Annotated in this window: 102 protein-coding genes and 2 pseudogenes (2 of these 104 running past the window's edge); 54 read left to right on the plus strand and 50 right to left on the minus strand. The window is 71.3% G+C overall.

Annotated elements, in window-relative coordinates; translation table 11 throughout:
• Together ACIGXX_RS24175 and ACIGXX_RS24180 are read left to right on the plus strand one after the other, a co-directional pair.
• Positions 1-29 carry the final stretch of a MarR family transcriptional regulator gene (locus tag ACIGXX_RS24175; protein WP_361465693.1) on the plus strand. It extends 394 nt beyond the left edge of the window, so 29 of the gene's 423 nt are visible here — the last part of the coding sequence; its start codon lies off the left edge, out of view; it ends in the stop codon at positions 27-29.
• Positions 30-141: 112 nt separating this feature from the next.
• Positions 142-891, plus strand: coding sequence for a hypothetical protein (locus ACIGXX_RS24180; protein WP_399978652.1), 750 nt, complete (start codon positions 142-144; stop codon positions 889-891).
• Between the two features lie 22 nt (positions 892-913).
• On the opposite strand, the gene ACIGXX_RS24185 is transcribed toward ACIGXX_RS24180, so the two are convergent.
• Entirely contained in the window at positions 914-1,885 is a 972-nt protein-coding gene (locus ACIGXX_RS24185) for an XRE family transcriptional regulator (RefSeq protein WP_399978655.1), read from the minus strand.
• Between the two features lie 427 nt (positions 1,886-2,312).
• Between ACIGXX_RS24185 and ACIGXX_RS24190 the strand changes: the two genes are divergently transcribed.
• From ACIGXX_RS24190 to ACIGXX_RS24240, 11 genes are all read left to right on the plus strand, one after another.
• Positions 2,313-3,509, plus strand: a complete 1,197-nt coding sequence (locus ACIGXX_RS24190) for a S1 family peptidase (RefSeq protein ID WP_351166178.1) — start codon at positions 2,313-2,315, stop codon at positions 3,507-3,509.
• Between the two features lie 206 nt (positions 3,510-3,715).
• Complete coding sequence (locus ACIGXX_RS24195; protein WP_366461729.1) at positions 3,716-4,942, plus strand: hypothetical protein; 1,227 nt, start codon at positions 3,716-3,718, stop codon at positions 4,940-4,942.
• A gap of 59 nt (positions 4,943-5,001) precedes the next feature.
• Entirely contained in the window at positions 5,002-5,208 is a 207-nt protein-coding gene (locus ACIGXX_RS24200) for a hypothetical protein (protein WP_366461730.1), read from the plus strand.
• A gap of 386 nt (positions 5,209-5,594) precedes the next feature.
• Positions 5,595-6,695: a beta-ketoacyl-ACP synthase 3 gene (locus ACIGXX_RS24205; RefSeq protein WP_361465709.1), complete on the plus strand. Its 1,101-nt coding sequence runs from the start codon at positions 5,595-5,597 to the stop codon at positions 6,693-6,695.
• A 103-nt stretch (positions 6,696-6,798) separates the two neighbouring features.
• Positions 6,799-7,047, plus strand: coding sequence for a phosphopantetheine-binding protein (locus ACIGXX_RS24210; RefSeq protein WP_351166170.1), 249 nt, complete (start codon positions 6,799-6,801; stop codon positions 7,045-7,047).
• On the plus strand, positions 7,044-8,273 hold the full coding sequence (locus tag ACIGXX_RS24215) for a beta-ketoacyl-[acyl-carrier-protein] synthase family protein (RefSeq protein ID WP_399978662.1): 1,230 nt from the start codon (positions 7,044-7,046) through the stop codon (positions 8,271-8,273). Before ACIGXX_RS24210 ends, ACIGXX_RS24215 begins: the two co-directional genes overlap by 4 nt.
• Positions 8,274-8,342: 69 nt before the next feature.
• On the plus strand, positions 8,343-9,338 hold the full coding sequence (locus ACIGXX_RS24220) for a 3-oxoacyl-ACP synthase III family protein (protein ID WP_399978665.1): 996 nt from the start codon (positions 8,343-8,345) through the stop codon (positions 9,336-9,338).
• A gap of 62 nt (positions 9,339-9,400) precedes the next feature.
• Positions 9,401-10,282: a carboxymuconolactone decarboxylase family protein gene (locus tag ACIGXX_RS24225; protein WP_361465717.1), complete on the plus strand. Its 882-nt coding sequence runs from the start codon at positions 9,401-9,403 to the stop codon at positions 10,280-10,282.
• A 51-nt stretch (positions 10,283-10,333) separates the two neighbouring features.
• Positions 10,334-11,548 carry a cytochrome P450 gene (locus tag ACIGXX_RS24230; RefSeq protein ID WP_399978670.1) on the plus strand — a complete coding sequence of 405 codons (1,215 nt, stop codon included), beginning with the start codon at positions 10,334-10,336 and terminating at the stop codon, positions 11,546-11,548.
• Between the two features lie 266 nt (positions 11,549-11,814).
• A complete protein-coding gene (locus tag ACIGXX_RS24235; RefSeq protein WP_399978673.1) occupies positions 11,815-12,804 on the plus strand; it encodes an acyl-CoA desaturase in 990 nt (329 codons plus the stop codon).
• A 21-nt stretch (positions 12,805-12,825) separates the two neighbouring features.
• Positions 12,826-13,071 (plus strand): hypothetical protein, encoded by a 246-nt coding sequence (locus ACIGXX_RS24240; RefSeq protein WP_351166160.1) that lies wholly within the window; start codon positions 12,826-12,828, stop codon positions 13,069-13,071.
• A gap of 109 nt (positions 13,072-13,180) precedes the next feature.
• Here ACIGXX_RS24240 and ACIGXX_RS24245 read toward each other — a convergent pair whose 3' ends face one another.
• The 3 genes from ACIGXX_RS24245 to ACIGXX_RS24255 all read right to left on the minus strand — a co-directional run bounded on the left by ACIGXX_RS24245 (position 13,181) and on the right by ACIGXX_RS24255 (position 15,915).
• On the minus strand, positions 13,181-14,200 hold the full coding sequence (locus ACIGXX_RS24245) for an FAD-dependent monooxygenase (RefSeq protein WP_351166158.1): 1,020 nt from the start codon (positions 14,198-14,200) through the stop codon (positions 13,181-13,183).
• On the minus strand, positions 14,197-14,763 hold the full coding sequence (locus tag ACIGXX_RS24250; RefSeq protein ID WP_399978677.1) for an isoprenylcysteine carboxyl methyltransferase family protein: 567 nt from the start codon (positions 14,761-14,763) through the stop codon (positions 14,197-14,199). Before ACIGXX_RS24250 ends, ACIGXX_RS24245 begins: the two co-directional genes overlap by 4 nt.
• Before the next feature lie 93 nt (positions 14,764-14,856).
• Entirely contained in the window at positions 14,857-15,915 is a 1,059-nt protein-coding gene (locus ACIGXX_RS24255; RefSeq protein ID WP_351166154.1) for a 3-oxoacyl-[acyl-carrier-protein] synthase III C-terminal domain-containing protein, read from the minus strand.
• Positions 15,916-16,063: 148 nt separating this feature from the next.
• Here ACIGXX_RS24255 and ACIGXX_RS24260 point away from each other — a divergent pair, with 148 nt between their 5' ends.
• A complete protein-coding gene (locus ACIGXX_RS24260) occupies positions 16,064-16,933 on the plus strand; it encodes a UbiA family prenyltransferase (RefSeq protein WP_399978680.1) in 870 nt (289 codons plus the stop codon).
• A 124-nt stretch (positions 16,934-17,057) separates the two neighbouring features.
• On the opposite strand, the gene ACIGXX_RS24265 is transcribed toward ACIGXX_RS24260, so the two are convergent.
• Positions 17,058-17,567 carry a hypothetical protein gene (locus ACIGXX_RS24265; protein WP_361465732.1) on the minus strand — a complete coding sequence of 170 codons (510 nt, stop codon included), beginning with the start codon at positions 17,565-17,567 and terminating at the stop codon, positions 17,058-17,060.
• Between the two features lie 260 nt (positions 17,568-17,827).
• Here ACIGXX_RS24265 and ACIGXX_RS24270 point away from each other — a divergent pair, with 260 nt between their 5' ends.
• Entirely contained in the window at positions 17,828-18,316 is a 489-nt protein-coding gene (locus tag ACIGXX_RS24270) for a flavin reductase family protein (RefSeq protein WP_399978977.1), read from the plus strand.
• Positions 18,317-18,363: 47 nt separating this feature from the next.
• Here the strand turns inward: ACIGXX_RS24270 and ACIGXX_RS24275 are convergent, their stop codons facing one another.
• Entirely contained in the window at positions 18,364-18,996 is a 633-nt protein-coding gene (locus ACIGXX_RS24275) for a hypothetical protein (protein WP_361465735.1), read from the minus strand.
• 207 nt (positions 18,997-19,203) lie between these two features.
• Here ACIGXX_RS24275 and ACIGXX_RS24280 point away from each other — a divergent pair, with 207 nt between their 5' ends.
• From ACIGXX_RS24280 to ACIGXX_RS24305, 6 genes are all read left to right on the plus strand, one after another.
• Complete coding sequence (locus ACIGXX_RS24280) at positions 19,204-20,283, plus strand: polyprenyl synthetase family protein (RefSeq protein ID WP_361465737.1); 1,080 nt, start codon at positions 19,204-19,206, stop codon at positions 20,281-20,283.
• A 149-nt stretch (positions 20,284-20,432) separates the two neighbouring features.
• On the plus strand, positions 20,433-21,782 hold the full coding sequence (locus tag ACIGXX_RS24285; RefSeq protein ID WP_399978685.1) for a hypothetical protein: 1,350 nt from the start codon (positions 20,433-20,435) through the stop codon (positions 21,780-21,782).
• A 43-nt stretch (positions 21,783-21,825) separates the two neighbouring features.
• Positions 21,826-22,083, plus strand: coding sequence for a hypothetical protein (locus ACIGXX_RS24290; protein ID WP_351166140.1), 258 nt, complete (start codon positions 21,826-21,828; stop codon positions 22,081-22,083).
• A complete protein-coding gene (locus ACIGXX_RS24295; protein WP_399978688.1) occupies positions 22,070-23,293 on the plus strand; it encodes a glycosyltransferase in 1,224 nt (407 codons plus the stop codon). Before ACIGXX_RS24290 ends, ACIGXX_RS24295 begins: the two co-directional genes overlap by 14 nt.
• A 176-nt stretch (positions 23,294-23,469) precedes the next feature.
• Positions 23,470-24,420 carry a S8 family peptidase gene (locus tag ACIGXX_RS24300; protein WP_399978691.1) on the plus strand — a complete coding sequence of 317 codons (951 nt, stop codon included), beginning with the start codon at positions 23,470-23,472 and terminating at the stop codon, positions 24,418-24,420.
• Between the two features lie 53 nt (positions 24,421-24,473).
• Positions 24,474-25,688 carry a cation:proton antiporter gene (locus tag ACIGXX_RS24305; protein ID WP_366461744.1) on the plus strand — a complete coding sequence of 405 codons (1,215 nt, stop codon included), beginning with the start codon at positions 24,474-24,476 and terminating at the stop codon, positions 25,686-25,688.
• Positions 25,689-25,901: 213 nt separating this feature from the next.
• Here ACIGXX_RS24305 and ACIGXX_RS24310 read toward each other — a convergent pair.
• A pseudogene (locus tag ACIGXX_RS24310) lies at positions 25,902-26,291 on the minus strand (FAD-dependent oxidoreductase); the annotation flags it as partial.
• 422 nt (positions 26,292-26,713) lie between these two features.
• On the opposite strand from ACIGXX_RS24310, the gene ACIGXX_RS24315 reads away from it, so the two are divergent.
• Both ACIGXX_RS24315 and ACIGXX_RS24320 read left to right on the plus strand, forming a co-directional pair.
• Complete coding sequence (locus ACIGXX_RS24315; RefSeq protein ID WP_399978980.1) at positions 26,714-28,042, plus strand: phosphatase PAP2 family protein; 1,329 nt, start codon at positions 26,714-26,716, stop codon at positions 28,040-28,042.
• Between the two features lie 188 nt (positions 28,043-28,230).
• The gene (locus ACIGXX_RS24320; RefSeq protein WP_366461745.1) at positions 28,231-28,410 is read left to right on the plus strand and encodes a hypothetical protein; all 180 of its coding nucleotides are present in this window, start codon (positions 28,231-28,233) and stop codon (positions 28,408-28,410) included.
• Here the strand turns inward: ACIGXX_RS24320 and ACIGXX_RS24325 are convergent.
• Positions 28,380-29,318: a beta-ketoacyl-ACP synthase 3 gene (locus ACIGXX_RS24325; RefSeq protein WP_351166280.1), complete on the minus strand. Its 939-nt coding sequence runs from the start codon at positions 29,316-29,318 to the stop codon at positions 28,380-28,382. The two genes, ACIGXX_RS24320 and ACIGXX_RS24325, sit on opposite strands and share 31 nt — an antisense overlap.
• 668 nt (positions 29,319-29,986) lie before the next feature.
• On the opposite strand from ACIGXX_RS24325, the gene ACIGXX_RS24330 reads away from it, so the two are divergent.
• Both ACIGXX_RS24330 and ACIGXX_RS24335 read left to right on the plus strand, forming a co-directional pair.
• Positions 29,987-30,301, plus strand: a complete 315-nt coding sequence (locus ACIGXX_RS24330) for a LuxR C-terminal-related transcriptional regulator (RefSeq protein WP_351166128.1) — start codon at positions 29,987-29,989, stop codon at positions 30,299-30,301.
• Between the two features lie 10 nt (positions 30,302-30,311).
• Positions 30,312-31,088, plus strand: coding sequence for a 4'-phosphopantetheinyl transferase superfamily protein (locus tag ACIGXX_RS24335; protein ID WP_351166126.1), 777 nt, complete (start codon positions 30,312-30,314; stop codon positions 31,086-31,088).
• 62 nt (positions 31,089-31,150) lie between these two features.
• Here ACIGXX_RS24335 and ACIGXX_RS24340 read toward each other — a convergent pair whose 3' ends face one another.
• Genes ACIGXX_RS24340 through ACIGXX_RS24360 form a run of 5 tightly spaced genes read right to left on the minus strand, consistent with a single transcriptional unit; the run spans position 31,151 to position 35,768 of the window.
• Complete coding sequence (locus ACIGXX_RS24340) at positions 31,151-32,065, minus strand: SDR family NAD(P)-dependent oxidoreductase (protein WP_351166124.1); 915 nt, start codon at positions 32,063-32,065, stop codon at positions 31,151-31,153.
• A 41-nt stretch (positions 32,066-32,106) separates the two neighbouring features.
• Complete coding sequence (locus tag ACIGXX_RS24345; protein WP_361465757.1) at positions 32,107-33,141, minus strand: SDR family oxidoreductase; 1,035 nt, start codon at positions 33,139-33,141, stop codon at positions 32,107-32,109.
• Positions 33,138-34,463 (minus strand): NAD(P)/FAD-dependent oxidoreductase, encoded by a 1,326-nt coding sequence (locus tag ACIGXX_RS24350; RefSeq protein ID WP_399978698.1) that lies wholly within the window; start codon positions 34,461-34,463, stop codon positions 33,138-33,140. The genes ACIGXX_RS24345 and ACIGXX_RS24350 overlap by 4 nt, the downstream gene beginning before the upstream one ends.
• A gap of 40 nt (positions 34,464-34,503) precedes the next feature.
• Positions 34,504-35,370: a class I SAM-dependent methyltransferase gene (locus ACIGXX_RS24355; RefSeq protein WP_383821958.1), complete on the minus strand. Its 867-nt coding sequence runs from the start codon at positions 35,368-35,370 to the stop codon at positions 34,504-34,506.
• Positions 35,367-35,768, minus strand: coding sequence for an acyl carrier protein (locus tag ACIGXX_RS24360; protein WP_366461747.1), 402 nt, complete (start codon positions 35,766-35,768; stop codon positions 35,367-35,369). The genes ACIGXX_RS24355 and ACIGXX_RS24360 overlap by 4 nt, the downstream gene beginning before the upstream one ends.
• Positions 35,769-36,031: 263 nt before the next feature.
• Here ACIGXX_RS24360 and ACIGXX_RS24365 point away from each other — a divergent pair, with 263 nt between their 5' ends.
• The 11 genes from ACIGXX_RS24365 (at position 36,032) to ACIGXX_RS24415 (ending at position 57,320) form a co-directional block, all read left to right on the plus strand.
• Entirely contained in the window at positions 36,032-36,883 is an 852-nt protein-coding gene (locus ACIGXX_RS24365) for an alpha/beta hydrolase (RefSeq protein WP_361465769.1), read from the plus strand.
• 126 nt (positions 36,884-37,009) lie between these two features.
• Entirely contained in the window at positions 37,010-42,988 is a 5,979-nt protein-coding gene (locus ACIGXX_RS24370; protein WP_399978703.1) for an SDR family NAD(P)-dependent oxidoreductase, read from the plus strand.
• A 3-nt stretch (positions 42,989-42,991) separates the two neighbouring features.
• Positions 42,992-46,960 carry a type I polyketide synthase gene (locus ACIGXX_RS24375; RefSeq protein ID WP_399978706.1) on the plus strand — a complete coding sequence of 1,323 codons (3,969 nt, stop codon included), beginning with the start codon at positions 42,992-42,994 and terminating at the stop codon, positions 46,958-46,960.
• Complete coding sequence (locus ACIGXX_RS24380) at positions 46,942-47,958, plus strand: 3-oxoacyl-ACP synthase III family protein (RefSeq protein WP_399978709.1); 1,017 nt, start codon at positions 46,942-46,944, stop codon at positions 47,956-47,958. Before ACIGXX_RS24375 ends, ACIGXX_RS24380 begins: the two co-directional genes overlap by 19 nt.
• On the plus strand, positions 47,955-49,346 hold the full coding sequence (locus ACIGXX_RS24385) for an NAD(P)/FAD-dependent oxidoreductase (RefSeq protein ID WP_399978712.1): 1,392 nt from the start codon (positions 47,955-47,957) through the stop codon (positions 49,344-49,346). The genes ACIGXX_RS24380 and ACIGXX_RS24385 overlap by 4 nt, the downstream gene beginning before the upstream one ends.
• Positions 49,343-50,401, plus strand: a complete 1,059-nt coding sequence (locus tag ACIGXX_RS24390) for an AfsA-related hotdog domain-containing protein (RefSeq protein WP_399978715.1) — start codon at positions 49,343-49,345, stop codon at positions 50,399-50,401. The genes ACIGXX_RS24385 and ACIGXX_RS24390 overlap by 4 nt, the downstream gene beginning before the upstream one ends.
• Positions 50,402-50,404: 3 nt before the next feature.
• Positions 50,405-51,757 (plus strand): protoporphyrinogen/coproporphyrinogen oxidase, encoded by a 1,353-nt coding sequence (locus ACIGXX_RS24395; protein WP_399978718.1) that lies wholly within the window; start codon positions 50,405-50,407, stop codon positions 51,755-51,757.
• A complete protein-coding gene (locus tag ACIGXX_RS24400) occupies positions 51,754-52,608 on the plus strand; it encodes an SDR family oxidoreductase (protein WP_351166100.1) in 855 nt (284 codons plus the stop codon). Before ACIGXX_RS24395 ends, ACIGXX_RS24400 begins: the two co-directional genes overlap by 4 nt.
• A 13-nt stretch (positions 52,609-52,621) precedes the next feature.
• The gene (locus tag ACIGXX_RS24405; RefSeq protein ID WP_351166098.1) at positions 52,622-53,638 is read left to right on the plus strand and encodes an acyl-CoA desaturase; all 1,017 of its coding nucleotides are present in this window, start codon (positions 52,622-52,624) and stop codon (positions 53,636-53,638) included.
• A gap of 43 nt (positions 53,639-53,681) precedes the next feature.
• Positions 53,682-55,307 carry an AMP-binding protein gene (locus ACIGXX_RS24410; RefSeq protein WP_399978723.1) on the plus strand — a complete coding sequence of 542 codons (1,626 nt, stop codon included), beginning with the start codon at positions 53,682-53,684 and terminating at the stop codon, positions 55,305-55,307.
• Between the two features lie 171 nt (positions 55,308-55,478).
• On the plus strand, positions 55,479-57,320 hold the full coding sequence (locus tag ACIGXX_RS24415; RefSeq protein WP_399978726.1) for an acyl-CoA dehydrogenase: 1,842 nt from the start codon (positions 55,479-55,481) through the stop codon (positions 57,318-57,320).
• A 46-nt stretch (positions 57,321-57,366) separates the two neighbouring features.
• Here ACIGXX_RS24415 and ACIGXX_RS24420 read toward each other — a convergent pair whose 3' ends face one another.
• From ACIGXX_RS24420 to ACIGXX_RS24430, 3 genes are all read right to left on the minus strand, one after another.
• On the minus strand, positions 57,367-58,152 hold the full coding sequence (locus tag ACIGXX_RS24420) for an alpha/beta fold hydrolase (protein ID WP_351166092.1): 786 nt from the start codon (positions 58,150-58,152) through the stop codon (positions 57,367-57,369).
• Positions 58,153-58,236: 84 nt separating this feature from the next.
• Entirely contained in the window at positions 58,237-59,640 is a 1,404-nt protein-coding gene (locus ACIGXX_RS24425) for an SMI1/KNR4 family protein (protein WP_351166090.1), read from the minus strand.
• An 85-nt stretch (positions 59,641-59,725) separates the two neighbouring features.
• On the minus strand, positions 59,726-60,559 hold the full coding sequence (locus tag ACIGXX_RS24430; protein WP_399978730.1) for an SDR family oxidoreductase: 834 nt from the start codon (positions 60,557-60,559) through the stop codon (positions 59,726-59,728).
• Positions 60,560-60,661: 102 nt separating this feature from the next.
• Here ACIGXX_RS24430 and ACIGXX_RS24435 point away from each other — a divergent pair, with 102 nt between their 5' ends.
• Positions 60,662-61,492 carry a helix-turn-helix transcriptional regulator gene (locus ACIGXX_RS24435; RefSeq protein ID WP_351166086.1) on the plus strand — a complete coding sequence of 277 codons (831 nt, stop codon included), beginning with the start codon at positions 60,662-60,664 and terminating at the stop codon, positions 61,490-61,492.
• A gap of 48 nt (positions 61,493-61,540) precedes the next feature.
• Here the strand turns inward: ACIGXX_RS24435 and ACIGXX_RS24440 are convergent, their stop codons facing one another.
• The gene (locus ACIGXX_RS24440; RefSeq protein WP_351166084.1) at positions 61,541-62,764 is read right to left on the minus strand and encodes an MFS transporter; all 1,224 of its coding nucleotides are present in this window, start codon (positions 62,762-62,764) and stop codon (positions 61,541-61,543) included.
• 54 nt (positions 62,765-62,818) lie between these two features.
• On the opposite strand from ACIGXX_RS24440, the gene ACIGXX_RS24445 reads away from it, so the two are divergent.
• Positions 62,819-63,568 (plus strand): helix-turn-helix transcriptional regulator, encoded by a 750-nt coding sequence (locus tag ACIGXX_RS24445; RefSeq protein WP_351166082.1) that lies wholly within the window; start codon positions 62,819-62,821, stop codon positions 63,566-63,568.
• A gap of 71 nt (positions 63,569-63,639) precedes the next feature.
• Here ACIGXX_RS24445 and ACIGXX_RS24450 read toward each other — a convergent pair whose 3' ends face one another.
• The 3 genes from ACIGXX_RS24450 to ACIGXX_RS24460 all read right to left on the minus strand — a co-directional run bounded on the left by ACIGXX_RS24450 (position 63,640) and on the right by ACIGXX_RS24460 (position 65,811).
• Positions 63,640-64,146 (minus strand): DinB family protein, encoded by a 507-nt coding sequence (locus tag ACIGXX_RS24450; protein ID WP_399978735.1) that lies wholly within the window; start codon positions 64,144-64,146, stop codon positions 63,640-63,642.
• Entirely contained in the window at positions 64,143-64,544 is a 402-nt protein-coding gene (locus ACIGXX_RS24455; RefSeq protein ID WP_399978738.1) for a VOC family protein, read from the minus strand. The genes ACIGXX_RS24450 and ACIGXX_RS24455 overlap by 4 nt, the downstream gene beginning before the upstream one ends.
• A 118-nt stretch (positions 64,545-64,662) precedes the next feature.
• On the minus strand, positions 64,663-65,811 hold the full coding sequence (locus ACIGXX_RS24460; protein ID WP_399978741.1) for a winged helix DNA-binding domain-containing protein: 1,149 nt from the start codon (positions 65,809-65,811) through the stop codon (positions 64,663-64,665).
• A gap of 648 nt (positions 65,812-66,459) precedes the next feature.
• Here ACIGXX_RS24460 and ACIGXX_RS24465 point away from each other — a divergent pair.
• Positions 66,460-67,419, plus strand: coding sequence for an HNH endonuclease (locus ACIGXX_RS24465; RefSeq protein ID WP_351166076.1), 960 nt, complete (start codon positions 66,460-66,462; stop codon positions 67,417-67,419).
• A gap of 14 nt (positions 67,420-67,433) precedes the next feature.
• On the opposite strand, the gene ACIGXX_RS24470 is transcribed toward ACIGXX_RS24465, so the two are convergent.
• Positions 67,434-68,468, minus strand: coding sequence for a WD40 repeat domain-containing protein (locus ACIGXX_RS24470; protein WP_399978745.1), 1,035 nt, complete (start codon positions 68,466-68,468; stop codon positions 67,434-67,436).
• 275 nt (positions 68,469-68,743) lie between these two features.
• Positions 68,744-69,397: a class I SAM-dependent methyltransferase gene (locus ACIGXX_RS24475; RefSeq protein ID WP_399978748.1), complete on the minus strand. Its 654-nt coding sequence runs from the start codon at positions 69,395-69,397 to the stop codon at positions 68,744-68,746.
• A gap of 138 nt (positions 69,398-69,535) precedes the next feature.
• Between ACIGXX_RS24475 and ACIGXX_RS24480 the strand changes: the two genes are divergently transcribed.
• Positions 69,536-70,237, plus strand: coding sequence for a hypothetical protein (locus ACIGXX_RS24480; RefSeq protein WP_366461765.1), 702 nt, complete (start codon positions 69,536-69,538; stop codon positions 70,235-70,237).
• 12 nt (positions 70,238-70,249) lie between these two features.
• On the opposite strand, the gene mnhG is transcribed toward ACIGXX_RS24480, so the two are convergent.
• From mnhG to ACIGXX_RS24530, 10 genes are all read right to left on the minus strand, one after another.
• Positions 70,250-70,624: a monovalent cation/H(+) antiporter subunit G gene (gene mnhG / locus ACIGXX_RS24485; protein WP_366461766.1), complete on the minus strand. Its 375-nt coding sequence runs from the start codon at positions 70,622-70,624 to the stop codon at positions 70,250-70,252.
• The gene (locus tag ACIGXX_RS24490; protein ID WP_399978752.1) at positions 70,621-70,965 is read right to left on the minus strand and encodes a monovalent cation/H+ antiporter complex subunit F; all 345 of its coding nucleotides are present in this window, start codon (positions 70,963-70,965) and stop codon (positions 70,621-70,623) included. Before ACIGXX_RS24490 ends, mnhG begins: the two co-directional genes overlap by 4 nt.
• Entirely contained in the window at positions 70,962-71,573 is a 612-nt protein-coding gene (locus ACIGXX_RS24495) for a Na+/H+ antiporter subunit E (protein WP_361465827.1), read from the minus strand. The genes ACIGXX_RS24490 and ACIGXX_RS24495 overlap by 4 nt, the downstream gene beginning before the upstream one ends.
• On the minus strand, positions 71,570-73,192 hold the full coding sequence (locus ACIGXX_RS24500) for a Na+/H+ antiporter subunit D (protein WP_399978756.1): 1,623 nt from the start codon (positions 73,190-73,192) through the stop codon (positions 71,570-71,572). Before ACIGXX_RS24500 ends, ACIGXX_RS24495 begins: the two co-directional genes overlap by 4 nt.
• Positions 73,189-73,764: a Na(+)/H(+) antiporter subunit C gene (locus ACIGXX_RS24505; protein ID WP_351166060.1), complete on the minus strand. Its 576-nt coding sequence runs from the start codon at positions 73,762-73,764 to the stop codon at positions 73,189-73,191. The genes ACIGXX_RS24500 and ACIGXX_RS24505 overlap by 4 nt, the downstream gene beginning before the upstream one ends.
• Positions 73,761-76,652: a Na+/H+ antiporter subunit A gene (locus ACIGXX_RS24510; protein ID WP_399978760.1), complete on the minus strand. Its 2,892-nt coding sequence runs from the start codon at positions 76,650-76,652 to the stop codon at positions 73,761-73,763. The genes ACIGXX_RS24505 and ACIGXX_RS24510 overlap by 4 nt, the downstream gene beginning before the upstream one ends.
• A 218-nt stretch (positions 76,653-76,870) precedes the next feature.
• Positions 76,871-77,557 carry a GNAT family protein gene (locus ACIGXX_RS24515; RefSeq protein WP_351166056.1) on the minus strand — a complete coding sequence of 229 codons (687 nt, stop codon included), beginning with the start codon at positions 77,555-77,557 and terminating at the stop codon, positions 76,871-76,873.
• The gene (locus ACIGXX_RS24520; protein WP_351166054.1) at positions 77,554-78,417 is read right to left on the minus strand and encodes a class I SAM-dependent methyltransferase; all 864 of its coding nucleotides are present in this window, start codon (positions 78,415-78,417) and stop codon (positions 77,554-77,556) included. The genes ACIGXX_RS24515 and ACIGXX_RS24520 overlap by 4 nt, the downstream gene beginning before the upstream one ends.
• A gap of 456 nt (positions 78,418-78,873) precedes the next feature.
• Positions 78,874-80,460, minus strand: a complete 1,587-nt coding sequence (locus ACIGXX_RS24525; RefSeq protein WP_399978765.1) for an MFS transporter — start codon at positions 80,458-80,460, stop codon at positions 78,874-78,876.
• 161 nt (positions 80,461-80,621) lie between these two features.
• Positions 80,622-81,698, minus strand: a complete 1,077-nt coding sequence (locus ACIGXX_RS24530) for an NAD(P)/FAD-dependent oxidoreductase (protein ID WP_399978768.1) — start codon at positions 81,696-81,698, stop codon at positions 80,622-80,624.
• Between the two features lie 96 nt (positions 81,699-81,794).
• Between ACIGXX_RS24530 and ACIGXX_RS24535 the strand changes: the two genes are divergently transcribed.
• The 3 genes from ACIGXX_RS24535 to ligA all read left to right on the plus strand — a co-directional run bounded on the left by ACIGXX_RS24535 (position 81,795) and on the right by ligA (position 85,632).
• Positions 81,795-82,385, plus strand: coding sequence for an XRE family transcriptional regulator (locus ACIGXX_RS24535; protein ID WP_366461771.1), 591 nt, complete (start codon positions 81,795-81,797; stop codon positions 82,383-82,385).
• 138 nt (positions 82,386-82,523) lie between these two features.
• Positions 82,524-83,393: a class I SAM-dependent methyltransferase gene (locus tag ACIGXX_RS24540; protein WP_399978772.1), complete on the plus strand. Its 870-nt coding sequence runs from the start codon at positions 82,524-82,526 to the stop codon at positions 83,391-83,393.
• 136 nt (positions 83,394-83,529) lie between these two features.
• Positions 83,530-85,632: an NAD-dependent DNA ligase LigA gene (ligA, locus tag ACIGXX_RS24545; RefSeq protein ID WP_399978775.1), complete on the plus strand. Its 2,103-nt coding sequence runs from the start codon at positions 83,530-83,532 to the stop codon at positions 85,630-85,632.
• A gap of 154 nt (positions 85,633-85,786) precedes the next feature.
• Here the strand turns inward: ligA and ACIGXX_RS24550 are convergent, their stop codons facing one another.
• Entirely contained in the window at positions 85,787-86,362 is a 576-nt protein-coding gene (locus ACIGXX_RS24550; RefSeq protein WP_351166042.1) for a CGNR zinc finger domain-containing protein, read from the minus strand.
• 103 nt (positions 86,363-86,465) lie between these two features.
• On the opposite strand from ACIGXX_RS24550, the gene ACIGXX_RS24555 reads away from it, so the two are divergent.
• Positions 86,466-87,638: an epoxide hydrolase family protein gene (locus ACIGXX_RS24555; protein WP_399978778.1), complete on the plus strand. Its 1,173-nt coding sequence runs from the start codon at positions 86,466-86,468 to the stop codon at positions 87,636-87,638.
• A 116-nt stretch (positions 87,639-87,754) separates the two neighbouring features.
• On the opposite strand, the gene ACIGXX_RS24560 is transcribed toward ACIGXX_RS24555, so the two are convergent.
• The 3 genes and pseudogenes from ACIGXX_RS24560 to ACIGXX_RS24570 form a co-directional block, all read right to left on the minus strand.
• Positions 87,755-88,150: a hypothetical protein gene (locus ACIGXX_RS24560; RefSeq protein WP_399978781.1), complete on the minus strand. Its 396-nt coding sequence runs from the start codon at positions 88,148-88,150 to the stop codon at positions 87,755-87,757.
• Positions 88,151-88,295: 145 nt separating this feature from the next.
• Entirely contained in the window at positions 88,296-88,961 is a 666-nt protein-coding gene (locus ACIGXX_RS24565) for an alpha/beta hydrolase (RefSeq protein ID WP_399978784.1), read from the minus strand.
• 118 nt (positions 88,962-89,079) lie between these two features.
• Positions 89,080-89,958: pseudogene (locus ACIGXX_RS24570) on the minus strand (ThuA domain-containing protein); the annotation flags it as partial.
• Positions 89,959-90,264: 306 nt separating this feature from the next.
• Here ACIGXX_RS24570 and ACIGXX_RS24575 point away from each other — a divergent pair.
• Complete coding sequence (locus ACIGXX_RS24575) at positions 90,265-91,449, plus strand: serine hydrolase domain-containing protein (protein WP_399978787.1); 1,185 nt, start codon at positions 90,265-90,267, stop codon at positions 91,447-91,449.
• A gap of 211 nt (positions 91,450-91,660) precedes the next feature.
• Here ACIGXX_RS24575 and ACIGXX_RS24580 read toward each other — a convergent pair whose 3' ends face one another.
• Positions 91,661-92,395: a hypothetical protein gene (locus ACIGXX_RS24580; RefSeq protein ID WP_351166034.1), complete on the minus strand. Its 735-nt coding sequence runs from the start codon at positions 92,393-92,395 to the stop codon at positions 91,661-91,663.
• 533 nt (positions 92,396-92,928) lie between these two features.
• Between ACIGXX_RS24580 and ACIGXX_RS24585 the strand changes: the two genes are divergently transcribed.
• Positions 92,929-93,261 carry a hypothetical protein gene (locus ACIGXX_RS24585; RefSeq protein ID WP_351166032.1) on the plus strand — a complete coding sequence of 111 codons (333 nt, stop codon included), beginning with the start codon at positions 92,929-92,931 and terminating at the stop codon, positions 93,259-93,261.
• A 205-nt stretch (positions 93,262-93,466) separates the two neighbouring features.
• Complete coding sequence (locus ACIGXX_RS24590) at positions 93,467-93,961, plus strand: hypothetical protein (protein ID WP_351166030.1); 495 nt, start codon at positions 93,467-93,469, stop codon at positions 93,959-93,961.
• 42 nt (positions 93,962-94,003) lie between these two features.
• On the opposite strand, the gene ACIGXX_RS24595 is transcribed toward ACIGXX_RS24590, so the two are convergent.
• The 3 genes from ACIGXX_RS24595 to ACIGXX_RS24605 form a co-directional block, all read right to left on the minus strand.
• Positions 94,004-94,624: a DJ-1/PfpI family protein gene (locus ACIGXX_RS24595; RefSeq protein WP_366461780.1), complete on the minus strand. Its 621-nt coding sequence runs from the start codon at positions 94,622-94,624 to the stop codon at positions 94,004-94,006.
• Positions 94,625-94,798: 174 nt separating this feature from the next.
• Positions 94,799-96,055 (minus strand): lipase family protein, encoded by a 1,257-nt coding sequence (locus ACIGXX_RS24600; RefSeq protein ID WP_351166026.1) that lies wholly within the window; start codon positions 96,053-96,055, stop codon positions 94,799-94,801.
• A 269-nt stretch (positions 96,056-96,324) separates the two neighbouring features.
• Complete coding sequence (locus ACIGXX_RS24605) at positions 96,325-97,512, minus strand: NAD(P)/FAD-dependent oxidoreductase (protein ID WP_361465867.1); 1,188 nt, start codon at positions 97,510-97,512, stop codon at positions 96,325-96,327.
• 216 nt (positions 97,513-97,728) lie between these two features.
• Between ACIGXX_RS24605 and ACIGXX_RS24610 the strand changes: the two genes are divergently transcribed.
• Positions 97,729-98,343: a TetR/AcrR family transcriptional regulator gene (locus ACIGXX_RS24610; RefSeq protein ID WP_383821866.1), complete on the plus strand. Its 615-nt coding sequence runs from the start codon at positions 97,729-97,731 to the stop codon at positions 98,341-98,343.
• A 104-nt stretch (positions 98,344-98,447) separates the two neighbouring features.
• Here ACIGXX_RS24610 and ACIGXX_RS24615 read toward each other — a convergent pair whose 3' ends face one another.
• The 3 genes from ACIGXX_RS24615 to ACIGXX_RS24625 all read right to left on the minus strand — a co-directional run bounded on the left by ACIGXX_RS24615 (position 98,448) and on the right by ACIGXX_RS24625 (position 100,832).
• Positions 98,448-99,116 carry a histidine phosphatase family protein gene (locus ACIGXX_RS24615; protein WP_361465873.1) on the minus strand — a complete coding sequence of 223 codons (669 nt, stop codon included), beginning with the start codon at positions 99,114-99,116 and terminating at the stop codon, positions 98,448-98,450.
• 124 nt (positions 99,117-99,240) lie between these two features.
• Positions 99,241-100,254, minus strand: coding sequence for an NADPH:quinone reductase (locus ACIGXX_RS24620; RefSeq protein WP_361465876.1), 1,014 nt, complete (start codon positions 100,252-100,254; stop codon positions 99,241-99,243).
• Positions 100,255-100,400: 146 nt separating this feature from the next.
• A complete protein-coding gene (locus tag ACIGXX_RS24625) occupies positions 100,401-100,832 on the minus strand; it encodes a VOC family protein (RefSeq protein ID WP_361465879.1) in 432 nt (143 codons plus the stop codon).
• Between the two features lie 99 nt (positions 100,833-100,931).
• On the opposite strand from ACIGXX_RS24625, the gene ACIGXX_RS24630 reads away from it, so the two are divergent.
• On the plus strand, positions 100,932-101,609 hold the full coding sequence (locus ACIGXX_RS24630) for a GntR family transcriptional regulator (RefSeq protein WP_399978797.1): 678 nt from the start codon (positions 100,932-100,934) through the stop codon (positions 101,607-101,609).
• 72 nt (positions 101,610-101,681) lie between these two features.
• On the opposite strand, the gene ACIGXX_RS24635 is transcribed toward ACIGXX_RS24630, so the two are convergent.
• Complete coding sequence (locus tag ACIGXX_RS24635; protein ID WP_399978800.1) at positions 101,682-102,203, minus strand: DUF3592 domain-containing protein; 522 nt, start codon at positions 102,201-102,203, stop codon at positions 101,682-101,684.
• Positions 102,204-102,560: 357 nt separating this feature from the next.
• Between ACIGXX_RS24635 and ACIGXX_RS24640 the strand changes: the two genes are divergently transcribed.
• A complete protein-coding gene (locus tag ACIGXX_RS24640; protein WP_351166276.1) occupies positions 102,561-103,877 on the plus strand; it encodes a phosphatase PAP2 family protein in 1,317 nt (438 codons plus the stop codon).
• A gap of 105 nt (positions 103,878-103,982) precedes the next feature.
• On the opposite strand, the gene ACIGXX_RS24645 is transcribed toward ACIGXX_RS24640, so the two are convergent.
• A complete protein-coding gene (locus ACIGXX_RS24645; RefSeq protein WP_351166008.1) occupies positions 103,983-104,933 on the minus strand; it encodes a Ku protein in 951 nt (316 codons plus the stop codon).
• A 261-nt stretch (positions 104,934-105,194) separates the two neighbouring features.
• Between ACIGXX_RS24645 and ACIGXX_RS24650 the strand changes: the two genes are divergently transcribed.
• On the plus strand, positions 105,195-105,689 hold the full coding sequence (locus ACIGXX_RS24650; RefSeq protein ID WP_399978804.1) for a hypothetical protein: 495 nt from the start codon (positions 105,195-105,197) through the stop codon (positions 105,687-105,689).
• Between the two features lie 109 nt (positions 105,690-105,798).
• The gene (locus ACIGXX_RS24655; RefSeq protein ID WP_399978807.1) at positions 105,799-106,629 is read left to right on the plus strand and encodes a restriction endonuclease; all 831 of its coding nucleotides are present in this window, start codon (positions 105,799-105,801) and stop codon (positions 106,627-106,629) included.
• A 48-nt stretch (positions 106,630-106,677) separates the two neighbouring features.
• Here the strand turns inward: ACIGXX_RS24655 and ACIGXX_RS24660 are convergent, their stop codons facing one another.
• Positions 106,678-107,931 (minus strand): cation:proton antiporter, encoded by a 1,254-nt coding sequence (locus ACIGXX_RS24660; protein ID WP_399978810.1) that lies wholly within the window; start codon positions 107,929-107,931, stop codon positions 106,678-106,680.
• A gap of 37 nt (positions 107,932-107,968) precedes the next feature.
• Positions 107,969-108,580, minus strand: coding sequence for an NAD(P)H-dependent oxidoreductase (locus tag ACIGXX_RS24665; protein ID WP_361465893.1), 612 nt, complete (start codon positions 108,578-108,580; stop codon positions 107,969-107,971).
• Positions 108,581-108,806: 226 nt separating this feature from the next.
• Between ACIGXX_RS24665 and ACIGXX_RS24670 the strand changes: the two genes are divergently transcribed.
• Complete coding sequence (locus ACIGXX_RS24670) at positions 108,807-108,935, plus strand: LPFR motif small protein (protein WP_351165998.1); 129 nt, start codon at positions 108,807-108,809, stop codon at positions 108,933-108,935.
• Between the two features lie 44 nt (positions 108,936-108,979).
• Here the strand turns inward: ACIGXX_RS24670 and ACIGXX_RS24675 are convergent, their stop codons facing one another.
• Both ACIGXX_RS24675 and ACIGXX_RS24680 read right to left on the minus strand, forming a co-directional pair.
• Positions 108,980-110,191, minus strand: a complete 1,212-nt coding sequence (locus ACIGXX_RS24675) for an aromatic acid exporter family protein (protein ID WP_383821846.1) — start codon at positions 110,189-110,191, stop codon at positions 108,980-108,982.
• A gap of 176 nt (positions 110,192-110,367) precedes the next feature.
• Positions 110,368-110,523 (minus strand): DUF6131 family protein, encoded by a 156-nt coding sequence (locus ACIGXX_RS24680; protein WP_351165994.1) that lies wholly within the window; start codon positions 110,521-110,523, stop codon positions 110,368-110,370.
• Positions 110,524-110,815: 292 nt separating this feature from the next.
• Here ACIGXX_RS24680 and ACIGXX_RS24685 point away from each other — a divergent pair, with 292 nt between their 5' ends.
• Complete coding sequence (locus ACIGXX_RS24685) at positions 110,816-111,466, plus strand: YceI family protein (protein WP_361465900.1); 651 nt, start codon at positions 110,816-110,818, stop codon at positions 111,464-111,466.
• 106 nt (positions 111,467-111,572) lie between these two features.
• Here the strand turns inward: ACIGXX_RS24685 and cobN are convergent, their stop codons facing one another.
• Positions 111,573-113,915, minus strand: partial view of a cobaltochelatase subunit CobN gene (gene cobN, locus ACIGXX_RS24690; RefSeq protein WP_351166274.1) — the 3' portion only. The gene runs 1,254 nt beyond the window's last position; only the last 2,343 of its 3,597 coding nucleotides appear in the window; the start codon falls outside the window, past its right edge; its stop codon occupies positions 111,573-111,575.

Below are 113,915 nucleotides of genomic sequence, written 5' to 3' on the forward strand. Positions count from 1 at the left end.
GTTTGGTGGAGAGGGTCGCGGCGCACTAGCTGTGCCCGGCGGACCACGGGCCGAGCCGGGGACGGACTCCCTGACCGCAAGAAGCGCACAGCCCGCGCATGGAACCAGGACCGTTGTCGGAGCGCGGTGCGACAATGCGGCATGAGCGATGCCATCGGGCCCGGCGGTGCCGACGGTGCCCACGAGGAGATCGACGCCGACTGGGTCCGGCTACGGCATGAATTGCGCTTCGGGCAGCTCCTCACCGGTACCGTCGCGCGCGTCCCCAAACCCGGAGCCATCGGCGTCTTCGTGGACCTCGGGGAGGCGGGCTCCGGGTACGGCGGGTTCGTCGACGTGCTGCTTCTTCCCCTGGACGCGGAACGCTGGCCCGCGGAAGGAACAGTGGGCGAGTTCGAGGTGTGGTGGGCCGGCGCGGAAAGTCGGCAGATCCGCCTGAAGCCGGTGGATCCCGCCTTCCTGCGCGAGGACTTCGCCGAATACGTCGCTCGCTGGCGGCCCGCGTGGCCCACGCTGATCGGGCACCCCATCGACCATGTGGAAAAGGCCCTCGCCATTCTGGAGCAGGAGTTCGCGGCGGCGGAGGGCAGCTTCCTGATCCGGCTGCGGGGCGATCTGACCTGGGACCGGGTCGCCTACACCCGCCTGGAGCGGGCGATGCGGATCGCCTGCGCGGCCCACCAATCGAGCGACCAGATCGACCGCTGGCTGGCCGACGGGTTCTACGAACTGGCGACGGCCGTCCCCTCCTGGACCTCGCACCCCGACTTCCCGCGGCCGACGCCTGTTTCCTACTACGAGGACTGCCTGGAACGCATCGGCGACCTGGCGGACTGGTTCTTCCGGGGCGAGTCCAACTACTCCGATGGCCATGTATGGACGGACCTTTAGACGGTGAGGCCCCTCTGCCGTACTAGGAGTTCTCGTCCGGCCACTGCCAGCTCATGCCGTAGATGCCTTGCCGGCATTGGGCGGCGTACAAATGGGCCGTGCCGGAGGAGTCCACCGCCAAGGGGCGCACCTTGCGCTGCTGGGCGGAGGCGTTCTCCCGGTAGAACGAGTGGCAGATCGCCGGGCGCCGGTCGTGGGGGAAGTACACCTGGAGCAGATAGGCGTCCTGGCTGCCGCGTATCCCCCGCTCGTGCAGCGTCGTCGGGTGGTCCTGCCGGACGGTGCGGATCTCGTAGTCGACGGTCGTGGTCTCGCCGAACGACAGCGGACGGCCGAAGCCGATCTGGAGCATCACCCCGCCCGATGCCGCGTCCTGCCGCATCGATTCCAGCTGTCCGCAGTGCACGGTCGCTTCGGGCAGCCCGGCGTCGGGATCGTCCAGGAAGTGCAGATTGACCAGCCGGTCGGGACCGTCGGCGACGGCGCGGACCAGGTGATTGATGGTCAGCCGGCTGACGCAGCCGCGCCGGTCCAGGTGCAGGACCTCGCGGGTCAGGAGGATGGCGATGCCCTGGTTGAAGCGGGGGAAGGCTTCGCCCAGTGCCTGTTCCTGCCGGGAGGCGTGACCGTAGAGACGGCGGGTCGCGTGCTCGTCGACGCGCACGGCCGGGCGGCGCCCGCGCGGGCGTTGCGGCTGCAGCAGACCGGACAGCTCGCCGGGCGCCAGCGCGAGGATGCTCTCCAGTTCGACCACCGCGCGCAGCGAGTCCGAGCGTTCGGGACGGGTGCGGTCGCGCTGCCAGTAGCTGAGGGTCGCGGGCGTGAGGCGGATGCCGCGGGCGGTGAGCCGCTCGCAGATCCGGTCCAGGGGAAGCCCGCGGCGGCGCACCGCTTCGCGCAGGGCCACGGCGAACGGAGCGGGGCGATCGGTCGAAAAGGCCGCTCCGGTACCGGATTCCGCGCCGTCCGACGTCAGTCCGGATGAGACCGTCACGAATTTCGCCTCCCGACATGACAAATGACGAGCCACACACCCGGATCATGCGCAACTGCCCGATTGACGCCGTTGCGTGTCATGGCCGGACATAGACGGCGGGCAAAGGAATTCCCGCCCGCACGCCTCGCCTACCAAACCCTGCCGGGACGGCGTACGTCAATATCCGTAACGCCGCTTCCGCATCACGTATCGGGCGCGCACATTCGGAGTCGGCGCCCATTAAGTGTTTACCTCTTTCGCCTTAAGGGCCGGTGCCTCGCCATGCCTTGTGCGACCCCCCGCACCAGCGGGAGTGTTTCGCCCACGGCACGGTCCGGGAAATCCCGCGTACCGCGCCGATGGATGTTCGGTGCACCAATTCGACCCCACCCGGTGCACCGAACATCTATATGCCACCCCCCACTTACCCTCGGAAGGCATTCACATGGCGCATGTTCGGCATTACCTCTTCGCTGCCGCTGCGGCGGGAGCCCTGGTGGCCACGACCGGTGTCACAGGTGCACACGCCGACTCAACCCCGGCGCCGCGCTACGAGCCGCAGATGATCGAGGCGTTGGCTGACACCCTCGGCGTGAGCGACACCGCCGCCGTGCGTCGCCTCGACGAACAGGCCGACCAGCAGCGGCGGCTGGCCCGGCTCCAGCGGGACGGTGTCCGCACGGACGGCGCGTTCTTCGACGCGAAGGGCACGCTGACCGTGAACGTCGGCGCCGCCCCTGCGGCGGCGCGGGTGAAGGCCACCGGCCTGACCGCCCGCATACCCGGCCGGGGCGAGGCGGAGCTGACACGCATCACCTCCGCACTCGACGCGGCGGCGGCCAAGCGTGTCCCGAGCGGCATAACCTCCTGGGAGGCCGACCTGGCCTCCGACACGGTCAAGGTCACCGTGGCCGACGCCGGCACCCCGCAGGCCCGCGCCTTCCTGAAGGAGGCCCGCAGACACGGGAAGGCCGTCCGCATCGTCAAGAGCGGGCAGGAGCTCCAGGCGAAGGCGGCCGTCGCGCCGGGCAGCCGGATGAACATCAACAACCAGCCCGGCTCGTGGTGTTCGGTGGGCTTCGGCGCACGCAGCGCCGCGGGCCGGCAGTATCTCGTCACCGCGGGCCACTGCGTGACGGGCAACCCGGGCCTCTACTTCAACGGTTCGAAGTTCGCCACCGGCTCCACGACCCGCTTCGCGGTCGGCCAGAACAGCGTGGACATGGGCCTGGCGACGATCGAGCCGGGATCCTCGATCACCACGGCGGTCGGCACCTGGGGCAACGGCGCCTCGGTACCGGTGCGCGGCAGCCAGCGCGCGGCGGTCGGCGCGACCCTGTGCAAGTCCGGCTCGACGACGGGCTGGACCTGCGGCCGGGTCGGCGCGTACAACGTCACCGTCACCTACACCGACCGCAACGGCGGCCCGGACACCGTGGTCAGCGGCCTGGGCCGGTCCACGGTGTGCGTGGAGGGCGGCGACAGCGGCGGCGCCTACATCGCGGGCAACCAGGCCCAGGGCATGACCTCGGGCGGCCCGACGAACCAGTCGTGCGGCGGGGTGAACCTCCAGGGCTCGTCGTACTTCCAGCCCCTGGACGACACGCTGCGGCACTACGGCCTGACGCTCAACACGAACTGACGGTCTGAGGTCGAAGGGGCCGCTGCCGGAACCCCGGCAGCGGCCCCGGCGCTGTCACGTGGGCCCTTCGAACGCCGCACGACGGATGTGGAACTGTCGTGTGGAGTTTTCGAATGCCGAAACCGTACGCCGTCGGGCCCGTTGGGTCTGTTGAGCCCAGGGAAGGTCCTCCCGGGCTCAAGCCCTCGTACCGACGGAGTGAGGCCATGGCTACGCCCAACGACGCCCTGCTCAGCCTGATCCGTGAGGCCGGCTGGACGTACGAAGCCCTGGCACGCCGCGTCAACGCCGACGCCCGTCGGCACCAGCTGGGGACCACCTACGACCGGACGACGGTCGCGCACTGGATCCGCGGCTCCCGCCCTCGCCGCCCGGTTCCGGAGCTGCTGTGCGGGCTGTTCACGCAGCGGCTCGGGCGGCTGATCACGCCGGCGGAGCTGGGGCTCGCCGATGGCCGGCCGGCGGGGCTCAAGGACGCGGCCTCGCTCATCGCCGCCATCCCCGGCCTCGAAGCAAGCAGCGTACGAAGCGGCAGTCACGGCGAAGAGGCGCCCACCCGTGTACCCGAACAGCGCGCCCATCCGGACAGCGAGGACCGGGCCGTTCCGGCCGCGCACGAGCAGGTGTGGCGCGGGGCCGAGCGGTTCTTCGTGCAGCAGACGGGCGCCTTGGGCGGGAGGCACACCGAGCCGGTGCTGCTGGCCTACTTGCAGTCCACCTTCGGCCCCGCGGGCGGCGCCCCGGTCGTGGGTACGGAGTCCAGGGCGGGTTTGGTGCATGCCGCGCGCACCGCTGTTCTCCTGGCGGGCAGTTACGCCGACGCCTGCCGCACCCAGGAGGCGGAGGGGGCGCTGAGCGCCGCCGAGGCGCTCGCCGATCACGCACAGGACAGGCCCGTCCAAGCCATCGCCTTGCGGCAGTTGAGCGAGAGCGCCCTGCTGCAGGGCATGGTCCCCCTCGCGTCGGGGTATCTCGACCGCGCTCTGGAGGTCTCCCGTCACGCGCCGAACCCGGTGCGTGCGTACGTCGCCGCGCAGGCGGCCCGGGTGTGCGCGGCGCGCCGGGAGCGCCCGGCGGCCCTGGAGTGGCTGGAGACCGCGTCGCGATTACTGCCGCACTACACCGGCGGCGAGGATCCCTTCGCGGTCTATTCCGCGGCGTCCCTGCACTATCAGCGGGCCGCCGTGCTGCTCCGGCTCGGTGAGACGGGTGAGGCCCATGAGGCGCTCACCGCATCGCTCGAGGAGCGGCCCGCGCAGGAATCGCGCGCGGTCCTGTTCAGCCTGCTCCTCAAGGGCAGGCTGTGCCACGCGGAGGGCCGCCGTGAGGAGCTGTCCGTGGCCGTGGACGCCGCCGAGCGCATGAACGTCGCCATCGCGTCGGTCAGCGCCGCCCGGGAGATCGCACGCATCCGCTCCGCACAGCAGGTCTGAGCGGGGCGCCGTGGCCGCGCGGACATGCGCGCCGCGAACGGGTCGCCGAGCATGGAGACATGAACGATCCCTGGCTTGTCGCGCAGCTTCTTGCCGTCCACGGCCCCTCCCGGTCGGGCACGGCCGATGCTCTGCACCCCCTCGGGCCCCGCACCGCGCACAGCGGCTTGCGGCGCAAGGACTGCGAAGCCCCGTGCGCGGGATTCAACACGTTCAACAACGACCTGGGGCGTGGTGCCGACCCTGCCGAGGGGGCCGGTCGTTGACTGATCGGAGCGAGGCCAGCGTCGGCGTCTTCGGCCCCTGTCCCGCGCGTCAGGCCGCACCGTAATGGCGGCATTTCTTCATCCCTTGGCGTGACTCCCGTTCGGCGCAGCGGCCGTAACGTTCCTGCACGCCCCCTTTTGAGCTGCGCGATCGCCACCGATTGGCGCCTCTAGGTCTTTCGTTCGAAGAACTGCATGTTCTTCCCAAGATCCTTTGCCCCCATAAGGTCATGCCGTTTCCAGCGGAACGCGATCCCGGGTGAGGTGTGGGTGTCGGGCGAACTCTTTTGCCGTGCACTTGAATTGAGGCTCCGTCAGATGACAGGGCCAAGGCTGCGAGCGGCGTACTGCCGTCAGACCGGCCGCGCGGAGAGGGCTCCTTGGTGATGCCCTCCCCCACTCACGGGACGGCCGCGGAGCGAACCGCCGTGCTCGAAGGCCTCGCCGGCGTCGTGCCGCCCCGCGCGGTGAGCAACGACGACCTGCCGGCCGCCTGGGACACCGACGACGCATGGGTGCGCCGGCGCACCGGCATCCGCGTACGCCACTGGGTCGCGCCCGGGGTGTCGACCGGAGACCTGGCCTTGGAGGCCGCACGGCGCGCGCTCGCCGTGGCGGCCGCCGCACCGGTCCGCCCGCTCGGCGCAGCCACCACCGCCCCCGTCGACGCGGTCGTGGTGGCCACATCCACCCCCGACCGGCCGATGCCCGCCATGGCACCGCAGCTCGCCCACCGCCTCGGCCTCGGCCCGGTCGCGGCCTGGGACGTCGCCGCGGCGTGCAGCGGATTCGTGTACGCGCTCGCCGGCGCCGCCGGAGCGATCGGGGCGGGCATCGCGAACCGGGTCCTGGTCGTCGCCGCCGAGGTGTACTCCACGCTGATCGCCCCGGACGACCGCGGCGCGGGCGTCGTCTTCGCGGACGGCGCGGGCGCGGTGGTGCTGCGCCGGGGCGAGCAGGGCGAACCCGGCAGCGTCCTGGGCTTCGACCTGGGCAGCGACGGCGCCGGCCACGAACTGATCGAAGTGCCGGGCGGTGGCGCGCTGGCACGTTCCGCACCCGATCGCTACACCCCGGCGGACCTGCACTTCAAGATGCGGGGACGCGACGTGTTCCAGGAGGCCGTCACCCGTATGACGCTCTCCGCACAACTGCTGCTCAAGAACGTCGGCTGGTCGGTGCACGACATCGACCGGTTCGTGGCGCACCAGGCCAACGCGCGGATCCTGAACGCCGTGGCCGAGCGCATCCCCGTACCCTCCGACCGGCAGGTCGCCAACATCGACCGGGTCGGCAACACCGGGGCCGCCTCCATCCCGCTGGCGCTGGCCGACGCGGCCGAACACGGCCGGCTCCACGCCGGGCAGCGCGTCCTGCTCACCTCCTTCGGGGCCGGGCTCACCTGGGGCTCCGCGGCCCTGCTGTGGCCCGACCTCGCCCCGGTTCCCTCCGTCCACAGCACCGACGGCCCGCCGCGCTCCCGCTGAGCAGCAGCTCTCCCGCCGTTCCCGTTCCTCCACTTCCTCCGCTTCCTGCACTTCCTCCATGTTCACCGCTTTCACCATTTGCACCAGCAGAAAGGGCACAGCCATGTCTTCAGTCGACACCGCGGTCCACTCCGTCCTGACCGCGAAGTTCGAGGTTCCCCAGGACCTCATCCGCCCCGAGGCCACCCTGGAGAGCCTCGACCTGGACTCCCTCGCCCTGGCCGAACTCGCGCTGGCACTGCAGGAGGAGCTGGCCGTCGAGGTGCAGGAGCACGAGGCGACCAAGTCCACCACCATCGCCGGGCTCACGGCGGCCCTGGCCGCCAAGCGCACCGCGGCAGGGGTGCTGTGAGGGCTGACACCCGCGCGGTCGCCGTCACCGGCCTGGGGCTCATCACCCCGGCCGGGGTCGGTCGCGAAGCGACCTGGGCGGGCGTCCTGCGCGGCGAGTCCACGGCGGCCCAGGACCACCAACTCAAGGAACTGCCCGTCGACTTCTCCTGCCGCGTTCCGCCGATGACGCCCGAGCAGGGCAGGATCGGCGGCGGCAAGGCCTGGCGGATGGGACGGTTCACCCAGCTCGCCGTGCTCGCGGCGCGCGAGGCCGTCGCCGACGCGGGCCTCGATCCCACCAGCTGGGACGGCGCCCGGGTGGCCGTCGTCATCGGCTCGGGGCTGGCCGGCGCGGCTCACCTGGAGGAACAGACCCTGCGCCTACAGGCGGGCCCCGACCTGGTGTCCCCCGTCCTGATCCCGATGCTGATCTCCAACATGGCCGCCGGTGAGGTCCTCCTCGACCTGGGCGCACGCGGCCCCTCCCTGGCGACGGAGACGGCCTGCGCCTCGGGGGCCAGCGCCCTGGCCGTCGCCCGTGACCTGCTGCTCTCCGGCGCCTGCGACATCGCGGTGGCCGGCGGCACCGAGGCCGCGATCAGCCCCGTGGTCACCGCGGGCTTCCAGCGGATGGGCGCCCTCTCGACCCTCACCGACGCTCCCGCGCAGGCCTCCAGGCCCTTCGCAGCGGACCGTGACGGCTTCGTCATCGCCGAGGGCGCGGCCATCCTCGTACTCGAACGCACCCAGGACGCCCGAGCGCGCGGCAAGCGGCACTACGCCCAGCTCGCCGGCGTCGGCCTGAGCTCGGACGCCCACCACCCCACGGCACCCGCCCCCGGCGGCACGGTGGCCGAAGTGGCGCTGCGCGACGCGATCGGTCAGGCCGGGCTCGTGCCGACGGACATCGACCACGTCAACGCCCATGGCACATCGACCCCGTTGAACGATCGGACCGAGGCCGAGCTGATCGCCCGGGTCCTGCCCCACGGGCCCACCGTCACCTCCGCCAAAGGCGTCCTGGGCCACAGCCTCGGCGCGGCCGGCGCCATCGAGGCGGCCCTGACGGCCTTGACGATCCACCACTCCACCGTTCCGCCCGTCGCCAACCTCACGACGGACAACCTCGGCTTCCCGCTCGACTGCGTGGTGGACCGGCCCCGGCCGCAGACCGTACGGGCCGCGGCCAGCCATTCGTTCGGCTTCGGCGGACACAACGTGGTCCTCGTCCTGCGCGCGCCCTGACCGGCGCCGCCACCGTCGTACCACCCTCCCTCCCCCGCACCTCACCACCCTCAGAAAGTCACCTGCCCTGTGACCGTCTACAGCGCGCTCGCCCACGCGAGCGTCCACGTCCCCCTCGGCCGGCAGACCGTGGCCGAGGCCGAGGACCGCTTCCGGGCCCACAACCCCGGCATCACCCTGACGCCCGGTGTCCTGCGGCACATGTACGGGCTGCTCGAACGCGCCGTGGCCCCCGCCGACGAACAACCCTCCGATCTCGCCGCCCAGGCCGCCCGCAACCTGTTCGACGAACACGGCACGGCACCGGGGGACATCGATCTGCTGCTGTTCGCCGGCATCCTCGCCGACATGGAAGAGCCGGCCACCGCCCATGTCGTGGCCGCCAAACTGGGCCTGGGCTGTCCCGTCTTCGACCTGAAGAACGCCTGCAACGGCGTGCTCAACGCCCTGGAGGTCGCGGACGCGTTCATCAGGTCGGGCCAGTACCGCCGCATCCTCGTCACCACCGCCGAGGTGAGCACCCGCGAAAGCCGCTGGTCCCTGGACGACGCCGCCGACGTGCTGCACGCGCTGCCCAGCCTGAGCACCGGCGACATGGGCTCCGCCGTCCTGGTCGAGGCCGCCGAGAAACCCGGCATCCTCGGCAGCCGCTTCTTCGCCAACTCCTGGGGCTGGCAGGCCGCGACCCTGCCCAACCCCTACGCCCAGCACCGCACCCTGGGCCATCTGCGCATCGACTCCGCCGAGCTGGTGGCCTCCTTCGACGGCATGCCCGAGAAGGTGCGCGGTGCCCTGCACGACTTCGGGGTGAAGCCCGGTGACCTGGACCTCGTCTGCATCCACCAGCCGTCGGTGGCCTTCACGAAGGTCGCCTGCGACTGGGTCGGGGTGGACCCCGCGCAGATCGTGTCCACCTTCCCCGCCCACGGCAACGTCGCCACCAACACCCTTCCCCTGCAGCTGACCACCGCCCTGAAGACCGGCCGGCTGCGACGCGGGGACCTGGTGGGCCTGTTCGGATTCGCCAGCGGCGCCAGCAGCGGCCTGCTCCTGTGCGCATGGTGACGGCCGCCGACCTGGCACCGCGCTGCTGCCCTGCCTCCCCGCCCTCTGTACGGAGTCGCACGATGATCCTCCCCTCCCCCGTCCAGTCCTCCGCCCCCGCTCGGGCCCGCGCCGCCGAGGCGCCCGATCGCCCCTTCGACACCCGGCCCCGCATCGCCCCCGTCCCCCTGGAGCAGTGGCCGAGCACCCTGCGCGCGGTCCTCGACGCCTCCCGCAACGACGGGCCGGGCCGCGTGAACCTCTTCGGCACCCTCGCCCACCATCTGCCGCTGGCCGAGGCATGGCTGGCGCTCGCCCGGATGCTCACCCACGACGGCACCCTCTCGGCGCGCGACCGAGAGCTGGTCATCCTGCGCACCGCCCACCGGCTGGACTGCGCCTTCGTCCACGACCGCCACGCCGCCCGGGCCCGCCCCGCCGGGCTGCGCCCCGACGAGACGGCCGCCACCGCGGCGCCCCTGGACGCACACGGCTGGGGCTCCGACGACCTGGTGCTGCTGCGGGCCGTCGACGCGCTGGCCGACCGCGCCGATGTGCCGGACGCCCTGTGGCAGGCGCTGGCCCGCCGCCTGCGCTCCGATCAGCTGGTCGAACTCCTGGTCCTTGCCGGCCAGTCGGCCACGATGTGCATGACGCTGCGCACGCTTCGTACGCCCCCGGACAGTGCCGGGGCCGCCGCCGAAAGCCCGCGGGCCGCCGAGCAGCCGCCTGCGCCCGGCACCCATGCCGCGCCGGACCAGGCCGTCGACGTACGCATCGACCGTGAGCGGTGCTGCAGTTCGGGCCAGTGCGTCACCACCGCCCCCGATGTCTTCGAGCAGAGCGACGACGACGGTCTCGTCCTGCTCCGTCCCGGGCACCGGGCGTCCGCGGCACAGCCCGGTGTGCGCCTGGCCGCCGCGCTCTGCCCCGGCGGGGCGATCACCGTCACCCCGCAGCCGTAGCCCCCACCCCCTTCCCCCGCCACCTCCCCGCTATCGGAAAGCTCCTCCCCCATGTCGCTCACCTCCACGGCACCCGCCCTCACGCTCCCGGCCGCGTACGGCAGGTGCCCCTACGACCCGCCGCCCGCCTACCTGGATGCGGCAGCCCAGGGGCCCCTGACCCGCACCGTGCTGCCCGACGGCTCCCCGTGCTGGCTGATCACCGGATACCAGGAGGTCCGGGCCGTCCTGGCCGACCCCCGCTTCAGCGCCGACGCCCGCACCCCGGGATTTCCCTTCCTCTCCCCCGGGCAGCGCGAACTGGCCACCGCCAAACCGAGCTTCATCCGCATGGACGACCCCGAGCACGCCCGGCTGCGGCGCATGGTCACCAAAGACTTCCTGGTGAAACGCATCGACGCGCTGCGACCCGACATCCGGCGCATCGTCGACGCCGCCGTCGACCGCATGGTCGCGAAGGGCGCGCCGGCCGATCTGGTCGGCGACTTCGCCCTTCCGGTCCCCTCCCTGGTCATCTGCCTGATGCTCGGCGTCCCGTACGAGGACCACGACCTCTTCCAGTCACTGAGCCGCACCCTGCTCGACAACGACACCACCCACGAACAGGCCGCACACGCCCACCACGAGCTCATGTCGTACCTGGCCCGCCTGGCCGCCCACAAACAGCGCCGGCCCGGCGACGACATCCTCAGCCGGCTCGTGGCACGCGAGGACCTCACCGCGCAGGAGACCGCGTCCTTGGGCTTCCTGCTCCTGGTCACCGGCCACGAGAGCACGGCCAACATGAGCGCCCTGTGCACCCTGGCGCTGCTGCGCGACCGGCGGCAGGCCACGCTGCTGCGCGAACGCCCGGAGCTGATCCCCGCGGCCGTCGAGGAGTTGCTGCGCCACCTGACCATCATCCATCTGGGACTGGCCCGCGTGGCCAGGGAACCCGTGGAGGTCGCGGGAACGTCCATCGCCGCCGGCGACGGCGTGATCTGCATGCTGTCCACCGCCAACCGGGACGAGGAGCTGTTCGCGCAGGAGGGCTGCCCCCACCCCGGACAGCTCGACCTCACCCGCGACGCGCGGCGCCATCTCGCCTTCGGTTTCGGGGTCCATCAGTGCCTCGGACAGCCGCTGGCACGCGCCGAGTTGCAGATCATCCTGGAGACGCTGTTGCGCCGGCTGCCCCAGCTGCGCCTGGCGGTGCCGGAGGAAGAGCTCGATTTCTGCACCAAGAGCATCGTGTACGGGGTGAAGGCCCTGCCGGTCTCCTGGTGAGCCCGCGCCGCAAGGCCCCGTTCCCCAAAGCCCCACCCTCCAGGGACGTTTGTGGGTACCGCCGAAGGGGACCCGGACACAGGGAGAGAGTGCAGCATCCCCGGCCGAGGGTTCGCTCCAGCGGCTGAAGCTGCTGTCACCCGATCACGACTCTTCACGTCGCTCCCCGTGACCGCCGCGCGTGCGTTCAGACCGCATGCGGCGGCCCTTTCACAGGAGCCCGTGACCCCGGCCGCTCCCGTCGCCACGATCCCGAGGAGCCCCGGGTGCCCAGCAGCACGCACACAGCAGCACGGTCGGCCGAAGGCCGACCGGCCCCCTCGTACAACGGGACAGAACCCTTCCATGATGTCGAGGCGGGAACGCCGCCCCCTACGGAGCGCCTCTACCTGGCGGTGACCGCGCTGGTCGTCGCCTTCCCGTTGGTGGCTCTGGCGCTGGGGGGCTGGGTGCTGTGGGGCAGGGTCATCGGCCTGACCGACGTACTGATCGCCGGGTTCTTCTACGTCGTGACCCTCCTGGGTGTCACCGCGGGCTTCCACCGGCTGCTGACCCATCGCAGCTTCACGGCACGCCGTGGACTGGGCCTCGCGCTGGCCGTGGCCGGTTCGATGAGCTTCCAGGGCGACGTGATCAACTGGGTCGCCGTACACCGACGCCACCACGCCTTCACCGACCGCCCCGGTGACCCCCACTCGCCCTTCCGCTACGGCACCACCCTGACCGGGCAGTTGAAGGGCCTGGTCCATGCGCATGTGGGCTGGCTGTTCATCGGTGAGGAGCCGGAGGCCGAGCGCTACGCCCCGGATCTGCTGGCCGACCGGGGAATGCGCCGGGTGGCCCGGGCCTTCCCGCTGTTGTGCCTGGTCAGTCTGGCACTGCCGTTCGCGGCGGGCTGGGCCGTCGGAGGCACCCTGCACGCCGCCCTGACCGCCCTGTTGTGGGGCGGCCTGGTCCGGGTGGCTCTGCTCCACCACGTCACGTGGAGCGTCAACTCGCTCTGCCACATGATCGGAAACCGCCCGTTCCGCACCCGTCGCCACGACCGGGCGACCAACCTGTGGCCGCTCGCGCTGTTGTCCTTCGGCGAGAGCTGGCACAACTTGCACCACGCCGACCCCACGTGTGCTCGTCACGGAGTCGACCGCGGCCAGATCGACCTCACCGCCGAAGCGATCCGCCTCTTCGAACGCCTCGGCTGGGCAACGGATGTCCGCTGGCCCACACGTGAGCGCATCGACAACCGGCGACACTGACAACCCCCTTGGGAGAAAGCCGTGATTCCCGTTCTGCTCGTTCTGTTCGTCGTCCTGGTCGCCTTCGGCTTCCTGGAACCCATCCTGTGGCTGGCCGCCGCCGGACTCCTCTACGGCATCACCCACTACCACCGGCGCAGCCGCCTGGTGCCCCGGGACGATCCCGAGTACGTCGAGTTCCGGCGCGGCCGGATCCTGCGCGACCGCTTCGAGCGCCGCTACGAATCCGACCGGCGACGCAGCCCGTGGAGCCGGCGCTACCTCTGATCCGGGGACGGGCGGCCGTGGCCGAGTACCTCTGAGCGCTCACCAGGCTCTGCTCCGTCTGACCGGTGAGCTGAAGCCTCGCCCTCACGCGTCGCCGCCGTGCCGGCGCCTACTGCAGGGCGCGGACCGCGGCCGAGAACATCGGGGGCATCCACGAGGCCGCGGGGACGACGAGCCGGGCGGTGCCCGGGCGGCGGCTCGCGGCCAGCAGGGCGCCGGTCAGCAGCCGGTGACGACGGGTCAACAGGGTCCAGGCACGCTCGTACTCCTCCGGTCGTCCCGTCGCCAGGGCGTGGACGGCGGCTCCGGCCGTCGCCAGACCAAGGGCGATGCCCTCACCGGTGAGGGCATCCAGATAGCCCGCGGCATCGCCGACGAGCAGGACACGGCCGGCGACCCGGCACCGTACGCGCTGCCGCAGCGGCCCGGCGCCGCGCACACCGGTGGCGGCCGGGCCGCGCAGGGCTGCCGCGAGGGCCGGGAAGTCCGCCAGGTGCTCGTCGAACCCGCGGCGGGTGCGGCTGAGGACGGCGACGCCCACCAGGTCCTCGCCGACCGGTGTCACATAGGCCTCGCCGTGCCGGGACCAGTGGACCTCCACGAAGTCCGTCCACGGCTCGACGCGGTAGTGCCGCCGCAGTCCGTAGCGGCGATGCGGGCGGCCACGGCCCGGCAGTTCAAGCCCCAGGCTCCGGCGCACCGGCGAGTGCAGGCCGTCGGCGGCGATCAGCCAACGGGCCGTGGTCCCGGCGGCGGTGACCGTCTCGGCGCTCTGGCGCACCTCGCCGACCTTCCCCCGAAGCATCCGCACGCCGAGGCCCAGCGCACGCTGGTGCAGGGCGGAGTGCAGTGTCGTACGGCGGATGCCCAGCCCGCCGCGGTCGCGGAAGGACGCCTCGGCGGCCCTGGAGCCGTCCACGTAGCGGATGCCCCGCAGTTCACGGCCGGTGACCTCGACGCCCAGTGCCTTCAGTGCGGCGACGCCGCCGGGCATGACCCCTTCGCCACAGGCCTTGTCCACCGGCCCGGTGCGGGGTTCCACGACCACGGTCTCGAGGCCGGCCAGCGCGGCGTGGATGGCGGCGGCCAGACCGGCCGGACCACCGCCGGCCACCAGTACGTCGATCACGCCGGAAGGGACGTGGGCAGCGTGGCCGGCGTGGCCGGGGTGGCCGGGGCGGTCGAAGCTGTCAGGGCCCGGTTCTCACAGCGGACGCGCACGGTGAGCAGGGCGGCGTTGAGGACCGTGAACACGGCCGCGGTGACCCACGCGGTGTGCACCAGGGGCAGGGCCACGCCTTCGGCCACGACGGCCACATAGTTGGGATGCCGCAGCCACCGCCACCGGTAGGGGCCGCCCGTCACCAAGGGCAGCCCGGGGAGGACGATCACCCGGGTGTTCCAACGGGGTCCCAGGGTGCGGATGCACCACCACCGCAGCGCCTGGGATGCCGCGAGCACGACCAGCATCGGCCAGGCCAGGGCGGGCACGAAGGGCCGGTCGGCCAGCCACACCTCAACCGGGCAGGCGATCAGCAGGCCGGTATGGAGGGCGATCATCGCCGGGTAGTGGCCCTGCCCGGCCACGGTCGCGCCGCGGGCGGCGCTCCACCGCTCGTTGCGGCGGGCTACGACGAGTTCGGCGACGCGCTCGGCCGCGACGGCGGCCACCAGCAGTCCGTACCAGATCATGTGTCCTTTGCCCTTCGCCCGTCCGGCCCTTTGACTGTTCGCCCCACTGACCGCCGGACCCGTTGAGTGCGCAACCCGACCACGACCGCTGAACTACCAGCGCAGCAGGACCAGTTCGCAGGCGAAGCCGGGTCCCATCGCCAGAAGCACCCCCGGTGTGCCGGGCGGCGGGTGGCGTTCGGCCAGGGTGTCGTGCAGTACGTGGAGCACCGACGAGGAGGACAGGTTGCCCACGTCGGCCAGGTGACGCCAGGTCACGTCGAGCGCCTCGTCGGGCAGATCCAGTGCCTCGGTGACGGCATGCAGGACCTTGGGGCCACCCGGATGGCACACCCAGGCGGTCACGTCCTTCGGCTTCAGGCCGTGCTCCGCGAGGAACCCCTCGACGTCGTCGGCGAGGTGACGGCGCACCACATCGGGAACCGTCGGGTCGAGGACGACCTGGAAGCCGGAGTCCTTGATGTCCCAGCCCATGACGCGCCCGGTGTCCGGATACAGGCGGCTGCGGGTGTCCACGATCGCCGGACCCGCGCTCGCGTCGCGGCGGTCCGCGCCGCACGCGACGACCGCCGCGGCGCCGTCGCCGAACAGTCCGGTGGCGATCAGGTTGGCCATGGAGGCGTCGTTGCGCTGGAAGGTGAGCGAGCACAGTTCGACCGACACCAGGACCGCCACGTCGTCGGGCCGGCCCAGCAAGTAGTCGTGCATGCGGGCCAGTCCCGCGGCGCCGCCGGCACAGCCCAGGCCGAACAGGGGCAGTCTTCTGACGTCCTGCCGCAGCCCCAGGCGGCCGGCCAGCCGTGCGTCGATCGAGGGGGTCGCGATGCCGGTGATGGAGGTGAAGATCAGCAGATCCACGTCGGCGGCGGTCAGACCGGCCGCGTGCAGTGCGGCGCGAACGGCTTTGGCGCCCAGGTCGGGGGCGGTGGCGATGAAGACGTCGTTGGCGGCGCCGAATCCGTCCAGCTCCCCATACCGTTCGAGCGGCAGCGTCATGTGCCGCGAGCGGACCTTCGTGCTGCGGTGCAGCCGGTCAAGGACCCGACGGTCGGTGCCCTCGGGCAGGCAGGTGCGAGCCACTATGTCGGTGACCTCGGACTGGGTGTGACGGTGCGGTGCGAGCGCACCGCGAACGGCGGCGATCCGCGTCATATCTTTCCCGTCCGGTGTACCGACTGGAGTGAGTTGCTCTGCAGCTGTTCCCCGGTCCGGTGCTTCCGCACCAGGGATCGCCCGTCCGGCCGCTTGTCCAGGGCGCGTGCTCCGGCCGGGCGGGGCCGGGCCGCCTACGATCGGCCGGGTGGGCACCCCCGAGCAGTCGACGGCCGACGGCACGGCCGTGAGGTGGGCCGGCCGGGTGGGCGGCCTGGCCGGGTCGTGCCACCCCGGGCCCGTCGTGGCCGTCACCACTTTGATCACCGCCCTGGCCGTGACCGCCGGCCAGGGCGCCGCGCGGTGCGCTCTGATCGCCGCCGCCGTGCTGACCGGCCAGCTGTCCGTCGGCTGGTGCAACGACGCGTTCGACGCGCGCCGGGACATCGCCGCGGGCCGCCGTGGCAAACCCGTCGTCGACGGCACGGTCGCCGTGCGGGAGGTGTGGGTGGCCGCGTGTGCCGCGCTGGCACTGTGCGTGCCGCTTTCGCTCGCCTGCGGCCCGTGGGCCGGGGTGGTTCACCTGGCGGGAGTGGCCGCGGCATGGGCGTACGACCTGCGCCTCAAGGCGACAGCATGGTCCTGGGCGCCCTACGCGATCGGGTTCGCCGCGCTCCCGGCGTTCGTGGCGCTGGGACTTCCTGGACGGCCTTGGCCGGCCTGGTGGGTGGTCACCGCAGGGGCGCTACTGGGCATCGGAGCCCACCTGGGCGACGTACTGCCGGACATCCGCGGCGATCTGGCGACGGGCGTACGGGGATGGCCGCACCGCCTGGGCCCGGACGGCGCGCGGCTGCTGCTGCCCGTTCCGCTGGTGATGGCGTCGGCGGTCCTTGCGCTGGGGCCTGCCGGTCCCCCCGACGGCTGGGGAGTGACGGCGCTCGCGCTGGCCTGCGTGATCGCGGTGACGGGGACGGTCCTGGGCCGCCGCCGGGAGAAGGCCGCGTTCGCGGCGGCCGTGGCGGTGGCGGTGGTGGACGTGACGTTGCTGCTGCTGCGCGGCAGCGGGATCGCCTGACGCCGACTGCTCGGCGCCGTCGTCGCTCCCACGCTCCCGCGCTGCCACGACAAGGCGGGAGCAAGACGCATCGCCCGGAAATGTGCGGCACCCGACGCCGGACTGCGCGTCCGGCTCGGAAAGGTCAGCAGCCGCCGCAGTTGTAGTAGAGGACGTCCCAGTGATTGCCCTCGTCGGCGTAGATGTTGCCGGAACCGGACTTGTACATCGGAGCGCCGTCGCCGCGTACGCCGATGTAGGTGAAGGTGTTCTTGACGTAGCTCGTGACGCAGGTGTTCTTGCCGAAGTCGAGCTTGTATCCGTTCCAGTGCGAGTACGTACCGCTCGCGTGGCCGGTCTCCGTGCCACCCGTGATGTTGAGGGCGCACCCACTGGCGCGCTTGAGGGTCTGAGCCCCTTGCGCACTGGCGAGGTTGAGCTGCTCGAAGGAGGTGCACGTCGGGTTGTTGCGGTTCGAGCAGCCACCGGAGGACGACCAGGTGATGCCGACCTCACGGAACATCGACGTCGCGGTGGCATGGCTGATCTTGGTGGCGGCGAAGGCGTCGGTGGCCGAGGTGAGGACGCCGAAACCGGGTGCGATCAGGGCGCCTGCGGTGAGCGCCAGAGCGGTGAGCGCGGAGCGGATGCGCATGGGGGTGCCTTCCTGCTGGTGACCGTGCTGACGATGAGACGGCTGTGGTGCAGGTGGAGCAAGGAGATGATGCCCGCATCCATGCGTCAGAACCAGAGGACGGCAGGGCCTGCCGGGCGGCTGCGACTCGTTCTGGGCGAGTCTGAGCGGGCGTACCCGTCTGGCAGTGTGTGGTGAACGGACTGGCCGGAGATCGCCGGCTGACGGAGCGTCGCGCCGACCGCGGGCGGGTGCTGCCGGATGTGTGGAGGGAGTGCGCTGTGGTGTCTGTGGAGGGCTTCACCGACCGGCTGGACTATCCGATGTACGTGGTGACTACTGCGGCAGCGGACGGTGCGCCGTCGGGCTGCCTGGTCGGTTTCGCGTCGCAGTGTTCGTTGAATCCACCGCGCTTCGTGGTGTGGCTGTCTCAGATGAACCACACGTACCAGGTGGCCAACCGCGCCTCATTCCTCGGAGTGCATCTGCTCAGGCGGGACCAACACCAGCTGGCGCGGCTGTTCGGCGGTGAGTGCGGTGACCGCGTCGACAAGTTCGCCCGTGTCCAGTGGCAGCCGAGCAAGGATGGCGTGCCGATCCTCACGGAGGCGTGTGCCTGGTGGGTGGGCAGGATCGAGCGGAAGGCCGACTGGGGAGACCATATGGGCTTTCATCTCACACCAGTTGAGTCAGGCGCCGACTCGACACCGCACGCCCCACTGCTCCGGCTGAGCGATGTCACCGACCTCACCCCCGGCCACCCGGGGTGAGGTGGGAGGACCTGGCCGACGGACCGTCGTAAGAGATCGACGGCTGGTCAGTCGTTCCCGAACCCGAACTCGCGGTTCAGCCGTTCCATGTCCCACTCCACTGTCCCGCCGCCGGGTAGTTCCTCTGTCCATTGAAGGGTTCCTGGGAAGTCGGGGTCCACATCTGTCGCCTCCCATTCCTCGTCCCCCGGCAATATCGCGATCCAAGGCGGTGGGGAGGCCAGCACGTTCCCGACGAACTCGAGAACGGCGGACAGCGAGGCGTCAAGAGGGCCATCGGGCGGCATGTAGCCCTGCTCGATGTCCCACCAGCCGAGTTGCCCCGTCCTGATGTCGACAAGCCCCTTGGTGACACTCAGCTCCGTCACGGGAACGAGGAAGGCCTTGTCCCCCGCGCGGAGATTGCGGTCGTCTTCGCGTGCGTGATGGAGCCATGTCGCATAGTTGTGGAGAATGTCCTCGACTCCGAGGAGTGTGAATCCCGGTGGTATGACGGTGGTGAAGCCGGACCCGTCGTGCCGCAACAGCGACTCCTCCACGTCCTCCGGGAGCCTCCCTCCGATCCGGTCGTACAGCCGGTCGAGGTCACGCCTGGTGCACGGCCCCGGCAGAGGGTCTTCCTCCGGGGCCTGCTGGGCGATCCATCGCTCGATCTTCTCCCATGCTTCGGCAACCGCCATGTGCCCACTCCTCATCGCGCGCGAATCAGCAGGAGAACACTCTCGCTCGTGGGCCGTGGAAGGTGGAGGCCGTAGCTGGTAAAGGTTTTTGAGGGTGGGGGTTGTAGGTGGTGGGGGTTGTAGGTGGTGGGGGGCGATCTCTCGCCCTCCCCGTCGAATGACAGGCTGGCCACCCGTATCCATGACGGAAGGTCGGCCCGCACCATCATGAACAGCCTTGCTCGCAGCGCCCTGGAGCGTGCCGCCGGTCACCAGCAGCGGTTCGACGCGTCCTTCGAGAAGTACTTCGCCGAACTCGCCGGTGACCTCAACGGTGCCCAGCTGGGCCGCTTCGCGCCGCGATGCCTTGAACTCCTTGCGCAGTTGTCGCTGCGCGGCGGGAAGCGGGTGCGGGTCGCCCTGCTCTACGAGGCGGCGGGGCTCGTCACCCGGGAGGAGATACCGGGGCTGGCGGAAGCCGCGCTGAGCCTTGAGCTGCTCCACAGCCACGCGCTCATCCTCGACGACATCATGGACGACTCGCCGATGCGCCGCGGGGGCCCTTCGACGTACTACGCATGCCGTGAGGATCTCCCGCACCATCCGCAGGCCGCGCTGGGGATGGCCATGATGGCGGGTGATCTCGCCGGGTTCCTCGCCCTGCGTGTGCTGTTCCAGGCCGACCTGCCCGCCGACCGCAAGCAGGCCATGCTCGACGTTCAGCTCGGGGTGACGACGGACACCGTCATCGGCCAGGTCCTCGACCTCGAACGCGACGTGCACCCCTCAGGCGATGACGAGCTGCTGGAGACGGTGTGCGAGTACAAGACCTCGCGCTACACCATCCTGGCCCCCTTGCGCCTCGGTCTGCTGGCCGCGGGGCAGGACCTGGCGGAGCACGAGGAGAGCCTGCGCCGCTATGCCCGACTGGCGGGTCTCAGCGGCCAGATACGCGACGACTACCTCGACCTCTTCGGCGACCCCGCCATCACCGGCAAGCCCGAGGGCGCCGACCTGCGGGCCGGCCGCCACACCTACCTGACCCGAGACCTCCTTGCGGCCACCAGCGGCGACGAGCACGACACCGTCAAGGCCGCTCTCGGCGATCCGCACTGCACGCCGGAGACCCTCGACCGCATCCGCGACATCGCCCACCGCCGCGACGTCCACACCCGCCTGCAGACGACCATCGACCGCTACGCCCACGCCGCAGCAGCCGAAGCCACGTCCTGGCACCGGCACTGGAACGAGGACGCCGTCACCCTCTTCGAGCAACTCCCCCTCTGGAACACCCGCCGAACCCGCTGACCGACCCGGGCGAATCGTCACTCCTCACGCACCCGGGACTGCTCTGACCGGCCTGTAGCCGTACCCGTCCGGCGCAACCCGTCGCGCCGAACGGCGTCACGGCAGGTCCCCTTGCAGTCAGGGCAGTGACACCGACGAGGAGGCCAGCCGTGGCGGACGCCGAGGAGCCCACCGGTCCGGACGAACGGGCCGAGCTGAAGGCGCTGCGCAACCGGGTGGCGGCTCTGGAGTCCGAGCGGGTCCAGGGCGTCCGCCGGCACCGCGGCCGGTCCTTCCTGGCCGCCGTGCTCATCGTGCTCGGATGTGTGCTCGCACCGCTGGCCGTCGTCGCCTCCTGGGCGGCCGACACGGTCGGCGATACGGACCGCTATGTCGACACGGTCGGCCCGCTCGCCTCCGACCCCGCTGTCCAGGACGCCGTCGCCGACCGGGCCACGGACGCGCTGATGACCCGTATCGACCTGGCCACCCTGCTGTCCGACGCCCCCGCCGCCGACCGGCCGCGCCTGGAGAAGGCCCTGGGGAAGCTCGGCGACTCCCTGGAGAGCGCCGTCCGCAGCTTCGTGCACGACAAGGCACGTGCCGTGGCCGGGTCGGAGGCGTTCGAGACCATCTGGAAACAGGTCAACCGGCAGGCCCACAGCTCGCTCGACAAGGCGCTGACCGGAAGCGGCGGCGGCGCGGTGAAGCTGGAGGACGACACGGTCACCCTCGATCTGGCGCCGCTCGTCGACCGCGTCAGGGAGCGCCTCGTCGACGAGGGAATGACCGTCGCGGGCAAGATCCCCGAGGTGCACACCGACTTCACCCTGGTCAGGTCGGACGACATCGGCAAGGCCAAGACGTATGTGCGGCTGCTGCAACTGGCCGGCAACTGGCTCCCCGTCATCGCCCTGGCCCTCGTCGCCGTCGGCGTGCTGCTCTCCGTACGCAAGAGACGAACCCTGGTCACCGCGGCGCTGGCCGTGGCCGTGGCCACCGGGCTGCTGGGGATCGGGCTGCGCGTCTTTCGGGTGCTCTACCTCGACCGGCTGCCCGCGAACGTCTCGCCGGACGCGGCCGGGGCGGTGTACGACACCATGACCCACTTCCTGTTCACCACGGTCCGCATGGTCGTGGCGCTCGGCGTCGTGATCGCCCTGGCGGCCTGGCTCACCGGACGCGGCCGCCGCGCCGGGCTGGTGCGCGGCCTGTGGACCTCCGGCATCGGAGCCGTGCGGGCCACCGCGGACCACGCCGGGATGCGCCTTGGGCCCGTCGGTCCTTTCGTCCGCCGCTACCGCACCTGGATCACCTGGGTGCTGGTGGCCGCCGCGCTCCTGGTCTACCTGCTGTGGTCCTACCCGACGAGCTGGGTCGTCGTCGGGATCGCCCTGTGCCTGCTGCTCCTGCTGGCGGTCGTGGAGTTCCTGGGCGGCGCGTCCGCGGCCGGGTCAGGGGACGAGGGCCCGGGCACTGGTGCTGGGGCTGGGGCTGGGGCCCATCCCTCCAAGGGGTAAACGAGACAAATGTGAGCATAAGGTTTGATCCGGAGGTGCACCCATGGATGCGCGGAGGGAACGCCCCAGCGTCAGTTTCGAACCCACCCGCCCCGCCTCTCCGGCGAAGAAGGTGGTCGCCTTCCTCCTCGGAGCCCTCGTCTGGATCGTCGCGGGGGCGATCGCGGTCGCGCTCCTCGGCCACACCTACATCCTGCGCCGTCTTCTGCTCGTCACCGCGATCTCCTGGGTCGTCTTCGGGATCGCCCTGGCCGGAGGCATCGCCTTGAGGCACCGGAAGGAGCGACGTGCACCTCATTGACCTGCTCCTCGTCTTCCTCACGTTCTATCCCGTGGTGACCGGCGCCGCCTGGATGGTGGGCGGAGTCCTCTTCCGGGTCCTGGAAGAGGGACGGGGTCCGGTCCGCCCGCCCGACGGCTGGCCGGGGGTGACCGTCCTCGTCCCGGCCTACAACGAGGAGCAGGTGATCGCCCGATGCGTCGAGGCACTGCGCCGGGTGGACTACCCCGAACTTCAGGTGCTGATCCTCAACGACGGCTCCAAGGACGCGACCGTCGCCGCCGCGCGGGCAGCCGCGGGTGACGACGCCCGCATCACCGTCCTCGACGACGGCGTCAACCTGGGCAAGGCGGACCGGCTCAACGAGGGCATGCGCCGCGCCCGCCACGACCTGGTCCTGGTCACCGACGCGGACACCCATCTGCATCCCGAGGCCGTGCGCCACCTCGCTGCCCGGATGATGCGCTCCCCGCGCTACGCGGCCATCGCCGGCAGCCCGCGCGTGACCAACCGGGGCGGCGTGATCACCGCCATGCAGATGCTGGAGACGGCATCGCTGATCGGGCTGATGCGGCGCACCCACGCCCTGGCCGGCCGGGTGGGCACCGTGGCAGGGGTCCTCGGCCTCTTCCGCCGGGACGCCGTCCTGGCCGTCGGCGGCTACGACGCGCAGATGGCCACCGAGGACATCGAACTCACCTGGCGGCTCCTGGAGGCCGGGCATCTCACCGGCTTCGAGCCCAACGCGCTCGTCGGGATGGAGGTCCCGCAGACCGTGCGCGGCATCTGGGCGCAGCGCACCCGCTGGGCGCGCGGTCAGGGCGAGGTCCTGCGCACCCACGGCCGCCGGATCTGCCACCCGCGGCACATGGCCCTGTGGCCGATCGCCCTGGAAGCCCTGCTGTCCTACGTCTGGGTGCTCACCATGCTGGTCGCCACCGTGTACGGCGTCGTCCACTGGATCCGCTTCCCCGAGGACACCAAGTTCCAGTGGATGCTGGCGTGGGGCGTGGGCATCGCGGTCATCGCCATGCTCCAGATCGCCGTCGCCACAGCGGTCGAACTCCGCCTCGACCCGAAACTCCCGTACGCGTGCCTGCTGCTGCCGCTCTATCCCCTGGCCTACTGGACCATCAACGCCCTCGCCGCGATCTTCGCCCAGACCAAGGGGCTCGTACGCGGCCCCCGCGAGAAACGAGTCGTCTGGGATCTGCCCCGCAGTCCGTCCTGACGAATCCGGACGGTCCGACCTGGCCACTGCGCGCAGTCCGACCTGGCCCTGCCCCGGTCAGCACGGGTAGCACGACACCCCTGGCACGGCCAGCCACACGGCGCTCCGCCGCCACGGATCGCCCGCACGGTCCGCCCCCACATGCGGTACGTCCCCGCCACCCCGACGCTCGGACCATGCGCACCCGTACACGACTCCTCGCCGCCCTTTCCGCCACCGTGCTTCTCGCCACCGCGTGCGGCGAGGACAGCGAGCCCGATCCGATGCGGGATCAGCAGTGGGCACTCGACGCGCTGAAGCTGCCCGACGCGTGGGGCGAGACCAAGGGGGACGACACGGTCATCGCCGTCGTCGACACCGGCGCCGACCTCGACCACCCCGACCTCAAGGGCCGCCTGGTCGACGGCCACGACTTCGTGGACGGCGACGACGAGCCCAAGGACATGAACGGCCACGGCACACACGTCTCGGGCATCGCGGCCGCCCACACCGACAACGGAGTCGGCATCGCGGGCGGCGCCCCCGGCGCCAAGATCATGCCGGTGCGGGTGCTCGGAGCGGGCGGTACCGGCGACAACGCGGACATCACCAAGGGCATCGTCTGGGCCGCCGACCACGGCGCCGACGTCATCAACCTCTCCCTGGGGGAAAGCGGCCTGATGGCACGCCTCCTCAAGGGCGGCGTCCTCAACCAGGCCATTGCGCACGCCCACGACAAGGGCGCGGTCGTGGTAGCCGCTGCGGGCAACGAGGGCACAGCGCTCCAGCCCTACAAGGTCGACACACCCGTCCTGGTCGTCGGCGCGAGCGACCAGGACGGCAAGCCCGCCGACTTCTCCAACTTCGATGCGCAGCAGGCAGTTTCGGCGCCCGGCGTCGGCATCCTCTCCACCCTCCCGACGTACAGGACGAAGGAGACCCTGAAGGACGACAGCGGCTACGGCGAGCTCGACGGCACTTCCATGGCCGCCCCCTACGTCTCCGCCGTCGCGGCCCTCCTGCACCAGCAGGACCGCACCCCGGACCAGATCATGGCGGCCATCCGCGGCACGGCGAAGAACCCGGACGGCCTCGCCAAACTGGGCCTGGGCATCGTCGACGCCAAGGCCGCGGCCGCCAAGGACTGACCGGCCATGCGTGAAGGGACATCGCGGAACCGCACGCGGAAGCGGGGGGCGGCATGACACATCCGGGAACGCTCATCCTGATCATGGCCGTCGCCGTGCTCGCGCCCCTGCTGGCGCACGGAGCCCGCCGCTGGGCCCGCATCCCCCTGGTCATCTTCGAGATCGTGCTCGGGATCCTCATCGGCCCCGACGTGCTGGGCTGGGCACAGCACGACGAGGTCATCGACACGCTCTCGGAGCTGGGCCTGTCCATGCTCATCTTTCTCGCCGGGTACGAGATCGAGTTCGCGGCCATCCGCGGCGACACCCTGCGCCGCTCCGTCTGGGCCTGGCTGGTCTCCCTCGCCCTGGGACTGACCGTCGCCCTGGCCCTGACCGGCATGGACCTCGCCAAGAGCGTGGTCATCGGCACCGCACTCACCAGCACCGCCCTCGGCACGGTCCTGCCGATCCTGCGCGACAGCGGCGATCTGCGCGGCCGCTTCGGCACCGTGATGATGGCCTTCGGCGCGGTCGGCGAGTTCGGGCCCATCATCGCCATGGCGGTACTGCTCAGCGGCCGCGATCCGGGGGTGTCCACCGTGGTGCTGGCCGCCTTCGCGCTCATCACGGCGGCGGCGATCTACTGGGCGCTGCGCCCCCACCCACCCTGGTTCGCCCAGATCATCCGTACGACCCTGCACACCAGCGGTCAGTTCGCCGTCCGCTTCGTGATGCTGCTCCTCGTCGCGATGCTCGCCCTGTCGCACGTATTCGGCCTCGACGTTCTCCTCGGCGCCTTCGCGGCAGGGCTGCTGACCCGGCTCGTGTTCCAGGGGGCGGCCCCCGACAGCGCCGAGCAGGTCCTGGGCAAGGTGGAGGCCATGGGCTTCGGGTTCCTCGTCCCGCTGTTCTTCATCGTCACCGGCATCAACTTCGACCTCGCCTCACTCCTCGACGGCGGCCGGGCCCTCCTGCTGCTCCCGGTCTTCCTGCTCCTGTTCCTGGTCGTACGAGGGCTCCCTGCCTACGCACTGGCACCACGCGACCTGAACCCCTCCGACCGCAGGGCCCTGACCCTGTACTCCTCGACCTGCCTGCCGCTCGTCGTCGCCATCACCACGATCGGCCTGGACGAGGGGGTCCTGCAGAAGGGGGAGGCCGCCGCTCTGGTGGGCGCCGCCATGGTCTCCGTCCTCGTCTTCCCGCTCCTGGCCCTGCGGGTACGGGCCAAGGCGGGCGAGACCACGATCTCCGACAGAACCGCTCCGGAATCGGAGGCGTGGTGACACGCATCGCCAGGTCTTGGGGACGACTCACACCCGAAACTGGTGTCCATGCACTCCTGAAGCGTCAGGAGCTCTGCGGACTGGTGCACCTTCGCGACGAGGCTTCCGTACCCGACCGTCCGTGAACCCCCTCCCGAAGGGATCACCGTGTCAGCAGGCACCACCGCGTCATACTGGGATCCGCTCTGGCAGCAGGGCCGCCGCTATCGGCCGGGCGCGGACGCCGCTGGCCTTGTGGCGCCACCGGACGGTGCCGGCCGGAAGTGAGTCGAGCAGCATCCGGCGCAGTTCGCCGCGCAGTACCTCGGGGCGGCCGCCCGTGCCGTCGTCGGCGATCTCGTGCAGGACGGTGGCGTCCGGGTCCAGGACCCGCATGGCCTGGCGGCCCTCCAGGACGAGGCCACGGAATGCGTCCATCACGTCGGCCGCTTCGAGGGCGAGTTGGCCGTTGTAGTCGTGGATGTCGAGCATCCCGCCCTGCGAACGCGCCGCCGGGGAGGTCTCGGCCTCGTACACCGTCGCCGGTATGCCGTGGACGTGCAGGACGCGGGCCAGCGTGAGGCCGCCGAGCCCGGCGCCGATGATCGTGACGGGGGTGTCCATGGGAGAGCTCCTCGGGGGTCGGGACGCCCGGTGATCTGCGGGGGGCGTTGACGGCAAGGTGCCAGGACCCGCCGACAGGCCACCGACGACAGCTCTACAGCCCTCCGACAGACGGCCGACACCGTCTCCGCCGTCTCCGCCATCTCCACCGCCTCCGGGGAACCTCACCCGCCCCTCACCACGTCTTGCCTGTCGTCACGACGGCTGGTCAGGCCTGCGAGGAGACGGGAGGGGTGCCGGGGCAGTGGGGTCCTCAGCCCCGATGGCATGATCAGCCTCGCAACCAGGGCCCCATCACCCTTCCTTCACCGGGGAACCACGCCGTACGGCACGAAGGGGCATCTGAACAAACATCTCCTAGCAAATCGGTCAGACAATTGATACCTACGGCTCCGCGGGCCCTTTCACGAACAGGCCGCACGATCAAGTCCACCGCGTGGCGCCGACCACGGACGATCCTGTGGGCCACGGCGTGTGTGGTCGCCCTCGGATTCCTGATCGCACTGGAGATCGCCGCGCGTCACTACGGCGGCGTTCCGGGGCCGATCACCAACCAGGCGCGCGAGGTGCTGTTCCCGCCCAAGCCCGGCCCGCTGTACGGCGGCCTGGCGCTGATGATGGTGGTGCTCACCTGGCGGCAACGGTTCATCGCGGCCGGTGCCGCGATCGGCATCGACATCGTCTTCGTGCTGGTGCGGTGGGCTCTCGACGTCCACGTGCCCGAGGGCCAGTTCTTCGGCAACGGCGCGTTGTGGGCGATGCTGGGCTGTGCGGTCTTCGCGATCACGCGCCGCACCGGCCAGGAACGTGTCCTGCTCCTGAAGGGCGTCGGCCTGGGCCTGCTCCTGGTGGCCGGCCGCAAGACCGGTGACACCTGGCTGCTCATCACGGCGAAGACCCGCCCGACCGTGCTCGACCCGTATGTGGCGACCGCCGATCACGCGCTGGGCAACCCGTCATGGCTGGCGGGCCGGATGCTCGACGCCATCGGCCCGGGCGCCCATGTCCTCGACCTGGTCTACGCCCAGCTCGCGGTGGCCGCGGTCGCCGTCGCCCTGTACCAACTGCGCAACGTGGCAGCCGAGCAGCGCTTTCCGCGCCACCACCTGGTGCGCACCTTCCTGGTGATCGGTCTGCTCGGACCGGCCGTCTACATGATCTTCCCGGTGGTCGGGCCGATCTTCGCCTACGGTCCCGGCACCTCCGGCACCGGCGGCGTGCAGTGGGCGGTGGCCAACCTGTGGCCGCACACACCGCCCCCGCTCACCCTTCCGCACCCGGTGCCCTACGACGGCATCACCCCGCGCAACTGCGTGCCCAGCCTGCACACCGCGTGGGCCGTCGCGATCTTCATCCACTCCCGCAAGGGCCCACTCCTTCTGCGTTTCGCAGGGGCGTTCTGGATGATCGCCACGCTCGGCGCGACACTGGGCTTCGGCTACCACTACGGCGTGGACCTCATCGCCGGTGTGGTGTTCGCGCTCACGGTCGAGGCCGCTCTGCGCTCCTTCGACCGCGGCTGGGACCGGCAAGGCGTCCAGCTGGTCGCTTACGGCACCGCGGTCTTCGCCGCGCTCCTGGTGTCCTACCGCTATCTGCCGATGGACATGGCCAGACACCCCGAGGTGTTCGGCCCCCTCCTCGTCCTGGCGATGGTCTCGGTGATCTACGGCTACGTACGGACCACCAGGCGGTGGGAACCCGAGGCCGCACCAGCGCTCCGACCCGAACCCCAGCCCGAACCGGTCTGACGGCGGGGCTGCCGGGCGTGCCGTCAGCCCTGCTGGGCCCGGTCGTACACCTTCTTGGCCGTGGCTCCCCACACCTCTCCGTACATCTTGGTCGGGGTCAGGGAGTCCAGCGGGCTGTTGACCGAGACCAGGACGCCCTTGCCGGTGGTGGCGAGGAGACGGTGCCGCCAACGGGGCGGTTGAAGGCGATGTCCTGGACACCCACGACGTCGGTGAGCTTCTTGCCGTTCCTGTCGGCGTCGACGGTCAGCGCGGACAGGTCGTTGGTGGAGTCCGCCTCCCAGCTGCGCGGGGTCGCGGCGGAACGGGCCGCGAACGCCCCGTTCGGCTCGTCCCGTCAAGGGCAGGCGATCACCTGGGCCGCGTAGCTGAGGCCCGCGCCGAAGCCCATCAGGAGGATCGGGTCGCCGGGACGGACCTGGCCGAGGTCGATCAGGCGGGTCAGGGCCAGGGGGACGGAGGCCGCCGAGGTGTTGCCGGTCTCCACGATGTCGCGGGCCACGGCGGCGTTCGTGGCGCCGAGGCTCGTCGCCAGGCGTTCGATCATCCGCAGGTTCGCCTGGTGCGTCACGAAGCCCTTGAGGTCGGCCGGGGCGATGCCGGCGCGTGCGCAGGCCGCAGCCGCCACCGCGGCGAGCTCCGAGGTCACCCAGCGGTAGACGGCCCGGCCCTGCATGGTCACGCTGCCGTGCCGGTCGGGGATGGCGATCAGTCCGGCCTTGTCGCCGTCCCCGCCCCACTCCACCGGGTGGATACCCGCCTGCTCCGCGGCGACGACGACCGCGGCACCGGCCCCGTCGGCGAAGACGGTGGCGGTGTCCACGTCGTGCGGGTCCACCCAGTCGGTCATCCGCTCGGCCCCGATGACCAGGGCGCGGCGGCTGGTGCGGGAGCGGATGAGGCCGTCGGCGACGCCGAGGGCGTAACAGAAGCCCGCGCAGGCCGCGTTGACGTCGAAGGCCGCGATGTGCGGGACGCCGAGGAGTGCCGCGACGGACGCCGCGCCGCTCGGCATGGGCGAAGGCATGGAGCAGGTGGCCAGGACCAGCAGATCGATGTCGCCGGGGGTGAGGCCCGCCGCCGAGAGCGCCTTGGCCGCCGCGCCGGCCGCCAACGCCGTGACGGTCTCCCCCGCTCCGGCGAACCGCCGCTCGCGGACGCCCACCCGCCGCTCGATCCACTCGGCCGTGACGCCGAGGCCGTTGCCCAGCTCGTCGTTGCCGACGACCCGTTCCGGGCGGACGCCGGCGACGGCTGCGATCCGGGAGCCGGCCATGGCGTCGAACCCGGCCAGATCAGATGAATTGGACAACATGCGGTCACCTCGAGCTGTCTGCGGCGGCGGACGGTCCGGAGGGCACCGAGAATTCGATCCTCCGGGAACCCTGAATGCCGTGCGGCGTTCTGCACGGAGCCGTCAATTCCACTTGACGAAGAATTTCCCCTACCCGTATCCGTCTCCGTACGCGGCCGCGAAGCGGAGAGGAATGCATGGCGTGCCGGATTGCGGCGCGGATTGCACGACGCCACCCCTGCAAAGAATTCCGCACGAGCCTCAAAAGGTGCACGATCGCCCCTCGGCACCCATCGCCGCGGGGCCGGACCGGGCCACCCCACCGCGGTGAACACTCCTGCCACCATGCTGTGTTGAGCGCTGAACTAGTTACGATCGCGATCATCGGGCCCGCCGGTCAATAGCGTGAACGGGTCACCGCCGCGCCACCCTCTCCCGGGGTGGCCCCAGGTGGATGTGCATGGATTCCACTTTCGGCTGACGGCCCTCGCCATGGGGGTACAGTGCGAGTCACGCAAGTCCAGACGGCGACCGGCCAGTTCGGGCGCCGCCTTATTTACTGTCGAGTCAACGGGGGAATGGCGGTTGTGTTTAATAAATCGATACGGCTCCTCCCTCGGTGACGAGTTCCTGGAGGAGTGGGAGAACGCATGAACGGGGAGATTCAGGTCGGTGGGGGCGTCGAGACACGCATAGGGGCCGGCGGCGGCCGTCTGGCAAGGGTGGAGCGTTCCGCCCTGCGGGTGCTGACGCCACGGGAACTCGAGGTGTTCAGCGTGCTGCCGGACGGCGAGGGCAATCGGGAGCTCGCCCGCCGGCTCGGCATCGCGGAGCGGACGGTCAAGGCCCATCTGACCAGCATCACGAGGAAACTGGGGCTGCGGTCCCGGGTGGAGGCCGCACTCCTGGCGGCGGAGTGGTCCGAAGAATTGCGGTCCGATTCCCAGGGCCTCGACAGGGCGTAATGGCACTTTCATGACTCAGTCCCTTCCTGTGGGAGCGGCGGACGATCCGCTCGACGGGGCGAACAGGGGCGATGCCGTCGACGTGTGGACGCTGTGGGTTCCGGATCACGCCGCGGCAGCCGCCGCGCGCACCGGGGTCCTCGACGCCCAAGAGGTCAGGCGTGCCGCCGGGTTCCAGGACCCGGCGGCACGCACGCGCTTCGTCACGTCCCACGTGGGGCTGCGCGTGCTGCTCGGCGCCCGGCTGGGGACCGCTCCCCAGGACGTCGTCCTCGTCCGCGAGCGGTGCGGGATGCCCGGCTGCGAGAAGCCGCACGGCCGTCCCGCCGTCGCCGGTCACCCCGGGGTGCACTTCTCGCTCTCGCACGCCGGTGACGCCGTCCTCTACGCGCTGGCCGCCTCGCCGGTCGGGGCCGACATCGAGTCCCTGGAGCTGGCCGGCGCCGGCCTCGAACGCCTGGCCAGGCGTCTGCACCCCGCCGAGCGGCGCGCCCTGGCCACCCTGCCCGCGACGGTGCGCCAAGAGGCGCTGCTCGGTTGCTGGGTACGCAAGGAAGCCTTCCTCAAAGGGATCGGCACCGGACTGCCCGGCGGAGTCGGCGCCCATCACGTCGGGCTCGCCGCGGCGCTGGCCCCGCCCTGGACACCGCCGGTGCCCGAAGGCTGGGCCGTACTCGACGTGCCCGCGCCCGAGGGCCACCACGCGGCCCTCGCCCTGCGTCTGCGGGATCCCGCGGGTCACGACCGGCTCCCCACCATGCGTACCTCCCGACTGCTTCTCGAGTGATTCGAACGACCGCGGCGAGACGACGTACATGGCCTGGCCGGATGCCGTCGGACCGGCCCGCCCTACTGCTCCGCCGCCGACTTGACCACCTTGTTCAGCCGGTGCATCCGGGTCGCCAGGCTCATCCGGCCCTCCAGGCGGAACGCCGGCGGCCTGCGGCCGTCCACGTCGGCGAAGCCGTACTCGACGGCCAGGTCGCCGGTGCTGAGCACCGTGCCCGTGCGCTCCATCACCTCGGGGTCCGCGAGCAGGGCCGCGATCGCCCGCCCCACGTACTCCGGGGAGTGCACCACCGACGCGGGGCCGTCGCCCATCGCCTCCCAGGCCGCCTCCACCCGCTCCGTGCGCACGAAGCCCGGGTGCAGGGAGAGCGCCGCGACGCCCTTCTTGCGCAGGTCGGCGGCGAAGCCCCGGCACATGCGGTCGGAGCCCGACTTGAACACGTCGTAGCCGACCTGGCCGAGATAGATGTCGCCGTCGGAGAAGCTGATGCCCACGACCAGGCCGCTCCGCTGGGGCAGCATCAGCGGGACGAGTCGGCGGGTGACGTCGTACTGCGCGCGCAGCGACGTCTCGAACAGGTCGTAGCGCCACATCGGCTGGTCCCAGAAGGGCGCGTCGAAGCGGACCTCGGAGGAGCGTTCGTAGCCTCCCCAGGCGTTGTTGACCAGCAGGTCCAGCTTGCCGTGGTCGGCCTGGACGCGGGCGGCGAGCGCCTCGTTGTCCGCGGCCGCCCCGTGGTCGCAGCGCACGGCGATGCCCTTGCCGCCGCGCGCGGTGACCTCGTCGGCGGTGTCGTCCACCGTGCCGGGCAGACCCTCGGTGCGCGCGCCGTCGCGCGTGCTGCGGCCCGTGACGTACACGGTGGCGCCCGCGGCGCCGAGTGCCAGCGCGATGCCGCGGCCCACACCCCGGCTGGCGCCGGTGACCACGGCCACCTTGCCGCCCAGGTCCGGCGCGTTCCATTCCTCGTTCACAGCACTGTCCTTCCGTTCGTCGGGCCGTCCGGCCGTCGGGTCTAGCCGAGGTGCTCCGCCGCGTACTCCAGGCTCGCCAGGTACGCCGTCGTGTCGTCGACTTGAGGGATGCCGTAGCGCTCGCGCAGCTGGGGCATGGAGGTGGGCAGCACACCGCCGCTGCACCGGGTGACCTCGCTGACGTCACGCAGGACCGACAGGAAGGAGCGGGTGCGCGGGGCGGTGTTCTCGATGGCACCCGGGGCGAGTTCGTCGGCGTTCACCACCGGCGGCGGCGTCAGCGAACGTCCGCGCCCGGCGGCGTGCTTGACCAGCACCCCTAGGCAGTCCTCGATGTCCATGGCCTCGGGCCCGTACGTCACCCAGAACTCGCCCGCGTCGTCGCCCAGTTCGATGGCGCGCAGCACCGCCTTGGACAGCAGGTCCTGCGGGACGAAGTCCATCCGGATGCCCGGGTGGGCGGGGATGAAGGGCGCCTTGCCGCGGCTCAGCCAGTCCGACATCAGCTGCACGATCTGGCCCTGCGAGGTCCAGCCCGTGATGGAGTCGCCGATGAGGTTGGTGGGACGGAAGACGGTGTGCCGCACCCCGCTGTCGCGCAGGACCTGCTCCGCCTCCCGCTTGGAGGCGATGTAGTTGCGGCAGACGTTGTCCGCGCCCAGCGGCACGGGTGCGCTGTCCGCGAGCGCGGCGACGAACGCCGTGCTCATGAAGTGGACGGGTGCGTCGGCCCGTTCGGCGAACTGGGCGACCCGCCGGGTGCCCTCGATGTTGATCGGACGGTAGTCCTCGACGGGGCGGCCCCACTCGGTGAGGCCCGCGGAGTGGATGACGACGTCGACCTCGGCGGCCAGGGCGGCGTAGCTGTCCTCGTCGAGACCGAAGCGCTCCGCGGTCATGTCCAAGGACACCGAGCGCGCGTCGCCCGCATCGGGCACCGGTGTGCTGTGGGTGGCCACGACGAACCGCGGGCCGCGCGGCTCCCGCAGCAGGGAGCGTCCGACGACCCCGGACGCGCCGGTCAGCAGGACGGTGGGGCGGGCCGCGCCGCTCCCGTTGCTCAGGGTGGGGCTCATGCGCGCGCGTCCTTCCAGTCCATCAGCCGTGCCACGGCACGCGCTCCGGCGTACAGGAGCGGGTCGGGCGGGAAGGAGGCGGGCGGCTTGCGCCGCTCGTCGTCCACGAACAGCAGCCGGGTGTGGTCGGTGTCCTTGCCGAGCGTGAGGTCGCGCAGGACCTTGCCGCCGGTGTGGGTGGCCGCGATGCCGTTGCCGCAATAGCCGTATCCGTACAGGATGTTGCCGTTGCCGAGCCGGCCGAAGTGCGGGGCGAAGTCGCGCACGACATCGGCGGTCCCGCCGTAGGCGTAGGTGAACTCGATGTCGCCCCACATCGGGAAGAACCGCATGAACTCCTGGTGGATCTCGCGGTAGACCTCGGGCCGGTTCATGTTCCGCTGCCGCTTGTCCCTGCCGTAGTAGTAGGGGGCCGGGCCGCCGGCGAACATGATGCGGTTGTCGTGCGTGAACCGGGCGCAGGTCAGCAGCGACTTGGCCTCGACCAGGCCCTCGCGGCCCTCCCAGTTCACCCGCCCGAGCTGCGCGTCGGTGAGCGGCTCGCTCACCATCGCGTACGTCCAGATGGGGATGACCTTCCTGCGGAACGGCGGGAAGGCGTCCATGTGCACATTGGTGGCCAGCACGACCTTGTCGGCCGTGACCTGCCCGCCGGCGGTCACGACGGTCGGCCGTGTGCCCGGTTCCACCCGCAGGCAGGGCGAGTTGTCGTAGATGGTCACGCCCTTCTCGCGCACCACGCGGGCGATGCCGCGGGAGAGCTTGAAGGGGTTGACCAGCGCGCCGCCGGTGCGCATGCTGCCGAGCACCGCGGGTGAGCCGATGACGGCCTGGGACTCCTCGCGCGGCAGGATCTCCGCCTGCGCGGCGCCCATCCGCTCGGCGAGTGCGCGGTCCTGCTCGAGCCGCTTGAGCTGGGCGGCGTCGGTGGCCACCATCAGGTAGTCGTTGGCCTCGTACTGCGCGTCGACGCGGTTCTTGCGGGCGAACCTGCCGATCTCCAGGATCGACCGGCCGACCGCCTGCGACGCCTCGAGCGCGCGCTGGAGACCGAATTCCTCTACCAAGGCTTGAATGTCTTTGCCGATGGTTGGTGTGACGAAACCGTCGGCGCGGCCCGAGGCACCGTAGCCGGAGTAATCGGCCTCGACGATGCGGATGTCGAGCGCGGGCTCGGCCTCTTTGAGGAAATAGGCGGTCCACAGCCCGGTGAATCCGCCGCCGACGATGCAGACATCGCAGTCGGCGCGCTCGCGCAAAGGAGCCTCGACGGTGACCTTTTCGGTGTCGTGCCAATAGACGACGTGCTTGTACGCGTTCAAATGAGTGCTCCTCGAGAGGACCCGCCGGTGCAGCTGACGGTCACACGGCTTCGAGGATGATCCTCGACAGGCCCAGATGACGGTTCCTGAAGTGGCCGACCGTGGAGCTCAGATACCGCTCGTAGTTGGCGACGTTTTCCTCACCGGCCACCTGCACGGCCTGATCGCGGTTGGCCCGCAACCGGTCGTACCATTCTTGGCAGGTGCGGCTGTAGTGATCCGGGTCGTTGCGCAGACGGACGACGTCAAAGCGCTTCTCGCTCGATTCGAGAACCTCGGAGAGCGCCGGAATCTCCGACTCCGGGAAAATGATGTCCATGATGAAAAGCAGGTCCCGTACGGTCCGCTTGTCCATCTGGACGTTGTTTCCCTTGATGTTCGTCTGCAGTGCGATCCTGCCGCCCTTGGGCAGCCAGGAGCGGCAGCGCTCGAAGAACTCGCGGTAGGCGGCCACCCGCTCGGCACGCGAGAGGCCGGTGCGCGCGAAGTGCTCGAAGGCCCCGATGGAGATGATCGCGTCGTACCGCTCGGCCGGCTCGTGGTCGAGCCAGTTCTCCACCCGCACCTCGGTGCGCTCCAGCGCCAGCTCACGCAGGCGTTCGGCCTGGCTGTCGCTGAGCGTGAGGCCGACGGCCTGCTGCACTCCGTGCGTGCGCACCAGCCGATCCAGGAGGCTTCCCCAGCCGCAGCCGACATCGAGGACGCGGCGCGCGCCGGTCGCCCGCGCCCCCTCGATGAGGTGGTCGAGCTTGCGCTTCTGGGCGCTTTCGAGCGTGTCGCCCTCCTCCCACAGCGCGCAGGTGTACGTGAGGTCCTTGTCCAGCCACAGCGCGAAGAAGTCGTTGGAGACGTCGTAGTGATGCTTGATCGACTCTGCGGTGGCGCCCTGGTAGTCGAGGATCGTCACGCGGCGGCGCTGCCCTGCTTGGTCTCCTCGGCGAGCTTCACCAGATCCGCGACCGTCTTCACGCTCGCGGCCCTGCTCTCGTCGAATTCGATCTCGAGGTCGTCCTCGATGGTGTAGACGATGTCGGCGATCTGCAGGCTCGACAGGCCCACGGAGTCAAAAGAGGTGTCCTCGTTCAAGGTGTACGAATTCGCCTTGCTGCCGAGCTTCTTGGCAATGCGGACACATACTTCTTCAGCAGTTATCACGGGACAGCCTTTCCGATGCACGGTGATGGGATGACCGATGTTCTGTGCGCCCGCGATCCGGCTGCTGCGCCGAGGGATCGCGGGTGGGATTCCGGATGAAGGACCTCTGGGATGCGGACTGAAGCCGCACGGATTTCCTCGTCCGTGCACTCGTCCTGAACCTTGCGGCGGACGGCTCCGGCACGGGAGTTGTCACGATACCCAGACGGCCCGTCGACCGGCCATTGCCCTTTAGGGCAATGATCGTTCGTGGTCGTTTTGTTGCTGGCGAAAAAGAGCCTGAGGTGTTTTGCTTAACCCGGCTCGCCCATCCGAGCGGCTGCCACGCCGCCCAACTGGGCATCCAGTGTTGCGTCCGGTGCGAACGTCCCTGCGCGACCCCCCGAACGCGTACAGCTCCGAGGAGATGTGAAATGGCTGAGGTAGATCTTTCGGCTGGCACGGTGGAGTACCAGGACACCGGCGGCGAGGGGCCGGTCGTGGTCCTGCTGCACGGTGTCGCGATGGACGGCTCCCTGTGGCGGAACGTGGTGGCACCTCTGAGATCCGAATTCCGCTGCGTGGTACCGACGTTGCCGCTGGGCGGTCACCGCCGGCCGATGAAGCCGGACGCGGACCTGTCGATCGCGGGCGTGGCCCGGCTGGTCGCGGAGTTCCTCGACCGGCTCGACCTGCGCGACGTCACGCTGGTGATGAGCGACTGGGGCGGCGCGCAGGCCCTGGTCGCCGAGGGCAGGGACGAGCGGATCGGACGCCTGGTCATCACCTCGTGCGAGGCGTTCGACAACTTCCCCCCGGGCGTGCCCGGAAGCAACCTCTTCACCTCGGCGAAACTGCCGGGCGGCATCAACTTCGCCTTCAAGCTGCTGAAGTGGAAGCCGATGCGCCGACTGCCCATGACCTGGGGCTGGATGAGCAAGCGGCCGGTGCCGCCCGAGGTGATGAACGCCTGGTTCGAACCGCTGTGGACCTCCAAGGAGATCCGCCGCGACCTGCGCAAGTACGTGCTCGGAGTGCCGCCCAAGAGTGAACTGCTGGGCTGGGCCGACAAGTTGCGCGACTTCGACCGGCCCGCGCTCGTGGTGTGGGCCGCCGAGGACAAGGTGATGCCGCCCGAGCACGGGCGCAAGCTCGCCGAGCTGCTGCCCAAGGGCCAGCTCGTCGAGATCGAAGACAGCTACACCCTCATTCCCGAGGACCAGCCCGAACAGCTCAGCGCGCACATCCGCTCCTTCCTGCGGACGGGCACAGCCGCCTCCTCGTAGGAGGCATGCCTCCCGGCAGGGAGACGGCCCGACAGCAGGGCGGACGACGGAACTCTGTGGCCGCACCCCCTACCTGGGGAGCGGCGGCGGGACGCGGGGGCGCAGGGAGACGACGTGGAGGACCGCATGGCTGACCCGATGGACGAGCGGACCCGGCGGACGGGGCCGGACAAGGACGTACGGGCCGAGGAGCCCGGACCGGGCGAGGACTTGGCGGGGCGCCTGGCCGGGCTGCCGGCCGACCGCCGCGCGGCGGCCCTGCTCGACCTGGTCCGCGAGGAGACCGCGGGCCTGGCGGGCACCGACCCGCTCGACATCGACCCGCAGCTGGCCTACCGCGACTACGGCTACAACTCCCTCGCGGCCGTGGAGCTGACCGGCCGGCTGAGCCGGGCCACCGGCCTGGAACTGCCGCTCACCCTGCTCTTCGACCACCCCACGGCCGCCGCCGTGGCCCAGCACCTGCTCGGCCTGCTGGGCTTCGCACAGCCCCAGGACGACGCCCCGCAGACGCCGACGGCCGACGCCGGCCCCGGCCACGGCGACGACCTCATCGCCGTTGTGGGCATGGCCTGCCGCTACCCGGGCGGCGTGACCTCACCCGACGGTCTGTGGGAGGTGGTGGCCTCCGAGCGCGACGCCGTCACGGACTTCCCCCGCGACCGGGGCTGGGACCTCGATGGCCTCTTCTCCGCCGACCCCGAGGCGCCCGGCACCAGTTACGCCCGCACCGGCGGATTCCTCGACCCGGTCGCCGACTTCGACGCGGAGTTCTTCGGCATCGCGCGCCGCGAGGCCCTGGCGATGGACCCCCAGCAGCGGCTCCTCCTGCAGACCGTCTGGGAGTCCCTGGAGAACGCGGGCATCGACCCCGGCCGGCTGAAGAAGTCACCGACCGGCGTGTACGTGGGCAGCAGCGGCCAGGACTACGAGAACGTCGCGCGCTCGGGCCCTGGCGAACTGGAGGGCTACTGGGGCATCGGGTCAGCGGGCAGCGTCCTGTCGGGCCGCGTCGCCTATGCCTTCGGCTTCGAGGGCCCGGCCCTGACCGTCGACACGGCCTGTTCCTCGTCCCTGGTGGGCGTGCACCTGGCGGTGCAGGCGCTGCGCCGGGGCGAGTGCACGCTGGCCGTGGCGGGCGGCGCCACCGTGATGGCCACGCCGAAGGTCTTCACCGAGTTCAGCAGGCAGCGCGCACTCTCGCCGGACGGCCGGTGCCGTTCCTACGCCCAGGCGGCCGACGGCACCGGATGGGCGGAGGGCATCGGCGTGCTGCTCCTGGAGCGCCTCAGCGAGGCCCGCCGCAACCACCACCGCGTGCTGGCCCTCATCCCGGGCACGGCGGTCAACCAGGACGGCGCCAGCAACGGCCTTACCGCCCCCAACGGCGGCTCCCAGCAACGTGTGATCACCCAGGCGCTCGCCGACGCCGGTCTGCGCCCCGGCGACATCGACGCGGTCGAGGGGCACGGCACCGGCACCACCCTCGGCGACCCCATCGAGATCGACGCCCTCGCGGCCGTCTTCGGCCAGGACCGCCCCGCCGGACAGCCCCTGCGCCTCGGCTCGCTGAAGTCCAACATCGGGCACAGCCAGGCCGCGGCAGGCGTCGGCGGACTGATCAAGACGATCCAGGCGCTGCGCCACGAGGTGCTCCCCCGCACGCTGCACGTGGACCGGCCCACGCCCAAGGCCGACTGGTCCGGCCATGTGGTCTCCCTGCTGACCGAGGCCACCCCCTGGCCGCGCGGCGAGCGGGTGCGCCGGGCGGGGGTGTCGGCCTTCGGAGTGGGCGGCACCAACGCGCATGTCCTGCTGGAGGAGGCGCCGCTCGATGCCGGGACGGCGCCGAACGCGGAGCCGGGGCCGGCAGCTCTGCCGGTGGTGCCGTGGCTGCTGTCCGCCAAGACCCCGGCCGCCCTGCGCGCCCAGGCCCGCCGCCTGCACACCCACCTCACCACCGCCCAGCCGCACGCCACGGCCACCCAGATCGGCGCCGCACTCGCCCACACCCGCGCCCACTTCGACCACCGGGCCGCGCTCACCGCCACCACCCGCGCCGAACTCCTCGACGCGCTGGACGCACTCGCCCGGGGGGAGGAGGCGGATCAGGTGACCCGGGCCCGCGCCCGCACCGGCAAGACCGTCTTCGTCTTCCCCGGCCAGGGCTCCCAGTGGATCGGCATGAGCCGCGAACTCGCCGCCGCCCAACCCGTGTTCGCCCAGGAGCTCCGCGCGTGCGCCGACGCGCTCGCGCCCTACACCGACTACTCGCTCGACGACGTTCTGAGCGGGGCGCCCGGCGCCGCCCCGCTGGAGCGGGTGGATGTCGTGCAGCCCGCGCTGTTCGCGGTGATGGCCGCGCTGGCCGCGCTCTGGCGCCACCACGGCGTGCACCCGGACGCCGTGGTGGGGCACTCGCAGGGCGAGATAGCCGCCGCGTACGTCGCCGGGGGCCTCTCCCTCCAGGACGCCGCCCGCGTCGTGGCGCTGCGCAGCCAGGCCATCGCGCGGATGGCGGGCGACGGCGGCATGGCATCGGTGACGGCTTCGCCCGAGCGGCTGCGGCCGCTCCTGGAAGACTTCGACGGACTCATATCCGTCGCCGCCGTCAACGGCCCCTCCTCCATGACGGTTTCGGGGGACTCCGACGCCTTGGAGGAGCTGCTCGCCCGCTGCGCCGCCCAGGACATCTGGGCCCGGCGGGTGCCGGTCGACTACGCCTCGCACTCCCCCCAGGTCGAGTCGCTCAAGGAGCGTCTGGGGCAGGTCCTCGCGCCGATCGCGCCGCGCTCGGGACAGGTGCGCTTCCACTCCACGGTCACCGCGGGCGAGTTCGACACCAGCGGCCTCGACGCCGACTACTGGTATCGGAACCTGCGCCGGACGGTGCGGTTCGAGGAGGTCGTCCGCGCGCTGCTCGACCAGGGACACACCACGTTCATCGAGGTCAGCCCGCACCCGATCCTCACCTTCGCGGTGGAGCAGACCGCCGAACAGACCGCCGAGCACTCCCGGGGACGGGACGGCGCCACCAGCCGCACCGCCGCGGCCGTACTCGGCTCCGCACGGCGCGAGCAGGAACAGGCCCAGTTCGCCGCCTCGCTGGCCGCCGCGCACACCCACGGGGTGCCCGTCGAGTGGGACGCGGTGTTCGACCCGGCCCAAGCGCGTGACGTCGACCTGCCCACGTACGCCTTCGAGTCGACGCGCTACTGGGCGACGGCCCGGACCGCCGCGGGGCACGCCGGGGCAGCGGGGCTGCACTCCACCGGGCACCGGCTCCTGACCGCCGGAGCCGAACTCGCCGACGGCAGTGGGTGGCTGTTCACCGGGCGCGTCTCACGGGACACCCACGGCTGGCTGGAGGACCACGCGGTCTACGGCACCGTCCTGTTGCCGGGCACCGCCTTCGTGGACCTGGCCGTCCTGGCCGCCTCGTACGTCGACTGCGACGTGGTCGAGGAGTTGACGCTGGAGGAGCCGCTGGTGCTGGCCGAGGAGGGTGCCGCCGACCTGCAGGCGACGGTCGGCGCCCCCGACGCCCAAGGGCGGCGGCCGATCACCCTCCACTCCCGGCCCGCCGACGCGGCCGGCGGCGAGGCCTGGACGCGGCACGCGGCCGGCTTCCTCGCGCCCGACCCGGCGCACGCCGACGCCTCCCCCGCTCCCGCCGCCTGGCCCCCGCCGGGCGCCGACCCGCTGGACGTCGAGGGCCTCTACGACCGGCTCGCCGACCGGGGCTTCGGCTACGGCCCCCTCTTCCGCGGGCTGCGCGCGGCCTGGCGGCACGAGGGCGGGCTGCTCACCGAGGTGGACACCGCGACGGCCGACGGCGGCGCCGAGGGGTACGGGGTGCACCCGGCCCTGCTCGACGCCGCGTTCCACGCCCAGCTGACCGACCTGGCCGGTCCCGACGGAGCGTCCGGGCAGGCCTGGCTGCCGTTCACCTGGTCCGGTGTACGCCTGGTGCAACCGGGCGCCACGCACCTGCGGGTGTCCCTCACCCCGCTCGGCGAAGGCACCGTAGGGATGTCCGCGCTCGACGCCGCGGGCAACCCGGTGGTCACCGTCGACGCGGTCGTGGCCCGCCCGGTGGCCCCATCCCGCCTGGCCGGCGCACGCGGGCCGGCCGACTCCCTCTTCCGCCTGGAGTGGCAGCCGGCTCGGACCCCGCAGCCCGGCCCGGCCGCCGTCTGCGGACGCTGGGCGGTCCTGTCCGAGGACGGGTCGACCCTGGCGCACCCCACTGCCGTGAGCGGCTCGTCGGACAGCAAGGCCGGGGACGCCCCCGACGGCTCCACCGCCCCGCGCCTTGCCACCTACCCCGCCCTGACCGGCCTTTCCGCCGCGCTCGACGCGGGCGGCCCCGTGCCGGACACCGTCGTCGCGCTCATCCCCGCGGCGCACGGCACCCCCACCGCGGCGGCAGCACGCTCCCGCGCTCAGCACACCCTCGCGCTGCTGCGGGGCTGGCTGGCCGACCAGCGGTTGGCCGAGGCGCGCCTGGTGCTGGTCACCCGCGACGCCGTGGCCACCGCTCCCGGCGCGGACCTCGACCCGGTCCTCGCACCCTTGTGGGGTCTGGTGCGGACCGCGCAGTCCGAACACCCCGGCCGCTTCACGCTCGTCGATCTGGCCGACGACGCCCGCGACGATCTCGCGCGCGTCCTGCCCGTCGCGCTCGCCGCCGACGAGCCGCAGATCGCCGTGCGCAACGGCGTGCTCCACGTACCCCGTGCCGTCCGTGTCCGCGGTGCCGTTGGCGGGCCGCTCCCCTTCGACCCGGACGGCACGGTCCTGATCACCGGTGGCACCAGCGGAATCGGCGCCCGGCTGGCCCGGCATCTCGCCGCCGAACGAGGCGCCCGCCACCTGCTGCTCGCCAGCCGGCGCGGCCGGGACGCGGCGGGCGTGGCCGAGCTGACGGCCGAACTGGCCGCTCTCGGCGCCCAGGTCACCGTCGCGGCCTGCGACGTCACGGACCGCTCGGCGACAGCCGCGCTGCTCTCCTCCGTCGACGCCGCGCATCCGCTGACCGCCGTCGTGCACTCCGCGGGGGCGCTGGACGACGGCCTCCTGGAGGCGCTGACGCCCGAGCGGCTGGAGCGTGTGCTGCGGCCCAAGGTGGACGCGGCCCTGCACCTGCACGAGCTGACCGCGTCCACGCCGCTGGCCGCGTTCGTCCTGTTCTCCTCGGTCGCGGGCACCATCGGCGGCCCCGGACAAGGCAACTACGCGGCGGCCAACACCTTCCTGGACGCCTTCGCGCAGTGGCGGCGCGCCCAGGGGCTGCCCGCGCTCTCGCTGGCCTGGGGCCTGTGGGAAGAGGCGAGCGACATGACCCGGCACCTGGGGGACGCCGAGGTGGCCCAGCTGGGCCGGTCGGGTCTCGCACCGCTGGCCGGCGCCGAGGGGCTGCGCCTGTTCGACGCGGTGCACGGCACCGAGGACGCGCTGCTGCTGCCCGCCCGGCTCGACCTGGGTGCCCTGCGGGCCCAGTCCCGCGAGGGCCTGCTGCCCAGCGTGCTGCGGGCCCTGGTGCCGGCCGCGCAGGGGCCGGCCGGGCCCTCGGGGGCGACGCTGCCCGCACGCCTCGCGGCCGCCGCGCCCGAGGAGCGCGACGCGCTGGTGCTGGCGGCGGTGGCCGCGGAGGTCGCCGTGGTCCTGGGGTACGAGGACACCGGCGCGCTCGACCCCGAGCGTCCCTTCAAGGAGCTGGGCCTGGACTCGCTGGGCGCGGTGCGGCTGCGCAACCGGCTGAGCCAGGTGACGGGCCTGACCCTGCCGTCCACCCTGGTCTTCGGCCACCCGACGGTTCCCGCGCTGGCCGCGCACCTGCGCTCGCTGCTCGACGAGCGTGCCTCCGGCGGCCGGGAGGCGGCGCCCGACGTGCACGCGGATCTGGACCGCCTCGCCGGGCTGCTCCCGTCGGTCGCCCGGTCCGACGCGGCGGCCGTCCGCACGCGGCTGCGGTCCCTGCTCGCGGCCCTCGACGACGGCCAGGACGGCGAGGACGGCGGCGGACCGCACGCCAAGCGCATCGACGAAGCCTCCGCCGACGACCTGTTCGACCTGATCGACAACGACTTGGGGGTGGGCTGAACCATGCCCGACGACGACAAGACACTGCGCTACCTCAAGCGGGTCACCGCCGAACTTCAGGCCACCCGGGAGCAGTTGCGCCAGGTGGAGCAGCGTGCGTACGAACCGGTCGCGGTGGTGGGCATGGCCTGCCGCTACCCGGGCGGCGTGACGTCGCCCGACGAACTGTGGGACCTGGTGGCCGCCGGACGCGACGTGGTCGCCGACTTCCCCGCCGACCGCGGCTGGGACCTGGAGCGGCTCTTCGACGACGACCCGGATCACCCCGGCACGACGTACGCCCGGGCCGGCGGTTTCCTGGAGGGAGCCACCGAGTTCGACGCGGAGTTCTTCGGCATCGGCCGCACCGAGGCCCTGGCGATGGACCCCCAGCAGCGGCTGCTCCTGCAGAGCGTCTGGGAGTGCCTGGAGGACGCGCGCATCGACCCCGGCGGCCTGCGCGGCTCGCGCACCGGTGTGTTCGTGGGGACGACGGGCCAGGACTACGCGCAGGTGGCGCGGTCGGGTCCCGACGACCTCGAGGGCTACTGGGGCATCGGCTCGGCGGGCAGCGTGCTCTCCGGCCGCGTCTCCTACGTGCTGGGGTTCGAGGGCCCGGCCCTGACCGTCGACACGGCTTGCTCCTCGTCCCTGGTGGGCGTGCACCTGGCGGTCCAGGCGCTGCGCCAGGGCGAGTGCGAACTGGCCCTGGCGGGCGGCGTGACGGTGATGTCCACGCCGGGTGTCTTCACCGAGTTCAGCAGGCAGCGCGCGCTCTCGCCGGACGGCCGGTGCCGTTCGTACGCGCAGGCCGCCGACGGCACCGGGTGGGGCGAGGGGGTCGGGGTCGTCCTGCTGGAGCGCCTGAGCGAGGCCCGCCGCAACCACCACCGTGTCCTGGCGGTCATCGCGGGCTCCGCGGTCAACCAGGACGGCGCCAGCAACGGCCTTACCGCCCCCAACGGCGGCTCCCAGCAGCGCGTGATCGCGCAGGCGCTGGCCGCGGCGCGGCTGGGTCCCGACGACATCGACGCGGTCGAGGGGCACGGCACCGGCACCACCCTCGGCGACCCCATCGAGATCGACGCCCTCGCGGCGGTCTACGGCCGCGAGCGGACCGCCGCCCGCCCGCTGCGCCTCGGCTCGCTGAAGTCCAACATCGGGCACAGCCAGGCCGCGGCGGGTGTCGGCGGACTGATCAAGATGGTGCAGGCGCTCCGTCACGACGTCCTGCCCCGAACCCTGCACGTGGACCGGCCCACGCCCAAGGCCGACTGGTCCGGCGGCGGCATCTCCCTGCTGACCGAGGCCACCCCCTGGCCGCGCGGCGAGCGGGTGCGCCGGGCCGCGGTGTCCTCGTTCGGCATCAGCGGCAGCAACGCGCACGTGGTGGTGGAGGAGGCGCCGCTCGACGCCGGAGCAGCGCAGTCCGAGCCGGAGCCGGCAGCTCTGCCGGTGGTGCCGTGGCTGCTGTCCGCCAAGACCCCGGCCGCCCTGCGCGCCCAGGCCCGCCGCCTGCACACCCACCTCACCACCGCCCAGCCGCACGCCACGGCCACCCAGATCGGCGCCGCACTCGCCCACACTCGCGCCCGCTTCGACCACCGGGCCGCGCTCACCGCCACCACCCGCGCCGAACTCCTGGCGGGATTGGCGGCGTTCGGTGCCGGGGAGCTGCCGGGCAACGCCGTCCTGGGCATGGCAGGGCGGGCCCGCAAGACCGCCTTCCTCTTCTCCGGGCAGGGCTCGCAGCAGGCCGGCATGGGCAGCGCCCTGGCCGCCGCCCACCCGGTGTTCGCCGACGCCCTGGACGCGGTCCGCGCCGAGCTCGACCGGCATCTGGAACTGCCCCTGCGCCAGGTGATGGACGCCCCCGACGCCACCTCCGACGGGGAGCTGCTGCACCGCACGGGCTGGACGCAGCCGGCGCTGTTCGCGCTGGAGGTGGCCCTCTACCGCCTGGTCGCGTCCTGGGGGTTCACGCCGGACTTCCTGCTGGGCCACTCGATCGGCGAGCTGTCCGCCGCGCATGTGGCCGGGGTGCTGTCCCTGGCCGACGCGAGCGCGCTGGTCGCCGCGCGCGGGCGGCTCATGCAGGCCCTGCCCGACGGCGGCGCGATGGTCGCCGTGGAGGCGACGGAGGACGAGGTCCTGGAGAGCCTGCGCGGCCAGGGGCAGCTGGCCGTGGCCGCCGTGAACGGGCCCCGCTCGGTGGTCGTCTCCGGCGCCGCCGACTCCCTCGCGGCCTGGCTTCGGCCGTGGCAGGAGCAGGGCCGCCGCACGCGCCGGCTCCAGGTGAGCCACGCCTTCCACTCGCCGCTGATGCGGCCCATGCTCGATGAACTGGCCGCCGTGGCCGGCTCCTTGAGCTACCACGCGCCGAAGGTGCCGATCGTCTCGAACGTGACGGGGACCTTCGCCGACACCGCCACCCTGGCCAGCCCCGACTACTGGGTGCGCCACGCCGAGCGGCCCGTCCGCTTCCACGACGGGGTACGTCTCCTGGAGGGCGCCGGGGCGACGGCGTTCCTGGAGATCGGGCCCAGCGGGGTGCTGACCTCGATGACCCGGCACTGCCTGCGCGACCCGGGGTCCGCGGTGCTCGCCCCCGCCCTCGACGGGCGCGCGCCCGAGCCCGTCGCGCTGATGAGCGCGCTCGCCGAACTGCACACGCACGGCGCGTGCGGCGACCTCGCGGCGCTCCTCCCCCACGACGCGGCCCGCCACGTCTCCCTGCCCACCTACGCCTTCCAGCCGCGCCGCCACTGGATCGACGCACCGCAGACCGTCCGGGGCTCGGCTGCCGGCCCCTCCCCGGATCAGGCCCCGTCCACCGGCCGGGCCCCGGCCGCGCAGGACCGGCCGAGCGCGGACGGGCCGAGCACGGACGGGCCGCAGCGGACAGACCAGGCGCACGACGTCCTCGGCCTGGTCCGCACCCAGGCGGCCCTCGTGCTCGGTTACGAGGACGGCGCGCACATCGACCCCGCCCTGACCCTGCTGGAGCTCGGCATCGACTCGCTCGGCGCCGTCCGCTTCCAGCGGCGCCTGGCCGCCGTCACCGGCCTCGACCTGCCCGCCACCCTCCTGGTCGACCACCCCACCCCGGCGGCCCTCGCCGACCACCTGCGCCCGCTGCTCGCCCCCAGCGCCGCCGACACCCCGCACGGCCCCGCCGACCTGCTCAAGGACCTGCACCGGCAAGGGCAACTCGCCCACGCCGTCACGCAGTTGCAGGCCACCGCCGCGGGGCGGCCCACCTTCACCACGGGCGAACGGCCCGCGGGGCCGCCGGAGTCCGTGCTGGTCTCCGACGGCCCGGCCACGCCCGCCGTGGTCTGCGTGCCGTCCTTTCTGGCCGGGTCGGGCCCGCACCAGTTCGCGCGGTTCGCCGCCGGATTCGCCCACCGGCCGCGGATGTCCGCGCTCACCCTGCCCGGCCTCGGCACCTCGCCGCTGCTGCCCGGCTCGTGGCGCGCCGCGGTCGAGGCCCTGGCCGCCGCCGCGCTGCACACCGCGGGCGGAGCCCCGCTCGTCCTGGTGGGGCACTCCATCGGCGGGGTTTTGGCGCACGCGGCCGCCGCGTCCCTTGAGCGCGCCGGGCACCGCGTCGAAGGGGTCGTACTGATCGACACGTACGAGCCCGAACCCGCCCAGCAGCAGGCGGTCTTCGCCTGGGCGATGGGCCGCATCCTCGCCCGGGACGGCGCGCTCGGCGACCTCGACGACGACGGCGTGCTGGCCATGGGCGGTTATCTGCGGCTCTTCGACACCTGGGCGCCCGACCCGCTGACGGCGCCCGCGCTGCTGCTGACCGCGGAACAGGGGCCCGACGCGCCGGACGGCGCCGCCTGGCGGCTGTGGCAGGCAGCGGACACCGTCACGCCCGTCACCGGCGACCACTTCTCGCTCCTCGAGGAACACGCCGCTCACACGGCACGCACCGTCGAGGACTGGCTTCGAAAGGAACTGTCATGCAGCCCGTCGGCATAGTCGACTTCGGGAGCTATCTGCCCGAGAACGTGGTGGGGCCCGAGTTCTTCCTGGACGAGAACGCCCCGGTGGACCCGCTGGCCAACACCCCGCTGTTCCGCGTGCCCCCGACCCGGCACCATGTCGCCCCCGGCGAGCGGGCCGCCGACATGATCGCCAAGGCGGCCCGGCCGCTCTTCGAACGCCTGGGCAAGGCGCCCGCGGGCCAGGTCGACGTGCTGCTGACGAACGTGCTGCTGCCCGACGAACCGTTCATGGGCGTCGGAGCCCAGGCCGCGCACGCCCTTGGCATCGATCCCGAGTGGATCGTGGACCTGCACAACAGCGGCTGCGCCTCGTTCCCCTACATGCTCTCCCTGGCCCAGAAGATCATGGCCGACGGAGCGGCCCGCACCGCGCTGATCGCCAACGTGCAGAACACCGCGGGCCAGATGTTCGCCCAGACCCAGGTGCGCAAGCTGTCGCACGCGCCGATCCCCGGGGACGGCTGCGGCGTGGCCTACCTGGAGGCCGGCGCGGGCTCGCCGATCCTCGGCGTACGCACCCGCAGCATCCCCGCGTACTCCGTGGACCTGGGCATCAAGACCCCCGACGGACGCAAGTACTGGGAGCCGGGAGAGGGCCAGATGGACATCGGCTTCGACGCCGAGAAATCGGCGGAGATCCTCCAGCGAGGCAACACCCTGGTGCCCGAGCTCGTCGGCAAGCTCTGCTCCGACCTCGGCGAGCTGCCCTCGGACATCGACGTGCTCGTCACCAACCAGCCCAACCGGATCTTCCTGAAGAACTGGCACCAGGCCCTGAAGCTGGACCCGGCACGGCACTTGGACACCTTCGACCGGTGCGGGAACCTGTACGGCGCCGCCGTGCCCGTCACCCTCGACAGCGCGGCCCGCGCCGGAGTCCTGCGCGACGGCGACCTCGTGGTGATGTCGGGCTTCGCGCACGCCGGTGACTTCGCGGCCGCCGCGGCGGTGCGCTGGAACGGCGCCTCATGAGCCAGCCGTCCCCGCAGGCCGGGGAGTTCGACGTGATCATCGTGGGTGCGCGCTGCGCGGGGGCCACCCTCGGCGCGCTCCTGGCGCGCCGCGGGCTGCGGGTCGCCGTGCTCGACCAGGCCACCGAGATCCGCTCGACGCTCTCCTCGAACATCCTGCAGGCCGACTCCCTGGCGTTCCTGGACCGCCTGGGCGTGATGGAGCAGCTGCGGGCGGCTGGTGTCACCACCATGAGCCACGTCGACATGCGCCTGGAGGAGTTCCGCTGCCGCACCGCGTTCCCGCAGGAGCCCGGTGACGTGGGCGGCGCGGCCTGCATCCGCCGCGAGGTCCTCGACCCGGTCCTGGTGGACGCCGCCCGCACGTCCGGCGCCGACGTACGCCTGGGCACCCGGGTCGTCGGCGTGACCCGTGCCGGCCATCGCGTCACCGGGGTCCGTGCGGTGTCCGGCGGCGTCGAGACACGGCTGCGGGCCCGCCTGGTGGTCGGCGCCGACGGACGCACCTCGAAGGTCGCCGAGGTGTGCGGGGCGCGCATGTACCACGTCAGTCCGGGCGAACGCAGCTACTACTGGACGTACTTCAAGGGCGCGGACACCGGGCCGCGGCCCACGTTCGTCTTCCACCGTTGGGGCGACCGGCACATGCTGGGCGGCCCCGCCGACAACGGCCTCTACATCGTGGGCGTCTCCCCGCAGCGCCACGAGCGCGAGAGTTTCCGCGCCGACCTCGACGGCTCCGTGCGCGCCCACGCCATGCGCTGCGCCCCGATCGCCGAGGCGCTGACCGGCGCCACCCGGGCGAGCAAGATCTACGGCATCCGGCGCTTCTTCGGCTACTTCCGAGAGGCGGCGGGCGCCGGCTGGGTGCTCCTGGGCGACGCCGGGCACTTCAAGGACCCGGCGGGCGGACGCGGCATCGGCGACGCCTTCCACCAGGCGCAGCGGCTCGCCGACGCGGTCGGCGACGCCATCGGGTCGGACGTCCGGCTCGACCGCGCCGTCACGGAGTTCGGCCGCTGGCGCGACCGCACCTACGCCGAGTACTACGGCCTGGCCGCGGACCTCGGCGTGGCCGGACCCATCGCGGGCCTGGTCCCGCGGGTCGTGCGGGGGCTGCACGCGCACGGCAAGGTCGACGGCGTCCTGAACCTGCTGAGCCACCGGGCCTCCGTCCTGGAGGTCCTCACCCCGGCGCGGGTGCTCGGCGCCACCGGCGGACATCTGCTGCGCGCCCCCGGCCAGCGCCGCGCCACGCTCGGCGAACTGGGTCAGCTCGCGACCACCGAGATCCGGCGCAGAAACGCGATGCGCAAGCCCGTCTTCCAGAGCGGCCCGGAGCCGCGCCCCGTCCAGCAGGACACGCCCGAACCGGAGCTGAGCCGATGACCAGCACCATCCCGCCCACCGCCGCACACGGCCACCTGCCGCCCCCGGGCGTCGAGTTGACCTTCGAGCAGACGGTGCCCCGCTCCCTCGCCCACCGCAGGCAGGTCGGCGAGGTGTTCGTCACCGACTCCGTACAGGGGTCCGACGACGCCTTCCACCTCGCCTTCCAGATCCCCCGCGCGCACAGCCTCTGGTCGGACCAACGGGCCGGATTCCACGACCCGTTCGCCTCCGCGGAGGCCGCGCGGCAGTCCATCTTCGTGCTGCTGCACCGCCATGTCGGGGTGCCCGTGGGGCTGCCCTTCAGCCTCCAGCGGATCACGCTGCGGGTGACCGACCCGCAGGCGTACGCCCACGACGGGACCTCCGCGCTGCAGGGGTATGTGCACTACCGGGTCGCCGAACGTCAGGGCAAGGGCTCCGACGTGGTGAGCATGGTCCTCGAAGGCGTCATGGAGATCGGCGGGCGCCCGGCCATGACCCTCAGCGCGGTGCTCGCCTTCATGTCGCAGGAGGACTACGACATCTTCCGGGCCTTCCAACGGGCACAGAAGCCGGTGGCCGACGCCCGCCCGACCCCCGTGCGGCGCCTGGAGGCCCCCCTGCTGGGACGCCAGATCCCGCGCAACGTCGTCATCGGCCTGCCCGCACACGAGACGCACACCGACGGTGGCCCCGACGGCGGCACGTTCAGCTACCTGCTGGCGGCCGACCCGCACCACCCCGCCTTCTTCGACCACGAGTACGACCACGTGCCCGGCCCCCTGATGGTCGAGGGCATGCGACAGGCCGCCGTCGCCGCGGCCTGCCGAGCCGGGGCCCTTGCCACCCCGCACGCCCTCGCCGTCGGCTGCGAGGCGGCCTTCCTGGACTTCGCCGAGTTCGAGGCCGACCTGGTCCACGAGGCGACCGTCGGTCAGCGGGACGCGGACGGCCGCGTCCCGGTGGCCGTGGTCCTGCGCCAGTTCGGCAAACCGATCGTCGAGGGCCGCATCGACCTGCTTCCCGACGCGACCCCGCAAGCCCCAACGACCGCGCAAGCGCACGGAGTCTGATCCATGACAGTGGCACACATAGGTGACAGCGCACGGAACCGGCGTCGCGTGGCCGTGGTGGGGGCGGGCATCTCCGGCCTCACCGCGGCGCTGCGCCTGGACCTCCTGGGCTACGACGTCGAACTCGTCGAGGCGGCCGACGTCCTCGGCGGCCGCTTCGGCCTCGACAAGCTCGGCGACCGGCAGGTCATGACGGGCGGGAAGAACATCGGGCGGCGCTACCACACGTTCCGCTGGTTCACCTCGGAGCTCGGCGCGGACGCATACGAGTCCTTCGGCTACAACGCCTCCCGCATCAAGGACGGCGAGATCCTCACCCTCGACAGCGAGCGGCGCGGCCAGACCCTGAAGAACATCCGGCGGATGGGCTCGGCCCGCGACTTCGCCCGGATGGCGGCGATGGCGGCACGGATCCGCGCCGACGAGCGCAACCGCTTCCTGGGCTCGCGCCACTTCAGCGGCATCTCACGGCGCCACGACCATGCCCCGCTCAGCTCGTTCTTCGGGCGCGAGATGACGGACATGCTGGTGCGCCCCATGGTCATCCGCAACAACGGGGCCGAGCCCGACGAGGTCTACCCCGGCACGTTCGGCACCAACCTGGCGATGCTGATGGACCATTACGACCAGCTGGCCGGCGGCATCCAGCCCGTCCTGGAGGCCTTCGCCAAGCGGGTCCCGGTACGCCTTGGCGCCACCGTGGAGGGCCTGGAGATCCGCGACGGCAAGGTCACCGGACTGCGCATCTCCCAGGGCGGGGCGCCCGCGAGCACCAGCGACTACGACGGCGTGGTGCTGGCCACCCCGGCCTACGCCACCGCCGAGATCGTGCGCTCCGCACGGCCCGCGCTCGCCCGGCGCCTGTCGGACGTGAACTACTTCCCCTCCACCGTGGTCCTCGTCGAGTACGACCGGCCCATCTTCGGCCACGACGTGCGCGCGCTGGCCATGGACGACGGGCCGTGCAGCAACGCCGGCTCGTACGGCATGGAGGAGCGCCACATCGTCCGCTACACCTACAGCGGACGCGAGGGACGCCTGACCGACCTCAGCCCGCAGAACATCGACCGGCTGACCACAGAGACCGAACAGCGCCTGGTGACCTACCTGGGCGCCCCCCGCGCCGAGCGCGTCAACCTCCTGGTCAAGCACTGGAAGGCGGCCTACAGCGGCTACCTTCCGCACCACGCCGACTTCCTGGCCGAGGTGCGGGAGAACGTCGCGGGCGTCGCGGGCCTGGAGCTCGCAGGCGACTACATCCAGGGCGTGTCCATCGAGGCGTGCGCCCGCACGGGCCGCGCCGCGGCAGGCCGCCTCGCCACGCACCTCACCTCCCCGTCGGCGGTGGCGGCGTGAGCGGCCCGGCCGACTGGGCGGTGGTCACCGGCGCCTCCTCCGGCATCGGCGAGCAACTCGCCCGGGGCCTGGCCGCGCGGGGCCACGGTCTGTGGCTCGTCGCCCGCTCCACGGACGCCCTGGAGCTGCTCGCCAAGGAGCTGCGCGACCGCCACCGCGTGCCGGTGCACGTGCGCCCCTGCGACCTGGCGGACCCGGCCGCCCGGCGGTCCCTCGAAGCGGAGTTGGCCGACCAACCGGTCTCGGTGCTCTGCGCCAACGCCGGCTTTCCCACCTGCGGGCCCTTCAGCGAGAACGACCCCGCCCAGGAGAGCGCCGAGGTCCAGGTCAACGTCGTCGCGCTGCACGCGCTGACGCAGGCGCTGCTGCCGGGCATGCTCGCCCGGCGGCGCGGCGGAATCCTGGTCACCGGCTCGACCGCGGGCTGTCAGCCCGTGCCGACCGCGGCCACCTACTCGGCCAGCAAGGCGTTCGCCAACACCTTCGCCCAGGCGCTGCACGTCGAACTGCGCGGCACCGGCGTCAGCTGCACCCTGCTCGCACCGGGCCCGGTGCGCACCAACTTCTACGCGGTGGGCGGCATGGCACGCCTCCAGGAGCAGAAGTTCCTGGCCTGGCTGACGCCCGAGCGGGTCGCCGAGGCGGGCCTGCGCGGCCTGGCCCAGGGGCGCCGCCTGGTGGTCCCCGGGCCGGTCGCCAAGGCCCAGTACCTCGCGGGCCGGCACACGCCGCGCCCACTGCTCTTTCCCGTGCTGCGCGCGGCGGTGCTGCCCGTCTTCCGCGGCGCGCGCAACGACACCCCCGCCCATCCGTCAGGCGCTACTCCCAACTTCCGCAACTTCCGTAAGTGAGAGGTACAGGAACATGGACGGCAAGAAGCACCGCTGGTTCATCCTCGGGGCGTCGCTGATACCGCTGGTCGCGGTGTTCGGCGCCATGGCCCTGCTGTGGAACGAGATCTTCGGCTGGTCGGACGTGGTGGTCCTGGTCATCATGTACGCGATCTCCGGCTTCGGTATCTCCACCGGATACCACCGGATGCTCACCCACCGCTCGTTCGAGACGTACAAGCCCATCCGCGTCGCCCTGGCCACCGCCGGGGTGATGGCAGGACAGGGCCCGCCGCTGATCTGGGCGGCCCACCACCGCAAGCACCACCGCGTCGCCGACAAGCCCGGCGACCCGCACAGCCCCCACCTGGACTTCGAACCGGGCTTCAAGGGCACCATGGCCGGTCTCTGGCACGCCCACCTGGGCTGGCTCTTCGACGTCAACCTCACCTCCGACCCGATGCGCTACTGCCCCGACCTGGTGCGCGAGAAGCCGCTGCGCTGGCTCAGCGAGAACCTCCTGCTGGTCACCGCCTCCAGCGTCGTGCTGCCCGGCCTGATCGCCTACGCCATCACCGGCGGCGACTGGAAGGCCGGCCTGACCGGCATGCTCTGGGGCGGCCTGGTCCGCATCTTCCTGATCAACCACATGACCTACGCGGTCAACTCCGTCGGCCACGTCTTCGGCCGCCGCCGCTTCGAGACCACCGACCAGTCGCGCAACGTCGCCTGGCTCTCCATCCCCTCCTTCGGCGAGGCCTGGCACAACAACCATCACGCCTTCCCGCGCTCCGCCCGCCACGGCATGCGGTGGTACGAGGTCGACCTCTCCGCGATCCTCATCTGGAGCCTGGAGAAGACCCACCTGGCCTGGAAGGTCGTACGCATCGACCCCGAGCGCATGGAGATGCGTGAGGCCGGTGTCAGCCGCGTCAACGCCGCCACCCTGGACAAGAAGGAACTCCTGGAGACCCAGCAGAACATCGCGCCCATGGCAGAACGCCGCCGCGAGACCCGCGAGAGCGACACCTCGCTGGTGGACGTGGAATAGCGCGGCCACCGCACGAGCCGACAACCAGACGGGGATCACGTACATGGAGTTCTTCCACGCCCTGACCAACGGGGCCTCGCACGGCGTGCTGCACGAGTGGACGGGCGAGGAGTTCGAGCACACCCCCTGGCGCGATGTCGTCAGGGACGCCCACGGCATGGCCGCCGAGCTGCGCACCCTGGGCGTCGGGCCGGGCACCCGGGTCGCCGCCATCCTCACCAACACCCCCGACACGGTCCGCGGCCTGCTGGCGATCTGGCTGGCCGGCGGCGCGGCGGCCTCGCTGCCGCTGCCCACCCGCGGCCAGAGCCAGGAGGCCTACGGCGAGCAGTTGGTGGCGCTCTCCGCGCGCCTCGACCCGACGCTGCTGCTGGTCGACGACTGGCTCACCGCCATGGTCCCCGCGCGGCTCGCCAAGGATCTGCCGGTCCACGGCTGGTCGGCGCTGCGCGGCGGGGGACGCATCGAGCCGAGCCCGCCGGGCCGGGACGACATGGCCTTCATCCAGTACTCGTCCGGCTCCACCAGCACTCCCAAGGGCTGCGCGCTGACCACCCGGGCCATCGAGCAGCAGCTGCAGATCATCCTGCACCTGACCGGCGGCCGCCCCGGCGCCGACACCGTCGCCTCCTGGCTGCCGCTCTCGCACGACATGGGCATGTTCGGCTGCCTGCTGTACTCCTGGGCCTACGACTTCGACTTCGTGCTGTCCACCCCCGACCGGTTCGGGATGGCGCCGCGTACGTGGTTCCGGGACATGGCGGAGTACGAGGCGACGATGACGGCGGGCACCAGCACCGCCGTCTACCTGGCGGCGCGGGCACAGGGCAGAGGGGCACTGCCCAAGGAGCTGAAGCTGCGCGCGGCCGTGATCGGGGCCGAGCGCGTCGACTGGGACACGCTGGCGGCGGCGACGGAGAAGTTCCGGCCCTACGGCCTGTCCGAGACCGCGTTCCAGCCCGCCTACGGCATGGCCGAGGCGACGCTCGCGGTCAGCGGAAAACCCTGGGACCAGGCACCCAAGGCGCTCGCCTTCGACGGCCCCGCCCTGGTGGAGGGCTCGGTGATCGAGGTGGCACCCGACCATCCCAAGGCGGCCCGGCTGGTCTCCAACGGCCGCACCCTGCCCGGGGTTTCGGTCCGGGCCGGAAGCGGCGGCGGCATCTCGGAGATCCTGGTGTCGTCACCGAGCCTGGCCACCGGCTACTACGCCGACCCCGAGCGCACCGCCGCGCGCTTCAAGGACGGCCTGCTGCACACCGGCGACCTCGGCTTCGTGCGCGACGACGAGCTGTACGTCCTGGGCCGGGCCGACGACATGCTCTCGGTGGGCGGCCGGAAGGTCTACGCCTCCGAGATCGAGTCGGCGGTCGACTCCCTGAGGAATGTCCGCAAGGGCTGCGCCGCCGTCGTCGACGCGGGCGACTCGGGCATGTCCCGGCTCGTGCTGATGGTGGAACCCCAGGGCAACCCCAAGGACTTCCGTCCCATCGCCGAGGAGGCCGCCTCGCTGGCCCTGGAGAAGGCCGGGGTCGCGCTCGCGGAGTGCCTGTTCCTGGCGCGCGGAGTGCTCCCCAAGACGCCCAGCGGAAAGATCCAGCGGTTCCGCTGCCGCGCGCTGCTCGAGGAGGGGCAACTCGTGCCCGTGGCACGGGTGACGTTCGCCTGACCGAAGCGAGCAGCCGGTGAGGGCTCGGTCAGGTCTGCGGACCGGCCGGGCCCTCCGCGTTCCCGGGTCCGCCACGCCTGCCCTGATCCACCCGTTCCGCCTGTCCCCCTGCCCCCCCTGTCCCGCCTGTTCCACCCGAGTCCGGAAGACCGCACAAGGAGAAGCCCCGCGATGAGCCACTACAAGTCGCATCTCAGGGACGTGGAGTTCAACCTCTTCGAGGTCCTCGGCCGCGCACAGGCCTACGGGCACGGCGCCTTTTCGGGCACCACGCCCGAGACCGCCCGCGACCTCCTGGTCGAGGTGGAGCGCCTGGCCGTCCACGAACTCGCCGACTCCGCCGTCGAGGCGGACCGCACCCCGCCGACGTACGACCCCGAGAACCGCACGGTGACACTGCCGGAGTCCTTCAAGAAGGCCTGCGCCCGCTGGGCCGATTCCGGCATGCACCTGATCGACCTGCCCGAGTCCCTCGGCGGGGCGGGGGTGCCGCCGTCGCTGCGCTGGGCCGTCGCCGAGCTGGTACTGGGGGCCAATCCGGCCCTGTACATGTACCAGTCGACCGTCGGCTTCGCGAAGATGCTCGACCGCCTCGGCACACCGGAGCAGCGCAGGCTGGCGCGGGTGCTCGTCGAGCGCGCCTGGGGCGCGACGATGGTGCTCACCGAGCCGGAGGCGGGCAGCGACGTGGGGGCCTGCCGGACCAGGGCGATCCCCCAGGCGGACGGCAGCTGGCACATCGAGGGCGTCAAACGGTTCATCACCTCGGGCGAGCACGACCTGTCCGAGAACATCCTGCACTTCGTCCTGGCCCGGCCCGAGGGCCACGGCCCCGGCACCAAGGGGCTCTCCCTCTTCCTGGTCCCGAAGTACCACGTGATCGACCAGGGGACCGGTGAACTGGGGGCCCGCAACGGCGTGTTCGCCACCGCGCTGGAAGACAAGATGGGCCTGAAGGCGTCCGCCACCTGCGAGCTCACCTTCGGCGCCGAGAGCCCCGCGGTCGGCGAGCTGCTGGGCGAGCAGCACGACGGCATCCGGCAGATGTTCCTCATCATCGAACAGGCCCGGATGATCATCGGAACCAAGTCGATGGCGACGCTCTCCACCGGCTTCCTCAACGCCCTGGAGTACGCCAAGATCCGCACTCAGGGCGCTGATCTGACCGCTCTCGCCGACAAGTCCGCTCCCCGGGTGCCCATCCTGCGCCACCCCGACGTGCGCCGCTCACTGCTTCTGCAGAAGGCGTACGCGGAAGGGCTGCGCGCCCTTGTCCTGCACACGGCCACCGTGCAGGACCGGATCGCCGAGGCCGAGGCGGCGGGCACCCGCGACGACGCGGCACACGCCCTCAACGACCTGCTGCTGCCCATCGTCAAGGGCTACGGCTCCGAGAAGGCCTGCGAGCAGCTGGGGCACGCCCTCCAAACGCTCGGCGGCGCGGGGTACACGCAGGACTTCCCGCTGGAGCAGTACATCCGCGACACCCGGATTGACACCCTGTACGAGGGCACCACCGCGATCCAGGGCATGGACTTCTTCTTCCGCAAGATCGCCAGGGATCAGGGCACAGCGCTGGCCGCGCTGATCGCCGAGGTGGACAAGACCGCGGCGGACGCGCCGGAGAGCGGCGAACTCGCCGACGCGCACGCGCTGCTTGGCCGGTCCGCGGCCCACCTCCAGGCGATGGCGACCGGCCTGGGCGGGCACCTGCTCACCTCGCTCGAGGACCCCGCGGCCATCTACCAGGTGGGGCGCGGGACGACCCGCCTGCTGTTGGCGGCCGGCGACGTCCTGGTGGCCTGGCTGCTGCTGCGGCAGGCGGGCGTGGCGGCCCGGCGCCTCGAGGACCCCGCGGCCGGGACACGCCGGGCCCAACGCTCCTTCTACCAGGGGAAGGTGGCCACAGCGGTGTTCTTCGCCCAGGAGGTGCTCCCGCTGGTCGCGGCCCAGCGGGAGATCGCCGACCGCGAGGACCGTGTGCTCATGACCCTGGACGAGGACGCCTGGTAGGCCGGGGCGGACGCCCGGGAGGCGGCAGACCGGCTCGGCGGGTCCGTCAGGTGCTCGCGCGCCGCCGCCCCACGCCGGCTTCCCCGGCCACCTCGCGGATGACGTCGAGGAGGGGCGCGCGGTTCTCGCGGAAGTAGAAGTGCCCGCCGGGCAGGACGCGTTGACGGATGATGCGGTCCAGGTGCCGGGCCCAGCCCGCGCTCTCACCGACGAGCCGCTCCTGCTCCCCCGTGCCGCACAGCAGGGTCGCCGGAACCTCCAGCGGGGGCTCGGACTGGTGGACGTACGTCTCGAAGACGCTGATGTCGGCGCGGAGCGGGCCAAGGACCAGCCGGCGCAGCCGCGCGTGCGCGTGCACCTGCTCGGGCAGCGGGCCCCAGCGCCCCTCGGCCGCCGTGATCAGGTCCTCGTCGGAGAGGGTGTGCAGCGAGCCGGCCGATCCTCCGGTGCCGAACGTGTGCGGGGCGGGGCAGGAGGACAGGATCAGATGCTCGGGCAGTTCGCGTCCCGCGCGGCGCAGCGCCCGTGTCGTCTCGTACGCCAGCAGGCCGCCGAAGCTGTGACCGAGCAGCATGTAGGGCGCGGTGAACACGGACTGGGCAATCAGGTCGGCGACGAGGGGGCCGATCGCGGTGTGCGCGGGCTCCGCGCGGCGCGCCGAGCGGCCGGGCAGCTGCACGCCCCACAGTTGAACCTCCGTCAGTTCCTCGCTCCACAGCAGATATTCGGCGCTGGAGCCGCCCGCGTGCGCGAAGACGTAGACATTCAGCGGCGCTTCGGGGCGCTCACGGCGGCGGACCAGCCAACGCGACGGCCGTGTACGGGGATCCATGAGTGCCTCGGGGCGGTGAGGGGCGACGACGGCCACTGACCGGGCCGTCTCGAAATCATAGGCAGGCTGACGCGAAGGCGACTTCTACGTCATGGGGCCAAGGTCGCCTTCGACGACCGCCTGGATGATCTGGGGCCGCCCCCACAGGGCCAGGAGTTCATTGGCCATGCCCACGGTGGACGGCGGGTCCGGACAGCCGTGCACCTTCACGAGGGCGGCGGACAAGCTGCGCGGGACGGCTCCCGCGTCCAGGAGGACGCGCCAATCCTCCGGGCCGAGCGCCAGGAACTCCAGCGTGCCCAGTTCGGCGATCTCCAGAGGATCGGCGAGCGTGCCGGGGTAGGCGGCCAGGGTCCGCAGACGGGGCAGCTCGGTGACGGGGGCGAGACTGAGCGGCTCGGCCTCCCATACGCCGATGGACAAGACCTCCAGGGCGGGGTGTGCGGCGGCCTCGATGCTCGGCAGGCGGCGGCTGTTGACGTGGGCCACGGCCGGAGGCCGGTCCGCGCCCGATCCCTGACGCCGCCCGCCGGGCCGGTCCAACACCAGGTCGGTGAGCGAGGCGGCGACCAGAGCGGCGCCGACGTTCTCCTCGTGGCTGAGCATGATGATCTGCCCGACGTGTCCGCACGGGCCGGGGGTCAGATCGACCGCGAGCCGGTCGCCACCGCCGTTGTCCCCGAAGGCGATCCAGCCGGGCGAGCCGACCAGGCCCTGCACCGCGGCGTCGGGCGGGGTGACGGCCGCTTCCATCGCCGCGAACTCCCAACGGCTGGGCCGCGAGGACGCGTTGGCGACGTACAGGTCCTCCAGGGCGAAGAGCTCGCCGCCGACGGCCATGCAGGCACGTTCCGCGGCATCGTCGTCATCATCCCGGTCCTCCGCCCGCAGCCGGGTCACCCGGTAGAGCGCCTTGAGCTCCTCCGGCAAGGGGACACCCAGGCGCGCTTCCGCGGCGGCGATCTCCGCCTCCGTCGCACCGATGGCGTCGGGCAGCCGCTCACGCAGCGTGCGCTCCAGCAACGCCGGATCCGCCGAAGGCGCCCGCACCGCGCCGGGCACCGGATCGGGAAGACGGCGCCAGGGCTGGGGAACGGCCCCCTCGACCAGGAGCAGCGCGCCCGGGTGCGGGGTGTCGGTGCCCGACTCCACGGCAGGGCTCGCCCCGCACAGACGGAGCCAACTCGCCCCGTCCGGCGACATCTTCGCCGTGAACCGGACCTCGTCGACACCGGCGTGCGCGAGCGCTCGACGCACCCGCTCCACCGCCGCCTTCTCGTCCCGCGTGTCCTCGACCTGGCCGTCCTGACCGGGCGCCGGCACCCTGCGCTTCAGGGGCAGATTCCAGCTCTCCCGGCCGATCCGCCCTCCCACGCGGACGGCCTTGTCAGCCTGCTCGGTGGCGCGGCTGTCCCGCAGCAGTCGCAGCACGGGCTCCCAGGTCGCGAAGTCGTGCACCGAGGGCGAGGAAGAGTCTCGATCAACCATGCGCAGACCGTACGCGGAGCCACTGACACCGCAGCCGGCCGAGCCTCGCCGACCACGGGCCGGCGAGGCTGCGCGGTGCGGTCGACTACCGCTGGCGAACGGGCCGTACGACGATCTCGTTGACGTCGACGTCGGCCGGCTGCGCCAGGGCGTAGGACACCGCGCCCGCGATGGCGTCGGCCCCGATCACGTGGGCCCGATAGGTGCGCATCGCCTCGGCGGCACCGGCCTCGGTGATGGTGCCGGCGAGTTCGGACTCGACCACGCCGGGCGAGACGGTCGTGACCCGGATCGACGGGTCGGACTCCTGGCGCAGGCCCTCGGTGATCGCCCAGGCCGCGTGCTTCGTGCCGCTGTAGACGGCGCTGGTGGGGACGACCTCGTGGGCGCCGACGCTGGCGACCGTGACGAAGTGCCCCGCGCCCTGCGCGGCGAACACGGGCAGGGCCGCGGCGATCGTGTGCAGCAGGCCGCGGACGTTCACGTCGATCATCCGGTCCCACTCGTCGACGAGCAGGGAGTCCAGCCGCGACAGGGGCATGACGCCCGCGTTTCCGACAACGACGTCGACGCGGCCGTGGCGCTCGCGAGCGGCTTGGACGAAGGCCGCGACGTCCGCCCGCTCCGTCACGTCCAGCTGTACGGGATGCAGGCTGCCGCCCGAGTGGGCGGCGGCCTCGGCCGTGTCGTCCGCCAGTGCCTTCAGGCGGTCGGTGCGGCGCGCACCGGCCACCACGTGGTGTCCCTCTGCCACGAGTCGTGCGGCGATCGCCGCGCCGATGCCGCTGCTGGCGCCGGTGACGAGGACGACCTTGCGGTCGACCTGCACGGCGTTTTCCGGGTGTTGTTGTGTCGGGTGCTGCTGTGCCGGGTGCTGCTGTGCCGGGTGCTGGTGTGCCGGGTGCTGGTGTGTGGTCATGCCTTTGAGGCTGGCCCGCCGTGAGCGCCCGTGGGAGAGGCGGCGTTCTCCTGGGTGCGGCGCACCCAGGAACCGCGGCGGCCCTCGATCTAGCATGACGGCATGGCCCGCACAGAGCTCGGCACCTACCTCAGCGCCCGGCGCGCCCACGTCACCCCGGCCGAGGTGAACCTCCCCTCCACGGGGCACCGCCGGGTGGAGGGACTGCGGCGCGAGGAGGTGGCCCTGCTCGCCGGGGTCAGCGCCGACTACTACGTACGCCTGGAGCAGGGCCGGGAGCGCTCGCCCTCCGCGCAGGTGCTCGACGCCCTGGCCGCCGCCCTGCGCCTGGACGAGGACGGCCGCCTGCACCTGTTCCGGCTCGCCGGCGTCGGTCCGCGCACCAGGGCCTCTGCCGTGCCCGACCGGGTCGAGCCGAGCCTGCTTGCGCTCATGGACGCCTGGCCGCACAACCCGGCCGTCGTCTACAACCGCGCGTACGACGTCCTGGCCTCCAACACGATCGCCGACGCGCTCTTCCACGGCTGGGCGCACTCGCGCAACCTCCTGCACGTCCTGTTCACCGACCCCGCGGCCCGCGCCTTCTACCGCGACTGGCACGACGTCGCGCGCAACTCCGTGGCCGGCTTCCGGCTGGGGCACGGCGCGGCGCCCGACGACCCACGGGTGCGGCAGGTGCTCGGCGAACTCCTAGAGCAGAGCGCAGAGTTCGCCGACCTGTGGGCCCGCCACGACGCCCGCGGCAAGGCCCTGGAACGCAAGCGCTTCGAGCACCGCGAGGTCGGCCCGCTGACGCTGACCATGCAGACCTTCGACGTCCGCGCGGCCCCGGGCCAGGAACTCGTCGTCTACCACGCCGAGCCGGCCTCACCCAGCAGCGAGGCACTCGCGCTCCTCGGCTCACTGGCCGCGACGGCGCGACGGGAGCCCTGAGCCGACTCCGTGGCGGTGCGGGCCGGTCAGCGGGGATCGGGCCGGGCGTCAGCGGCGATCGGCCGGGCGGGAAGAGAGCGCGGCATCAGTGCCGTCCTGCTTGGCATTCGGATGGGCCGCATCCACAAGGTGCGGCACGGCGGGTTCGGGCAGCGTGCGGAACAGCAGCCAGCTCAGTGCGGGCATCAGGGCCAAGGGCGCCAGGGCGGTCCGCAGGGAGGTCGCGTCGGCCAAGCCGCCGATGAGGGGGCTCACCAGACCGCCGATGCTGACGGTCAGACCCAGCGTGATCCCGCTGGCGGTGCCCATGCGGGAGGGCAGATAGTCCTGCCCGAGCGTGACCTGAAGCGAGAACGGGACGTACAGACCGGCCGAGGTCAGCGCCACGAACAGATACATCGCCGGGCCGGGTACGAACACCACACCCGCCACCCACCCGACCGAGAGCAGGTACGACCAGCGCGCGACGGTGACCCGGTCCCAGCGGTTCGCCAACGCGCCCCCCAGCACGGAGCCGACCGCGCCGCCGAGGTAGAGCACGAACAGCGCGGCGGTACCCGCCGCCGTACTGCCGCCCATGCGCTCCGTGGCGTACAGCGAGATGAACGTGCTCAAGCCGATGAAGACGATCGACCGGCACACCACGGCCAGCGAGAGCCGCACGAACGACGCCCTGTCGTCGCCGCCTCCGACCGGCACCGCCGCACGGGCCCCGGCAGCCCGCTGCCGCTCCAGGGCCCGCAGCACGGGCAGGCACAACACGGCACCGACGAGCGCCGGCAGTACCAGCAGTGGCGTCAGGCGCAGGCCCCCCGTGGCGACCACGGCGGTGACCACGAGCGGGGCCACCGCGAAGCCGAGGTTGCCGCCGAGCGAGAACCAGGCCATCCCGCTGTGGCTGCCCCGGCCGGCAAGGCGGGCCACCCGTGCGGACTCGGGGTGATAGGCGGCCACGCCCACCCCGGACACCGCCACGAACACGAGGGTCAGCGCATAGGAGCCGCTCACCCCGCTGAGCGCGATGCCCACGCCGCCCAGCACTGTGCTGACCGGCAACAGCCACGGCATCGCCCAGCGGTCGGTGAGGACGCCGAACACCGGTTGCGCCACCGACGACAACAGGGAGGCGGCGAGCACGATGCCCGACACGGCGGCGTAGCTGTAGGCGCGCTCGGCGACGAAGAACGGCACCAGGGACGCCACGGCGCCCTGGTACAGGTCGACGCAGGCGTGCCCGGCGGACAACAGGGTGATGGATCGATTCCTTCGCACCCCGTCATGGTCGACGCCGGGGACCATGACGCACTTCCGATAATCTGCCAGACAATGACGAACATCCGCCATCAGCCGGTCGCCCCGACCCGCACCCAGTCACTGGCACCCGGCGCCGCGATCGACACCCACCGCCACGACGACCACCAGATCGTCTACGCGGGTCGCGGCGTGCTGGCCGTCACCACCGACGCCGGTTCCTGGGTCGCTCCCGGCACCCGCGCCATCTGGATCCCTGCCGGTACGGTGCACGCCCATCAGGCCCACGGCGAACTGGAACTGCACCTGGTGGGCCTGCCGACGGCAGACAACCCGCTCGCCCTGGAGACACCGACGGTGCTCTCGGTGGGCCCGTTGCTGCGCGAACTGATCGTCGCCTACACACGCTCCCCGGAGGACGACAGCCCCGAACGGGCCCGCCTGCGCGCGGTGTTGCTCGACCAACTGCGGGCCTCGCCCCAGGAGCCCTTGCACCTGCCCACACCGACCGCACCCCTGCTGCGGACGCTGTGCGCCATCCTGAGCGCCGACCCGTCGGACAACCGCACCCTGAGCGAACTGGGCCGCGAGGCAGGGGCGAGCACCCGCACCCTGTCCCGCCTGTTCCACACCAACCTAGGCATGACGTTCCCGCAGTGGCGCACCCAACTACGCCTCCACCACGCACTGGTCCTGCTGGCCCAGAACACCCCCGTCACGGCGGTGGCACACCAATGCGGCTGGTCCTCGGCCAGCGCCTTCATCGACACGTTCCGCCGCACCTTCGGCCACACCCCAGGCACGTGGACACACACGTCCCGGTGATCCTCGGCCCCCGAAGCCATCCCTCCGCCGCGTGTAAAGCCATCCCAGTTCCACCTGAAGCAGTCAGGCGGCTACGTCAGGACCAACCACCGTCGGCCGTCGATGAGTTCTCGGGCCGCGTCGAGATGGCCGGCGTGGCACGCGGTTTCGGTGATGACGTGCAGCAGGACGTCCCGGAAGGTGTGCAGGTGTGGTTCGCCGAAGAGGTGCTGGGGCCACCAGGCCAGCGGCGTGTCCGCGGCCGTAGCGGCGATGACGGTGTCCGCGAGGCGCGTCTCCGTGCGATACCGGTCCAGGACATCGGCCACGGGAACGTCCTGCCCCACCTGCCACGCGTCGTCGACCTCGTCCAGAGCCTTGATGACTTCCTCGTCGCCGACCGTCACCGCACGGAACCAGAACCGCTCGACGTCGAGGGCGAGGTGCTGGACCAGCCCCAGGCAGCACCACCCGGAGGGCAGTACGGGCCGCCGCAAGGCTTCCGCGTCCAGCCCGTCGAGTATGCCGAGGACGTGGCGGCGCTGCCCGTCCAGGAACGACAGGAGAGCCCGGACCTCAGGGTCCGAAGTCCCACTCACTTGGCGATCTCCCAGATGTGGCCGCCGGGATCGCGGAAGCTGGCGGTCCTGATCCCCCAGGGCCGGTCCAACGGTCCGTTCAGCAACTTCACGCCACGGGCGCCGAGTTCCTCGCACATCGCGTCCACGTCGTCGACGGGGAGGGTGAGCTGGAGGCGTGAGCCGGCGTCGGGCGCGGCGACCCGCGCCGGATCGATCAGTTCTTGTGCGGCTGTGGTCTTCAGCAGATTGATGAGGGTGCCCCCGAAGCCGAACACGGCGGAGTTGCCGTCCTCGAACATCACCGGCAGCCCGAAGACCTCGCGATAGAACTGCTTCGTGGCCTCCAGATCCTCGACGAACAAGGTGATGGCACTGATGCCGGTGGGCCACGCGGGATCGCTCGTCGTATCGGTCACACGACAGAGGATCTACGGGTGAGCAGCCCTTGCATAGGGGTTGCTGATCAGGCTTCTCGCAAAAGGACTTGGCCGAACCGGCAGGAACCCGGCCTAAGGGGCCGGTCCAGGGACCCGGTCAAAGAATCCGTACCTCGGCCTCGGGGAGCTTTGCCCACCAGTGGTGGTAGCGGCTGTAGACCGACGCTTCGCGCTCGTCGAGGAGCGCTGTCAGGGACTTGGCCTCCTCGGCAAGTCCGTCCCAGGTGGCGGGTGCCAGAGGGTGGAAGGCCGTGGCCTCGATGCCGTCCTCCATCTGACGCCACACGCCGGCGACATGACCGTCCACCAGCAAGGTGGGCAGTACGTCGCCGTTGCGCCGGATCACCCATGGTCGGTAGGCCGGAGGTATCACCCGGCTGCGGTCGGCGTAGGCCAGCAGAGTGCTGTCCCACATGGCCATGAGCCGCGGCGGGGCGGGGGTTTCCGCAGGCGGCCGGGACGAGCCAGGGAGGTCGAACAGCACCACCCCGTCCGGGCCCTGTAGCTGCTCAACGGTGTCCCCCAGGGCAAGGAGCGCCGCACGGACGGGAGTCCTCTGCACCATGGCGAACTGCGCCACGTCCGCGACCGACGCAGGCCCGAACCCCGCCAGATAGCGCAGGATCAGGGTCCTCAGCGCCTGGGGGTCCGCCGCTCGCCCTCCTGGCACAGGTTGCACAGGCAGCCCAGGGCCACTTGGGGCGGCGACGAAGGACGGCCGCAGGCCGAAGGACCAGGGCGCGTCCGTCGGGGCGTGGTGCAACGGCGCGTACCCCTTCAGCCCCCACCACGCCCCGTCCTTCTTCTCGGCGCCGAGCCGCTCTTCCACCCATGCCTGCATCTGTGCCGAAGTCCGCGGCTCGCGCGCGAAGTCCAGGAGCTCCGGCACCAGTTCCTCGGCATCCGAAGGACTCAGTCCCGCGGCGGCGAAGCGGAAACCGAGCCGGGAGGCATGAAGAGTGGGCTGCATCGCCGCGCGAAAGACGGGATAGTCCTCGGCGTGCACGGCATGCAGCGTGATCCGCATCAGTGTCGCCTTGACCACCGAGCGGTCGGCAAAAGCGGCATCAAGCCCGGCCGGAGTGAACCCGGCGAGCCGGTTCCACAGAGCGAGGTACGGCGAGGCCGGGTGCTGCGCCTGGAGCGCGACCACGCGCCGCACTCCGTCCTGGACGGTCAATGACTGACGCTCCAGCAGTAGTTGGCGACTGAGGGTCGCCCGGTTGAGTTCACGCGCGCTGATCATCACAGTCCAGGATTCTGCCCTCCCCCGCGCTCCTTGGACCTCGTATTGGACCCTGTCCGCAACTGACCGAGCCCTGGACGAGTCCAGGAGGCAGCTCGTATGGACGTGGTCGGGGACAACTCGCTTGTCCAGCAACGGCTGTCAGTGCCGTGGGCTACCTTGCGGTCCAACCAGGATCAGGTGCCGTACAGGCCATGCGTGGAGAACGAGGTACGCCCCGTGAGGAGATGCGCTGTATGTAGGGCGGACATCAGTCACCGACACGGACTTGCGAAGTACTGCTCCGACACATGTGCCCTGGAAGCGCGCCGCCCCGCCATGCTCATCTGCGAGGAGTGCGCGGCCTCGTTCGTTCGGCCGAACCGCCCTGGTGCCCCTCCCCGCTACTGCTCCGAGGAACACAGGGCCACCGCGGCAGCCCGCAGGGCCAGGTCCCATCACGAGGCCCGTATGGAAGAGATTCGCTTGCTGCGGGGGGACAGGAGGTGCGAGGTCTGTGGGGCTGACATCAACCACCGCCGTCCCCGCGCGAGGTACTGCGGCGGGCAGTGCCGCTATGACGCCCAGGGGCATGTTCCGCAGCAGCCGCCCGTGTCACGCGAGGAGCGACTGCTCAGGCGGCGTGAGAGGAGGGCCGCCGCGCGGCCGGTGTCGATCACTCTCCAGTGCGAGCGCTGCGGGGCCCCCTTCGATGTGCCCGGCGACAAGCCTGGGCGCAAGCCGCAGCGCTGCCCGTCATGCCGGGATCTCGACAAGGCGCAGGTGCGCTCGGGGCCTCATGCCTGCAAGGGCTGTGGCCTGACCGTTCCGGCCGAGCGAGGCGCTCTCGCTCTCTACTGCTCCGTCGACTGCCAGGTCGCCAGGAACAACCGGGCACAGGCCGAGCGGCGCAAGATCGAGCGTGCGGAGGCAAAACGAGAACGGGAGTGCGCGGTCTGCGGTCAGCCGATCGAGATGCGGGAGCACGGTCTCCGCAAGTACTGCGGTCATGGCTGCTGGTATCGCGCCAACTACGTGCCCAGACCGAAGGCTGACGGCTGCGCGTGGTGCGGTGGCTCGATGGCCCACCGCCGGGGTGACGCCAAGTTCTGCGGGCAGTCCTGCCATTTGAAGGCCCAGTACAAGCGCAAGGTCGGTACCGCTCTTCGTTCACGTCCGTGCGGTTACTGCGGACACAGAATGCCGCTCAGCTCGGCCCTTCGCGTCTACTGCTCGGGCCGCTGCTCCCGCCGCGCCTACTTCGAGGCGAACCCGGAAAGGGTGCGGGCCGCCAAGCGTCGCGGGAACCACCAGCGCCGGGCGATGCTCGCCCGTGCCAAGCGGTACAGCGTGAGCGACCGAGATCTCGCACGGCTGTGGGGCCGGTACGAGGGCAGTTGTGCCTACTGCGGCGAGAGGTCCCCGTCCCTGCATCAGGAGCACGTCGTCCCGATCTCCCGGGGCGGAGTCGACGGCATCGGAAACCTGGTCCCGGCCTGCCCCGACTGCAACCTGTCGAAAGGCGACCGGACCGTCATGGAGTGGCGCCTCGGAAAGAAGTCCCCCCGCTACGGCACCCGGCCCGACCGCCGAGGCCCGGCTCGCCTTGCGACCAGCACGCACCACTAAGCCGAAGCCGACCTCTACGGCACCAACCCAGCCAGGTCCCAGACGCGTATCACGCCGTCCTCACCCGCGCTCACAGCCACTTCGCGGCCACGCAGCACGGCGGTCCGTACCACCGCGACGTTGCCCCGGTGGCCGAGGAGAGGAGCGCCGACTACCGCGCCCTTGCCCAGGTCCCAGACGCGTACGGTCGCGTCCGTGCCCCCGGTCACCGCGAAGGGGCGATCATCGACCATGGTCGTGTCCAGGGCGGAAATGCCGCCCTCGTGACCGGTGATCGGACCGTACAGCGGCTCACCGACCTCACCGTCCTCACCGTCCTCGTCGCCATCGTCGCCCGGCAGCCCCCATACGTACAGCTCTCCCGGGTCCACGTCCGCCGCCGCGACCACCACCGGACGATCGGCGATCCGCGACAGGCCGATCGCTGAGATCCCGCCGTGGTCCGGGTAGAACGACGCCAGCATCTCGTTCCGCGTCAGGTCCCACACCCCCACATCGCTGCCGCCCGCCGCGACCAGGGTGCGGCCACTGACCAGTGCGGCGGCGATCGTGCAGATGCCGTGTATGTCACTGTCCGGCAGCTGCACCGGGGGCGCGTCCGGGGACGCTCCCCACACCAGGACTCCGGCGTCGAACGAACCGGTCACGAACCGCGGCCGCTCTTCCCCCCTCACGGTGGTCATGGCCCCGACGTAGGGGTCCTCGTACATCGCCCCCCGCAGCAGCTCGCCGCTGTCCAAGTCCCACAGGGCGCAGCCCTGTTCATGACCGCCGGCCGCCAGCAGCACGCGCCCGCCGGAGACGGCCGCGGTCACCGATTCCAGCTCGTTGTCAGCATCGGGATACTTGGCGGCGAGCGGATCTTCGGCGAAGCCATACGCCAAGGGCCGCTTCTGCCACACGTCCCGCAGCGGATCCCAGGTCCACACGACATCGTTGCGATCGGCGCAGACCACCAGCGGCCCGCCGCCCACCTGAACCACCGAGACATCGATGATCAGGGACGAGGACGGTATGTCGCTGCTCACCAGCAGCGGTGCGTCAGACATGCGGTGAGGGTAGTCCCCAGCACTGACATCGCTGTCGCACCGGGAGCGTCCACCTGTTCAGATCCGCGGGTGGAGCGCCCGAGCGCCCCCGCGGACCCTTACCGCAGGGCAGCGGAGACGACGGGGTCAAAGCGCCGCGATCTCCCTGAAGAGACGCATCCACTGTGCCGTACTGCCATCGCCCACCGACCTGCCCAAACTGAGGGCCAACGTGTCACGCAGGCGCGGCCAGCCGCCACGAGGCGCGCTCGGTCGGATCGGCGACGTAGAAGGAGTCAGCCGCCATGCGCACCCTCGATCTTCTCGAAGACCAGGTGGCTCCAGCTCACTCCGTCGCGGCCCAGCCGGTCCTCTCCGCCTCCGCGCAGCAGCAGCCGCAGGCCCTGCTCCTCGGCCTGCCGCACCGTCTCCGCCGCGGGTACGTCGAACATCCGCCTGTCCTGGGGCGGCGAGCCGTGCCGAAGCGTCACCGCCAGTCGGCCGCCGTCCGCCAGCAGGCCGCTCAGGCGTGACATGGCCTCGGTCCGCTCCCCGGCGTCCAGATGCATCCACACGGCGGAGAGCAGGATCAGGTCGAACTTCCCCGTCAGCCCGGCCAGCGCCGGCAGCGCGTCCGCCACCCACGTGATCGGCTCGGGGTGCAGCCGCGCCGCCGCCTGCCGCATCTCCCGCACCGGCTCGACAGCCACCACCTGATGTCCGAGCCGGGCCAGGGCCGCGGCGTCCCGGCCCGTCCCCGCCCCGATGTCCACAGCCCTCGCAGGCGGTATCGGCAGCAGATGCAGAATCTCCGCGTGCACGCTTTCGAAGGTCAACTCCTCGTACCGCTCGGCCAAGGCGTCGGCCCACTCCGCGTAATACCGCTGCACCCCTGGCGCGAGCACCGCGGAGCGGTCGGTGCCTGAGCCGCCGTCAACTACCTCTTCCATGCTCCGCACGATACGACGCCCCACTGACATCACCGGGCCCCGGAGACGCGCGCGGTGATCAGCTGAGTACGCGTACCCACCCGGTGCCGGGTATCCGCGCCCATCCGCCGCGCTCCCCCACCGGCATACCGTCCTCACATGCCCCAGGAGAACGTCCCGACCAGTACCGCCACCGCCCAGGGCGCGCCCACGACCGCGTCCACCGGCTCCGCCCCTTCCCTCCTCGGGCGCCTCGGATTCAGCGGCTGCGCCGCGCTCGTCGTCCTCGTTCTGGTCGCCCTGGTCGTCCCGCTCGCTCTGCGCTCCGAGGGGTCGACGGACTTTCCCCGTGTCGCGCCCGAGGACATGGCCGACCGTGCCTTCCAGCGTTCGGAAGATGCCTATGACGTCCTGGGGTTCACCCGCAGCGTCAAGCCGGGATTCGAGGAGATCGGCGTCAGCACCGAGAACACGTTCGGCTCCGGACTCTGCTACGACGGAGGCCCGCTGGGGATGGAGGACGAGACCGTCGACGGCGCCTACTCGGCGAACCACAGTTGGGCGCTGGACCACGTGCCCGCGGATCGGGCCCAATCCGGTCTGCGCCGGCTGCACCAGCACCTGAAGGACGACGGCTGGACGGTGTCGTCCTACCGCGAGGGCGCCAAGGGCAAGGACTGGGACCTGTTCGTCCAGCGGGACGACGGCGACGAGCGGATGTCCTTCACCTGGTACGCGGACCGGGAGTACTTCACCGGCGGCGCCAGCGTCCCCTGCGCCTACGACCCCGCCTGGAAGACGGGCGACGCCGCCCCTTCCGCGGACGCTCAGTGGCCACCCACCCTCAGCCCGTCGCGCTGACGGCTCCCTGGGTCAAGGCCGGTTGTCCCGTTTCGCTGCGGTCGTCGCCTGTGTCCCGGCGAGCTCGTCGAAGAGCAGGGCACAGTCGCCGATCTGCCCCGTGCGGTAGGCCACGCGTGCCACCAGGTGCGCGGCGACGGGGCTGGTCAGGAGTTGGAAGAAGACGACCAGGGCGAGCGTGCCCAGGTCGGCCCACGAGCGCAGCCGCAGCGCGACGCCCGCGGTGAGCAGGAGGATGCCGAGCGTCTGCGGGTTGGTGGCGGCGCTGCTGCGGGCGAGGACGTCGGGCAGGCGCAGCAGGCCGATGACGCCGGTCAGGCAGACCAGGGCGCCGACGAGCAGCAGGGCCGCGCCGCCGATGTCGGCCACGTGGTTCCAGGTGGTCACGGGCCCTCCTTGGTCGGGACGGTCGGGGCGGTCGGAACGGGCGGCGCGGGCGGGGCGGGCGGCAGGGTGGGGCGGTCGCGTACGGCGATGAAGCGGGCGATGCCCACCGAGCTGGTGAAGCCGAGGAAGGCGATCACCAACATGATCGACAGGTAGTAGCGCGTCCGGGTGGAGGCCGCCTGCACCCCGATCCCCGCCACGATCAGCGCGGCCGCGACATCGACGCCCACCGCGCGGTCGAGCATGGACGGGCCGCGCCAGATACGGATCAGCAGGAGTGCGCCCGCGAGCAGGATCACCGCCAGGGCGGCGTCGAGCAGGAGGTCGTCCACATCGGTCACGGCCGGGGATCCTTTCGTGCGGGAGGAGCAGGAGGCGTGGGAGGAGCGGGAGGTTCGGGTCCGGGGTCCACCGCTACGCGCGTGATCTCGTCACGGGTGCCGAAGGCCCGCACGACCAAGGCCTCCAGACGCCACACGTCCCGGCGGGTACGGCGCACCATGTCGCGGTCGTCGGCGTCGGACATGTGCAGGTACAAGGTGGCGGTGGCGCCGTTGACCTCGACCAGCGCGCCGCCCGGCACGCAGGAGGTGGCGACGGCGGTCGCCGCGATCATCAGGTCGGTGCGGCAGCGAAGTTGGACGGCGATCACCGCGGCGGGGCGTCTGCGGCCGGTCAGGGCCTGGCGGGTCACCGTGGCGCTGGAGACCACCATGTCGTACGCCATGTAGCCGGCAAGGCGCACGATGCCCAGCGGACGCAGGCGCAGGGCGAGGTCGACGGCGGGCAGCGGGAAGACGAGGCACAGGGCGACGGCGACGACGATGCCGCTGATCAGGTTGCCCCAGGTCGGGCCCGACCACAGCAGCATCCAGATCACCGTGAGCCAGGCGATCAGAGACAGGTCAAGGCGGCGGCGCGGGCGGTGCGCGGTGTCGGGGGAACTCACGGGCCGAGCACCGCCGTGATGTAGGGGGCCCGCGCCAGGAGTTCGGCGGCCGAGCGGTCGGCCAGACCGGCCAGGGGCGTGGCGAGGACGGTGTAGGAGAGGCTGAGCAGCACCGCACCGACGGTCGCGCCGATCATCACGCGCGGCACGCGGGCCGTGGTGCGCACGCATGCGGTGGCGGGGACGGCCACCGCGCCGCCGTTCCCGACTCTCACGCCTCCTTCGGCCCCCGCGGAATCCTCGCTGTCCTCGATGTCCTCGGCGTCCTCCAACACGGTTCCTTCCAGGGGGAGTTGGGAGGGGGCGGCCCGCCAGAAGGCCAGGTTCCACACCTTGGCCATCACGTACAGCGTCAGGAGGCTGGCGACGGCGCAGGCGCCGAGCAGCACGTACGCGTCGGTGCCGCCGTCCGCCGCGCCCGCCCGCATCAGCCCCAGCTTGCCGAGGAAGCCGGACAGCGGCGGGATCCCGGCGAGGTTCATGGCGGGCACGAACCACAGCGCGGCCAGCAGGGGCGCGGTGCGCGCAGCGCCGCCCAGACGGGTCAACTCGGTGGTGCCGTAGCGACGTTCGAGCAGCCCGGCCCCCAGGAACAGCGTCGTCTGTACGGTGATGTGGTGCGCCGTGTAGACGATGGCGCCGCCGATGCCGCCCCGGCTGCCGAGCGCGAGTCCGAAGAGCATGAAGCCGATGTGGCTGACGAGCGTGAAGGACAGCAGCCGTTTGAGGTCGGTCTGGGCCACCGCGCCGAGGATGCCGATCAGCAGGGACGCGAAGGCGATCGCCATCAGCAGGGTGGAGAGCCGGTTGCCGGGGAACAGCAGGGTCTCGGCGCGCAGTATCGAGTACACGCCGACCTTGGTGAGCAGCCCGGCGAAGACGGCCGTGACGGGGGCGGGGGCGGTCGGATAGGAGTCGGGCAGCCAGGCGGCCACCGGGAAGGCCGCGGCCTTGACGCCGAACACGGTCAGCAGCAGCGCCTCGATCAGTGTCCGTACGCCCAGGGGCAGTTCGGCCAGGCGGACGGCGAGCTGAGCGAAGTTGGCGGTGCCGCACGCCGCGTAGGCGACCGCGATGCCGGCGAGGAACACCAGCGACGAGACGAGGGAGACGACGACGTACGTCGAACCGGCCCGCAGGCGCGGTTCGGTGCCGCCCACCGTGAGCAGCACGAAGCTGGCCATCAGCATGATCTCGAAGCCGACGTAGAGGTTCACCAGGTCGCCGGCGAGGAAGGTGAGCGAGACCCCGGAGACCAGCACCAGGTAGGCGGGGTGGAAGACGGCGATCGGGGCGCGTTCCTCGCGGTCGACCATGTCCTGGCCCAGCGCGTAGATCAGGACGATGAGGGTGACGGCGCCGGAGACGGTCAGCATCAGCGCGGAGAGCCGGTCGGCGACCAGCGTCACCCCCAGCGGCGGGGCGAAGTCGCCGAGGTGGACGACCAGGGGGCCGCCGCGGTCGGATTCGACGAGAAGGATGATGTCGACGGCGAGGACGGCGGCCAGGACGCCGATGCCGATCAGCCGGTGCAGCATGCGCAGCCGGGGCCCGATGAACAGGCTCAGGCCGCACGCGGTCAGCGGCAGTACGACGGGCAGCGGGACGAGGGCGTTCACCGGGGGGCGTTCTCCTGCCGTACGGGGCTTGGCGGTGGGGGCGGGTCCGCGCCGAGGATGTCGTCCCACAGATCGCCGGTGGCATCCCGGGCGCGGGCCTGGAAGGCGCGGTCGGCGCGCAGCCGCCGGCGCTGCTCGCGGCGTTCGTCGCGCCAGGCACGCGGCCCCTCGCCGCGGTGCAGCTCGCGCAGCTCGGCACGCTCCTCGGCGATCTCCGCGCGCAGGACGACGCGCCGGTCCTCCACGTCGTCGGGCACGAAGTCCGAGCCGGTCAGCTGGCTGCTGCGGTAGACCATCGCGAGCACGAACGCCGTGGTGGCCAGGGTGATGACGACGGCCGTCAGCACGATGGCCTGGGGCAGCGGGTCGGTGACCCGCGCGGATGCGACGCCCGGGTACAGCAGCGGCGGCACCCCGGCCCGGCCGGTGGTGGCCAGGACGAACAGATTGACGCCGTTGCCGCAGACGATGACCCCGATGAGCACCCGGGTCAGGCTGCGGGTGTGGATGAGGACGCCGCCGACAGCGGTCAGGACGACGGCGCAGACCAGCAGGGTCAGGCTGAGGGTCACCGCTCCCCCTCTCCGGCGAGCGCCAGTCCGGCCCGGTGTTCCGTCTGCTGGTCGATCTTCGAGCCGAGGGCGCGGACCATGTCGAGGACGACGCCCAGGACCAGCAGGTACACCCCCAGGTCGAACAGGACGGCGGTGCCCATGTGCCAGTCGCCGATCAGCGGCAGATGCCCGTGCCACGTCCAGGCGTGCAGCACCGTCCCGTCGGCCAGGCCGGCGAGCGCGACGCCCGTCGACAGGGCCAGGCCGAGGCCGGTGAAGAAGCCGGGGTGGACCGGGGCGGCGGCCTCCAACTCGTGGCGTCCGCCCGCAAGGTAACGGATCATCAGGGCGACGCCCGCGACGAGTCCGCCGACGAACCCGCCGCCCGGCAGGTTCTCCGCGCACAGCAGCAGATACACCGACAGCATCAGGATCGGGTGGAAGACCAGGCGGGCGATCACTTCGAAGACGACCGAGCGGTGCTGGGGCGCGAGTGTGTCACCGGCCATCAGCCAGCTGCGCTCCGGCGCGGTCTGCCGGTACTTGAGCGGCACCTGGATGGCGGGCGCCGCGAGCGACCAGGCCGTCACCCCGCCGGGCAGCGCGCGCGGCGCACCGGGGGTCGGCCCCTGTCTGCGGTGGACGTACAGCAGGCTCGTCACGCCCAGGACGGCGACCGCGAGGACGGCCGACTCGCCCATCGTGTCCCAGGCGCGGAAGTCCACCAGAATCGCCGCCACGACGTCCTTGAGGCCGTGGTGCGCGGTCTCCTCGGTCATGGCGGCCCCGGCCGGCGCCGCCGTCCGCGCTCCCGCCGCCAGCCACACCGCGCAGGCGACCACGACGCTGCTGGCGAACGCGAGCAGCAGACTGGCCACGCTGCGCCACGACCGCGCCGTCTGCCCGAAGTGCACCGGCAGTCTCCGCAGCACCAGGACCAGGACCACGGTCGAGACGGTCTCCACGCCGAACTGCGTCAGCGCCAGGTCCGGGGCGCCCTGGACGACGTACAACAGCGCTGTGCCGTACCCCGTCAGGCCCGCGAGCACGGCCGCCTTCATGCGGCGCTGCACCACCAGGCACATCAGGGCGCACGCACAGGTCAGCGCGGCGACCGCCGCCTGCCACGGCGAATCCCAGACGCGCGGGGCGGGAACACCGCGCCAGGGCCGGTCCACGACCAGGACCGCGAGAAGCCCGGCGAGCATGACGCCCAGAATCGTGGCCACGTACGCGGGCAGCGAGCCCTTCTGGACCGCGCCCGTCACCTGTAGCGCCGTCCGCTCCACACCCAGCACGATCCGCCCGAAGCCTTCGTCCGCCTTCGGCCACGCCAGGCGCCGCCCCAGCCGCACCACCGCGTCCCGGCCCGCGAACAGCGCCACACCGCCCGCCCAGGCCAGCGCGGAGAGCCAGAGCGCGGGCCCGAACCCGTGCCACAGCGCCAGGTGATAGGGGTGGTCCGGGGCGGGGTAGCTCGCCGCGTACGCCTCGAAGAGAGGTGCCACCCAGCCGATGCCGGGGCCCAGCAGCAGACAGGCGGCGGCAAGCAGCGCGGGCGGCGCGAGGAAGGCGGGGCCCACGCGGTGTACGGCACTGTCGGCGAGCCCGGGCTTGCGGGCGAACGCGCCCCACAGGAAACGCAGCGTGTACGCGGTGGTGAGCGCGGAGCCGACCACGATCAGGGCGAGCACCCACCGCTCGGCGACGCTGCCGTGCCACAGCGCCTCGAACGCGGCCTCCTTCGCCACGAATCCCAGCAGCGGCACCAGCGCGACCATCGACGCGCCCGCGAGGCCGGCGACCGCGGCCACCCAGGGCAGCGCCCGCCCCACCCCGGACAGCCGTCGCAGATCACGCGTCCCCGCCGCGTGATCGACGATGCCGGTCACCAGGAACAGCGGCGCCTTGAACAGCGCGTGCCCCAGGATCATCGCGATGGCGGCGAGCGCGGTGTTGTACGTGCCGTCCCCCGCGAGCACGATCAGGAAGCCGAGTTGGCTGACGGTGCCGTACGCGAGCACGAGCTTGAGGTCGTTCAGGCGCAGCGCCCGCCAGCCGCCCAGCAGCATCGTCGCCGTGCCCAGCGCGAGGAGCACCGGCCGCCACGGCGCGACGTCCGCGAACGCGGGGGCCAGGCGCGCCACCAGGTACACGCCCGCCTTCACCATGGCCGCCGCGTGCAGATAGGCGCTGACCGGGGTGGGCGCGGCCATCGCGTTCGGCAGCCACAGACTCAGCGGCCAGATCGCCGACTTGGCGAGCGCCCCGGCCAGGATCAGCACCAGCGCCACCGACAGCGTGCCGCTCGCCGCGGGCGGCGACTCAAGGATCCGCGAGATGCGGTAGGTGCCCGCCGTGTGACCCAGCATCAGGAACCCGACGAACATGGCCAGTCCGCCCACCGAGGTGACCGTCAGCGCCTGGAGCGCGGAGCGGCGGCTGGCCCGCTGCTCGCTGTCGTACCCGATCAGGAGGAAGGACAGGACGGTCGTCAGTTCCCAGAACAGGTACAGGATCATCAGGTCGTCGGCGAGGACGAGCCCCAGCATCGCTCCGGCGAAGGCCAGTAGATTCCCGCCGAAGGAGCCCAACTGCCGTGTCCCCTGCGCGAAGTAGCGCACGCAGTACAGCAGCACGAGCGCACCGATCCCGGCGGCGAGCAGCACCATCACCAGCGCCAGCGCGTCGAGCCGGAACGCCACCTCGACGTCGTACGCCTCGATCCACGTCCACGCCTCGCTGCGCGCTCCGCCGCCCGTGACCGTGCCCCACTGGCCAAGCGCCCAGGCGAGCGCGGCCGCGGGCGGCAGCGCGAGTGCGACGAAGGCGCGCGGCCCGACGCGGCGGACGAGCGGGGCGGCGCAGAGCGCGACGACGAAGTGGGCCAGGACCAACACGGTCATGGGTCATGCATATCGGCAAGTAAGCGACATATAGGGTGGGCGCGCCGAGAAGCCGAGAAGCGGGGCGGGCGGCGAGAAGCACTGCGGCGCCGCGCGATCCCCGGGCTACGGCTTGCCTACGTCCTGCCTACGTCCTGCCGAAGCGGAAGGCCAGTTGCGCAGGGCTCACCGCGACGTCGTCCACCGTCGCGCGACTCGCGGGTCGGTGGCCGCGCCGGTCAGTAGCCGCGCAGGGCCTTCCAGTCGTCCTCGAGAATGGAGTACTGGACGATGTCGTGCCACACACCGTCGACATGGCCGTAGTGCCGCAGCCGTCCCTCCCGGACCATGCCGGCCTTCTCGATGGCCCGCTGCGCGGCGATGTTCGACGGCATGAATCCCGACCAGACGCGGTGCAGGCCGAGCCGGTCGAAGCCCAAGACGCCCAGCAGGAAACCGATCTCGACGCTGTGGCCCACGCTGACCCGGTCGGCGCGCAGCGCCAGACCCACCTCGGCGCTGCGGTAACCGACGCGGACCATCCCGCCCTCGCCCGACTGGTCCTCGACGATCAGCTTCGCCGAGCCGATCAACTCGCCCGTGGCGATCTCGCTGACGCCCAGGCGGTAGTGCGAGCGGGGAGTCCGCCGGGCGCCCGCCCGGGCCTGCTCCACCAGCGCCGCGGCGTCGTGGCGCTGAAAGGGCGGCATCCCGAACTCGCGGGTGGTGCGGGGGTCGCCGAAGATGCCGAGTACTCCCTCGACGTCGCTTGGCAGGAACTCCCGCAGCCGCAGCGTGGCGCCTTCGATGAGGACCGCACGCTGCTCCGGCACCGGCGAGGGCCGTTCATCGACCTTCACCTGGCGCGGCTCTCGCGGCGCCCACAGGGGTGTCTGCTCCCGCTCGGCTTCCAGGCGATCCGTCATCTGCTGACTCCTTGGTGATGTTTCGTCGGGCCGAACGACAGGCGCGTGACCCAGAGTGGTTTGCGCGTGCGGATCGCAGGCAGAAAGTCGGCGAGTGGCAGGAGCCACCCGCAGAGGAATCCCCGGCCCCGCGGCGCGCGCACGGCGCGCACGGCGGCGATGTTCGGGTGCACCCCGCGCAGCTTGCGCTGTTCCGCGGGTGTCATCCCCCAGAGCATCGGCGGCGGCCGGTATCCGGCGGGGTAGCTCCACCGGCCCCGCTCGGTGCGGGCGGCCATCCAGGCGGGCGGGGTGTCGAAGACCAGCTCCGCTCCGGGAAAGCGGGCGGCGCACGCCTCGATGAGCCGGTGCACCACATCCCGCGGGAGATACATCAGCATCCCCTGGGCCAGGATCAGCACCCCGCGCGAGGCGTCGACCTCGTCCATCCACCGCGCGTCGGTGGCCGAACAGGACAGCGTGCGGTGACGTGGGGCGTCCGGCAGCAACCGCTGCCGCAGCGCCGCGACCTCGGGCAGATCGACCCCGAGCCAGCGCACCGTGCCGTTGTCCACCCGCCAGAACTGCGTCTCCAGGCCCTCGCCCAGCGAGACGACCGTGCCGTCCGGATGGTCCTTGAGGAAGCGGCGCACCTCGCGGTCGTAACAGCGTGCTCGTACGGCCATCCCTTGCGCCATGCCCCAGTTGCCGGTGCCGAAGCGCCGTTCGAAGGGGTAGTCGACGGCATCGATGACCTCGATCGCCTTCGGGTCCAGCAGTGCCGAACCGGGGTCCTTTGCGGCCAGAGCGCGATGGTGCAACGTCCACAGCGTCGTCTCGGCGACGCCGTCCAGCTGGGCCTGCCGCTTCTGTCCGTCCATCCGGCGATGGTCACAACACCGGCGGCGGCCCAGCAAGGAGCATCACTCCTCCGAGCGTATAGATCACTCCTTCAGTTGGGATTTCCTACCGAGCCGTTCCCGGCCCAGAGCCCCTGCCCTGGCTTCGCGCCGAGCCGCGCCGCACCGGTCGGTTGAACCTCTGATGTGACTGCACGAAGCGGGACTTACGAGGGCGCCGCGAAGGCGGCTTCGGTCATCACCCTCCAGGTCGGCCCGCGGGAGCGAGGACGCCTAAGGCACGGCGGCGAAAGGCGAGTTGAGCTCTCTGGTGCGAGGCAATACACCCCCGCCGCAGTCATCAGCACGGGGCATCTGGACATTCGCGGCCAGGTTCTGACACAGCACGCCGCGCCGCCGGGCGTCGAACGCGCGGCCGACGCCGCCGGGGGCCCGCCACGCCATCCGCTCGCCAGGGGCACGACGGGCAGGCTCGGCCTACGGTCGATGCGCCGGGAGACGGGCCGGGTCCCGCGGTCCGCGCGCCAGGATGTAGAGGAACAGGACGGCCATGACGCCGACGCCTGCCCCCATGGCCTGCTGCCAGCCGTCGACGAACGACTCCTGCGCGGCTCGGATCAGCGCCCGGCCATGGGCGCCCGCACCGGCTCCCTCCGCGGCTCCGATCGCGTTGGCGACGCCTTCGCGCGCGGTGTCGGCCGCCCCCTGGGGGACGCCCTCGAGCCGGGCGTCGATGGCGCTGCGGTAGCCGGAGGACAGCAGCGCGCCGAGCAGGGCGACGCCCAGCGCGGTGCCGAACTCCCGGGTGACGTCATTGAGTGCGGAGGCGACACCCTGGCGCTCGCGCGGCAGGGAGCTGGTGATGGCCTCGGTCGAGGGTGTCATCGCCAGCCCCATGCCGGTCCCCATGGCGAGCATGCCGGGAAGTACGGAGAGGTAGCCGCCGTCGACGGAGACGAACGCGGCCATGAGCGCCAGACCCGCGCCGGCCACGAGGATTCCTGTCGCCATGGTCGAGCGGGCCCCGATGCGCACGGCCAGCCTGGGGGCCAGGCCCGAGGCCATCATCATCAGTACGGCCATGGGCATCAGCGCCAGCGTGGACAGCAGGCCCGACCACCCCAGTACGGCCTGGAAGAACGGGAAGAGGACCACGAAGATGCCCGCCTGCACACCGAAGACCGCCAGGAGCGTGAGCGAGCCGCCGGCCGGCGAGCGGTCGCCGAACAGGCGCACGTCCAACAACGCGGCATCCCGGCGGCGCAGTTCCCAGACCACGAAGCCGACGGCGGCCACGACACCGACGACGAGGCCGAGCAGCGTCGCGGGGGCGGTCCAGCCCCGCTCGGGCCCCTCCTGCAGCACGAAGATGAGTCCGACCACCGCGACGACGGAAGTCAGCGCACCGACGGTGTCGAACCTGTGCCCGGACTTCTCACGGGAGTTGGGAACCGACCGCAGCGCCATGACCAGGGCCACGACGACCAGCGCGATCGGCAGGACGAACAGCCAGCGCCAGCTCGCCACGTCGACCAGGGCCGCGGAGAGGAACATGCCCAGGATGCCGCCACCGCCGGCGACACCGGTCCACACCCCGATCGCCCGGCCGCGTTCCTCCACGGGGAACGTGGAGGTGATGACGGCCAGCGTGATCGGCATGATCATCGCCGCGCCGATGCCGCTGAACAGGCGTGCGGCGAGCATGACTTCGGCCGACGAGGCAAGCGCGGCCACCACGTTGGCGGCGCCGAAGACGGCCAGGCCCGCGAGCAGCATGGGCTTGCGGCCCCAGCGGTCGCCGAGCGCGCCCAGCGGCAGGAGCAGTGCGGCCAGGCTGAGGGTGTAGACGTTGATGATCCACAGGATGGTGCTCTGCGAGGCGCCGAAGGCGACGGCGAGGTCGGGCTGGGCGACGTTCAGCCCGGACACCGATGCGATCACGGCCATCAAGGCGACACAGACGGCGATCAGGATGGTGCGTCGCCGGCGCGCGTCCGACGCGCCCGCGCCAGGGTCGCCGCCGGGTTCGGCGGCACGCAGCGGTGGAGGCTGGTTCGTACGCATGGATTCCTCTCCAAGGGCATGCGGAGATCAGCGCCGGATCGGTCGATGGGCGCCGGGGTGAGGGGGCAGGCACAGGCCCCGCGCGGGGCGCACACGGTCGTCGTCGTGCAGCGGACTGCGGGTCCTGCGGGTGGGACTGAGGGGCGGGGATGTGCGGGAACTCAGACGCGGGTGAGGCCGTGCTCCGTGGCCGCGAGGGCCGCGTCGGTGTCGGCGGCGACCAGGTCGGCGTTCATGTGGGCACCGGCCAGGGCGCCGGCCGCGGCGGAGGCGCCGACCTGGGCGGACGGGTCGGTGGCGTTGCCGGCCACCCACACCCCCGGTACGTCGGTGGTGCCGGCCATGCCGGTGACGAAGTGGCGGCCCATCCCGCCGGGCAGGTCCTGCGTCGCCAGTCCCAGTTCCTCCAGTCCCTCGGTGCGGGCCCACATGGTGGTGGCGACGGCCAGGACACGCCGGGGCACCAGTTGTCCGTCACTCAGGCGTACGCCCGCGATGCCGCCGTCCCCGGTGGCCGCGACCTCGCTCACCGGGGCGTCGACGACGCGGATGCCGCGCGCGGCGAAGCGCGCACGGGTTTCGTCGTCCAGATCGGTGCCACGGGTGAAGTAGACGAGGTCGTCGGTCAACTGACGGAACAGCAGGGCGTGGTGGACGGAGGCCGGGCCGACGGCGAGAACCCCGATGGGCTCGTCGCGCACCTCCCAGCCGTGGCAGTACGGGCAGTGCACCACCCCATGCCCCCAGTGCTCGGCGAGACCGCGCACGTCGGGCAGCACATCGCGCAGTCCCGTGGCGACGAGCAGGCGGCGCGCCGACAGGGTCCTGCCGTCGGTGAGAGTGACCCTGAAGCGCGGATCGCCTTCGGCGGGGGCAGGGGCCGGTGCAGCGGAGGCAGGGGCCGGTGCGGCGGAGGCAGGGGCCGGTGCGGCGGAGGCCACTTCCCCGGTCACGACCAGGCCGCCGTAGCGGCGCACCTCGTCGCGCCCCCGCTGAAGCAGTTCGGCCGGCGGAGTGCCGTCGAGGCCGAGCAGTCCGTGCACGCCGTCGGCGGGTGCGTTGCGCGGGCTGCCGCTGTCGATCACGACGACCGCACGGCGGGAGCGGGCGAGCATCAGCGCGCCGTTCAAGCCCGCGGCGCCGCCGCCGATCACCACGGCATCGACGGTCTCGCCCGGCAGCTGGTCGCTCGCACGGGCGCTGGTCTCGGTCGCATACGCGGCAGTGGTCCCGGACATGGCGTCGCACCTCTCCTTCACATGAGCCCCCAGTGATTCGTGGGCTGTGCTCACGACGATAGGCACGACTTGCGGACAGGGCATAGGATGTTGCCCATGACGCAAGACAATGGCGAGATGGACAGCCTGGTACGCAAGCGGATCCGTGCCCTGCGTGTGGCGCAGGGCTGGTCCCTGGAGGAACTGGCCACCCGCGCCTCGGTCAGCCAGTCCACGCTCAGCCGCATCGAGAACGGCCAGCGCCGCCTGGCCCTGGACCAGCTCGTCACCCTCGCCCGGGCCCTGGACACCTCCCTGGACCAGCTCGTCGAGACGGCCACCGAGGATGTCATCACCAGCCCGACGATCGACGGCGCCCATGGGCTCATGCGCTGGCCCATCAAGGCAGAGCCCGGCATGAGCGTCGTACGCCAGCGCATGACCAATCCGCCGCCCGACAATCCGGCACGCATGCGCGCCCACCCGGGCCGTGAATGGCTCGTGGTCCTGTCCGGCACCGCGGTCCTGCTGCTGGGCAACCGGCGCCTGCGCATCGAGACCAATCAGGCCGCGGAGTTCCCCACGATGCTCCCGCATGCCATCGGGGCCGAGGGCGGGCCGTGCGAGATCCTGGGCATCTTCGACCGCGACGCCCGCCGCGGCCACCAGCGCGAGGACAAGGGCGACAGCGACCAGTCCAGCGCGTGATGCCCACGGCCTCAGGAGCACGCGCACGCCCCACGCGCCGGCCGGCCGATTGCGCGTACGGCAGTGCAGCGCGCCTTCTTCTTGCGCACTCCGGGATCGGTGATGACGCCACAGGAGGATCGACTTAGCGTCGCTGTCATGAGCCACGCTTCCCCGCACGCAGCCCACGACGGCGCCCACCCCCATGCCCCGCACAAGCCGGACGCCGACGACCAGGCGGAGATCCTCGATCTGGACGCGGAGGTGCTCGCCGAGCACATCGCGTCCATCACCGCATGGCTGCCCCTCGAAACGAAGCCGCGTCAGATCGTGGACCTGGGATGCGGGACGGGAGCAGGCACTTTCGCTCTGCTCTCGCGTTTCCCCGACGCGCAGGTGATCGCCGTGGACACATCGGCCGGCCATCTCACCCGCCTGCGGACCCGGGCCGAAGCCCTCGGGGTGGCCGGCCAGGTACGCACCGTGCTCGCCGATCTGGACGCCGAGTGGCCCGAACTCGGGCGGCCCGACCTGGTGTGGGCCTCCGCGTCGATGCACCACATGGCGGACCCCGACCGGACCCTGCGCGGCGTCCACGACCTGCTCGCGCCCGGCGGCCTGTTCGCCGTCGTCGAGCTGGCCGGCTTCCCGCGCTTCCTGCCCGCCGACGCTCCCAAGGAGCGGCCCGGCCTGGAGGACCGCTGCCACGCCGCCCTCGCGCACCACGACGCCGAGCACATGCCGCACCGCGGCGCCGACTGGGGTCCCAAGCTGGCGGCCGCCGGGTTCACCGTCGAGGGCGAGCGCACGATCCCCGTGAACGTCGATGGCTCGCACAGCTCGGCGGTCGGCCGGTACGCGCTCAGCAGCCTCAAGCACCTGCGCTCCGGCGCCGCCCACGCCCTATCCCCGGACGACCTCATCGTCCTCGACCAACTCCTCGACACCGACGGCCCGCACAGCGTCCTGCGCCGCGGTGACCTCGCGGTGCGCACCGAACGCACGGTGTGGGCCGCGCGCCGCGCCTGACCTGAACTCCTCCGAGGCGTCCGAGGCGCAGCAAGCCCCGGCGTACGCAGCCGCCACGCCCGGCCCCGCCAGCCCCGCACGGCCTCAGCCTGCCTCGTCGACAGGCTGAGGCCGATTGTCAGTGGCGCCAGGCACGATGGCGCACATGACAACCTCAGCTCCTGTGTTTGCCGATGCCGCTGCCTACGTGCAGGCGGTCGAGGACGCGTCGAAGGCCGCGGCCGCCTACTACACGGGCGGCACCTCGGTGTTGGACGACGACGCCTACGACCGCCTGGTGCGGGCGATCGCGGCGTTCGAGGCCGAGCATCCCGACCAGGTGCTGCCCGACTCCCCGACAGGGAAGGTCGCGGGCGGGGCCGTACAGGGCGACGTGCCGCACACGGCGGCCATGCTGAGCCTGGACAACGTCTTCACGCCCGAGGAGTTCACCACCTGGACCGCCTCCGTGGCCCGCCGCATCGGCCGGGAGGTGACGCGGTGGAACGTTCAGCCCAAGCTGGACGGCCTGGCCATCGCCGCCCGCTACACCGACGGCCGCCTCACCCGGCTGGTCACCCGCGGGGACGGCGCCGCCGGGGAGGACGTCTCGCACGCCATCGGCACCATCGAGGGTCTGCCCGGCCGGCTCACCGAGCCGGTCACCGTGGAGGTGCGCGGTGAAGTCCTGATGACCACCGACCAGTTCGAGCACGCGAACACGGTGCGCACCGCGCACGGCGGCTCCCCGTTCGCCAACCCGCGCAACGCGGCGGCCGGTACCCTGCGGGCCAAGGATCGCGCCTACACGGTGCCGATGACGTTCTTCGCCTATGGCCTGCTGCCGCTGCCCGCCACACCTGTCGACGCCGCCGAGCACCTGGCCGGGCTGGCCCACGGCGACCTTCTGCGGTACGCCGCCGACCTCGGCGTGCACACCCCGGCCGGTACCGCGGTACCCGGGCTCACGCTGGAGAGCGTCGAGGACGTCCTGGCCCGGGTGGAGGAGATCGCGGCCCTGCGGGCCGAACTGCCCTTCGGGATCGACGGGATCGTCATCAAGGCCGACCTGGCCGCCGACCAGCAGGCTGCCGGATCCGGCAGCCGGGCCCCGCGCTGGGCGATCGCGTTCAAGCTGGCGGCCGTGGAAAAGATCACCAGGCTGGTCGGGGTGGAGTGGAACGTCGGCCGCACCGGCATCATCGCCCCGCGCGCGGTCCTTGAGCCGGTCGACATCGACGGCTCCACCGTCACGTACGCCACGCTGCACAACCCCTCCGACATCACCCGGCGCGACCTTCGCCTGGGGGATCAGGTGATGGTCTACAAGGCGGGCGACATCATCCCCCGCGTCGAAGCCCCGGTCGCCCACCTGCGCACCGGCGACGAACAGCCGATCGCCTTCCCCGAGGTGTGCCCGCAGTGCGGCTCCCCCATCGACGCCGGCGAGCAGCGCTGGCGGTGCGAGCGCGGCCGCGACTGCCACCTGGTGGCCTCGCTGTCCTACGCCGCAGGGCGCGACCAGCTCGACATCGAGGGGCTGGGCGCCAGCCGCGTCATCCAGCTGGTAGAGGCCGACCTGGTCGCCGACATCGCCGACCTGTTCACCCTCACCCGTGAACAGCTCCTGGGCCTGGAGCGGATGGGCGAGACCAGCACCGACAACCTGCTGGCCGCGATCGAGGCGGCCAAGACCCAGCCGCTGTCCAGAGTTCTGTGCGCACTGGGCGTGCGCGGCACCGGCCGCTCCATGTCCCGCCGCATCGCCCGGCACTTCGCCACCATGGACCGCATCCGCTCCGCCGACGCGGAGGCGATGCAGCGGGTCGACGGCATCGGCGGCGAGAAGGCCCCCGTCATCGTCGCCGAGCTGACCGAACTGGCCCCGGTCATCGACAAACTCGCCGCGACCGGGGTGAACATGACCGAGCCCGGCGCCACTCCGCCCGCTCCCGAGGACTCGCCCGAAGGCTCTCCCGCGGATCAGGACGCGACCGACACGCAGGCAGGCCCGCTGAACGGCATGACAGTGGTCGTCACGGGCGCCATGACCGGCCCGCTGGAACAGCTCAGCCGCAACGAGATGAACGAACTGATCGAACGCGCCGGCGGCAAGTCGTCCTCCAGCGTCTCCAAGCGCACCAGCCTGGTCGTCGCGGGAGAAGGCGCCGGATCCAAGCGCACCAAGGCCGAGACACTCGGCGTACGCCTGGCCACCCCGGACGAGTTCGCCGACCTCGTGGCCGCGCTGCTCACCTGACCACCCCCGCACACAAGAAGGGTGGGCCCGCCACGTGCGAACGGAAACGGGCCCACCCACAGCGTCCTCGGGAACGCATGCGGCCACCGTACGATCACCCGCGCCCACCCGCACGCCGAGCAGGCCGCCACCAGCCGCTGCGCCGAGGTGACGATCACTCCGCTGATCTGGAATTTTTGCGCTGGTTGGCGTTGAAGCGCGCCTTCTTCTGACGATTCCCGCACGTGTTCATGTCACACCACTTGCGGGTGCGGCTCTGGCTGGTGTCGAAGAAGGCGGCTCGGCAGGTCGGGGATGCGCACAAGGCCAGTCTCCCGTCTCGTTCACCGGCGATGATGCTGATGGCGTCGGCCGCGATCACGCTGAGGGCATCTTCCACGCAGGAAGCCGAGCTGAGCCGCCATCGCCGCTTGCCCTCGGGCGTCAGGATCGCCGCGGCCCGGCCCTGAGCGCTGCGGTCATTGATGACTTGGACGGCGGACACAGGGAGAACGTCCTGGACCGCGGCCGCTGTCGCGGCGGCGTGGATCGACTCCCTCAGCTCCCGAGCGAGGCCGAGCTGGGCAGGGGTGCAGGAGTCCACGGCGAGGCCGCTCACCGCAAGCCAGTCGACGAGTCGGTGCGGCGTGGGAATGCGCTCCACGGCGTCGCCATGACGCTCCGACAGAGTCCCCGTGAAGCTGGTCGCCAGCACAGTGCCGAGGCGGAAGTCAGGGAACGCAGCACGCATGGAACCACCTTAGCGGGTTGCCGCGTGACCCAGAGATTTGCTAGAACCGCCTTAGACGGTTCGCGACAGGTCGTAGCCGGTTCCACGATGGCCAGGAGGTCTCATGCCCCGTCCGACCGACGACGTGCAAGCATTTGAAGCCCACGCAACCGACGCCGACCTCGACGATCTGCGCGCGCGGCTGACCGCGGCGCGGCTACCGGAGGCCGAGACGGTCCATGGGGCCGCGCCGGGCCCCGGCCGATGGGAGCAGGGCGTACCTCTCGCCGATCTCGTCGATGTCGTGAACTACTGGCGCACCGGCTACAACTGGCGGTCGTTCGAAGAGCGCCTCAACCAGATCGGCCAGTTCCGCACGACCATCGATGGCTTGGGAATCCACTTTCTGCACCGCCGATCCGCGCGCGCGGATGCCACGCCTCTGCTCATGACGCACGGCTGGCCGGACAGCATTGCTCGGTTCATCGATGTAGTGGACGAGCTGGCAGATCCGAAAGACGCGAACGCACCGGCGTTCCATGTCGTGGTCCCGTCGCTGCCGGGCTTTGGCTACAGCGACAAGCCGGCCACCACCGGGTGGGGAACCGAAAAGATCGCGGCCGCATGGGTGGAACTGATGGGAAGGCTCGGCTACGGCAAGTTCGTGGCCCACGGCGGCGACTGGGGCGGAAACATCACCACGGTTCTCGGCGGCAGGTTCCCGGCGCACGTTCTCGGCATCCACACGACGTTCGCGGAGGGACCGCCCGGTTTGACGACGGTCGGGCTGACGGCGGTCGAGCGCAAGTGGGCCGAGGAAGCCCGTGATTTCTGGCGTCACCGCGCGGCGTACGCGAAGCAGCAGGCGACACGGCCGCAGACCATCGGCTACGCGCTCGTCGATTCACCGGTCGGGCTTCTTGCCTGGATCCTCGACAAGTTCGCCGAGTGGTCGGACACCCAGGACAGCCCCTTCGAGACGATTTCCATGGACAGGGTCCTCGACGACGTCACCCTGTATTGGCTGACGCGGACCGGCGCGTCGGCGGCCCGCATCTACTACGAAAGCCACAACTCGCTCGATCCCGAACTCCGGGTCGACGTCCCGTCGGCACTCACCATGTATCCGCGCGACGTCGAGAAGTGTCCGCGTCCCTGGGCACAGGAGCGGTACCGACAGATCGTCCGGTGGAGCTCGCCCGAGAAAGGCGGACATTTCCCGTCGCTGGAGGTTCCCCAGTACTTCGTCAAGGATCTGCAAGAGGGCCTCGCGGCAGTACTGGCCGCTCAGCGGTGAACGCGGCTGGGCGCCGGCCCTGGGTCGCGTCCATCGAGCGTTGGGCGACCTCGGCCACCACGCCGACAGGGCAGGGCCGGCACCCGCCAGACAGGCGTCCATCGCTTCCGTGTTGCTCAGTGGTCGCCCGTGTGCGGGCGCACGGGGCGTGGCAGTGGCTGCCGCCAGTCGCCCAGCGTCGTGCGGAGAAACTGGCGGGCCAGAGGCCGTATCTCGTCCCACGTCGGATCGGTGGCCAGTGCGTTGGCCCAGAGGCCGACGCGGCAGGCGGCATCGATCTCGCCGAGGCGGCGGCCGATGGCCCGAAGACCGTTCAGGTTCTCGGGCTCGAAGGCTCCGCGCTCCGCGAGTCCTTCGGCGACGCGGCAGAGGAGCTCCAGCTCTTCGACGACGGACTCCGTATCCAGCTCACGCTCCCCCAACCAGGCAAGCTGGTCCCGGGGGCCGGCCGCGAGGAGGGTCATCCATCGCAGCGTCCAGGCACGCAGGTGTGCGTCGCCGAGATGGTTCATGTCTGCAGGATCGCACTCGGCAGGGAAGCCACAGGGCCCAGGGGCCAAGCCTGCACCGCAGAGAGTCACCGCGGGGCGGCAGAGCACCGACAGGTCCGCGGCTGGGCCCTCTGCGGTCTCGGCGACCCCTCGTGTCGTGTGGCGATCAACCCGGGAGGTACCCCACCAACAGCTCCGCCAGCTCTCGCGGCCTGCTGAGCGCCACGCAGTGGCCGCCACCGATCTCGTCGGGCACGAGACCGAGGCGCTTTCGTGCCAGGTCACGGAAGAACTCGGGCGGGAAGAAGCGGTCGTCCTTGCACACGATGAATCGGGTGGGGACGTCGGGCCAGGCCGTCAGCGGCCAGGGCGCCTCGCCCGCCCGTGAGCATTCCGCCCGCTCTCTGCGCATGGCCTCCTCGGCCAGCTCGCGCGGAACATCGTGACAGAAGCTCTCGAAGGGATCTTCGATGGCGGCCAGGCCGGCGGCTTCCCTGGCCTGGTTGCATCCGGTGGCCTCCCACCAGTCGTTCGGCCGCTCGCCCGGAGCAGGGATCATTCCGGCCAGCAGGACCAGCACGTCGGCCCGGAGCCGGTCGGCCACCAACGGCGCGGTGAACGCACCATAGGAGTGGCCGACGACCATGAGATTCCGCCGCTCGCCGACGGCCTCGATCACGGCCTCGGTGTAATCGCCGAGCCCCGCGGAAGGCTGGTCCGACGGCAGGTCCGGGGCGACGGTCTCATGCCCCCGCGAGCGCAGTTCGGCTTCGAGGAGATGCCAGGCCCAGGCGCTGTCGCCGCCACCGTGGATGAGTACGAAGGTTGCCATCCCCCCTGTATATCGCGGGAGTTGCCCTCCTCCCCGAAGGTTCTACGGAGTTTCGGCGGGCCCGGCTCCTGTTCGCGCTGCCATCAGGAGCCGAGCACGGGCCGTCGGCTCAGCAGCAGGTCGTGGCGATCGAGTCCTCCGGCCGGGCGGCGGTGCCGGATCCGCCCAGCCACTTCAGCCCGTCCAGCAGGAAACGGTTCTGGGTCTGGCTCGCGAACGACGACGAAAGCCGCGTGTTGGTCGCGTAGTCCATGGCGTTGTGACCGAAGTTTGCGTACAGCATCTTGTACTTCGCGTGGGTCCACAGAATCGGGTAATAGCCGCTGTACCACGACTGATGGGGATCCGTGCCCAGCGGGAAACTCCTGGGGTCTACAGAGGCCAGGATCTTGATGTCGGGGTTCTGCCGCAGATCCTTGGACCAGCTGTACCACTCACTGACCGACGAGGTGAATGTGGCCGGCAGGTTCTTGGTGGTCGGGTGCGTCCGGTCCTCGACCTTCAGGACCGCTGTCGTCGGGCCCCAGGTGTTCGACTTGAAGTTCCCGCTGCCCAGGAACTGATGGTGGTACCAGGGCCAGCTCGCCGCCTCGGTGGTGAAGGCCGAGACGTGGAAGCCCAGCCAGGCGCCGCCGCCGCGCATGTACCGCTCGAATCCGGACCGTTGAGCGGCGCTCTGCGGCAAGTCGTCCAGGAACAGCACGACTTGATAGGCGTTGACACCGCCGTTGCTGAGCAGGTCCCAGTTCTTGCTGGCCGTGTAGGTGAAGCCGTTCGCTGCTGCCTGCCGGGGGAACCAGTCGTTCGCCTCCTTGACGAAGTCGATGTGCGCCGCGTCCCAGGTGCCGCTGTAGAGCGCGAGCACCTTGAACGGCGCCGCTTCATCGGCATCCGCACTCGCCCGGGCGGCGGGCGGCGCAGCGAGGGCGAGCAGGGTCGCCAGCAGGAGGAGAATACGCAGGGATATGCGCGCCGAACCGGATCTGAGAGTACGCATCAGGGGATCACAGCCCTTCATGGGGAGGCTGGCGTGGGGGGTGGCTCCCCGTTCACCATGTTCACGTTGATGAACAGCGAGTGCATTCATGAAGCTGTGGCGATCGGGAACCTAGAGGTCCGTACCAAAGACGTCAAGAGGTGAAACCATGAAGGGCGCGAACGGAGCTTCCCTCAGCAGGAGTTGAACGCGGACCCGTCGGGACGCGCCGGACCTCTTCACGACGGGGGAATCAGTCGGTATGTTCCCTTCCGACCTGACCGGTCCGACCGGTCGGTATGGTCAACCCGAGAAGACGGAGGCTCGATGGCGGAGCAGGCGACACCTCAGATCGAGGGCCACCTCGACCAACGGTTCGAAGGCGTCGGCGCCGCGTTCGAGGAGAACTTCCGCGAGCGCGGCGAACTCGGCGCGGCCGTGACCGTCCTGCTCGACGGAGCCCCGGTCGTCGACCTGTGGGGCGGCTGGGCCGATGCCGCGCGGACCCGCCCGTGGCAGCGCGAGACCCTCGTGAACGTGTGGTCCACGACCAAAGGCGCCACCGCGTTGTGCGCCCATCTCCTGTCCGACCGGGGCCTGTTGGATCTCGATGCACCCGTCGCCGCGTACTGGCCGGAATTCGCCGCGGCCGGCAAGGAGCGCATCCTCGTACGGCATCTGCTCTCGCACCGGGCGGGCCTGGCCGGGCTGCGTGAACCGCACGCGCTGGCCGAGCTCTACGACTGGGAGCTCACGACGGCGCGTCTGGCCGCCACGGCGCCGTGGTGGGAGCCGGGCACTCAGTCCGGCTATCACGCGCTGACCTATGGCCACCTGGTCGGCGAGGTCGTCCGACGCGTCACGGGGCAGCTGCCCTCCGCATTCCTGCACCACGAAGTCACCGGCCCGCTGGACATCGACTTCACGATCGGGCTACCGGCGGAGGAGGCCCGGCGAGCGGCCGAGCTGGTGCACCCTCGGGTTGCCGTGAGCAGCGAACAGCGCGCCGCCTTCAGCCAGTTGGAGCCGGTCGCGCTCGCCGCCCTGGCCAATCCCGCCACCGGCGCCGCCGACGCCAACACTCCCGAGTGGCGCGCCGCCGAGATCCCCGCCGCGGGTGGCCACGGCACGGCCCGGGGTGTCGCCGCGCTGTACGACATCTTCACCGGCAGGGGACAGTACGCGGGCCGGCGCGTCCTGTCGGCCGGGGCCGCTGCACGCATCCGCGAAGGGCAGGGCGCCTGCCGCGACCTGGTCCTCGGCGCCGGTTTCGCGCACGACACCGAGATCGGCCTCGGCCTCTGGCTCAGCGGTCGGAACGGCTCGTACGGGCCCAACCCGCGGGCCTTCGGCCACGACGGCTTCGGGGGCTCCTTCGGCCTGTCCGACCCCGAGTCCGGCATCAGCATGGGCTATGTCATGAACCGCATGGGTGGGAACATCGCCGATGACCCGCGGAAGATGGCGTTGATCGAGGCGGTGTTCAAGGCCGGGCACCATCGCGGCGCGTAGCCGAACCGCCCCAACGACCCAGCGGCGTCTGCAAGAGCCCGATACGCCGAAGTACGCGGGAAGTAAGTACGCAGCGGGAAAGGCATCGCCGCGTTCGCGCCCGACCAGGGCGAGTCGGTGAACACCCTCATCGCCGACCAGCCCCCCGGGCGTCCCCGTCCCGCCGGTCCTGCCGCCCATCAGAAGACCGCGTGCCCGGCTGCAGAAGGGCCTAGCTGTCCCGCAGCCGGATCACCGCGCGCTTGGACGTCGGGTCGCGCTCCAACAGCACATACCGGCTGAGGACGGCGAGGGCGACGAGGCAGCCGCTCATCTCCAGGCCCTCCTCCACGATCGTTCCCAGCATGAGCACCGTGCTGTGGTCGTTCGCGTGCGCCCAGCCGTTGAACCCCTCGGTCAGCAGCGCCCCGCCCAGATACACCGCCAGCGCGCCCAGCAGTCCGTAGCGCAGGTCACGCGGGAGCTTCCGCGCCCACAGCACGGCGCACAGGGTGCCCGCTGCCGCGAGGACCGCGCCGGGCAACACCCAGGCGTGCGTGGGGAGCGAGCCCCCGGCCCACTCCTTCCACGACCGGCCGACCTCGCCGAGGCGCTCGTGCAACGAGATCGTCTCGTCGATGCTGAGCAGCGCTGTCGCGGCGGCAAGACCCAGCCAGGACAGCCGCCCGGGGCGCGCACCGCGCCCGGTGAGCAGCGCGGCGATCAGCGCCATGCCCGCCACGGCCAGCAGCAGCGTGCTGTTCCACCAGGTGGCGAGGTTGGCCTCGACGTCGACGTTCACCAACCTGCGGACGCTCGGGATGGGGTCGTAGTGGTTGTAGGCGCGTGTGGCGAGGTCGGCGACGAGTAAGGCCACGGTGGCGCCCGCGGCGAAGCCCAGGACGCGGTGGGGCGCCGGTCTCGCGGTCTCACCGGCGAGCCGGTCGTCCATTTGTATATCGGTCATGCGCACGAAGGCTAGCGTCGCGATCAGAGGACGAAGTACGCGGGGCACCCCGTACGGGGCTCCTCCAGACATCCCTCCTACGGCCACGCGTAGACGGCGAACTCGGCTCCCTGACCACGCGTCACGTCGACACGGACGCGGCCGACACGGACGTCGGGGGCCCCGGCGCAGGGTGCCACCGCGGCGGTAGTTGGCACGAAACGAGTGGGCGGGGCTGGAACTTCACCTTCTTCCGCGCAACGCGCCTTCCCTCGCCGGGACTACATTCCCAAAGGGGTCTATCGGGGCCGCGCAAGGCGATGAAGCCGACGACTGGAGCAGCCGTGTTCCACCGATACGCCCGCACCCGCCGACCCGAGCCCCGTTCACATATGCACGTCTGTTGCGGGGAGTTGTGTGCGTGATGGGCGATCTCGGTACAGGGCTGGGCGAGATGCTGCTCTTCGTGCTGTGCACGACCTTCCTGACCGTGCTCGCAGCCGCGTCCGTCCTGTTGCTCTCCGGGGCGGACGCGATCGTGCACGATCTGGGCCGTGGCGACTACCGGCGAGGAGCCGGACGCACGGCGGGAGATCAGCACGGCAGGGCCGCGCCTCGCGATGGCGGGCCTGGGGCGGCGGCCGATCACCGCTGCGGCGCCGCAGCGGTGTGTCTACGGCACCCTGACGCCGATCATCGTGCTGACGTCCTCGCCGGCGCTGTCAGGCGCACCGGATTCGCTCTTCCCGGAGGCGGACTGGAGCCTGTGGCCGCTGTACCCGCCGGTCATCGTGAGCGCATCCGCAGGCTTCCTCCTGGCCCGGTCACGGCACACGGACGGTCCGAACCGGCCGACCGCTTCTCCGTCGGAGGGGCGCGCGGGGTGAGCCCTGTGCCATCGGCCGTGCGGGCGGATTCTCCACGGCTCGTCCTGGTGCGCGCAGAAAGCGTTCTTCCCTTGAGGCGGAAGGAGGCTCCCACCGGGCAGGGGCGGTCGATGGACCGGATGCCCCGCAATGCCATTACCGCAGGGCTGCGGATGGCTGCTTCAGTGCGAAACCGCTCAGGCCAACCGTCTCCAGGGAGTCGTCCATGTTCCAAGTCCACCGTACGAAGCTGCGTGGCGCGGTGATCGGCGCCTGCACCGCGGTTCTGGTGGTCGGCTCCGGCCTGACCACTCTTCCCGCGCAGGCGCAGGCGCAGGCGCCGAGCGAGCAGGCGGCCACGGCCACCGCGGTCATGTCATCGCCCGCGGAGCAACAGGTCGCGAGCTTCTTCCAGAACTACCTGGACGCCTCGAACGGCCACCAGATCGACGGCAAAAGCCCTGCCGAGATCCGCCGGGAGTACCTCACCTCGGAACTCGACGACGCACTCACCGTCTGGGGCTCCGAACACCAGGCGAATCCGATCTTCCGCCGTGACGAGGTGATCAAGAGCTGGTCGACGACGGAAAGCGACAGCACCACGACCCACACCAAGATCATCATCACTGAGAGGTGGGAGGACGGCACCAGCCAGGACGTCTGGTACCAGGTCCGCCTCTCCGACATGGTCATCGATGACCTGAAGGACCCCACCGCCTGAGCCAGGGCCCCGCACCTCGAACCGCCCACTCCCGCCCTGCCGCTAGCCCAAGGCGCGGGCCCGTGCGAGCACTTCGGCGGGGGCCTTGGCCACCGAGCCGGTATCGAAAGGAGGTTGTGGGTCGTACTCGGTGTAGAGCTGGATGGCCTGGGCGGTCACGTCGTCGGTGAGGAGGGCGGCGAGCTGGACCGCCATGTCGATGCCGGAGGAGACTCCGGCCGAGGTGATCACTCGATCGTGCCGGACCACACGCTCGGAGGTGTAGTCGGCCCCGTACGACTTCAGTTGGGCGGCCGCGTCCCAATGGGTGGTGGCGGTCAAGCCGTCCAGCAGACCGGCCGCGCCGAGCACCAGGGCACCGGTGCAGACCGAGGTGGTGAAACGGGTTCCGGCGTGGATGCGGCGCACCCAGTCGAGGAAATCGGGGTCGTCCACCATCGCGAGGAAGCTGCCCCCGCCCGGGATCAGCAGGACATCACACGCTTCCACCTCGGAGTACCGGGTCGGCACGTGCACCGGCAGTGACCCCAACACGTCCTGCACCAGGCCCGGTTCGGCCGTGACGAACCGTACGGTGGCGCCGGGCACGTACGCGAGGATCTCGTAGGGCCCGATCGCGTCGAGCGGCTCGAAGCGGTCGAAGATCGGGATCACTATGTCCATGCGCCGCAGCCTAGCCGCCGTCCGGTCCGCTCTCGCCGGGGCCTCGCAATCCGAGGGGGTACGGCCACGGAGGCGTGACCGGGACGGGCGAACTCGGCGGGCATCAGCCCGCCCCCTCCCCCGCCGCCCGTGGACGGCAGGAGAGGGGGCGGGTGTGCGTGCGACCCCTGGGCTTCAGGTACCGCAGTTGCCCGACGTCGGCTCACCGGCGAAGCGTCGGCCGAGCCACTCAAGTGCCGGTCCGTTGCCCTGAATCGCCGTGCCCACGTGGGACTGGCCGGGGAAGGTCTTCCACTCCACGGCGTTGCCCTTCGCGCACCAGTCGGCCCGCAGCTTCTGGCCGACGGCGTAGGGGATCGTCTCGTCCGCGTCCCCGTGGTACACGAACGTGGGCGCCGACGGCCGCTTGGTGCCGATCAGCTGCTTGGCAATCGCCCGCTGCCACACCGGCCGGTCCAGCGGGTTGGACTTGGTGACGTCTTCGATCTTCTTGCCGCGCCCTGCTTCCAGGACCGTCCCGCCACACTCGTTGCGCACCACTTTGACGAGCTTGTGGCCCTCCTTGTTGAGGTACTTGTCGAGCCCCAGCTTCGGATACGCGGCGTTCTGGCCGACGGCGGACATCAGCAGATAGCCCGCGCTGTCCCCGCCCTCCAGGGATTCGGCGACCTTGGTGAGATCGGCGGGGACGCCGCCGCTCGCCGTTCCCTTGAGCTTGAGTTCGGGAGCGTAGCTCGCCGCCATCTCGGCGGCCTTCGCGCTGGCGCCGCCGCCCTGCGAGTAGCCCATGATCCCTACGGGCGCGGCCGAGGAAACGCCGTACTTCGCCGCCTCCGGGTGCCGCTGGGCCGCGCGCGCCGCGTCGAGGACGGCGCTGCCCTGCGGCTTGGCCACCATGTACGTGTGGTCGCCCGGGGTACCGAGACCTTCGTAATCGGTGACGACGACGGCATAGCCCCGTACCAGCGCCGCGTTGACGAGCGGAGCCTCGGCCGTCGTGCCGCCCGGGAAACCGGCGGACGGCGCGCACTTGTCGCCGATACCGACCGTGCCGACGGCGTATGTGATCAGTGGACGGGGGGTGACTTTGCCGTCGTCGGGGACGATCACGGTTCCGGAGACCGCGTTGGGGCGGCCGTTGGCGGAGGTCGACCGGTAGGTGATCTTCCAGGCCTTGGTGGGGGTCGGCACGCCCGGCGTGTACTGGAACGAGGACGGCGCCGAGCTGAGGATCTTGCCGGGGCCGGTCTTCTTGCCGGGCTTCTTGCCCGGCTTCTTGCCCGGCTTCTTCCCTGCGGTCTCGGCCGCGGCATGGACCGAGGGGGTGGCGTCCGCCGCGCCTGGGGGACCGGCCGGCGCGTTCGGGCTCTCCGCGGCCGCGGACCCGGGGAGCCCGAGCACCGCCACCGCGAGAACGGCACCTGCGGCCACGGGTCGTCTACGTAAGGCTGACATCATGCGGCTCTCCCAACTCTCCTGTGGGCAAGGGGGGTTGTGGAGCACCGTACTGACCCGTCAGTAATACGGCTATAGATGTGCAGGGGGCCGAGGCGACGCCGGTCGCTCAGGCCCGGTGGAAGACGAGCTCGGGGTATACACGTGCGCGGGGGGGGGATCGTCGGGTCGGTTACGCCCAACTGACCGACGAGCCAAAGGATATCGGTGGAGGCGAGGCTCCCGGCGTCGGCGACGGCCGGGTCTCAGTGGTGCTGCGTCATGTGGGCGAGGGTCTGGGCGGCACTGTCGGGGGCGAAGGCGCCGCTGATGCCCTCGGCCGCTCCTTCGGCGGCTTCGATGGAGCGCGGGACGAGGATCTTCTCGTACGCGGTGACGGCCTGGTCGGGGGTGGGGTGGGCGATGAGGGCCTGGGCGAGGTCGGCGCCGTCGAGCATGGCGAGGTTGGCGCCCATGCCGGAGAAGGGGGACATGAGGTGGGCGGCATCGCCGAGGAGGGTGAGGCCGGGCGTGTGGGGCCAGGTGTGCGGGACGGGCAGGGCGTACAGGGGGCGGTTGGTGTAGCCCGTGTCGGTGCCGGTGATGAAGCCGAGCAGGGCGGGGCTCCAGCCGGTGAACTCCGCGAGGAGTGCCTCGCGTACGGCGTTGGTGTCGGTGAGGTCGACACCGGCCCGCTCGTGCCAGTTCTCGTCGGTGCGCATGCCGACGTAGATGCGGATGTGCGCGCTGCTGTTGCGCTGGGCGACGAAACCCTGGTTGTTGTCGAGGGCCATCATCGTGCCCGCGCCGGCGAGTTCGGCGAGAGCGGGGTGGCTGCGGTCGGCATCGCTGAGGCCGGTCTCGACGAAGGTGACGCCGGTGTAGAGCGGCGTCGCGTCGGACAGGAGGCGGCGGACCTGGGACCAGGCGCCGTCGGCCCCGACGACGAGGTCGGCATCGGCGGTCGTGCCGTCGGCGAAGTGCAGGCGGTGCGCCCCGTCGCCGAGCGGGGCGACGCGGGTGAGCTTGTGCTCCCAGTGCACGGTGTCCGGCTTGAGGGAGTCGAGGAGGAGGTCGCGCAGTTGGCCGCGGTCTATCTCGGGGTTGCCCTCGGTGGCGTCGGCGGTGGTGCCGTCTGTGGGATCGGCCGTGGGCGGCGCCGCGTCGAACAGGATCTGACCGTCGCGGCCGACCAGTCGCATCTGCTGGCCCTCGGGGCGGGCCACGGCCAGGAAGTCGTCCAGCAATCCGGCTGCACGGAGGGCGTGTTGGCCGGATTCAGGGTGCATGTCGAGACTGCCGCCCTGGTCACGGGCGGTGCGGGAGGCGTCGGCGTCGTAGACGGTCGCGGTGATGCCGTGCTCCTGCAGGACGCGGGCACAGGTCAGGCCGCCGGGGCCGGCTCCGATGATCGCGATGCGGGGTGCGGGTGTGCCTATGGGTGTGGTGTTCAAGGTGTTCAAGGTGACCTCCGTTCGCGCAGCACAGCAGTGCTGCGCTGAGGCGTGGTGTCGTCCGACGAGGTGTGCGCGGTGGCGGGGGCTCAGCCGTCCGCGATGGCGGCAGCGTCTTCTGGGACGTCCGGCCGCCACTACAGAAAAGCACACCAACCCAATAAGTGCAACGACTCAACTTTTGAAGTTGGACAACCGAAGAAGTAGAGTCCAGGCATGACCGATACCGAGGCCGACACCGAGGCCGACACCCCGCCCCCGCCGATGGGGCGCCGCGAGCGCAAGAAGGCCGCCACCCGCCAGGCCATCGCGGATGCGGCACTGCGTCTGTTCTTGGAGCGCGGATACGACGATGTCGGCATCCGGGAAATCGCCGACGCCGCAGACGTGTCCACCACCACGCTGTTCAAGCACTTCCCGGTCAAAGAAGCCCTCGTCCTCGATGAGGACGCCGCCCAGGAAGCCCGCCTGCTCGCCGCCGTCCGCGAACGGCCCCCGGGCCAGTCCATCCCCGCGGCGCTGCGCGAGCACGCGCTGCGCCACCGCACGGCGGCCGCGGACGGCGACCCCCGCTTCACCGCCTTCTTCGACCTGGTCAACAGCACCCCGGCCCTGCGCGACTACGGCCAGAACATGTGGCTGCGCCACACCTCCGCCCTGGCACGGGCCATCGCCGACGAAAGCGGCCTGCCCGCGGACGATCCCGCCTGCACCGCGCTGGCCCACTTCGCCCTCGAAGCGCCCCGCGCCGCCCGCGGCCACGACGACCCTCGCCAGGCCATCACCCGCGCCTTCGACCTGCTGGAGAACGGGTGGCGCGCGCCTGCCTGAGGGCAGCCGCCGGTTCGGCGCGGGCTCAGGAGACATCCGCGCGACCCGAGCGGCGAGTGCGAGCGGCGAGCGGGTCATGGCGCCGCTGGACCCCAGGCCCTGGGTCAGGCCGCCGGAGTGGTGGCCTCTCCTGCCGGGCCGCCGTCCTCCTCGGGCGAGCTTCCCTCCGGCCCCAGCGGGCTCCCCTCCCACACCAATGCCTGCCAGCCCTCGTCAGGCGAGCCCGTGAGGATGACCACGCCCGTGTTGCCCAGCGGGTGACTGGCCCCGAACGCCACGTCGACATTGGCCGCGCGGGCAGCCACCCACATCCGGATCGCCGCACCATGGCTGACCATCGCCACCGTCTCCGCCCCCGTCGCTGCGGCCTCGGCGACGACGGTGTCGAACCGCCCCAGGGCCTCCGCGCCCGTCTCGCCACCCGGCATCCGGCGCTCGGTGTCGCCCCCGGACCAGGCGAAGGCGGTGTCAAGGTAAGCGGCGGCGGCCTCGTCGTCGCCGCGCATCTCCAGGTCCCCGGCGATCAGCTCCCGGATCCCGTCCCGGACCTGCACCTCGAGGCCGGTCGCGTCGGCCAGGGGCGCGACGGTCAGCTGCGTGCGTACCAGCGTGGAGGCGTACAAGGCGTCGATCTTCTCCCCCGCCAAGGCCTGCGGGAGCGCCGCCGCCTGGTCCTGCCCCAGCGGCGTCAGGCCCGGGCCCGGCGCCCCCGTGTCCAAGAGGTGCTTGACGTTGGACGGGGTCTGGCCATGACGTATGAGCAGCAAGCGCATGCGGGGACTACCTCCACTGGACGGAACAATCTCTTCCACTCTGCCACCAGAGCCCTCCCCCGCGGAGTGCGGGCAGACAGCCGGCCGCCAGCCAGGAGACTTCACCGCGCACCGCCAAGGTCGGTCAGGGGATGTCGAGCAGGACCTTCCCGACCAAGCCCTGTTCGAGCGCGGTGTGGGCGTCGGCCGTGCGCTCCAACACGTAGCGGTGCAAGGGCAGTCCGGCCTCCTCGCCCACGCGCAGCGCGCCCGCGCTCACGGCTGCCGACACGTCGGTGAGCGCCTGCCGCTTCGCCGCATCCGGCACGGTGTAGACGAAGACGCTCTGCCAGCGCAGATTCGCCGACAGGGAGGTGAGCACCGGGACGGACAGCTGCTCGCCCTCGCCACCCGAGTAGTACGCCACCACGGCCCCTTGAGCGGCGACCTCAATGTCGAGAGCGGCGTTGGCGCCCGGTGCGACCTCCACGACGATGTCCACGCCCTTGGGGGCGAAGTCCAGGATCTCCGCTACCGCGTCCTGGGTGCGGTAGTCGACCGTCCGGTGGGCACCGGCCGCGCGCGCAAGGGCGGCCTTGGCGGGGCTGCTGACCGTGGTGATCACACGGGCTCCGGCGTAGCGGGCGAGCTGGATGGCCGCGTTGCCGACCGCACCGGCGCCGCCCGCCACAAGGACGGTGGTGCCTTGCAGGGCGCCGGGCGCGATCCGCCCCGGTCCGCCGTCGTGAACGGTCAGTGCGCGGTGGGCGGTCAGGGCCGGGATGCCCAGGGCGGCGCCGAGTTCGAACGGGGCCTGGTCGGGCAGGGCGACGGCGTTCCGGTCCGGGACGAGCGTGTACTGCTGAGCCGTTCCCCAGGGCCGCCCCCACGCGGCCTCCCAGATCCACACCCGCTGCCCGATCCGCGCCGGGTCGACCTGCGGACCGACGGCGTCGATCACCCCGGCGCCGTCCTGGTGGGGCACCTGCTCGTTCATGCCCGGCGGCAGCGCGCGCCTGCGGCTGCGCCAGTCCGTGGGGTTGACACCCGAGATGTGCACACGAACCCGTACCTCACCGGGACCGGGCTCGGGAACCGGACGCTCGACCAGCTGGAGGACCTCGGGACCACCGGCAGCCGTTCGGATGACGGACTTCATCTCTCACCTGTCCTTCGCTGGCCCCTGGGGAACGTGGGGAACGGTCCGCCGACGCCCGGGAGGACGCCGCCACGCACGGGGCACCTCCCTGAACTCCCGCGCGGAGCGGACTATTCCGGGAGTTTCAGGGAGGGGGAAACTGCCGGTCAGGCGGCGAAGACCTGGGAGTCGTCGGCGAACGCCTTGAACTCCAGGGCGTTTCCGGCCGGGTCGAGGAGGAACATCGTCCACTGCTCGCCCTTCTGGCCGACGAAGCGGACGTAGGGCTCGATGACGAACTCGGTGCCTGCCGTGCGCAGTCGCTCGGCGAGCTCCTGGAAGGCGGGGATCGTCAGGATCAGCCCGAAGTGCGGCACCGGCACGTCGTGGCCGTCGACCGGGTTGTGTATGCGCGGGGCGCGCTTCGGTGCGAGGTGGGTGACGAACTGGTGGCCGTGCAGGTTCCAGTCCACCCAGGTGTCCGCACTGCGGCCCTGCTCCAGGCCCAGCACCTCGCCGTAGAAGCGCCGGGCGGCGGCCAGGTCGTCGACAGGCATGGCCAGGTGGAATCGCGGTATCGGGGAGGCGAGGACGGTCATGGCACTGCCTTCCTGCCGGGGAACGGGCGGGTCAGAGTCGGCCACCAACCCATGTCCTAATGTTTACATCACGACAACAGCTCTTGTTAACATTCCGACATGAGTGATCAGGGCAAGGTGGCCCCGGCCCGCCGTCGGGGCCTGGCCGACGAGGTCGCGGACCGTATCCGCGAGGCCATCTTCAGCGGCGCCTACGCCCCCGGCGCGCAGCTGCGCGAGGTGGAGCTGTCCGGCGAGCTGGACGTCAGCCGCGGGCCGGTGCGCGAAGCCCTGCGGCTGTTGGAGCGCGAGGGCCTGGTCCACTGCGCGTGGCACCGGGGTACGACGGTGACGACCCTGTCCACCGAGGACGTCGCCGAACTCGACAGCCTGCGCGGCGCCCTGGAAGACCTCGCCGTACGACAGGTGATCGCCCGTGCCTCGGAGGAGGACCTCGCGTCCGTCGCGAAGACGGCCGACATGATGGAGCGGGCCGCGGACGCGCACGAGATGGTGCGCTGGGACATCGCCTTCCACGACGCGGTGTTCGCCGCCGCAGGACACCGGCGCCTCGCCGACGCCTGGGACGGCATCCGTTGTCAGGTCCACCTGTTCCTGCTGACCCGGATCGGCCGCAGCACCAAGGACTACCTCGACCGCATCCCGCGTGAGCACCGCGGGCTCGTCGCCGCGCTGCGCGCCCGCGACAGCGCTGCCGCCCTCGACCTCTTCGCGACGCATCGCCGCCACGCCGTCGACGTGGTCACCGGCGCCCCCGACGCCACCGACGCCAGCTGACGGAGCGGGCCGGCGGTGGTCACACCTGCCGATCCCTGGGTCACGGTCCGGCTCCGGCAGGGAAGGTCGCGCTCACGACGCCGATGCGGTGGACGCCGTCGGCGCGGAACGCACCGCCGGGGCGCGCCGTCGCCTGCGCCCCACCATCGCGAGAGCCGTCCCGACCCCCGCCATCACCAGCCCGATGCCTCCGAAGATCAGCGGCAGCAGCCACAGCGAGGCGAACCCCTTGATCCGCGCGTCCTCGGGGGAATCGGCACGGTAGAGCACCTCGACCTTCTCCCCCTCCTCGTACGCCGGCGGATTGGTGCCCGTCGAGCTGCGGAACGTCCTCGGCGTACCGTCCGCCGAGGTGAACTCGACGACCGGGTACGCCGCGGGCTCGTCGTTCTCCCGCTGCTTGCGGGATGCGCCGCTGGAGTCGTTGCGCCACTCCAGCGCCACCACCGTCCCCGGGGCCCGCTCGGCATCCGACTGGAACGCGACCGACTCCCCCGCCAGGACCAGCCCGACGACCAGGAACAGCGCCCCGAAGGCGAGAAAACCGATCGTGACCCACCGGGCAGCACCCCGCCCACGCAGCCGAACCTCCACGACGCCCCCTCGCTTGCCCAAAGTGAGGTGGACGCTATCCCAGGCATGTTGCCGGTCTGCTCCCGCCCCGGGCTCCCCCCTGGGCTCCCGCCCCGCGCCGCCGTACAGGAGCGGCCCGGCTGCCGCCGCGGCCGCCAGGCTCATTGGACCGTTAGCGTCATCTCATGACCCGCTAAACCCACCCGCACCGCTCCGCTAACATGATCGAACTCACAACGAGTGCCCTGATCGCCCGTACTTCACAAGAAAACACGCTATCTCGCACGAAGAGTGAGCTATTAACTAACATCTAACAAATCGGCCAAACCATTGATATCTATAGCATCTCAAGTGTTTTCGCGAAAAAACTTCAGCACGATGTTCGCCGCGTGGCGTCAGCCGCGGGCACTGCTGTGGACCGCGGCAGCTGTGGTGGGCCTCGGGTTCCTCGTCGCGCTGGAGATCGCCGCGCGCCATTACGGCGTACGGGGGCCGATCGCCAACCAGGTGCGCGAGGTGGTGGTCGCCCCCAAGTCGGGGCCGCTGCTGTACGCCTCCATGGCGTTGATGATGGTGGTGCTCACCTGGCGGCAACGGTTCATCGCGGTCGGTGTCGCGGTCGGCATCGATGTCGTCTTCTTCCTGGTGCGGTGGGCTCTCGACGCCAAAATGATGTTCGGCAACGGGGCGTTGTGGGTGTTGCTGGGCTACGCGGTCATCGCTGTCACGCGCCGCACCGGCTCCGAACGCGTCCTGCTCCTGAAGGGCGTAGGGCTTGGTCTGCTCCTGGTGGCCGGCCGTAAGACGGGCGACATCTGGCTGCTCATCACGTCGAAGACCCGCCCCGCGGTGCTCGACCAGTACGTGGCCACCGCCGATCACGCGCTGGGCAACCCCTCGTGGGTGGTGGGGCGGATGGTCTCCGCCACCGGCTCGATCGGGGCCCATGTTCTCGACTACGTCTACATCCAGCTCGCGGTGGCCGCGGTCATCGTCGCGCTGTACCAGCTGCGCAACGTGGCGGCCGAGCGCCGCTTCCCGGGCCATCATCTGGTGCGCACCTTCTTGGTCATCGGCCTGCTCGGGCCGGCCATCTACATGATCTTCCCGGTGGTCGGACCGATCTTCACGTACGGCACCGGCGCCTTCGGCACCGGCGGCGAGCACCTGGCCCTGGCCAACCTGTGGCCGCACACGCCGCCACCGCTCAGCACCCCGCAGTCGATGCCGTTCGACGAGCTCACCCCGCGCAACTGCATGCCCAGCCTGCACACCGCCTGGGCCACGACGATCTTCATTCACTCCCGCAAGGGCCCACGGGCGCTGCGCTACGCGGGCGTGTTCTGGTTGATAGCCACGCTTGGTGCGACGCTGGGATTCGGCTACCACTACGGCGTGGACATCATCGCCGGCGTGGTGTTCGCGTTCACCATCGACGCGGCGCTGCGCGCGCTCGACCGCGGCTGGGACCGCGCGGGAATTCAGCTGGTCGTCTACGGCACGACCGTATTCACCCTGCTCCTGGTGTCGTATCGCTATCTGCCGATGGAAATGGCCAAGCACCCGGGGGTGTTCGGTCCACTTCTCATTCTGGCGATGGCCTCCGTGGTCTACGGCTACATGCGGACCACCAAGCTGTGGGAACCGAAGGTCGCCCCGGCACAGCAGCCGGAACCGCAGCCCGAACTCGTTTGAGGCATGCTGCGAAAGCTCGCGCGCTGAATGCTCACCGGGCGGACCGGGGCGGCAACCAGACGTTCCGGTCCGGCCCACGCCGGACCGGAACGCGGCCTCGCGGCCTCAGGCCCCTCGCTTCTTCGGCGTTGTCTTCTTCCCGGCCGCCGTCTTCTTCGCCGTGGACTTCTTGGCGGCAGTCTTCTTCGCCGTGGACTTCTTCGCGGTTGTCTTCTTGGCGGCCCGCTTCTTCGGCATCTCGTGGACCGTCGCGTCCTTGCCGGTCTCCTCGCGGGCCGACTGAGCCTTCTGTACGGACTCTTGGAGCGCGGCCATGAGGTCGAGTACCTGCCCGGCCGGCGCCTCCCCCTCGTCCGGCTTGGGCGGCTTCTTCCCCTCCGCCTTCGCCTGGATGACCTGCTCGAGGGCTTCGGTGTAGCGGTCGGTGGCCCAGTCCTGGCCGACGATGCCGTCGGCGGTCATGGAGTCGATGAGCATGACCGCCCGGTCGATCTCCTCGTCGTCCAGCTCCATCGCCTTGGGGGCCAGTTCCTTCGGGTCCCTCACCTCGTCGTCCCACTTCATGGCGTGCAGCAGGATCACGTCGTCCTGCACGCGCAACAGGCCCAGCCTCTCGCGCCCGTGCCAGGCGAACTTCGCGACGGCGGCCTTGCTGTTCCGCTCCAGGGCCTTGCGCAGGAGCGTGTAGGGCTTGTCCGCGACCTGTCCGTCGGCCTGAAGGTAGTAGCCCTCGCCGATCCGGATCGGATCGATCGACTCGTAGGGCACGAAGCCGGCGATCTCGATCGCCTTCGCTGTCGGAAGCGGCATCTCACCGAGCTCGGCGTCGGTCACCGCGACGATCGTGTCCTTGCTGACCTCGAACCCTTTGCCGATCTCTGCGTTCGTGAGCTGCTTGCCGTCGATGTCGCAGATCTTCCGCGTGCGGACCCGGCTCATGTCCTCGAGGTGGTACTGGTGGAACGAGATCGAGTGGTTCTCGGTGGCAGGCAGCACCTTGATCGGGATCGTGACCAGGCCGAACGAGATCGCACCGGACCAGACAGGGCGGGGCATGACGTACCTCCAGTACAGCCCCGAGATGGCCAGGCTATGGCGCAGCTGCGCCGAAGGCATGTCGAGGCGGCGTGCGCAGCCTGCCGGTCCACACCCTGGAGAGGTCACCGCTGCCGGGAAGGTGCTCGCAGACGGCGTCTGCGCGCACGCGGGCCGCCTCGCGCCCGGCGATCACCTCTATGCGCCCCGACATCACTCGACCCGGTGGGCCTCCTCCCCGTATGCCCGCCCCGGGGCCCACCCGTGCGCCACGGTGTGGACATGCGCCGCTGTCTGCTCGTCCTCGCCCTGGGCGCCGCCCTCACCACCTGCGGATGCACGGCCGTCCCGCCACCGTCTCCCGCACACCGCCCGTCCCCCGCTCGTGCGAGCGCCGCGCCGCCGGGTCCGCCTGCGCGGCCCTCCCCCGTACGCCCCGTACAGCCACCCGCCCGCGACGCCCTCGTCGACGGCCGTGAGCCCGCGCCCCGCGCCGTAGACACGGCCCCCGCAGCGGCGGCCCGTCCCCCTACCAGCAGCCGCCCGCAGTCACCATCCCTCGCGCCCGCGCAGCCCAGCACCCGCCGCCCCGCGCAGGCCCCCACCGCGCCACCCCCGCGCCGACGAGCCCCTGCCGCGCAGCGGCCCGACCCCGGCCGAAACCCCTCAGCGGGCACACCCGGTGCGGCCGACATGGCCGCCCTGTGCGGCACGGCCGAGGAGATCGACGTCAACCCGGCCCTGACCGCGCTGTGCCGCCAGTCCTACCCGCGCTGACCTGTGCCGTGGTTCCGCGCACCAAGAGATCTTGAGCGTGTTGATCTTGGGCACATGGAGAACGACGGAGATAAGTGATCTTCGTTTTCGTCCTCCGTAAGGATGTGCAATGACCGTACCCTCGCGCCCGGTTCGACGTTTGGACCGCGAACGGCGCTTCGATCTGCGGGCGACCGCCGTGTACTTCGTACTGCTCGCGATCGTCCTGTGCGTCCTGGTGTTCCTGGTGCGCACCGCGGCCGACATCGTCGAGAGCCGCCCGCTGTGGGCCGGGGCGGTCGTCGTGGTGGGCCTGGCGGTCGCGCAGTTGTGCCGGTCCAGGTGGCGTCGCTTCTCCGCCGCGAGATACGCGCGCCGTGCCGCCGCGGCGCTGGAGGAAGCAGCCGAGAAGGCGTCCGACAGCCTGGTCCCGGAGCCTCACCTCCCGGACGCGAAGCAGGCCGACCCCGGAGCGCTGGTGCCGGACGGCGAGGAGCCGACCGTCGTCCTTGGCGCGCCCGTCGAGTACGAGGAGGAGTACGGGGACGAGTACGAGGATGAGCACGAGTACGCCGAGCTCGATCCCGACGGTTTCGAGCACGCCATAGCCGACCTGTGCGCCCGTGACGACTGCCGGGAGGTGGAAGTGGTGGGCGGCGCGTGCGACTTGGGCGCGGACGTCACGGCGGTCACCGCCGAGGGTCTCCGCCTCGTCATCCAGTGCAAGCGCTACGGCGACGCCAACAAGGTCGGCTCGCAGGACCTGCAGCGCTTCGGCGGGACGTGCTTCACCGTCCACGAGGCCGACGTCGCGATACTCGTCACGACGAGCGACTTCACCGCTCCCGCCCTGGAGTACGCGCAGCAGATCGGCATCGTGTGCGTCAACGGCACGGAACTGGACGCCTGGCTCGACGGCACCGGGCCCACCCCCTGGCAGGGAGCGGGCGTCGACGCCTGACCGGCCGGACCCGCACCCGCCTGCGCCGGTCCGGCTGCCGCCGTGCCGTCAGCGGGAGCCGGATCTGTCCAAACGCTTGAGCACGGGTGAGGCCGCGGCCCCGTGCAGCATCACCGACAGCAGGACGATGAACGTCACCACCGCCCACAACTCCTCCTGGAACGCCTCGAGGTCCCCCACACCCAGGGCGTACGCCAGATAGAAGACGGACCCGATCCCCCGGATGCCGAAGAAGGAGGTCACCGCGCGTTCCCCTGGCGTCGTCCGGCCCCGCAGCTGGGCGATCCAGCCCGTGAGCGGACGGATCACCAGCAGCACCAGGACGGCCGTCACCGCGCTGCCCCAGGTGAGGGCGGACAGGCCGCCGCAGGCGATGAACCCCCCGATGAGGAACAGCACACCGGCCGTGAGCAGCCGCTCGATCTGCTCCATGAAGGTGTGCATCACCACCTGGTAGCCGTGGGCGCGCTCGGCGGACCGGATCGCGCAGGCCGTCGTGAACACGGCGAGGAATCCGTAGCCGTGCAGCACCTCCGTGAGGCCGTACGAAAGGAAGGTCGCCGCCAGTGCGACGAACCCTTCCCGGTGGTCGGACAGCCGCAGCGCCTGCCAGCCCGCCCGGAAGAACATCCAGCCGAGCAGCCGCCCGACCAGCAGGCCGACCGTGACGCCGACCGTGACGCGTACCGCCACGTCGCTCCACAGCCAGTGGCCCAGCCACGCGCCCGACCAGCCCGTCTCCGAGGCGGCGAACATCGCAAGGGCCGCCAGGACCATCGGGAAGGCCAGACCGTCGTTGAGGCCCGCTTCGCCGGTGAGGGCGAAGCGCACCTCGTCCTCGTCGTGCTCGCCGTCGGTCGGCTCCCCCACCCGTACCTCCGCCGCGAGCACGGGGTCGGTCGGGGCGAGCACGGCGCCCAGGAGCAGCGCGACGGCCGGCGGCCAGCCCACCAGGCCCCAGGCGACCAGGGCGGTGACCAGGACGGTCAGGGGCATGGTGATGCCCAGCAGGCGCCAGGCGGTGGACCAGGAGTGGCGGCCGAAGGGTCTGTTGATGGCCAGGCCCGCGCCCATCAGGGCCACGATCACGATCACCTCGGTGAGGTGCTCCACCCATGCCCGGTGCTGGTAGGGGTCCAGGTCGGGAAGCCCGGTGGGCAGTACGTAGACGAGGAAGCCCACGGCCAGAAAGACCATCGGCATGGACATGGGCTGCCGCGCCACCAGTCTGGGCAGGACCGCGGCGAGCAGCGCGCCGATCCCCACGCAGGCGTACCCGACGTCCGTGGCGGTCACGTCCATCTACCGGCACCTGTCCCTGTGGTCGTCCGAGGCGATGTCAGGACGCCGGGTAGGGCTTGCGGTCGAGCAGCTCGGCCAGGTGGAACGCGTTGACCGCGAGCGTGTGCGTGGCGGAGGCGACGGCGTCGGGTGTCTTCTCGAGGTCCTGGTAGTCGGTGCCCTGCTTGGCCTCGCCGACCCAGTAGGTGACCGCTCCGGGAGCCAGCGAGAAGCCGAGGTCGTTGCAGGCCTGGAAGACGTCCGCGCTGACCTTGTGGGCGCCGTCCTCGTTGCCGACCACGGCCACCGCCGCGACCTTCCCGTACATCAGGGGCAGGCCCTCGTCGTCGGTCTCCGACATGTCGGCGTTCAGACGCTCCAGGACCCGCTGGCAGATGCTCGACGGGTGCCCCAGCCAGATCGGCGTGGCCAGGAGCAGGATGTCGGCCCCCAGCACCTTCTCGCGCAGGGCCGGCCAGGCGTCCCCGCTGCCCAGGTCCACGGCGACCCCGGCGTGTACGTCGTGGTCGGCGACCCGGACCGTCTCGACCTCTACGCCCAGCTTTTCGAATTCGGCCATGACCTGGTCGGACAACGCGTGGCTGCTGGATGAAGTGGGCGATGAATTCAGGGTGCAGACCAAGGACAGTGCACGCACGGAGCGCTCCATTCGACGGTGACGGGGTCGTTGCCCTGTGAGGCGTTCCCGTTCGGATCGACCCTAATCAAGCACGTACGGGACAGATCCGTATGACGGACTCCATTGTGAAAAACCCTCCGAGGGCCGAGCCATTACGTTTCCGTCGCCGATCGCAGGGAAACCGGCAGAAGACAAGCCGTGCAGGAGTTATTGAACTGACGACGCGCACATAAAGACGTTCTATGGAGGTCCCGACATGCTGAAGGCCATTGCAGATGTTCTCCGAGCCATCGGTGGAGCCATCGCCACGGTGGTCACGCTCCCCTTCCGCGCCGTCGCGCGGCTCTTCGGCGGAGCTTCGTCCAGCGCCCACGGCCACCACTGAGAGCCGGGCCGAGAACCTGGGAGCCCATGACCCCGTCGAGGAGGTCACGCCTCCTGCCCCACGTGCCGTTGCAGCACGTCGCAGGCGTGCTGGAACTCCTCCATGAGGCGGGTGGATTCGACGACAAGGACTCCGTAGGGGCGAGCCGGGTCGGCCAGGGGAAGGCCGGCCCGGTTCGCTCCGTCGGTCACGTCGTGGCAGCACCGCCGGGCCTCGTCGGCCAACTGGCACAGCTGCCGGGCCTGCTCGGTCAGGGAGTCCTCGTCCAGTTCCCCGAGGACCTGGGCGATCCGTTCCAGGGCCTCGAGGAAGTCCGCGTAGCCGAGGAGGAAGGCCCGGTCGTCGTGCCGGCCCCCCTCCTCTTCGTGCCACTGGTGCAGGCTGCGCGTCAGCGATGCCACCTGGTACAGGGATCGTTCGAGGGCTCCCAGCACCGCTCCGTACCCCTCGAAGGAGGTCCGGCCGCGGTGTCGGCGCAGCAGTCGACGGGGGTTGAAGTACAGGCTTTCCTGCGCGGTACGGAAGCCGTCCTTCGCCTGCGTGATCAGTCCACCGGTCTGCTCGGCCCGCCAGCGCCACTGCCGGCAGCGTTCCTCGTCCAATTCGCCCTCGCGCAGCACCGGGTACATGTCGCCCACCAGCTCGCCCAGGGCGATGGACAGCGAGCGAATCCCGTACTCGGCGCTGCGGTAGCGCATCGGCGGGGCCACCGTGATGTTCACGGTCACGCCGATGGCGCAGCCGATCAGGACCAGCAGGATGATCTGCCCGAGCTGGGAGAGCTTTTCGGTCGCCGATGTGGCCGAGGCATAGGTGGAGAAGGCGAAGAACGCCGCCGTGGCGACCTGCGACCCCTGCGCACCCAGCGCGGGCCAGCGCCCGATGGACAGGCCCACCAGCGCGACCAGCACGAAGGTCAGCAGGTCGGGGCCGCCCAGGAACCCCAGGGCGGCCACCATGGCCACGCCCGCCGCCACTGCCGCCAGGTAGCGCATCGACTGCAGCAGGGACTGATACACGGTCACCTGCATGATCAGCACCGCGGAGAACGGGGCGAACGCCGGGGAGGGCGCGTCGAGCAGGTAGTAGGACACCACCCAGGACAGGGTCGCGGCCAAGGTGCTCTTGAGAACCAGGAGCAGCGTGTGGCGTTCGTAGCCCGGCACCCCCCGGGCCCGCTGCCACCATCGCCGCACACGCTCGAACCACCCCGGGGCCGCGGCTTCCGCTCGCGGCCCTCCGCCCTCGCCGGCCATGCACCGACTCCGTTCCGTTCAGCAGGTCATGAGCACAGCCTGCTACCCGGAGAAGCCGTCCGCATGCGGACGTCGGGCCGCGAAGGAGAACCGGGGCACACCGGAGAAATTCTTGCCGCTGCGAATACCAGGGCGTTGGCGCTTATGAAAGCCGTCCGGTTTCGATACCGGTGCGCCTACCAATAATGCTTTCGCCCGCCCACTGCGTGGCCCACGGAGCCCAGAATCCACAGGATGGCACCAATGACGACGAGGATGACGCCGATGGTCCACAGGATGGAGATTCCGGCCAGGAGACCGATGATGAGCAGGATGATTCCGAGTGCGATCATTGAGCCCTCCGACCCTCAGAATTATTTCAAGTATGCACCTTTTGGGCGCCGATGACAGCCCCGGCGCCGGGCCCCTACCGAGTGCCCTCCTGGCGTCCGTCGACGCACCATCGACGCCGTTGTGACCGTGTGTGACGCCAGGCCACCCAACCGTGCATCCACATCCGTGCCGATCTTGTGCATCTTTGCAGTCAGCAGCATGGAACCCGGACGAGACCTCCCATCTTGCTGAGCAGCACCGGTCGACGGCGTGATAACACGGAGTGATCAAATCCAAGGAGACGACGACATCATGGGTATCTTCAGCCGTCGCCAGACCGCGACCCTCGAGCCGACGCCGTCGGGCGCCGGTTCGCCCTTTTCCACGGCCGACGGAGCCGCGCTCGACCCGGCGCTGCGTGCGCTGACCGGGCAGTGGACCATCGACCGGCCGCACAGCCGCATCGGGTTCTCCGTGCGGCACGCGATGGTCACGACGGTGCGAGGTGCCTTCGCCGACTACGACAGCACGCTGTACTTCGACGGCGCCCGGCCCTCCGAGTCGCGGGCCGAGATCGTCATCCGGATCGCCAGCGTCGACACGGGTGTGGAACAGCGCGACACGCACCTGATAGGCGCCGACTTCTTCGACGCGCGCCGCCACCCGGAGATGTCGTTCCGCAGCACCTCCACCGTCCATGAGGGCGGCGAGACCTTCCGCATGGCGGGGGACCTGACCATCCGCGGTGTGTCCAGGCCCGTCGAGCTGCAGCTCGACTACCTCGGCTCGGTCGTGGACCCGTTCGGCTTCGAGAGAGCCGGCTTCGACGGCACCACCACCATCGACCGCACCGACTGGGGCCTGGTCTACAACCAGCGCCTGGAGACGGGCGGCGCCATGGTGAGCGAGAAGGTCCGCCTCCAGTTCGACATCTCCGCGATCCGCGCCACCCCCCAGGCGTAGCCGCCCGCCAGGCGTAGCCGCCCACCGCAGGGAACGGGGAGGGCCCCATCCCGACGACACCGGGATGGGGCCCTCTCGTGCGCCGGCCCTCAGGCCGGGCCGGTGCTCAGTCCTCGCCCTCCAGATTGCCTTCCGTCTCCAAGTACGCCTGCCGCAGCGCCTCGAGCACCGCCGGATCGGGCTTGGCCCACATGCCGCGGGACTCGGCCTCCAGGAGACGCTCGGCGATGCCGTGCAGGGCCCAGGGGTTGGCCTGCTGGAGGAACTCGCGGTTGGTCGGGTCCAGGACGTACGTCTCGGTGAGCTTGTCGTACATCCAGTCGGCGACCACGCCCGTCGTCGCGTCGTAACCGAAGAGGTAGTCGACCGTGGCGGCGAGCTCGAAGGCCCCCTTGTAGCCGTGGCGGCGCATCGCCTCGATCCACTTGGGGTTGACCACCCGGGCCCGGAAGACGCGGGAGGTCTCCTCGACCAGGGTGCGGGTGCGCACCGTCTCGGGGCGCGTGGAGTCGCCGATGTACGCCTCCGGGGCGCTGCCCTTGAGCGCCCGGACGGTGGCCACCATGCCGCCGTGGTACTGGAAGTAGTCGTCCGAGTCGGCGATGTCGTGTTCGCGGGTGTCGGTGTTCTTCGCCGCGACCTCGATGCGCTTGTAGGCCGTTTCCATCTCCTCGCGCGCCGGACGCCCGTCGAGCTCACGGCCGTACGCGTAACCGCCCCACACCGTGTAGACCTCGGCGAGGTCGGCGTCGGTGCGCCAGTCGCGGGAGTCGATCAGCTGGAGCAGGCCCGCGCCGTAAGTGCCGGGGCGCGATCCGAAGATGCGGGTGGTGGCGCGGCGTTCGTCGCCGTGGGCCGCCAGGTCGGCCTGGGCGTGGGCGCGGACGTAGTTCGCCTCGTCGGGCTCCTCCAGCGAGGCGGCCAGGCGCACCGCGTCGTCCAGGAGGCCGATGGTGTGCGGGAAGGCGTCGCGGAAGAAGCCACTGATGCGCAAGGTGACGTCGATGCGCGGGCGGCCCAACTCCTCGGCGGGGATGACCTCCAGGCCGGTGACACGGCGCGAGGCGTCGTCCCAGACCGGGCGGATGCCAAGGAGGGCGAGGGCTTCGGCGATGTCGTCACCGGCGGTGCGCATCGCGCTCGTGCCCCACAGGGACAGGCCCACCGAGGTCGGCCAGTCGCCGTTGTCGGTGCGGTAGCGCTCGAGGAGCGAGTCGGCAAGCGCCTGGCCGGTCTCCCACGCCAGGCGCGAGGGCACCGCCTTGGGGTCGACGGAGTAGAAGTTGCGGCCGGTCGGCAGGACGTTGACCAGGCCGCGCAGCGGGGAGCCGGAGGGGCCCGCGGGAACGAAGCCGCCCTCCAACGCGTGGACGGCGTGGTCCAGTTCGTCGGTCGTGGCCGCCAGGCGCGGGACGACCTCGCGGGCAGCGAAGTCGAGGATGTCGGCGACCGACTGCGGGTGCCCCTGGGCCACGCCCGCCACGGCGTCCGGGGCCCAGTCGGCGTCCTCCATCGCCTGGACCAGGGCGCGGGCCTGCTCCTCGACCGCGTCGGCGCTGGTGCGGGTGGCGGCCGACTCGTCCAGGCCCAGCGCCTCGCGCAGGCCGGGAAGCGATGCCGTGCCGCCCCAGATCTGCCGGGCGCGCAGGATCGCCAGGACCAGGTTGACGCGGTCGGCGCCGGCCGGGGCGCCGCCCAGGACGTGCAGACCGTCGCGGATCTGCGCGTCCTTGATCTCACAGAGCCAGCCGTCGAGATGCATGATGAACTCGTCGAAGCCCTCGTCCTCGGGGCGGCCTTCGAGCCCCAGGTCGTGGTCGAGCTTGGCGGCCTGGATCAGGGTCCAGATCTGCGCGCGGATCGCCGGCAGCTTCGCCGGGTCCATGGAGGCGATCTGGGCGTGCTCGTCCAGGAGTTGTTCGAGGCGCGCGATGTCGCCGTAGCTGTCCGCGCGGGCCATCGGCGGTACGAGGTGGTCCACGAGGGTGGCGTGCACGCGCCGCTTGGCCTGTGTGCCCTCCCCCGGGTCGTTGACCAGGAACGGGTAGATCAGCGGCAGGTCGCCGAGCGCGGCGTCGGGGCCGCAGGCGGCGGACAGGCCCGCGTTCTTGCCCGGCAGCCATTCCAGGTTGCCGTGCTTGCCCAGGTGGATCATCGCGTCGGCGCCGAAGCCGTTGTCGTCGGCGGAGGCGGCGATCCAGCGGTAGGCGGCCAAGTAGTGGTGCGAGGGCGGCAGATCGGGGTCGTGGTAGATCGCGATCGGGTTCTCGCCGAAGCCGCGCGGCGGCTGGATGAGGATGAGCAGGTTGCCGCGGCGCAGGGCGGCCAGGACGATGTCGCCCTCCGGGTTGCGCGAGCGGTCCACGAACATCTCGCCGGGGGCGGGGCCCCAGTGCTGCTCCACGGACTCGCGCAGCTCGGCAGGGAGCGTGGCATACCAGCGGCGGTA

It is taken from the genome of Streptomyces sp. NPDC055243 (assembly GCF_044544025.1).
In the GTDB taxonomy this organism is placed as follows: domain Bacteria; phylum Actinomycetota; class Actinomycetes; order Streptomycetales; family Streptomycetaceae; genus Streptomyces.

Bases quoted from the DNA above. Each gene is read 5' to 3' on its own strand.
- ACIGXX_RS24180 (WP_399978652.1), top strand. From the start codon at position 142: ATGAGCGATGCCATCGGGCCCGGCGGTGCCGACGGTGCCCACGAGGAG.
- ACIGXX_RS24190 (WP_351166178.1), top strand. From the start codon at position 2,313: ATGGCGCATGTTCGGCATTACCTCTTCGCTGCCGCTGCGGCGGGAGCC.
- ACIGXX_RS24195 (WP_366461729.1), top strand. From the start codon at position 3,716: ATGGCTACGCCCAACGACGCCCTGCTCAGCCTGATCCGTGAGGCCGGC.
- ACIGXX_RS24200 (WP_366461730.1), top strand. From the start codon at position 5,002: ATGAACGATCCCTGGCTTGTCGCGCAGCTTCTTGCCGTCCACGGCCCC.
- ACIGXX_RS24205 (WP_361465709.1), top strand. From the start codon at position 5,595: ATGCCCTCCCCCACTCACGGGACGGCCGCGGAGCGAACCGCCGTGCTC.
- ACIGXX_RS24210 (WP_351166170.1), top strand. From the start codon at position 6,799: ATGTCTTCAGTCGACACCGCGGTCCACTCCGTCCTGACCGCGAAGTTC.
- ACIGXX_RS24225 (WP_361465717.1), top strand. From the start codon at position 9,401: ATGATCCTCCCCTCCCCCGTCCAGTCCTCCGCCCCCGCTCGGGCCCGC.
- ACIGXX_RS24230 (WP_399978670.1), top strand. From the start codon at position 10,334: ATGTCGCTCACCTCCACGGCACCCGCCCTCACGCTCCCGGCCGCGTAC.
- ACIGXX_RS24250 (WP_399978677.1), bottom strand. From the start codon at position 14,763: ATGATCTGGTACGGACTGCTGGTGGCCGCCGTCGCGGCCGAGCGCGTC.
- ACIGXX_RS24255 (WP_351166154.1), bottom strand. From the start codon at position 15,915: ATGACGCGGATCGCCGCCGTTCGCGGTGCGCTCGCACCGCACCGTCAC.
- ACIGXX_RS24265 (WP_361465732.1), bottom strand. From the start codon at position 17,567: ATGCGCATCCGCTCCGCGCTCACCGCTCTGGCGCTCACCGCAGGCGCC.
- ACIGXX_RS24275 (WP_361465735.1), bottom strand. From the start codon at position 18,996: ATGGCGGTTGCCGAAGCATGGGAGAAGATCGAGCGATGGATCGCCCAG.
- ACIGXX_RS24280 (WP_361465737.1), top strand. From the start codon at position 19,204: ATGAACAGCCTTGCTCGCAGCGCCCTGGAGCGTGCCGCCGGTCACCAG.
- ACIGXX_RS24290 (WP_351166140.1), top strand. From the start codon at position 21,826: ATGGATGCGCGGAGGGAACGCCCCAGCGTCAGTTTCGAACCCACCCGC.
- ACIGXX_RS24300 (WP_399978691.1), top strand. From the start codon at position 23,470: ATGCGCACCCGTACACGACTCCTCGCCGCCCTTTCCGCCACCGTGCTT.
- ACIGXX_RS24305 (WP_366461744.1), top strand. From the start codon at position 24,474: ATGACACATCCGGGAACGCTCATCCTGATCATGGCCGTCGCCGTGCTC.
- ACIGXX_RS24320 (WP_366461745.1), top strand. From the start codon at position 28,231: ATGTCCTGGACACCCACGACGTCGGTGAGCTTCTTGCCGTTCCTGTCG.
- ACIGXX_RS24325 (WP_351166280.1), bottom strand. From the start codon at position 29,318: ATGGCCGGCTCCCGGATCGCAGCCGTCGCCGGCGTCCGCCCGGAACGG.
- ACIGXX_RS24330 (WP_351166128.1), top strand. From the start codon at position 29,987: ATGAACGGGGAGATTCAGGTCGGTGGGGGCGTCGAGACACGCATAGGG.
- ACIGXX_RS24335 (WP_351166126.1), top strand. From the start codon at position 30,312: ATGACTCAGTCCCTTCCTGTGGGAGCGGCGGACGATCCGCTCGACGGG.
- ACIGXX_RS24345 (WP_361465757.1), bottom strand. From the start codon at position 33,141: ATGAGCCCCACCCTGAGCAACGGGAGCGGCGCGGCCCGCCCCACCGTC.
- ACIGXX_RS24365 (WP_361465769.1), top strand. From the start codon at position 36,032: ATGGCTGAGGTAGATCTTTCGGCTGGCACGGTGGAGTACCAGGACACC.
- ACIGXX_RS24370 (WP_399978703.1), top strand. From the start codon at position 37,010: ATGGCTGACCCGATGGACGAGCGGACCCGGCGGACGGGGCCGGACAAG.
- ACIGXX_RS24375 (WP_399978706.1), top strand. From the start codon at position 42,992: ATGCCCGACGACGACAAGACACTGCGCTACCTCAAGCGGGTCACCGCC.
- ACIGXX_RS24380 (WP_399978709.1), top strand. From the start codon at position 46,942: ATGCAGCCCGTCGGCATAGTCGACTTCGGGAGCTATCTGCCCGAGAAC.
- ACIGXX_RS24385 (WP_399978712.1), top strand. From the start codon at position 47,955: ATGAGCCAGCCGTCCCCGCAGGCCGGGGAGTTCGACGTGATCATCGTG.
- ACIGXX_RS24390 (WP_399978715.1), top strand. From the start codon at position 49,343: ATGACCAGCACCATCCCGCCCACCGCCGCACACGGCCACCTGCCGCCC.
- ACIGXX_RS24395 (WP_399978718.1), top strand. From the start codon at position 50,405: ATGACAGTGGCACACATAGGTGACAGCGCACGGAACCGGCGTCGCGTG.
- ACIGXX_RS24405 (WP_351166098.1), top strand. From the start codon at position 52,622: ATGGACGGCAAGAAGCACCGCTGGTTCATCCTCGGGGCGTCGCTGATA.
- ACIGXX_RS24410 (WP_399978723.1), top strand. From the start codon at position 53,682: ATGGAGTTCTTCCACGCCCTGACCAACGGGGCCTCGCACGGCGTGCTG.
- ACIGXX_RS24415 (WP_399978726.1), top strand. From the start codon at position 55,479: ATGAGCCACTACAAGTCGCATCTCAGGGACGTGGAGTTCAACCTCTTC.
- ACIGXX_RS24420 (WP_351166092.1), bottom strand. From the start codon at position 58,152: ATGGATCCCCGTACACGGCCGTCGCGTTGGCTGGTCCGCCGCCGTGAG.
- ACIGXX_RS24425 (WP_351166090.1), bottom strand. From the start codon at position 59,640: ATGGTTGATCGAGACTCTTCCTCGCCCTCGGTGCACGACTTCGCGACC.
- ACIGXX_RS24430 (WP_399978730.1), bottom strand. From the start codon at position 60,559: ATGACCACACACCAGCACCCGGCACACCAGCACCCGGCACAGCAGCAC.
- ACIGXX_RS24435 (WP_351166086.1), top strand. From the start codon at position 60,662: ATGGCCCGCACAGAGCTCGGCACCTACCTCAGCGCCCGGCGCGCCCAC.
- ACIGXX_RS24445 (WP_351166082.1), top strand. From the start codon at position 62,819: ATGACGAACATCCGCCATCAGCCGGTCGCCCCGACCCGCACCCAGTCA.
- ACIGXX_RS24460 (WP_399978741.1), bottom strand. From the start codon at position 65,811: ATGATCAGCGCGCGTGAACTCAACCGGGCGACCCTCAGTCGCCAACTA.
- ACIGXX_RS24470 (WP_399978745.1), bottom strand. From the start codon at position 68,468: ATGTCTGACGCACCGCTGCTGGTGAGCAGCGACATACCGTCCTCGTCC.
- ACIGXX_RS24475 (WP_399978748.1), bottom strand. From the start codon at position 69,397: ATGGAAGAGGTAGTTGACGGCGGCTCAGGCACCGACCGCTCCGCGGTG.
- ACIGXX_RS24480 (WP_366461765.1), top strand. From the start codon at position 69,536: ATGCCCCAGGAGAACGTCCCGACCAGTACCGCCACCGCCCAGGGCGCG.
- ACIGXX_RS24510 (WP_399978760.1), bottom strand. From the start codon at position 76,652: ATGACCGTGTTGGTCCTGGCCCACTTCGTCGTCGCGCTCTGCGCCGCC.
- ACIGXX_RS24515 (WP_351166056.1), bottom strand. From the start codon at position 77,557: ATGACGGATCGCCTGGAAGCCGAGCGGGAGCAGACACCCCTGTGGGCG.
- ACIGXX_RS24520 (WP_351166054.1), bottom strand. From the start codon at position 78,417: ATGGACGGACAGAAGCGGCAGGCCCAGCTGGACGGCGTCGCCGAGACG.
- ACIGXX_RS24525 (WP_399978765.1), bottom strand. From the start codon at position 80,460: ATGCGTACGAACCAGCCTCCACCGCTGCGTGCCGCCGAACCCGGCGGC.
- ACIGXX_RS24530 (WP_399978768.1), bottom strand. From the start codon at position 81,698: ATGTCCGGGACCACTGCCGCGTATGCGACCGAGACCAGCGCCCGTGCG.
- ACIGXX_RS24535 (WP_366461771.1), top strand. From the start codon at position 81,795: ATGACGCAAGACAATGGCGAGATGGACAGCCTGGTACGCAAGCGGATC.
- ACIGXX_RS24540 (WP_399978772.1), top strand. From the start codon at position 82,524: ATGAGCCACGCTTCCCCGCACGCAGCCCACGACGGCGCCCACCCCCAT.
- ligA (WP_399978775.1), top strand. From the start codon at position 83,530: ATGGCGCACATGACAACCTCAGCTCCTGTGTTTGCCGATGCCGCTGCC.
- ACIGXX_RS24550 (WP_351166042.1), bottom strand. From the start codon at position 86,362: ATGCGTGCTGCGTTCCCTGACTTCCGCCTCGGCACTGTGCTGGCGACC.
- ACIGXX_RS24555 (WP_399978778.1), top strand. From the start codon at position 86,466: ATGCCCCGTCCGACCGACGACGTGCAAGCATTTGAAGCCCACGCAACC.
- ACIGXX_RS24560 (WP_399978781.1), bottom strand. From the start codon at position 88,150: ATGAACCATCTCGGCGACGCACACCTGCGTGCCTGGACGCTGCGATGG.
- ACIGXX_RS24565 (WP_399978784.1), bottom strand. From the start codon at position 88,961: ATGGCAACCTTCGTACTCATCCACGGTGGCGGCGACAGCGCCTGGGCC.
- ACIGXX_RS24575 (WP_399978787.1), top strand. From the start codon at position 90,265: ATGGCGGAGCAGGCGACACCTCAGATCGAGGGCCACCTCGACCAACGG.
- ACIGXX_RS24580 (WP_351166034.1), bottom strand. From the start codon at position 92,395: ATGACCGATATACAAATGGACGACCGGCTCGCCGGTGAGACCGCGAGA.
- ACIGXX_RS24590 (WP_351166030.1), top strand. From the start codon at position 93,467: ATGTTCCAAGTCCACCGTACGAAGCTGCGTGGCGCGGTGATCGGCGCC.
- ACIGXX_RS24595 (WP_366461780.1), bottom strand. From the start codon at position 94,624: ATGGACATAGTGATCCCGATCTTCGACCGCTTCGAGCCGCTCGACGCG.
- ACIGXX_RS24610 (WP_383821866.1), top strand. From the start codon at position 97,729: ATGACCGATACCGAGGCCGACACCGAGGCCGACACCCCGCCCCCGCCG.
- ACIGXX_RS24615 (WP_361465873.1), bottom strand. From the start codon at position 99,116: ATGCGCTTGCTGCTCATACGTCATGGCCAGACCCCGTCCAACGTCAAG.
- ACIGXX_RS24620 (WP_361465876.1), bottom strand. From the start codon at position 100,254: ATGAAGTCCGTCATCCGAACGGCTGCCGGTGGTCCCGAGGTCCTCCAG.
- ACIGXX_RS24625 (WP_361465879.1), bottom strand. From the start codon at position 100,832: ATGACCGTCCTCGCCTCCCCGATACCGCGATTCCACCTGGCCATGCCT.
- ACIGXX_RS24630 (WP_399978797.1), top strand. From the start codon at position 100,932: ATGAGTGATCAGGGCAAGGTGGCCCCGGCCCGCCGTCGGGGCCTGGCC.
- ACIGXX_RS24640 (WP_351166276.1), top strand. From the start codon at position 102,561: ATGTTCGCCGCGTGGCGTCAGCCGCGGGCACTGCTGTGGACCGCGGCA.
- ACIGXX_RS24645 (WP_351166008.1), bottom strand. From the start codon at position 104,933: ATGCCCCGCCCTGTCTGGTCCGGTGCGATCTCGTTCGGCCTGGTCACG.
- ACIGXX_RS24650 (WP_399978804.1), top strand. From the start codon at position 105,195: ATGCGCCGCTGTCTGCTCGTCCTCGCCCTGGGCGCCGCCCTCACCACC.
- ACIGXX_RS24655 (WP_399978807.1), top strand. From the start codon at position 105,799: ATGACCGTACCCTCGCGCCCGGTTCGACGTTTGGACCGCGAACGGCGC.
- ACIGXX_RS24660 (WP_399978810.1), bottom strand. From the start codon at position 107,931: ATGGACGTGACCGCCACGGACGTCGGGTACGCCTGCGTGGGGATCGGC.
- ACIGXX_RS24665 (WP_361465893.1), bottom strand. From the start codon at position 108,580: ATGGAGCGCTCCGTGCGTGCACTGTCCTTGGTCTGCACCCTGAATTCA.
- ACIGXX_RS24670 (WP_351165998.1), top strand. From the start codon at position 108,807: ATGCTGAAGGCCATTGCAGATGTTCTCCGAGCCATCGGTGGAGCCATC.
- ACIGXX_RS24675 (WP_383821846.1), bottom strand. From the start codon at position 110,191: ATGGCCGGCGAGGGCGGAGGGCCGCGAGCGGAAGCCGCGGCCCCGGGG.
- ACIGXX_RS24680 (WP_351165994.1), bottom strand. From the start codon at position 110,523: ATGATCGCACTCGGAATCATCCTGCTCATCATCGGTCTCCTGGCCGGA.
- ACIGXX_RS24685 (WP_361465900.1), top strand. From the start codon at position 110,816: ATGGGTATCTTCAGCCGTCGCCAGACCGCGACCCTCGAGCCGACGCCG.